This window comes from Kitasatospora sp. NPDC008050 (assembly GCF_042957465.1).
GTDB lineage: Bacteria > Actinomycetota > Actinomycetes > Streptomycetales > Streptomycetaceae > Kitasatospora.
The window spans coordinates 57,672-149,037 of record NZ_JBIBIJ010000007.1 but is presented as its reverse complement, the minus strand read 5'-3'; the positions used below and the strand labels follow the sequence as shown (position 1 = coordinate 149,037).

The 91,366-nt window shown below is 72.9% G+C and carries 55 protein-coding genes, 2 pseudogenes and 1 riboswitch (1 of these 58 running past the window's edge); of the genes and pseudogenes, 24 read left to right on the top strand and 33 right to left on the bottom strand.

Annotation, left to right across the window (positions count from 1 at the left end; translation table 11 throughout):
* The first annotated feature begins 263 nt into the window (after window positions 1–263).
* A complete protein-coding gene (locus tag ACFZB9_RS16270) occupies window positions 264–13,937 on the top strand; it encodes an SDR family NAD(P)-dependent oxidoreductase (protein ID WP_391447586.1) in 13,674 nt (4,557 codons plus the stop codon).
* Window positions 13,930–29,847 (top strand): type I polyketide synthase, encoded by a 15,918-nt coding sequence (locus tag ACFZB9_RS16265; RefSeq protein WP_391447584.1) that lies wholly within the window; start codon window positions 13,930–13,932, stop codon window positions 29,845–29,847. Before ACFZB9_RS16270 ends, ACFZB9_RS16265 begins: the two co-directional genes overlap by 8 nt.
* A gap of 78 nt (window positions 29,848–29,925) precedes the next feature.
* Here ACFZB9_RS16265 and ACFZB9_RS16260 read toward each other — a convergent pair whose 3' ends face one another.
* Window positions 29,926–30,876, bottom strand: coding sequence for a LysR family transcriptional regulator (locus ACFZB9_RS16260; RefSeq protein WP_391447582.1), 951 nt, complete (start codon window positions 30,874–30,876; stop codon window positions 29,926–29,928).
* Window positions 30,877–31,005: 129 nt separating this feature from the next.
* Between ACFZB9_RS16260 and ACFZB9_RS16255 the strand changes: the two genes are divergently transcribed.
* The 6 genes from ACFZB9_RS16255 to ACFZB9_RS16230 all read left to right on the top strand — a co-directional run bounded on the left by ACFZB9_RS16255 (window position 31,006) and on the right by ACFZB9_RS16230 (window position 36,061).
* Window positions 31,006–31,791 (top strand): amino acid ABC transporter ATP-binding protein, encoded by a 786-nt coding sequence (locus ACFZB9_RS16255; protein ID WP_391447580.1) that lies wholly within the window; start codon window positions 31,006–31,008, stop codon window positions 31,789–31,791.
* 97 nt (window positions 31,792–31,888) lie between these two features.
* A complete protein-coding gene (locus ACFZB9_RS16250) occupies window positions 31,889–32,845 on the top strand; it encodes a glutamate ABC transporter substrate-binding protein (protein WP_391447578.1) in 957 nt (318 codons plus the stop codon).
* A complete protein-coding gene (locus tag ACFZB9_RS16245; RefSeq protein WP_391447576.1) occupies window positions 32,842–33,498 on the top strand; it encodes an amino acid ABC transporter permease in 657 nt (218 codons plus the stop codon). The genes ACFZB9_RS16250 and ACFZB9_RS16245 overlap by 4 nt, the downstream gene beginning before the upstream one ends.
* A complete protein-coding gene (locus tag ACFZB9_RS16240) occupies window positions 33,495–34,295 on the top strand; it encodes an amino acid ABC transporter permease (RefSeq protein ID WP_391447574.1) in 801 nt (266 codons plus the stop codon). The genes ACFZB9_RS16245 and ACFZB9_RS16240 overlap by 4 nt, the downstream gene beginning before the upstream one ends.
* A 40-nt stretch (window positions 34,296–34,335) precedes the next feature.
* Window positions 34,336–35,109: a class II glutamine amidotransferase gene (locus ACFZB9_RS16235; protein ID WP_391447572.1), complete on the top strand. Its 774-nt coding sequence runs from the start codon at window positions 34,336–34,338 to the stop codon at window positions 35,107–35,109.
* 310 nt (window positions 35,110–35,419) lie between these two features.
* Window positions 35,420–36,061: a hypothetical protein gene (locus tag ACFZB9_RS16230; protein ID WP_391447570.1), complete on the top strand. Its 642-nt coding sequence runs from the start codon at window positions 35,420–35,422 to the stop codon at window positions 36,059–36,061.
* A gap of 58 nt (window positions 36,062–36,119) precedes the next feature.
* Here the strand turns inward: ACFZB9_RS16230 and efeB are convergent, their stop codons facing one another.
* From efeB to ACFZB9_RS16215, 3 genes are all read right to left on the bottom strand, one after another.
* Window positions 36,120–37,361, bottom strand: a complete 1,242-nt coding sequence (efeB, locus tag ACFZB9_RS16225; RefSeq protein ID WP_391448058.1) for an iron uptake transporter deferrochelatase/peroxidase subunit — start codon at window positions 37,359–37,361, stop codon at window positions 36,120–36,122.
* Window positions 37,362–37,444: 83 nt separating this feature from the next.
* Window positions 37,445–38,665: an EfeM/EfeO family lipoprotein gene (locus ACFZB9_RS16220; RefSeq protein WP_391447569.1), complete on the bottom strand. Its 1,221-nt coding sequence runs from the start codon at window positions 38,663–38,665 to the stop codon at window positions 37,445–37,447.
* A gap of 111 nt (window positions 38,666–38,776) precedes the next feature.
* On the bottom strand, window positions 38,777–39,610 hold the full coding sequence (locus ACFZB9_RS16215; RefSeq protein WP_391447567.1) for an alkaline phosphatase family protein: 834 nt from the start codon (window positions 39,608–39,610) through the stop codon (window positions 38,777–38,779).
* A gap of 323 nt (window positions 39,611–39,933) precedes the next feature.
* Here ACFZB9_RS16215 and ACFZB9_RS16210 point away from each other — a divergent pair, with 323 nt between their 5' ends.
* From ACFZB9_RS16210 to ACFZB9_RS16195, 4 genes are all read left to right on the top strand, one after another.
* Window positions 39,934–40,917, top strand: coding sequence for a LysR family transcriptional regulator (locus ACFZB9_RS16210; RefSeq protein WP_391447566.1), 984 nt, complete (start codon window positions 39,934–39,936; stop codon window positions 40,915–40,917).
* Between the two features lie 100 nt (window positions 40,918–41,017).
* Window positions 41,018–41,800, top strand: coding sequence for a YoaK family protein (locus tag ACFZB9_RS16205; protein WP_391447564.1), 783 nt, complete (start codon window positions 41,018–41,020; stop codon window positions 41,798–41,800).
* A gap of 134 nt (window positions 41,801–41,934) precedes the next feature.
* Window positions 41,935–42,534 carry a TetR/AcrR family transcriptional regulator gene (locus tag ACFZB9_RS16200; protein WP_391447562.1) on the top strand — a complete coding sequence of 200 codons (600 nt, stop codon included), beginning with the start codon at window positions 41,935–41,937 and terminating at the stop codon, window positions 42,532–42,534.
* 45 nt (window positions 42,535–42,579) lie between these two features.
* Window positions 42,580–43,326, top strand: a complete 747-nt coding sequence (locus ACFZB9_RS16195) for a VC0807 family protein (RefSeq protein WP_391447560.1) — start codon at window positions 42,580–42,582, stop codon at window positions 43,324–43,326.
* 214 nt (window positions 43,327–43,540) lie between these two features.
* Here ACFZB9_RS16195 and ACFZB9_RS16190 read toward each other — a convergent pair whose 3' ends face one another.
* The 4 genes from ACFZB9_RS16190 to ACFZB9_RS16175 form a co-directional block, all read right to left on the bottom strand.
* Window positions 43,541–44,281, bottom strand: a complete 741-nt coding sequence (locus ACFZB9_RS16190) for a LuxR C-terminal-related transcriptional regulator (RefSeq protein ID WP_391447558.1) — start codon at window positions 44,279–44,281, stop codon at window positions 43,541–43,543.
* Window positions 44,282–44,586: 305 nt separating this feature from the next.
* A complete protein-coding gene (locus ACFZB9_RS16185; RefSeq protein WP_391447556.1) occupies window positions 44,587–46,884 on the bottom strand; it encodes an FtsX-like permease family protein in 2,298 nt (765 codons plus the stop codon).
* Window positions 46,881–47,600 carry an ABC transporter ATP-binding protein gene (locus tag ACFZB9_RS16180; protein ID WP_391447554.1) on the bottom strand — a complete coding sequence of 240 codons (720 nt, stop codon included), beginning with the start codon at window positions 47,598–47,600 and terminating at the stop codon, window positions 46,881–46,883. Before ACFZB9_RS16180 ends, ACFZB9_RS16185 begins: the two co-directional genes overlap by 4 nt.
* A complete protein-coding gene (locus ACFZB9_RS16175) occupies window positions 47,597–48,121 on the bottom strand; it encodes a PadR family transcriptional regulator (RefSeq protein ID WP_391447552.1) in 525 nt (174 codons plus the stop codon). The genes ACFZB9_RS16180 and ACFZB9_RS16175 overlap by 4 nt, the downstream gene beginning before the upstream one ends.
* Window positions 48,122–48,320: 199 nt before the next feature.
* Between ACFZB9_RS16175 and ACFZB9_RS16170 the strand changes: the two genes are divergently transcribed.
* Complete coding sequence (locus ACFZB9_RS16170) at window positions 48,321–49,463, top strand: serine hydrolase domain-containing protein (RefSeq protein WP_391447550.1); 1,143 nt, start codon at window positions 48,321–48,323, stop codon at window positions 49,461–49,463.
* Between the two features lie 13 nt (window positions 49,464–49,476).
* Here the strand turns inward: ACFZB9_RS16170 and ACFZB9_RS16165 are convergent, their stop codons facing one another.
* The 3 genes from ACFZB9_RS16165 to ACFZB9_RS16155 all read right to left on the bottom strand — a co-directional run bounded on the left by ACFZB9_RS16165 (window position 49,477) and on the right by ACFZB9_RS16155 (window position 52,534).
* On the bottom strand, window positions 49,477–50,700 hold the full coding sequence (locus tag ACFZB9_RS16165; RefSeq protein ID WP_391447548.1) for a hypothetical protein: 1,224 nt from the start codon (window positions 50,698–50,700) through the stop codon (window positions 49,477–49,479).
* A 63-nt stretch (window positions 50,701–50,763) separates the two neighbouring features.
* Window positions 50,764–51,291 (bottom strand): SigE family RNA polymerase sigma factor, encoded by a 528-nt coding sequence (locus ACFZB9_RS16160; RefSeq protein ID WP_391447546.1) that lies wholly within the window; start codon window positions 51,289–51,291, stop codon window positions 50,764–50,766.
* Window positions 51,292–51,379: 88 nt separating this feature from the next.
* On the bottom strand, window positions 51,380–52,534 hold the full coding sequence (locus tag ACFZB9_RS16155; protein WP_391447544.1) for a tetratricopeptide repeat protein: 1,155 nt from the start codon (window positions 52,532–52,534) through the stop codon (window positions 51,380–51,382).
* A gap of 204 nt (window positions 52,535–52,738) precedes the next feature.
* On the opposite strand from ACFZB9_RS16155, the gene ACFZB9_RS16150 reads away from it, so the two are divergent.
* Window positions 52,739–53,263 (top strand): ATP-binding protein, encoded by a 525-nt coding sequence (locus ACFZB9_RS16150; protein WP_391447542.1) that lies wholly within the window; start codon window positions 52,739–52,741, stop codon window positions 53,261–53,263.
* Between the two features lie 370 nt (window positions 53,264–53,633).
* Here ACFZB9_RS16150 and ACFZB9_RS16145 read toward each other — a convergent pair whose 3' ends face one another.
* The gene (locus ACFZB9_RS16145) at window positions 53,634–54,680 is read right to left on the bottom strand and encodes an IPT/TIG domain-containing protein (protein WP_391447541.1); all 1,047 of its coding nucleotides are present in this window, start codon (window positions 54,678–54,680) and stop codon (window positions 53,634–53,636) included.
* Window positions 54,681–55,374: 694 nt separating this feature from the next.
* Between ACFZB9_RS16145 and ACFZB9_RS16140 the strand changes: the two genes are divergently transcribed.
* Window positions 55,375–55,527: a hypothetical protein gene (locus ACFZB9_RS16140; protein ID WP_391447539.1), complete on the top strand. Its 153-nt coding sequence runs from the start codon at window positions 55,375–55,377 to the stop codon at window positions 55,525–55,527.
* A 57-nt stretch (window positions 55,528–55,584) separates the two neighbouring features.
* Here the strand turns inward: ACFZB9_RS16140 and ACFZB9_RS16135 are convergent, their stop codons facing one another.
* The gene (locus tag ACFZB9_RS16135; RefSeq protein ID WP_391447538.1) at window positions 55,585–56,187 is read right to left on the bottom strand and encodes a superoxide dismutase; all 603 of its coding nucleotides are present in this window, start codon (window positions 56,185–56,187) and stop codon (window positions 55,585–55,587) included.
* 357 nt (window positions 56,188–56,544) lie between these two features.
* Between ACFZB9_RS16135 and ACFZB9_RS16130 the strand changes: the two genes are divergently transcribed.
* The 4 genes and pseudogenes from ACFZB9_RS16130 to ACFZB9_RS16115 all read left to right on the top strand — a co-directional run.
* The gene (locus ACFZB9_RS16130; RefSeq protein ID WP_391447536.1) at window positions 56,545–57,702 is read left to right on the top strand and encodes a HoxN/HupN/NixA family nickel/cobalt transporter; all 1,158 of its coding nucleotides are present in this window, start codon (window positions 56,545–56,547) and stop codon (window positions 57,700–57,702) included.
* On the top strand, window positions 57,702–58,820 hold the full coding sequence (tsaD, locus tag ACFZB9_RS16125) for a tRNA (adenosine(37)-N6)-threonylcarbamoyltransferase complex transferase subunit TsaD (RefSeq protein WP_391447535.1): 1,119 nt from the start codon (window positions 57,702–57,704) through the stop codon (window positions 58,818–58,820). Before ACFZB9_RS16130 ends, tsaD begins: the two co-directional genes overlap by 1 nt.
* Window positions 58,821–58,866: 46 nt before the next feature.
* A riboswitch (cobalamin riboswitch) is annotated at window positions 58,867–59,082 on the top strand.
* A gap of 57 nt (window positions 59,083–59,139) precedes the next feature.
* Window positions 59,140–60,288, top strand: a complete 1,149-nt coding sequence (locus ACFZB9_RS16120) for a HoxN/HupN/NixA family nickel/cobalt transporter (RefSeq protein WP_391448056.1) — start codon at window positions 59,140–59,142, stop codon at window positions 60,286–60,288.
* Between the two features lie 89 nt (window positions 60,289–60,377).
* Window positions 60,378–61,259: pseudogene (locus tag ACFZB9_RS16115) on the top strand (cellulase family glycosylhydrolase); the annotation flags it as partial.
* 385 nt (window positions 61,260–61,644) lie between these two features.
* Here the strand turns inward: ACFZB9_RS16115 and ACFZB9_RS16110 are convergent.
* The 9 genes from ACFZB9_RS16110 to ACFZB9_RS16070 are packed head-to-tail and all read right to left on the bottom strand — an operon-like array spanning window position 61,645 to window position 73,941.
* The gene (locus ACFZB9_RS16110) at window positions 61,645–63,924 is read right to left on the bottom strand and encodes a glycosyltransferase family 4 protein (RefSeq protein ID WP_391447534.1); all 2,280 of its coding nucleotides are present in this window, start codon (window positions 63,922–63,924) and stop codon (window positions 61,645–61,647) included.
* On the bottom strand, window positions 63,921–66,542 hold the full coding sequence (locus tag ACFZB9_RS16105) for a polysaccharide pyruvyl transferase family protein (RefSeq protein ID WP_391447532.1): 2,622 nt from the start codon (window positions 66,540–66,542) through the stop codon (window positions 63,921–63,923). The genes ACFZB9_RS16110 and ACFZB9_RS16105 overlap by 4 nt, the downstream gene beginning before the upstream one ends.
* Window positions 66,526–67,131 carry a hypothetical protein gene (locus ACFZB9_RS16100; protein ID WP_391447531.1) on the bottom strand — a complete coding sequence of 202 codons (606 nt, stop codon included), beginning with the start codon at window positions 67,129–67,131 and terminating at the stop codon, window positions 66,526–66,528. Before ACFZB9_RS16100 ends, ACFZB9_RS16105 begins: the two co-directional genes overlap by 17 nt.
* The gene (locus ACFZB9_RS16095; RefSeq protein ID WP_391447530.1) at window positions 67,128–68,348 is read right to left on the bottom strand and encodes a glycosyltransferase family 4 protein; all 1,221 of its coding nucleotides are present in this window, start codon (window positions 68,346–68,348) and stop codon (window positions 67,128–67,130) included. Before ACFZB9_RS16095 ends, ACFZB9_RS16100 begins: the two co-directional genes overlap by 4 nt.
* Window positions 68,345–70,762, bottom strand: coding sequence for a hypothetical protein (locus ACFZB9_RS16090; RefSeq protein ID WP_391447528.1), 2,418 nt, complete (start codon window positions 70,760–70,762; stop codon window positions 68,345–68,347). Before ACFZB9_RS16090 ends, ACFZB9_RS16095 begins: the two co-directional genes overlap by 4 nt.
* Window positions 70,759–71,904, bottom strand: a complete 1,146-nt coding sequence (locus ACFZB9_RS16085) for a glycosyltransferase family 4 protein (protein ID WP_391447527.1) — start codon at window positions 71,902–71,904, stop codon at window positions 70,759–70,761. Before ACFZB9_RS16085 ends, ACFZB9_RS16090 begins: the two co-directional genes overlap by 4 nt.
* Entirely contained in the window at window positions 71,904–72,653 is a 750-nt protein-coding gene (locus tag ACFZB9_RS16080; RefSeq protein ID WP_391447525.1) for a polysaccharide deacetylase family protein, read from the bottom strand. The genes ACFZB9_RS16085 and ACFZB9_RS16080 overlap by 1 nt, the downstream gene beginning before the upstream one ends.
* Window positions 72,650–73,174, bottom strand: coding sequence for a hypothetical protein (locus ACFZB9_RS16075; protein ID WP_391447523.1), 525 nt, complete (start codon window positions 73,172–73,174; stop codon window positions 72,650–72,652). Before ACFZB9_RS16075 ends, ACFZB9_RS16080 begins: the two co-directional genes overlap by 4 nt.
* Window positions 73,171–73,941 carry a glycosyltransferase family 2 protein gene (locus ACFZB9_RS16070; protein ID WP_391447522.1) on the bottom strand — a complete coding sequence of 257 codons (771 nt, stop codon included), beginning with the start codon at window positions 73,939–73,941 and terminating at the stop codon, window positions 73,171–73,173. Before ACFZB9_RS16070 ends, ACFZB9_RS16075 begins: the two co-directional genes overlap by 4 nt.
* Before the next feature lie 1,406 nt (window positions 73,942–75,347).
* Here ACFZB9_RS16070 and ACFZB9_RS16065 point away from each other — a divergent pair.
* Window positions 75,348–76,151 (top strand): MgtC/SapB family protein, encoded by an 804-nt coding sequence (locus ACFZB9_RS16065; RefSeq protein WP_391447520.1) that lies wholly within the window; start codon window positions 75,348–75,350, stop codon window positions 76,149–76,151.
* Between the two features lie 19 nt (window positions 76,152–76,170).
* Here the strand turns inward: ACFZB9_RS16065 and ACFZB9_RS16060 are convergent, their stop codons facing one another.
* The gene (locus ACFZB9_RS16060; protein WP_391447518.1) at window positions 76,171–77,589 is read right to left on the bottom strand and encodes an amino acid permease; all 1,419 of its coding nucleotides are present in this window, start codon (window positions 77,587–77,589) and stop codon (window positions 76,171–76,173) included.
* A 450-nt stretch (window positions 77,590–78,039) separates the two neighbouring features.
* Between ACFZB9_RS16060 and ACFZB9_RS16055 the strand changes: the two genes are divergently transcribed.
* Window positions 78,040–78,681, top strand: a complete 642-nt coding sequence (locus tag ACFZB9_RS16055) for a hypothetical protein (protein ID WP_391447516.1) — start codon at window positions 78,040–78,042, stop codon at window positions 78,679–78,681.
* Window positions 78,682–78,712: 31 nt separating this feature from the next.
* Here ACFZB9_RS16055 and ACFZB9_RS16050 read toward each other — a convergent pair whose 3' ends face one another.
* Entirely contained in the window at window positions 78,713–79,591 is an 879-nt protein-coding gene (locus ACFZB9_RS16050; RefSeq protein ID WP_391447514.1) for a LysR substrate-binding domain-containing protein, read from the bottom strand.
* 126 nt (window positions 79,592–79,717) lie between these two features.
* Between ACFZB9_RS16050 and ACFZB9_RS16045 the strand changes: the two genes are divergently transcribed.
* A complete protein-coding gene (locus ACFZB9_RS16045) occupies window positions 79,718–80,797 on the top strand; it encodes a bile acid:sodium symporter family protein (RefSeq protein ID WP_391447512.1) in 1,080 nt (359 codons plus the stop codon).
* On the opposite strand, the pseudogene ACFZB9_RS16040 reads toward ACFZB9_RS16045, so the two are convergent.
* The 3 genes and pseudogenes from ACFZB9_RS16040 to ACFZB9_RS16030 all read right to left on the bottom strand — a co-directional run.
* Window positions 80,729–80,893 (bottom strand): annotated as a pseudogene (locus ACFZB9_RS16040) (hypothetical protein); the annotation flags it as partial. The gene ACFZB9_RS16045 and the pseudogene ACFZB9_RS16040 overlap by 69 nt on opposite strands.
* A 15-nt stretch (window positions 80,894–80,908) precedes the next feature.
* Window positions 80,909–81,103, bottom strand: coding sequence for a hypothetical protein (locus tag ACFZB9_RS16035; protein ID WP_391447510.1), 195 nt, complete (start codon window positions 81,101–81,103; stop codon window positions 80,909–80,911).
* Between the two features lie 83 nt (window positions 81,104–81,186).
* On the bottom strand, window positions 81,187–81,744 hold the full coding sequence (locus ACFZB9_RS16030; protein ID WP_391447508.1) for a GNAT family N-acetyltransferase: 558 nt from the start codon (window positions 81,742–81,744) through the stop codon (window positions 81,187–81,189).
* Between the two features lie 139 nt (window positions 81,745–81,883).
* Here ACFZB9_RS16030 and ACFZB9_RS16025 point away from each other — a divergent pair, with 139 nt between their 5' ends.
* Complete coding sequence (locus ACFZB9_RS16025; RefSeq protein WP_391447506.1) at window positions 81,884–83,158, top strand: phenylacetate--CoA ligase family protein; 1,275 nt, start codon at window positions 81,884–81,886, stop codon at window positions 83,156–83,158.
* Between the two features lie 59 nt (window positions 83,159–83,217).
* Here ACFZB9_RS16025 and ACFZB9_RS16020 read toward each other — a convergent pair whose 3' ends face one another.
* From ACFZB9_RS16020 to ACFZB9_RS16005, 4 genes are all read right to left on the bottom strand, one after another.
* The gene (locus ACFZB9_RS16020) at window positions 83,218–85,764 is read right to left on the bottom strand and encodes an acyl-CoA reductase (protein ID WP_391447505.1); all 2,547 of its coding nucleotides are present in this window, start codon (window positions 85,762–85,764) and stop codon (window positions 83,218–83,220) included.
* A complete protein-coding gene (locus tag ACFZB9_RS16015) occupies window positions 85,761–86,960 on the bottom strand; it encodes an acyl-protein synthase (RefSeq protein ID WP_391447502.1) in 1,200 nt (399 codons plus the stop codon). Before ACFZB9_RS16015 ends, ACFZB9_RS16020 begins: the two co-directional genes overlap by 4 nt.
* A complete protein-coding gene (locus ACFZB9_RS16010; RefSeq protein WP_391447499.1) occupies window positions 86,957–88,117 on the bottom strand; it encodes a GNAT family N-acetyltransferase in 1,161 nt (386 codons plus the stop codon). The genes ACFZB9_RS16015 and ACFZB9_RS16010 overlap by 4 nt, the downstream gene beginning before the upstream one ends.
* A gap of 608 nt (window positions 88,118–88,725) precedes the next feature.
* On the bottom strand, window positions 88,726–89,667 hold the full coding sequence (locus ACFZB9_RS16005) for a class I SAM-dependent methyltransferase (protein WP_391447498.1): 942 nt from the start codon (window positions 89,665–89,667) through the stop codon (window positions 88,726–88,728).
* A 103-nt stretch (window positions 89,668–89,770) separates the two neighbouring features.
* On the opposite strand from ACFZB9_RS16005, the gene ACFZB9_RS16000 reads away from it, so the two are divergent.
* Window positions 89,771–90,337, top strand: a complete 567-nt coding sequence (locus ACFZB9_RS16000; RefSeq protein WP_391447496.1) for a helix-turn-helix domain-containing protein — start codon at window positions 89,771–89,773, stop codon at window positions 90,335–90,337.
* Window positions 90,338–90,346: 9 nt separating this feature from the next.
* On the opposite strand, the gene ACFZB9_RS15995 is transcribed toward ACFZB9_RS16000, so the two are convergent.
* Window positions 90,347–90,700 carry an oxygenase MpaB family protein gene (locus ACFZB9_RS15995; RefSeq protein ID WP_391447495.1) on the bottom strand — a complete coding sequence of 118 codons (354 nt, stop codon included), beginning with the start codon at window positions 90,698–90,700 and terminating at the stop codon, window positions 90,347–90,349.
* A 78-nt stretch (window positions 90,701–90,778) separates the two neighbouring features.
* A protein-coding gene (gene tuf, locus ACFZB9_RS15990) for an elongation factor Tu (protein ID WP_391447493.1) crosses the window boundary here: on the bottom strand, window positions 90,779–91,366 show its 3' end. Its footprint extends 594 nt past the window's final position; the window shows 588 of its 1,182 coding nt (coding positions 595–1,182); its start codon lies beyond the right edge, outside the window; the stop codon is at window positions 90,779–90,781.

The following is a 91,366-nucleotide window of genomic DNA, read 5'->3' as shown; positions in this document are numbered from 1 at the left end:
CTGGGCGCGGGGGCGGGCGGCGGGGGGGGGGGGGCGGGGGGGCGCGGGGGGGCGGGGGGGGGGGGGGGGGGGGGGGGGGGGCGCCCCCCCCCCCCCGGGCGCCCCGCCCCCCCCCCCCGGCTCGCCGTCGTGCTCTCCCGGCCCCGGAAGAACGGGGTTAGCGGCCGCCAAGGCTGCGCTTAGCCCCCGCGCCGACGGTGGTCACGACGAGCGTCCTGATCCTGGTACGCGGCCGGCCACACTCCTAGGAGGCAGCGAAAGCGATGACTGGTGCCAACGGTCCCCAGATTGATCTGCCCCTGGCAGCCGAGGACGCGATCGCGATCACCGGCCTGTCCTGCCGCCTGCCGCAGGCGCCGTCCCCGGCGGCCTTCTGGCAGTTGCTCCACTCGGGCGTCGACGCCATCACCGAGGCCCCGACGGACCGGTTCGGCGACACGCTGGCCGGCCGCCCCGGCGGCCGCGGCGGCTTCCTCGACCGGATCGACCACTTCGACGCGGGCTTCTTCGGCATCTCACCGCGCGAGGCGGTGACGATGGACCCCCAGCAGCGGCTGATGCTCGAACTCGGCTGGGAGGCGCTGGAGGACGCCGGGGCCGTGCCCGGCGAGCTGGCCGGCAGCCGCACCGGCGTCTTCGTCGGCGCGATCTGGGACGACTACGCGACGCTGCTCCAGCGCAGCGGCTCCCAGGCGCTCACCCGGCACACCTTCACCGGCGTGCAGCGCGGCCTGATCGCCAACCGGCTCTCCTACACGCTGGGCCTGCGCGGCCCGAGCCTGACCGTGGACGCCGCGCAGTCCTCCTCGCTGCTCGCGGTGCACCTGGCCGTGGAGAGCCTGCTGCGCGGCGAGTCCGCCCTCGCGCTGGCCGGCGGGGTGAACCTGAGCATCATCGCGGACAGCACCGCGCGCTCGGCGAGCTTCGGCGGCCTGTCCCCCGACGCCCGCTGCTACACCTTCGACGCCCGCGCCAACGGCTACGTCCGGGGCGAGGGCGGCGGCGTGGTGGTGCTCAAGCCGCTCAGCCGGGCACTGGCCGACGGCGACCGCGTCTACTGCGTGATCCGCGGCAGCGCGGCCAACAACGACGGCGCCACCCCCGGGCTGACCGTGCCCAGCGCGCAGGCCCAGGCCGAGGTGATCACGCTGGCCTGCGCGAAGGCCGGGGTGGACCCGACCGCCGTCCAGTACGTCGAACTGCACGGCACCGGCACCCCGGTGGGCGACCCGATCGAGGCGGCCGCGCTGGGCCAGGCGCTCGGCGCCGGCCGCTCCCCCGAACTGCCCCTGCACGTCGGCTCGGTGAAGACCAACATCGGCCACCTGGAGGGCGCGGCCGGCATCGTCGGGCTGCTGAAGACCGCGCTGAGCATCCGGCACCGCGAGCTGCCCGCCAGCCTCAACTACCAGAGCCCCAACCCCGCCATCGACCTGGCCGCGCTGCGCCTGCGGGTGCAGCAGCAGGCCGGCCCGTGGCCCGCGCCGACGAAGCCGTTGGTGGCCGGGGTGAGTTCGTTCGGCGTGGGCGGCACCAACTGCCATCTGGTGCTCACCGAGGCTCCCGCCGAACAGCCCTATGCGGACCGGCCGTTGACGTCCACCTTGCTGCCCTGGACGCTCTCCGCACGCACCGAGCAGGCGCTGGCCGCCCAGGCGGCCGAGCTCGCCGCGGCCCTGGCTGCCGGGCCCGAGCAGGAGGCGGTGGACCTCGCCTTCTCGCTCGCCACCACCCGCACCGCCTTCGAGCACCGCGCCGTCCTGCTCGGCGCCGAGGCGGCCGAACTGCGCCCGCTGCTCGACCTGCTGGCGCAGGGCGCAGCGGCGCCCGGCCTGGTCCGCGGCACCGCCGACGACCGCGGCCGCACCGTCTTCGTCTTCCCCGGACAGGGCTCCCAGTGGGCCGGGATGGCCCTCGAACTGCTCGACACCGCACCGGTGTTCCGCGCGTCGATGAACCGGTGCGCCGAGGCGCTGGCCGAGTTCACCGACTGGGACCTGCTGGCGGTGCTGCGCGGCGAACCCGCCGCGCCGGGCCTGGACGCGGTCGACGTGGTGCAGCCCGTGCTCTTCGCGGTGATGGTCTCGCTGGCCCGGCTCTGGGAGTCCGTCGGAGTGCGCCCGGACGCGGTCGTCGGCCACTCGCAGGGCGAGATCGCCGCCGCGCACATCGCCGGCGCGCTCAGCCTGACCGACGCCGCCCGGGTGGTGGCGCTGCGCAGCAAGGCGCTGACCGTCCTCGCCGGGCAGGGCGGCATGGCCTCGGTGGCACTGCCGCTCGACCGGGCCGAGACGCTGATCGAGCCCTGGGGCGAGCGGCTGGCCCTGGCCGCCGTCAACGGCTCGGCGGCCGTGGTGGTCTCCGGGGCGGCCGAGGCCGTCGAGGAGCTGCTGGCCGCCGCCGAGCAGGCCGGGGTGCGCGCCCGCCGGATCCAGGTGGACTACGCCTCGCACTCCCCGCAGGTCAGCGCGATCCGCGAGCGGCTGCTGGCGGAGCTGGCCCCGATCACCCCGCGCAGCGGCGACGTCCCGTTCTACTCCTCCGTCACCGGCGAGCTGCTGGACACCGTCGGGCTGGACGCCGGGTACTGGTACACCAACCTGCGCCGGCCGGTCCGCTTCGACCTCGCGGTGCAAGCGCTGCGCGAGGCCGGCCACCGGACCTTCGTGGAGAGCAGCCCGCACGGCGTCCTCACCTTCGCGATCAACGAGACCCTGGAGGAGGCCGACGGCGAACCGGCGCTGGTGCTCGGCACGCTGCGGCGCGGCGAGGACTCCTGGCGCTCGTTCCTCGGCTCGCTGGCCGAACTGCACGTGGCCGGCGCGCCCGTCGACTTCGCCGCGCTGTTCGCCGCCCACGCCCCGCACCGCGTCGCCCTGCCGGGCTACGCCTTCCAGCGCGAGCGCTACTGGCCCGCGGCACCGGACGGCGAGCAGGCCGCGGAGACCACCGTCTGGGCCACGGAGACGGCGGAGCCGGAACCCGAGGAAGCGTCGCAGCCCGGGCGCGGCGCGACGAGCGGCTGGGCGCAGCGCCTGGCGGGGCTGACCCCGACCGAGCAGTACGAGGTGCTGCTCGACCTGGTGCGCTCCAGCGCCGCGATCGTGCTCGGCCACCTCAGTGCCGAGGCCGTGGACTCCGGGCGCACCTTCAAGGAGCTGGGTTTCGACTCCCCGCTCGCCGTGGAGCTGCGCAACCGGCTGGCGGGCGCGGTCGGACTCCGCCTGCCGGCCGCCCTGGTCTACAACCGGCCCACCCCCGTCGCGCTGGCCCGCCACCTGCTCGCCGAGGTGCTCGGCACCACCGAGCAGACGGCGGTGCAGGCCGTGGCGGCCGGCGCGGAGCCGATCGCCATCGTCGGGATGGCCTGCCGCTACCCCGGCGGCGTCCACAGCCCCGACGGGCTGTGGCAGCTGGTGGCCGACGGGGTGGACGCGATCGGCGAGTTCCCCGACAACCGCGGCTGGAACCTGGCCGAGCTCTACGACCCCGAGCCCGGCACCCCCGGCCGGACCTACGCCCGTCACGGCGGCTTCCTCTACGACGCCGGGCGCTTCGACGCCGGCTTCTTCGGCATCACCCCGCGCGAGGCCACCGCGATGGACCCGCAGCAGCGCCTGCTGCTGGAGACCGGCTGGGAGGCGTTCGAGCGGGCCGGGATCGATCCGGAGCAGCTCGGCGGCCGGACAACCGGGGTGTTCGTCGGCGCCATGTCCCAGGAGTACGGCCCGCGCCTGCACGAGGGCACCGACGGCTACGGCGGCTTCCTGCTCACCGGCACCACCGCGAGCGTGGCCTCGGGCCGGCTCTCCTACGTCTTCGGCCTCGAAGGCCCCGCCGTCACGGTCGACACCGCTTGCTCCTCCTCGCTCGTCGCCCTGCACCTCGCGGCGCAGGCGCTGCGGCAGGGCGAGTGCGGGCTGGCACTGGCCGGTGGTGTGGCGGTGATGGCCACCCCCGGCATGTTCGTCGAGTTCGGCCACCAGCGCGGGCTCGCCCAGGACGGCCGCTGCAAGGCGTTCGCGGCGGCCTCGGACGGCACCAGCTGGGCCGAGGGCGCGGGCATGCTGCTGCTGGAGCGGCTCTCCGACGCGCAGGCGGCCGGACACCCCGTGCTGGCGGTGATCCGCGGCTCGGCGGTCAACCAGGACGGCGCCAGCAACGGCCTCACCGCGCCGAACGGCCCCTCCCAGGAGCGGGTGATCCGCGCGGCACTGGCCGGCGCCCGGCTGACGGCCGACCAGGTCGACGCGGTGGAGGCGCACGGCACCGGCACCACGCTCGGCGACCCGATCGAGGCCGAGGCCCTGCTGGCCACCTACGGACAGCGCGCCGGCGATGCGCAGCCGCTGCTGCTGGGCTCGCTGAAGTCCAATATCGGGCACGCGCAGGCCGCCGCCGGGGTGGGTGGCGTGATCAAGATGGTGCAGGCGATGCGGCACGGCGTACTGCCGAAGACGCTGCACGTGGACGAGCCGACTCCGCACGTCGACTGGTCGGCGGGCGCGGTCGAGCTGCTCACCGAAGCCCGGCCGTGGCCCGAGACCGGGCGGCCGCGCCGGGCAGCCGTCTCCTCCTTCGGCATCAGCGGCACCAACGCGCACGTGATCCTCGAAGCCGCGCCCGCCGCCGAGGCGGCACCTGGTGACGACACCGTCGCGCCGCTGCTGCTCTCCGCCAAGACCGAGCCCGCGCTGCGCGAGCAGGCGGCGCGGCTGCGCGAGCTGATCGCGGACGACCAGGAAGTCGGCCTGGCCGACGTTGCGGTCACCCTCGCCACCGGGCGGGCACGGTTCCAGCACCGGGCCGTGGTGCTGGGCGACACCCGCGAGGAGTTGCTGGCCGGTCTGGCCGCCGTGGCCGCCGGGACGCCCAGCAAGCACACCGTCCACGGGGCGGTGCGCGGCGGCAAACTCGCCTTCCTCTTCACCGGACAAGGCGCCCAGCGGCTCGGCATGGGACGCGAACTCCACCACACCGAACCGGTCTTCGCCGCCGCCTTCGACGAAGCCTGCGCCGCACTCGACCCCCACCTGGAACAGCCCCTGCGCGAGATCGCCTTCGGCAACGAGGAACTGCTGCACCAGACCCAGTACACCCAGCCCGCCCTCTTCGCCCTCGAAACCGCGTTGTACCGGCTCCTGGAGAGCCGCGGCGTCACACCCGACTACCTCGCCGGGCATTCGATCGGCGAACTCACCGCCGCCCACGTCGCCGGCATCCTCTCCCTACCGGACGCCGCACGCCTGGTCGCCGCACGCGCCCGCCTCATGCAATCCGCCCCCACCGGCGGCGCCATGATCGCCGTCCAGGCCACCGAAGACGAACTGCGCGAACACCTCACCCCACAGGTCTCCATCGCCGCCCTCAACTCCCCCGACTCCACCGTCATCTCCGGCGACCCTGCCGAAGCAGGGCACATCGCCGACCACTTCAAGGCACTCGGCCGCAAGACCAAGCACCTCCACGTCAGCCACGCCTTCCACTCCCCCCACATGGACCCCATCCTCGACGAGTTCCACACCGAGGCCGCCCAACTCACCTACCACGAACCGAAGATCCCCATCGTCTCCCACCTCGGCACAGCTGAACCGCTGACCTCCCCCGGCTACTGGACCGACCACATCCGCCAAACCGTCCGCTTCACCGACACCATCACCACCCTCCACCAGCACGGCGTCACCACCACCCTCGAACTCGGCCCCGACCCCGTCCTCACCACCCTCACCGACACCCCACTCGCCATCCCCACCCTGCGCGCCGACCGCCCCGAAGCAGACACGTTCAACGCAGCCCTCGCCCACCTCCACACCCACGGCCACCCCGTCACCTGGCCCACCACCGGCCGGACCGTCGACCTCCCCACCTACCCCTTCCAGCAGGAGAGTTACTGGCTCACCGCGCCCCCTTCCGGTTCCGGCGCAGCCACCCTGGGTCTGACCGCCATCGAGCACCCGCTGCTCACCAGCCAGACCGAACTCCCGGACGGCAAGGGCTATCTGTTCACCGGCCGGCTCTCCGCCGAGAACCCGGAGTGGGCACCGGAGCACGAGATCTACGGGGCGTACATCCTGCCGGGTGTCTCCTTCGTGGACCTGCTGCTGCACGTGGCCCGGATCGTGGGCTGCGACCAGATCGAGGAGCTGACCCACCGCACCTTCCTGGCCATCCCCGAACAGGGCGCGCTCCAGGTGCGGCTGGCCGTGGAGGCCCAGGACAGCGCCGGGAGCAGGACCTTCGCGCTCTACTCCCGCGCGGAGCAGGCGCCCGCGGGCACCGACTGGACGCTGCACGCCACCGGCTCCCTCGCTGTCGGCGAACCGGCCGGTGCCCACGAGCCCTTCGAGGAGGGCGACTGGCCGCCCGCCGGGGCGACCGCGCTGGACATGACCGAGTTCTACCGGCGGATCATCGACGCCGGCTTCGGCTACGGCCCGCTCTTCCGTTCGCTGCGGGCCGCCTGGCAGGACGGCGACACCACGTACGGCGAGGTGGCGTTCCCCGCCGACGCGGACCCCGGTGCCTACGGCATCCACCCCGGCCTGCTGGACTCCGCCCTGCAGCCGGCCGCCCTGGTGCTCGGCGCCACCGCGGCCGAGGACAGCATCCGGGTGCCGTTCTCCTGGAGCGGTGTGGCCATTCACTCGGTGGGCGCCACCCGGCTGCGGGTGCGGCTCTCCCGGCCCACCCCCGACACCGTGTCGCTGGCGATCGTGGACCACACCGGCGCACCCGCCATCACGATCAGCTCGCTGGCCATGCGGGCGGTGGCCACCGACCAGCTGACGAGCGGCCGGAGCGCCGCCGCCCAGGAGCTCTACCAGATCGACTGGACCGCGCTGCCCGTCCCCGCCGGTGCCGCCCAGGTCGCCCAGGCCGCGCCGGTGTGGGCGGTGCTCGGCGACGCCGAGCTGACCGCCGCGCTGCGCCGGGCCGGCGTGACCGCCACGGACTACCCGGATGTGGCCGCGTTGCGCACCGCACTGGCGGCCGGCGAACCCGCCCCGGAGCTGGCCGTCCTGCCGGCCCTGGGCACCCCGGCGGCCGCCCCCGAGCGGGCCCACCAGCTGACCGCCCAGGTGCTGGAGACTCTCCAACAGCTGCTCGTAGCCGAGGAGTTCACTGCCCGGGTAGCGGTGCTGACCCGCGCGGCGCAGGCCGTCGCGGACGACGAGGAGGTGCGCGACCCCGGCGCCGCCGCCGTCTGGGGCCTGGTCCGCTCCGCGCAGTCCGAGCAGCCCGACCGGTTCGTCCTGGTCGACCTGGACGAGGCCGGCGCCTCACTGGCCGCCCTGCCCGTCGCCGTTGCCCTCGGCGAGCCGCAACTCGCCCTGCGCAACGGCAAGGTGACGGCACCCCGGCTCGCCCGGGCCGCCGCCGCGGCAGACCGTGCACCGCTGGACACCGAAGGCACCGTGCTGATCACCGGCGGCACCGGCGCGCTGGGCGCGATGCTCGCCCGCCACCTGGTGACCGACCACGGCATCCGCCACCTGCTGCTCACCAGCCGGCGCGGCCCGGCCGCCCCGGGAGCCGCCGAACTGGTCACCGCACTGGCCGAGTTGGGAGCCGAGGCAGTGATCGCCGGCTGCGACGCCACCGACCGACCGGCGCTGGCCGAGCTGCTCGCCGCCATCCCGGCCACCCGCCCGCTGACCGCCGTGGTGCACTGCGCCGGGGTGCTCGACGACGGCACGATCTCCTCCCTCACGACCGAGCGGCTCGACGCCGTCCTCACCCCCAAGGCCGACGCCGCCTGGAACCTGCACACGCTCACCGAGGGCCAGGAGCTGGCGGCCTTCGTCCTCTACTCCTCGATCGTCGGCACCCTCGGCGCGCCGGGGCAGGCCAACTACGCGGCCGCCAACGGCTATCTGGACGCCCTTGCCGCCCACCGCCGGGCCCACGGCCTGCCCGCGACCTCGCTGGCCTGGGGCCTGTGGGCGGACGCGGCGAGCATGAGCGGCACGCTCAGCGAGCAGGACCAGGTCCGGATGGCCCGCACCGGCGTCACCCCGATGCCGGACGCCCAGGGCCTGGCCCTGTTCGACGCCGCCCTCGGGCACCAGCGCCCCGTCCTGGTGCCGGCCCAGCTCAACGCGGCCGGTCTGCGCGCCCAGGCGGACGCGGGCACCATCGCACCGATCTTCGCCGGGCTCCACCGACCGCGCCCGCGCCGCGCCGCCGAGGCCGGCCCGGCTGTCGGCGAGCACGGGCCGGCCCAGGAGCTGGCCGCCCGCGGCGAGGCCGAGCAGGTCCCGTTCCTGCTGGACTTCCTGCACGGCCACATCGCCACCGTGCTCGGCCACGACCCGTCCTCGGCGCTCGACCCGGAGAGCTCGTTCAAGGAGCTGGGCTTCAACTCGCTGACCGCGGTGGAGCTGCGCAACACCCTCAGCAAGGCGGTGGGGATGCGCCTGCCCGCCACCCTCACCTTCGACTACCCGACTCCCGCCGCGATCGCCCGCTACCTGCACGGCGAGCTGCTCAGCTCGGCGCCGCAGCGCGGACCGGTCAGGCCGGTGGCCCGCAAGGCCGGGAACGACGACCCCATCGCGATCGTCGGGATGGGCTGCCGGTTCCCCGGCGGCGCCGACAACCCCGAGGGCCTGTGGCAGCTGGTGGCCACCGGCACCGACGCGATCGGCGAGTTCCCGCAGAACCGCGGCTGGGACGTCGAGGGCCTCTACGACCCGGACCCGGCGGCGCTCGGCAAGAGCTACACCCGCCACGGCGGCTTCCTCTACGACGCGGACCGGTTCGACGCCGACTTCTTCGGCATCACCCCGCGCGAGGCCCTCGCACTCGACCCGCAGCAGCGGCTGCTGCTGGAGACCAGCTGGGAGGCGATCGAGCGGGCCGGGATCGTGCCGGCCACGCTGCGCGGCAACCAGATCGGCGTCTTCGCGGGCGTCGTCACCCAGGAGTACGCGCCGCTGGTGCGCCAGGGCACCGAGGGCGTCGAGGGCTACCTGCTCACCGGCACCACCGCCAGCGTGGCCTCGGGCCGGGTCTCCTACGCCTTCGGCTTCGAGGGCCCGGCGATCACCGTGGACACCGCCTGCTCCTCCTCGCTCGTCGCCCTGCACCTGGCCGCCCAGGCGCTGCGCAACGGCGAGTGCACGATGGCGCTGGCCGGCGGCGCGACCGTGATGGCCAACGCGGGCATGTTCCTGGAGTTCAGCCGCCAGCGGGGCCTCGCCCCCGACGGCCGGGCCAAGTCCTTCGCCAACGCCGCCGACGGCACGATCTGGGCCGAGGGCGCGGGCATGCTGCTACTGGAGCGGCTCTCCGACGCCAAGGCCAACGGGCACCCGGTGGTGGCCGTGATCCGCGGCTCGGCGGTCAACCAGGACGGCGCCAGCAACGGCCTCACCGCCCCCAACGGGCCCTCCCAGCAGCGGGTGATCCGCACCGCCCTGGCCAACGCCCGGCTGACGCCCGACCAGGTCGACGCCGTGGAGGCACACGGCACCGGCACCACGCTCGGCGACCCGATCGAGGCACAGGCCCTGATCGCCACCTACGGACAGGACCGCCCGGCCGAACTGCCACTGCTGCTCGGCTCGTTCAAGTCGAACATCGGGCATGCCCAGGCCGCCGCCGGGATCGGCGGCGTGATCAAGATGGTGCAGGCGATCCGGCACGGTGTGCTGCCGAAGACGCTGCACGTGGACGAGCCGACCCCGCACGTCGACTGGACGAGTGGTGCCGTCGAGCTGCTCACCGAGTCCCGGCCCTGGCCGGAAACCGGGCACCCACGCCGGGCCGCGGTCTCCTCCTTCGGCATCAGCGGCACCAACGCCCACCTGATCCTCGAAGCCGCACCCGCCGCCGAGGCGGCACCTGGTGACGACACCGTCGCGCCGCTGCTGCTCTCCGCCAAGACCGAGCCCGCGCTGCGCGACCAGGCCGCCCGGCTGCGCGAGCTGATCGCGGACGACCAGGAAGTCGGCCTGGCCGACGTTGCGGTCACTCTCGCCACCGGGCGGGCACGGTTCCAGCACCGGGCTGTGGTGCTGGGCGACACCCGCGAGGAGTTGCTGGCCGGTCTGGCCGCCGTGGCCGCCGGGACGCCCAGCAAGCACACCGTCCACGGGGCGGTGCGCGGCGGCAAACTCGCCTTCCTCTTCACCGGACAAGGCGCCCAACGCCTCGGCATGGGACGCGAACTCCACCACACCGAACCGGTCTTCGCCGCCGCCTTCGACGAAGCCTGCGCCGCACTCGACCCCCACCTGGAACAGCCACTACGCGAGATCGTCTTCGGCAACGAGGAACTGCTGCACCAGACCCGCTACACCCAGCCCGCCCTCTTCGCCCTCGAAACCGCGTTGTGCCGGCTGCTGGAGAGCCGCGGCGTCACACCCGACTACCTCGCCGGGCATTCGATCGGCGAACTCACCGCCGCCCACGTCGCCGGCATCCTCTCCCTACCGGACGCCGCACGCCTGGTCGCCGCACGCGCCCGCCTCATGCAATCCGCCCCCACCGGCGGCGCCATGATCGCCATCCAAGCCACCGAAGACGAACTGCGCGAACACCTCACCTCACAGGTCTCCATCGCCGCCCTCAACTCCCCCGACTCCACCGTCATCTCCGGCGACCCTGCCGAAGCAGGGCACATCGCCGACCACTTCAAGACCCTCGGCCGCAAGACCAAGCACCTCCACGTCAGCCACGCCTTCCACTCCCCCCACATGGACCCCATCCTCGACGAATTCCACACCGAGGCCGCCCAACTCACCTACCACGAACCGAAGATCCCCATCGTCTCCGAGCTCGCCACCACCCACCCCCTCACCACCCCCGGCTACTGGACCGACCACATCCGCCAAGCCGTCCGCTTCACCGATGCCGTCCGCACCCTCCACGAGCACGGCGTCACCACCACCCTCGAACTCGGCCCCGACCCCGTCCTCACCACCCTCACCGACACCCCCCTCGCCATCCCCACCCTGCGCGCCGACCGCCCCGAAGCAGACACGTTCAACGCAGCCCTCGCCCACCTCCACACCCACGGCCACCCCGTCACCTGGCCCACCACCGGCCACCAGATCGACCTCCCCACCTATCCCTTCCAACGCGAGCGCTACTGGCTGAGCCCGGCCAAGCCGGGGGCGAGTGCCGCCACGCTCGGCCTGGGCAGCGCCGACCACCCGCTGCTCGGCGCCAGCGTGGTGCTGCCCGACGGCACCCGGCTCTTCACCGGGCGGGTCGCACTCAACACCCACCCCTGGCTCCACGACCACGTGGTCTTCGGCACCGTGGTGCTGCCGGGTGTGGCCTTCCTGGACCTCCTGCTCTACGCGGGCGCGCAGGCCGGGTGCGGCCGGATCGACGAGCTGGTCCACCACGCCTTCCTCGCCGTGCCCCCGCAGGGCGGGCGGGACCTGCAGATCACCATCGGCACCGCCGACGAGACCGACCGCCGTCCGTTCACCATGTACTCGCGGCCCGCCGACGGCGCGCCCGAGGAGGAGTGGACCCGGCACGCCAGCGGCTTCCTGGCCGCCGAAGAGGGTTCGCCCGCCTTCGAGTTGGCCGCCTGGCCACCGGCCGGCGCCACCCCGGTGGACATCGACGCGTTCTACCGGACCTTCATCAACCGCGGCTACGAGTACGGCCCGATGTTCCAGGGCTTCAAGGCGGGTTGGCGCCTCGGCCCGGACGTATACGCCGAGATCGAGCTGCCCGAGGACGGCGACGCCGAGACCTACGGCCTGCACCCGGCGCTGCTGGACTCGGCGCTGCACCCGCTGATGCTCTGGTACAACGCGGCGGACGGGGTGCGCCTGCCGTTCTCCTGGAGCGGGGTGACCCTGCACGCGACCGGCGCCCGCCACGTGCGGGTACGGCTCTCCCGGCCCGAACCGGACATCGTCTCGCTGGCCATCGCCGACCGCTCGGGCGCGCCGGTGATGTCGATCGAGGCGCTGGCGATGCGCCCGGTCGGCGCCGAGCAGCTGGCGGCGGCGCGCAGCAAGCAGCCGGACTCGCTCTACCGGGTGCGGTGGGACAAGATCTCCGCCGGGTCGAGCCGGTCGGCGGGCCTGTCCTTCGCCGTCCTCGGCGACAAGGCGCTGGCCGGCACGCTGGGCCGGCTCGGCATCGCCGCCGAGTGCCACGACGGCCTGTCCGCCCTCCCGCAGCCGCTGCCCGCGGGTCTGGCCGGCCTGCTGCTGCCGATCGCGGCCGAGCCGGCCGGCGCTCCCGGCGCCCACGCCACGGCCACCGCTCTGCTGACGGACATTCAGGAGTTCCTCGCCGATGAGCGGTTCGCCGCCACCGCGCTGACCGTGCTGACCCGTGGGGCGATCGCCGTCCGGGACGGGGAGGACGTGCCGGATCTGGCGGCCGCCGCCGTCTGGGGCCTGGTGCGCACCGCGCAGTCGGAGAACCCGGGCCGGATCGTCCTGCTCGACCACGACGAGAGCGACCTGTCCTGGCGCGCGCTGCCCGCCGCCCTGGCCGCGGAGGCACCGCAGTTCGCGCTCCGGGCAGGCGAGTTGCTGGTCCCCCGGCTGGCCCGGGCGACCGTGGCCGGCGAGTCGGCAAGGCCGCTGGACCCGGCGGGGACGGTGCTGCTCACCGGCGGCACCGGCTCCCTCGGCACCCTGCTCGCCCGCCACCTGGTGACCGAGCACGGCGTGCGCCACCTGCACCTGGTCAGCCGACGCGGCCCAGCTGCCCCCGGCGCGGCCGAACTCGCCGACGAGCTGGCCGGATTGGGCGCCCAGGTGGTGCTCAGCGCCTGCGACACGGCCGACAGCACGGCAGTGGCCGCACTGCTCGCCGGCATCCCGGCCACCCGCCCACTGACCGCGGTGGTGCACGCCGCGGGCGTGCTGGACGACTCCACCATCCCCTCGCTGACCGCGCAGCGGCTCGGCGCGGTGCTGCGGCCCAAGGTGGACGCCGCCTGGCAGCTGCACGAGGCGACCAAGCACCTGGATCTCGCCGCCTTCGTGCTCTTCTCCTCGGTCGCGGGCCTGATCGGCAACGCGGGCCAGGCCAACTACGCCGCCGCCAACACCTTCCTGGACGCCCTCGCCGCTCACCGCCGGGCCCACGGCCTGGCCGGTCTCTCGCTGGCCTGGGGCCTGTGGGAGCAGGACAGCGGGATGGCGGGCGCGCTCGACGAGGCGGGCCGAGCACGGCTCGGCCGCGGTGGCATCGTGCCGGTGCCGACCGCGCAGGCGCTGGAGCTGTTCGACCTCGCGCTGACCCAGGACCGCGCGCTGCTGGTGCCCGCCAGGCTCGACGTCGGTGGCCTCGGCCAGGACGGCGAGCCGGTGCCGCCGATGCTCCGCGGCCTGGTCCCCACCACCGGGCGCCGCAAGGCCCGTGACGTGGTGGACGCCTCGGCCTTCCAGCAGCGACTGGCCGGTCGCGGCGAGGCGGAGCAGGTCAAGGTGCTCCAGGAGCACATCCTGAACCAGCTGGCCGCCGTGCTCGGCCACAGCTCGGCGGCGGCCCTCGACGGCCGGAGCGGGTTCCTGGAGATCGGGCTCGACTCGCTGACCGCGGTGGAGTTCCGCAACACGCTGAACCGGGACACCGGGCTGCGGCTGCCGGCCACCACGCTCTTCGACTACCCGACCCCGGCCGAACTCGCCGCCTTCCTGCGCACCGAGTTCGCCCCGGCGGCGGAAGCCGGGGCCGCCGGGCAGAACGCCGCCGGGTACTCCACCGCCGACCCGGCGACGTTCACGGCGGAGCTGGACCGGCTGGAGGCCGGTCTCGCCGGCCTCGGCTCCGACACCCGGGACGGCCTGGCGCTGCGGCTGCAGAGCGTGCTGAACCACCTGACCGAGCTGCAGCTGGCCGCGGACTCCGCGGCGGCAGCGGCCACCGTGCGGATCGACGCCGCCACGGACGACGAGATCTTCGACTTCATCGACAACGAGCTTGGACTGGGGGCAGACGGTGAGTGAGGACAAGCTCCGCGACTATCTGAAGCGGGTCACCACCGAGCTTCAGCAAACCCGCGCACGGCTGCGGCAGGCCGAGTCGGCGGCCCATGAGCCGATCGCCATCATCGGCATGGGCTGCCGGTTCCCCGGCGGCGTGACCAGCCCCGAGCAGCTCTGGCAGCTGGTCGCCGAAGGCACCGACGCGATCGGCGAGTTCCCGCAGAACCGCGGCTGGGAGCTGGCGGACCTCTTCGACCCGGACCCGGCCGCCGCCGGCCGCACCTACGCCCGCCAGGGCGGGTTCCTCTACGACGCCGACCGGTTCGACGCCGAGTTCTTCGGCATCAGCCCCCGCGAGGCCCTCGCGCTGGACCCCCAGCAGCGGCTGCTGCTGGAGACCAGCTGGGAGGCGCTGGAGCGGGCCGGGATCGACCCGGCCTCGCTGCGGGGCGCGGCAGCGGGCGTCTTCACCGGCGTCTCCAACCACGAGTACGCCTCGCTCAACCACCAGGGGCCCGAGGAGATCGAGGGCTACCTGCTGACCGGCAACACGCTCAGCGTGGCGTCCGGGCGGATCTCCTACACCCTCGGCTTCGAGGGTCCGGCCGTCACGGTCGACACCGCCTGCTCCTCCTCACTGGTCGCCCTGCACCTGGCCGCCCAGGCGCTGCGCGGCGGCGAGTGCTCGATGGCGCTGGCGGGCGGCGCGGCGCTGATGGCCACACCCGGCATGTTCCTGGAGTTCAGCCGCCAGCGCGGGCTGTCGCCCGACAGCCGGTGCAAGTCCTTCGCCGCCGCGGCCGACGGCGTCATCTGGGGCGAGGGCGCCGGGATGGTGCTGCTGGAGCGCCTGGCCGACGCGCAGGCCAACGGTCACCCGGTGGTGGCCGTGATCCGCGGCTCGGCGATCAACCAGGACGGCAAGAGCAGCCAGCTGACCGCACCCAACGGCCCGGCCCAGCAGCGGGTGATCCGCGCCGCGCTGGCCAACGCCCGGCTGTCGGCCGATCAGGTCGACGCGGTGGAGGCGCACGGCACCGGCACCCGGCTCGGCGACCCGATCGAGGCGCAGGCCCTGCTGGCCACCTACGGTCGGTCCCACACGAGCGAACTCCCCCTGCTGCTCGGCTCGTTGAAGTCCAACATCGGCCACACCCAGGCCGCCGCCGGGATCGGCGGCGTGATCAAGATGGTGCAGGCGATGCGCCACGGCCTGCTGCCCAGGACGCTGCACGTGGACGAGCCGACTCCGCACGTCGACTGGTCGGCGGGCGCGGTGGAGCTGCTCACCGAGGCCCGCCCCTGGCCCGAGACCGACCACCCCCGCCGGTCGGCCGTCTCCTCCTTCGGCATCAGCGGCACCAACGCCCACCTGATCCTGGAAGCCGCACCCGCCACCGAAGCCGCGCCCTGTGACGACACCGTCGCGCCGCTGCTGCTCTCCGCGAAGACCGAGCCCGCGCTGCGTGAGCAGGCAGCGCGGCTGCGCTCGCTGATCGCGGACGACCAGGAAGTCGGCCTGGCCGACGTTGCGGTCACCCTCGCCACCGGGCGGGCTCAGTTCCAGCGCCGCGCGGTCGTCCTGGGTGACACCCGCGAGGAGCTGCTCGCCGGACTCGACGCCCTGGCCAAGGGGACAGCGAGCAGGAACGCCGTCCAAGGCACCGCACGCAACGGCAAACTCGCCTTCCTCTTCACCGGACAGGGTGCCCAGCGGCTCGGCATGGGGCGCGAACTCCACGACACCGAACCGGTCTTCGCCGCCGCCTTCGACGAAGCCTGCGCCGCACTCGACCCGCACCTGGAACAGCCACTACGCGAGATCGTCTTCGACAACGAGAAGCTGCTGCACCAGACCCAGTACACCCAGCCCGCCCTCTTCGCCCTGGAGACCGCGTTGTACCGGCTGCTGGAGAGCCGCGGCGTCACACCCGACTACCTCGCCGGGCATTCGATCGGCGAACTCACCGCCGCCCACGTCGCCGGCGTCCTCTCCCTGACCGACGCCGCACGCCTGGTCGCCGCACGCGCCCGCCTCATGCAATCCGCCCCCACCGGCGGCGCCATGATCGCCATCCAAGCCACCGAAGACGAACTGCGCGAACACCTCACCTCACAGGTCTCCATCGCCGCCCTCAACTCCCCCGACTCCACCGTCATCTCCGGCGACCCTGCCGAAGCAGGGCACATCGCCGACCACTTCAAGACCCTCGGCCGCAAGACCAAATACCTCCAGGTCAGCCACGCCTTCCACTCCCCCCACATGGACCCCATCCTCGACGAATTCCACGCCGAGGCCGCCCAACTCACCTACCACGAGCCGAAGATCCCCATCATCACCCACCTCACCACCACCCACCCCCTCACCACCCCCGGCTACTGGACCGACCACATCCGCCAAGCCGTCCGCTTCACCGATGCCGTCCGCACCCTCCACCAGCACGGCGTCACCACCACCCTCGAACTCGGCCCCGACCCCGTCCTCACCGCCCTCACCGACACCCCCCTCGCCATCCCCACCCTGCGCAACGGCCGCCCGGAAGCAGACACGTTCAACGCAGCCCTCGCCCACCTCCACACCCACGGCCACCCCGTCACCTGGCCCACCACCGGCCGGACCGTCGACCTCCCCACCTACCCCTTCCAACGCGAGCGCTACTGGCTCGCCCCCTCCAGCGCGGGGGCCGACCTCAGCGCCGCCGGGCTCACCGCGAGCGAGCACCCGCTGCTCGCCACCGTGACCGAACTGCCCGACGGCAGGGGGCATCTGTTCACCGGCCGGATCTCGGCGGAGCACCCGGCCTGGACCGCCGAGCACGAGATCTACGGCGCCCCCGTGCTGCCCGGCACCGCCTTCATCGACCTGCTGCTGCACGCCGCCGACCAGATCGGCTGCGACCGGATCGACGAGCTGACCCACCACACCTTCCTCGCCATCCCCGAACACGGCGCTCTCCAGCTGCGGTTGATCGTCGAGCCGGCCGACGACGGCGGACGCGCGGCCTTCGCCGTCTACACCCGGTCCGAGACCGCCGGCACCGAGACCGCCTGGACCTGCCACGCCACCGGTGTGCTCGGTAACCGGACGGCGGGCGAGGGCAGCGCGCTGACCGCCTGGCCGCCCGCCGACACCAGCCCGGTCGAACTCGGGGACTTCTACGAGCACTTCATCGAGCGTGGCTATCACTACGGTCCGCTCTTCCAGGGCCTGCGCGCGGCCTGGCGCGGCACCGACGCGGTCTATGCCGAGATCGCCCTGCCGGAGGGCACCGACCCCGGCGGCTACGGCATCCACCCGGCGTTGCTCGACGCCGCGCTGCACCCCGGCGCGCTGGTGCCCCGGCTCGGCCCGGACGGTACCCCGGTCGTCGAGCAGACCGGGCACGTCCGGCTGCCGTTCTCGTGGAGCGGGGTCACCCTGCACGCGACCGGCGCGACCCGGCTGCGGATCCGGGTCAGCGAGCCGACGCCCGGCACCGTGACCATGGCGGTGGCCGACCCGACCGGCGCGCCGGTGATGACCATCGGCGCCCTGACCATGCGTGAGGTCGACCCGTCCAAGCTGGAGGAGGCCCGCGCCACCGGGCCGGACGCCGGGCTGCACCGGATCGACTGGCTTGAGCAGCAGGTGCCGGAGGGTGCGCCGGTCGGCGGCTCCTGGGTGGTGCTCGGTGACGCCCAGGTCGCCGAGGCCCTGCGCAGCGCCGGACTCGACGTGCGCCACCACGCCGACCTGACCGTCCCCACCACCGACGACGAGATGACCCACGCCCATGCCCTCGCCGCCCACACCCTCACCACCCTCCAACACACCCTCGCCAGCGAAGAGTTCGCCGACGCTCGGATCCTCGTCGCCGGCCGCACCGACGACGGCCTCGCCACCGCCACCCTCCACGGCCTCACCCGCTCCGCCCAAGCCGAGAACCCCGACCGCATCACCCTGATCACCACCGACGGCACCGACGCCTCCTCCACCGCCCTCCCCCACGCCCTCACCCTCGCCCTCGCCACCGACGAACCCGAACTCGCCCTCACCGATGGCCGCTTGACCGCTCCGAGGCTGGTCACAACCGACCCGGCCGAGCCCGCACGACTCGACCCCAACGGCACCGTCCTGATCACCGGCGGCACCGGCACCCTCGGCACCCTCCTCGCCCGCCACCTGATCACCGAGCACGGCATCCGCCACCTCCACCTGGTCAGCCGACGCGGCCCGAACACCCCAGGAGCCACCCAACTCACCGACGAGCTGGCCGGACTGGGCGCCCAGGTGGTACTCACCGCCTGCGACACCGCCGACGCCGCAGCAGTCAACACCCTGATCGCCGACATCCCCACCGAACACCCCCTCACCGCCGTCATCCACACCGCCGGCGTCCTCGACGACGCCACGATCGCCTCGCTCACCTCCGACCAACTCCACACCGTCCTACGCCCCAAGATCGACGCCGCCTGGCACCTCCACCAAGCCACCCACCACCTCGACCTCCAAGCCTTCGTCCTCTACTCCTCCATCGCCGGCCTCATCGGCAGCCCCGGACAGGCCAACTACGCCGCCGCCAACACCTACCTCGACGCCCTCGCCACCCACCGCCACACCCAAGGCCTGCCCGCCCACTCCCTCGCCTGGGGCCCCTGGCAGCAGGAGGCGGGCGGCATGACCGCGACGCTGACCGACCAGGACCACGCGCGGTTGCGCCGCTCGGGCCTGCTGCCGGTTCCGGTCGAGCGCGCGCTGGCGATGTTCGACGCGGCCCTGGGCACGGACCACCCGGTCACCGTGGCCGCGCTCTTCGACAGCGCCCGGCTGCGGGCGGCCGGCCCCGTCCCGGCGCTCTACCGGGGCATCGTCCGCGGCGGGGCGCGCCGCGTCGCCAGCGGTGGCGCGGCGGACGGCTCGCCCGTCCTGGAGCAGTTGCGGGGGCGTACCCGGGCCGAGCAGGAGCAGCTGGTCCTCGAACTGGTGCGCGGCCTCGTCGCCACCGCACTCGGCCACAGCTCTCCGGCCGCCATCGACCCGGTCAGCCCGTTCAAGGAGCTGGGCTTCGACTCGCTGACCGCCGTCGAGCTGCGCAACACCCTGGCCAACAGCACCGGCCGCCGGCTGCCCGCCACGCTGGTCTTCGACTACCCGACGCCTGCCGCCGTCGCCCGCTTCCTGCTGGACGAACTGCTCGACACAGCTGAAGAGTTCGCCGCGCCCACCGCAGTGGCGACGAGCGCCGCAGCCACCGACCAGGACGACCTGATCGCCATCGTCGGGATGGGCTGCCGGTTCCCCGGCGGCGTGACCACCCCCGACGGCCTGTGGCAGCTGGTCGCCGACGGCGTGGACGCGATCGGCGAGTTCCCGGCGGGCCGCGGCTGGCACACCGAGGAGTTGTACGACCCGGATCCGGAGGCGATCGGCAAGACCTACGCCCGCCAGGGCGGATTCCTCTACGACGCCGACCGGTTCGACGCCGAGTTCTTCGGCATCAGCCCGCGCGAGGCGCTCGCCCTGGACCCCCAGCAGCGCCTGCTGCTGGAGACCAGCTGGGAGGCGATCGAGCGGGCCGGCATCGACCCGAAGGCGATGCACGGCAGCAGGACCGGCGTCTTCACCGGCGCGATCGCGCAGGAGTACGCCTCGCTGACCTACCTGGGCACCGAGGGCGCCGAGGGCTACCTCGTCACCGGCCTGGCGGCCAGCGTGGCCTCGGGCCGGATCTCCTACACCTTCGGCCTGGAGGGCCCCGCCCTCACCGTCGACACCGCCTGCTCCTCCTCGCTGGTGGCCATGCACCTGGCCGTTCAGGCGCTGCGCACCGGCGAATGCACGATGGCGCTGGCCGGCGGCGTCACGGTGATGGCCACGCCGGGCATGTACCAGGAGTTCAGCCGCCAGCGGGGCCTCGCCCCCGACAGCCGGTGCAAGCCCTTCGCCGGCGCGGCCGACGGCGTCGCCTGGGGCGAGGGCGCCGGGATGGTGCTGCTGGAGCGTCTGGCCGACGCCCGGGCCAACGGTCACCAGGTGCTGGCCGTGATCCGCGGCTCGGCGGTGAACCAGGACGGCGCCAGCAACGGCCTGACCGCACCCAACGGCCCCTCGCAGCAGCGGGTGATCCGCGCCGCCCTGGCCGACGCCCGGCTGGCGCCGGACCAGGTCGACGCCGTGGAGGCGCACGGCACCGGCACCACGCTCGGCGACCCGATCGAGGCCCAGGCCCTGCTGGCCACCTACGGACAGCAGCGAAGCGTCGAACAGCCGCTGCTGCTCGGGTCGTTGAAGTCCAACATCGGCCACGCCCAGGCCGCCGCCGGGATCGGCGGCGTGATCAAGATGGTGCAGGCGATGCGCCACGGCCTGCTGCCCAGGACGCTGCACGTGGACGAGCCGACCCCGCACGTCGACTGGACCAGCGGCGCCGTCGAACTGCTCACCGAGGCCCGCCCCTGGCCCGAGACCGACCACCCCCGCCGGTCGGCCGTCTCTTCCTTCGGCATCAGCGGGACGAACGCCCACATCATCCTGGAGGCCGCGCCCGAACCCGAGGCCACGGCGGACGAGCCGGCCCCGGCCGCCGTGCCGCTGCTGCTCTCGGCGAAGACCGAGCCCGCGCTGCGCGAGCAGGCCGCCCGGCTGCACGAGCTGATCGCCCAGGATCAGGAAGTCGGACCGGCCGACGTTGCGGTCGCACTGGCCACCACGCGAGGGCAGTTCGAACACCGGGCGGTCGTCGTGGGGCAGGACCGCGCGGAACTGCTCGCCGGGCTGACCGCGCTGGCCCAGGACGAGGCGGCGGCCAACGTCGTCACCGGCAGCGCCGAGCCGGGTGGGCGCACGGTCTTCGTCTTCCCCGGCCAGGGGTCGCAGTGGGACGGCATGGCCCGCCAACTCCTCGACGAATCACCGGTCTTCCGCCAGCACATCGACGCCTGCGCCGAGGCCCTGGCCCACCACACCGACTGGTCACTGCTCGACCTGCTCCACCAGAAACCGGACGCCCCCTCGCTGGAACGCGTCGACGTCGTGCAACCCGCCCTCTTCGCGATCATGGTCTCACTGGCCCGCACCTGGCAATCCCTCGGCATCCACCCCGACGCCGTCATCGGCCACTCCCAAGGCGAAATCGCCGCCGCCCACATCGCCGGAGCCCTCACCCTCGACGACGCCGCCCGCATCGTCACCCTACGCAGCAAAGCCATCGCCACCGACCTCGCCGGCACCGGCACCATGGCCAGCATCCCGCTCCCCGCCACCCAGGTCGAACCCCTCCTCACCGAACACGACGGCAACGTCAGCATCGCCGCCATCAACGGCCCCACCAGCACCGTCATCGCCGGCACCGTCACCGCCGTGCACGCCGTGGTCGACCACTGCAAGAAGCAAGGCATCCGCGCCCGCACCATCCCCGTCGACTACGCCTCCCACTCCGCCCAGGTCGAACCCATCCGCGCACAACTCCTCGCCGACCTCGCCGACATCCAACCCCAACCGTCGACCATCCCCTTCGCCTCCACCGTCACCACCGAGACCATCGACACCACCACCCTCACCGCCGACTACTGGTACACCAACCTGCGCACCACCGTCCGCTTCGAAGAAACCATCCGCACCCTCGCCACCACCGGCCACACCACCTTCATCGAAACCAGCCCCCACCCCGTCCTCACCACCCCCATCGAAGACACCCTCGACGGCACCGGCCACGCCATCGGCACCCTGCGCCGCGACCACGGCAACCTCACCCGCCTCCTCACCTCCGCCGCCCAAGCCCACACCACCGGCACCCCCATCACCTGGACCACCCTCCTCCCCGCCACCACCAAGCCCGTCGAACTCCCCACCTACGCCTTCCAACACCGGTCCTTCTGGCTGAAGCCGACCACCGCCACCGACCTCACCAGCACCGGCCTGCACCCCCTCGACCACCCCATCCTCACCGCCACCACCACCCTCCCCGACGGCACCCACCTCCTCACCGGACGCGTCTCGCTCCAGCAGCAGCCGTGGCTGACCGACCACGCCATCCTGGACACCGTCCTGCTGCCCGGCGCCGCGTTCGTGGAGCTCGCCCTGCACGCCGCGCACCACACCGGCCACCCGCAACTCGCCGAACTCACCCTCCAGCACCCGCTGGTGGTGCCCGAGGAGACGGCGATCGAGCTCCAGCTGGCCGTCGGTCCGCAGGACGAGAGCGGCGCCGCGCCGCTCACCATCCACTCCCGCCCGGCCGACACCGCCGACCAGCAGCCCTGGACCCTGCACGCCACCGGCACCCTCGCCGACAGCGACCAGCAGCCCGCCGCGCTCGACGGCACCTGGCCGCCCACCGGCGCAACCGCGCTGCCAGTTGACGCCTTCTACCACCAACTCACCACCCAGGGATACGCCTACGGTCCGGCCTTCCAGGGCCTGCATGCCGCCTGGCGCACCAGCGAGGCCCTCTACGCCGAGATCCTGCTGCCCGACGAGACCCCCACCGACGGCTACGGCCTCCACCCCGCCCTGCTCGACGCCGCCCTGCACCCCTCGCTGCTCGACCTCGCCGAGGGCATCCGGCTGCCGTTCTCCTGGAGCGGCGTCACCCTGCACGCCGTCGGCGCCCGGGCGTTGCGGGTGCGGCTGGCGCCGACCAGCCCCGACGGCGCTACCGCGACGCTGACCCTCACCGACTTCGAAGGCCTGCCGGTGGCCACCGTGGAGTCGCTGGCCGGCCGGCCGATCACCCCCGAGCAGCTCGCTTCCGTGCGAACCGCCCCGAAGCCGCCGCTCTACCAGATCACCATGGCTGCGCAGCAGTTGCCGGACCGTGCGGTCACCAGCGGCTCCTGGGTGGTGCTCGGTGATGCCCAGGTCGCCGAGGCCCTGCGCAGCGCCGGACTCGACGTGCGCCACCACGCCGACCTGACCGTCCCCACCGACGACGACGAGATCACCCACGCCCACGCCCTCGCCGCCCACACCCTCATCACCCTCCAACACGCCCTCGCCAGCCAAGAGTTCGCCGACGCTCGGATCCTCGTCGCCGGCCGCAGCGACGACGGCCTCGCCACCGCCACCCTCCACGGCCTCACCCGCTCCGCCCAAGCCGAGAACCCCGACCGCATCACCCTGATCACCACCGACGGCACCGACGCCTCCTCCACCGCCCTCCCCCACGCCCTCGCCATCGCCCTCGATGAACCCGAACTCGCCCTCACCGATGGCCGCTTGACCACTCCGAGGCTGGTCACAACCGAACCGGCCGCGCCCGCACGGCTCGACCCCAACGGCACCGTCCTGATCACCGGCGGCACCGGCACCCTCGGCACCCTCCTCGCCCGCCACCTGATCACCGAGCACGGCATCCGCCACCTCCACCTGGTCAGCCGACGCGGCCCGAACACCCCAGGAGCCACCCAACTCACCGACGAGCTGGCCGGACTGGGCGCCCAGGTGGTACTCACCGCCTGCGACACCGCCGACGCCGCAGCAGTCAACACCCTGATCGCCGACATCCCCACCGAACACCCCCTCACCGCCGTCATCCACACCGCCGGCGTCCTCGACGACGCCACGATCGCCTCGCTCACCCCCGAACAACTCCACACCGTCCTACGCCCCAAAATCGACGCCGCCTGGCACCTCCACCAAGCCACCCACCACCTCAACCTCCAAGCCTTCGTCCTCTACTCCTCCATCGCCGGCCTCATCGGCAGCCCCGGACAGGCCAACTACGCCGCCGCCAACACCTACCTCGACGCCCTCGCCACCCACCGCCACACCCAAGGCCTGCCCGCCCACTCCCTCGCCTGGGGCCTGTGGGCCGAGAGCAGCGCGCTGACCAGCACCGTCGACCACGCGTCCCGGACCCGGATGGCGCAGCGTGGCCTGCTGCCGCTGGCCACCGGCGAGGCGCTGGAGCTCTTCGACGCCGCGCTCGCCTCGGAGCCGGCCGTCGTGGTGCCGACCAGGTTCGACCTCGCCAGGCTGCGCGAACGGGCCGCCGCCGGCAACCTCCCGCCGCTGCTGCGCGGGCTGGTCGGCACCGTGCTGCGCCGCAGCTCGCAGGCCGGACCGGCGGACCAGCAGGGGCTGCGCACCCGACTGGCCGGGCTGGCCGGGGAGGAGCAGGCGCGGCTGCTGCTCGACCTGGTCCGCGGTCAGCTCGGCGCCGTCCTGCGCCTCTCCTCGCCCGACACGATCCCGCCGCAGCGCGGCTTCCTGGAGCTCGGGCTGGACTCGCTGACCGCCGTCGAGCTGCGCAACTCCCTCGCCAAGGCGACCGGCCTGCGGCTGCCCGCCACGCTGATCTTCAACCACCCCACGCCCGCCGCCCTGGCCGCGCACCTGCGCACCGAACTGCTGGGCGCGGACCTCGCACCCCTCGCAGCATCCGTGCCGCCCAGGCCGTCCACGTCGACCGGCACCGAGGACGACGACCTGATCGCCATCGTCGGCATGGGCTGCCGGTACCCCGGCGGCGTGACCACCCCCGAGCAGCTCTGGCGACTGGTCGCCGACGGCGTCGACGCGATCAGCGAGTTCCCGGACGGACGCGGTTGGGACATCGGGGAGTTGTACGACCCGAACCCCGACGCGACGGGCCGCACCTATACCCGGCACGGCGGATTCCTGCACGACGCCGACTGGTTCGACGCCGAGTTCTTCGGCATCAGCCCCCGCGAGGCCCTCGCCGTCGACCCGCAGCAGCGACTGCTGCTGGAGACCAGCTGGGAGGCGATCGAGCGGGCCGGCCTCAACCCCGAGGCCCTGCGCGGCAGTCGGACCGGCGTCTTCACCGGCGTCATGTACTACGACTACGGCACCCGCCTGGCCAACCAGACCCCCGACGGCTTCGAGGGCTACCTCAGCACCGGCAGCGCGGGCAGCGTGGCCTCGGGCCGGATCTCCTACACCTTCGGGCTCGAAGGCCCCGCGGTCTCGGTCGACACCGCCTGCTCCTCCTCGCTCGTCGCCCTGCACCTGGCCGCCCAGGCACTGCGCAACGGCGAGTGCGGGCTGGCGCTGGCCGGTGGCGTCACGGTGATGGCCACCCCCACCACCTTCCTGGAGTTCAGCCGCCAGCGCGGACTGTCACCCGACGGCCGCTGCAAATCCTTCGCCGGTGCGGCCGACGGGGTCGCCTGGGCGGAGGGCGCGGGCATGCTCCTGCTGGAGCGGCTGGCCGACGCCCGGGCCAACGGTCACCCGGTGGTGGCCGTGATCCGCGGCTCGGCGGTCAACCAGGACGGCAAGAGCAGCCAGTTGACGGCGCCCAACGGCCCCTCACAGGAACGGGTGATCCGCGCAGCACTGGCCGGCGCCCGGCTGACGGCCGACCAGGTCGACGCGGTGGAGGCGCACGGCACCGGCACCACGCTCGGCGACCCGATCGAGGCCGAGGCCCTGATCGCCACCTACGGACAGCGCGCCGGCGATGCGCACCCGCTGCTGCTCGGCTCGCTGAAGTCCAACATCGGGCACGCGCAGGCCGCCGCCGGGGTGGGTGGCGTGATCAAGATGGTCCAGGCGATGCGGCACGGCCTGCTGCCGAAGACGCTGCACGTGGACGAGCCGACCCCGCACGTCGACTGGACCAGCGGCGCCGTCGAACTGCTCACCGAGGCCCGTCCCTGGCCGGAAACCGATCATCCCCGCCGGGCAGCCGTCTCCTCCTTCGGCATCAGCGGCACCAACGCGCACGTGATCCTCGAAGCCGCGCCCACCACCGAGGCGACACCTGGTGACGACACCGTCGCGCCGCTGCTGCTCTCCGCCAAGACCGAGCCCGCGCTGCGCGAGCAGGCGGCGCGGCTGCGCTCGCTGATCGCGGACGACCAGGAAGTCGGCCTGGCCGACGTTGCGCTCACCCTCGCTACCGGGCGGGCCCAGTTCCAGCACCGCGCGGTCGTCCTGGGTGACACCCGCGAAGACCTGCTCACCGGACTCGACGCCCTGACCGAACAGCGGACCTCCCGAAACCTTGTCCAAGGCACCGCACGCAACGGCAAACTCGCCTTCCTCTTCACCGGACAAGGCGCCCAACGCCTCGGCATGGGACGCGAACTCCACCACACCGAACCGGTCTTCACCGCCGCCTTCGACGAAGCCTGCGCCGCACTCGACCCCCACCTGGAACAGCCACTACGCGAGATCGCCTTCGGCAACGAGGAACTGCTGCACCAGACCCAGTACACCCAGCCCGCGCTCTTCGCCCTCGAAACCGCGTTGTACCGGCTGCTGGAGAGCCGCGGCGTCACACCCGACTACCTCGCCGGCCACTCCATCGGCGAACTCACCGCCGCCCACGTCGCCGGCATCCTCTCACTGACCGACGCCGCCCGCCTGGTCGCCGCACGCGCCCGCCTCATGCAATCCGCCCCCGCCGGCGGCGCCATGATCGCCATCCAAGCCACCGAAGACGAACTACGCGAACACCTCACCCCACAGGTCTCCATCGCCGCCCTCAACTCCCCCGACTCCACCGTCATCTCCGGCGACCCCACCCAAGCCCAGCAGATCGCCGACCACTTCAAGACCCTCGGCCGCAAAACCAAGCACCTCCACGTCAGCCACGCCTTCCACTCCCCCCACATGGACCCCATCCTCGACGAGTTCCACACCGAGGCCGCCCAACTCACCTACCACGAACCGAAGATCCCCATCATCACCCACCTCAGCACAGCTGAACCGCTCACCACCCCCGGCTACTGGACCGACCACATCCGCCAAACCGTCCGCTTCACCGACACCATCACCACCCTCCACCAGCACGGCGTCACCACCACCCTCGAACTCGGCCCCGACCCCGTCCTCACCACCCTCACCGACACCCCACTCGCCATCCCCACCCTCCGCAACAACCACCCCGAACCCCACACCCTCACCACCGCCCTCGCCCACCTCCACACCCACGGCCACCCCGTCACCTGGCCCACCACCGGCCACCAAATCGACCTCCCCACCTACCCCTTCCAGCACGAGAGTTACTGGCTCCACCCGACCCGCACCGCCGACCTCGGCGCCGCCGGACTCGCCACCGGCGATCACCCGCTGCTCGACATGGCGGTCGAGCTCCCGGACGGGGGCCAGCTCTTCACTGGCCTGCTCTCGCTCCAGCGCCACCCGTGGCTCGCCGAGCACACCGTGCTGGGCACCCCGGTCCTGCCGGGTGCGGCCTTCGCGGAGCTGGCGCTCCAGCTGGCCGACCGGTTCGGCTGCGACGAGGTCGACGACCTCGTGCTGGAGCATCCGCTGGCCCTGCCGGACCACGGCAACATCGAGCTGCGGATCCTCGTCGGTGCGGCCGAGGAGTCCGGCGGGCGCTCGTTCCGCATCCACTCCCGGCCGCAGTCGCCCGGACAATCGACCGGACAATCGACCGGGCAGTCGGCGCAGCACGACTGGGTGGGCAACGCCACCGGGCGGCTGGACAGCGCGGGCTCGGTCACCGATCCCACGCAGCCGGCCAGTTGGCCCCCGGCGGGCGCCGTTCCGGTGGCGATCGACACCCTGTACGCCCGGGTGGCGGACGCCGGGATCGCCTACGGCCCGGTCTTCCAGGGTCTGCGAGCGGCCTGGCGCCACGGTGACGATCTCTACGCCGAGATCGGGCTGCCCGAGGAGCACGACACCGCGTCCTTCGGCCTGCATCCCGCACTGCTCGACGCCGCGCTGCACCCGATCGCCCTCCTGAACGGCTCGGCCACCGAAGCGGCGGAGCCGGCCGCCCCCACCCTGCGCCTGCCGTTCGCCTGGAACGGCATCCGGTTGCGTCGCAGCGGAGCCACCGCACTGCGGGTTCGGATGGCGCCGATCGGCCCGGACACGGTCGCGCTCACCCTCAGCGACCCGGTGACCGGCGCCCTGGTGGCCGACGTCGAGTCGCTGACGGTACGCCCCGTCGATCCGGCGGCCTTCCGCCGGGCCGGGCTCGCCGACCCGCTCTACCGGCTCAGCTGGCTGCCGCTGCCCGAGGCCACCACCGCCACCCGCCGCACCGCTCGCCGTCTCGTGGCCCTGGGCACCGCACCTGACGCGCTGTCGGCCCTCGCAGTCACCGTCCACCCGGACCTGGCGGTGTTCGCCAAGGAGGACGCCGCCACCGACAGCGACACTCCAGCAGACCTCCTCGTCGCGCTCCCCGCCCGCGCCACCGCCGCCGATCAGCCGACCGCCGCCCACCAGGCGACCGGCCGCCTCCTCGCCCTGGTGCAGGACTTCCTCGCCGAGGAGCGGTTCGCCGGCCACCGGCTGGTGGTCCTGACCCAGGGAGCGCTCGCGGCTCACGAGGGCGACCAGGTACCGGAGTTGGCGAGTGCCCCGGTCTGGGGCCTGCTCCGGTCCGCCCAGTCGGAGCAGCCGGACCGGTTCGTGCTGGTCGACCATGACGGCACCGCCGCCTCCTGGCAGGCGCTGCCCGCCGCGCTGGCCGGGCCCGAGGCCCAGTTCGCGCTCCGCGAGGGCCGGCTGCTCGTCCCGCGCCTGACCAAGACACAGACCACGACCACGCCCATGGCCACGACCACGACCACGACCGAGCCCACCCGGCTCGACCCCGAGGGCACCGTCCTGATCACCGGCGGCACCGGCACCCTCGGCACCCTCCTCGCCCGCCACCTCGCCACCACCCACCACATCCGCCACCTCCTGCTCACCAGCCGACGCGGACCCGATGCGCCCGGCGCCGCCGAACTCCGCACCGAACTCGCCGCCCTGGGTGCCGAGGCCACCATCACCGCCTGCGACACCGCCGACCCCGAGGCCCTGCTCGCCCTCCTCGCCACCGTCCCCGCCCAGCACCCCCTCACCGCCGTCATCCACACCGCCGGCGTCCTCGACGACGCCACCCTCCCCGCCCTCACCCCCGACCAACTCCACACCGTCCTACGCCCCAAGATCGACGCCGCCTGGCACCTCCACCAGGCCACCCACCACCTCGACCTGCAAGCCTTCGTCCTCTACTCCTCGATCGCCGGCCTGACCGGCAGCCCCGGACAGGCCAACTACGCCGCCGCCAACAGCTACCTCGACGCCCTCGCCGCCCACCGCCGCGCCCAGGGGCTGCCCGCCCACTCCCTCGCCTGGGGCCTGTGGGGGCAGGAGAGCATGGCAGCGGGCATGGCGGCGGGCATGGCGGGGAGCCTGGACGCCCAGGACCGGGCCCGGCTGCGCCGCTCGGGCATCGCTCCGCTGGCCCCCGAGAGCGCGCTCGCCCTCTTCGACGCTGCGCTCTTCGACAGCGCCCTCTTCGACACCGCGCTCGCCACCGACCGCGCGGTGCTGGCGCCGATCAGGCTCGACACCGCGGCGCTCCGCTCCGCCGGCTCCGCCGCTGCCGTGCCGCCGCTGTTCCGTGCCCTGGTCCGGGCCACCCCGTCCCGGACCGGCGGCGGGGACCGGAGCGGGCAGCCCGCCCTGCGGGAGCAGTTGGCGCGGCTGGCCTCGGGCGAGCAGCTCGATCTCCTGCTGAGCACGGTCCGGACCCGGATCGCCGGGATCCTGGGCCATGACACCCCGCGCGCGGTCGGCCCGGACCGGGGTCTGATGGAGCTGGGCTTCGACTCGTTGACGGCGGTGGAGCTGCGCAACACCCTCGGCACCCTCACCGGCCTGCGCCTGCCGACCACCTTCGTCTTCGACTACCCGACCCCGAGCGCGATGGCCCGCCAACTGCACGCCCAGCTGGGCCTGGCCGACGCCGCGAGCGGATCACCGGGCCACGGCGAGGACCCGACCGACGAGGCCGCGCTCCGGCGCACGCTGGCCGCCGTCCCGCTGGCCGCCCTGCGCGAGGCCGGCCTGCTCGACACCCTGCTGCGCCTGGGGCAGGCACCCGACCTGCGCCGCCCCGGGCAGGCCCCGGCAGCCGACCAGTCCGACTCGATCAAGGAAGCCGACACCGACGAACTGATCCGGATGGCGCTCGCCCAGAGCGGCGGCAGGACCGACACCGCCAGCTGACCCACACAGCGCGAAAGGACGCGGACGCCCCAGGCGCCCGCGTCCTTTCGCGCTCCCCCGCCCCGCTCCCTCCCGCCGCTACCGAGCCCCCACCCGTCCGACCGAGCGGCGGGTGTACTCGTCGGCCGTCGCACGCAGCGACTGGAGCAGTGCGGCCACCGGCGCGACCTTGGCCATGTCCGGCCAGAGCAGCGCGAAGATCCGCCGGTCCGGCCAGTTGCGCAGCGGGCGGGCGACCACCCTGGGGTCGATGTGCGCGCCGACGCCCAGCTCGTTCATGATCGCCACCCCGATCCGGTTGGCCACCAGGCAGTGGATGGTCAGCTGGTCGTCGGAGGTGGCGGCCACCCGGGGTGTGAAGCCGGCCTGCTGGCAGGCGGCCAGGAACCGGGCGCGCCCGCTCTCCAGCACCCAGCGCTCGCCGGCCAGGTCGGCCAGCTCGACGGTGGGCGCGGCGGCCAGCGGGTGGTCGGCGGGCAGCAGCACGCAGCGGCGGTCGCTGAGCAGCGGCAGGCGCAGCAGCCGCGGATCGGGCAGCACGCTCCGGCCGTCGCGCTGCCCTTCGCGCTGGCCGATCTCCAGGTCGCACATCATCGCCAGGTCGACCTCGCCGGCCAGCACCAGCTGGTGCGAGACGGGGCACTCCGTCTGGGTGACGACCGCCTCCAGCTCGGGGTGGGTGCGCCGCAGGCTGCCCAGCGCGGCGGGGACCAGCGCCACGCAGCCGCTCTGCATCGCGGCCAGCCGCACCTGGCCGCCGCCGGTGGAGGTGAGCGTGGAGACCTCGTCGGCGGCGGTGCGCAGCGCGGCGAGCACCGTCTCGGCGTGCCGGGCCAGGGTCTGCCCGACCTCGGTGAGCCGCACGCCGCGGCCGCTGCGGGTGACCAGCGCCGCGCCGACCGTCCGTTCCAGGGTCCGCATCTGGTAGCTGATGGCGGGCTGGCTGTAGCCGAGGGCCTCGGCGGCGGCGGTGTAGGTGCCGGTGCGGGCCACCTCGGAGAGGACCTGGAGTTGGCGGAGATCAAACACCAGGAAAGAATAAATGATGTTTATCAATCTGCATGAAAAGCCCTACTGGACATATGAGTTTCCCGCCCGCCATGCTGTGCGGACGCGATTCGAAGAAGCGAAGAGGAAGCGAAAGGGTAGGTATCCGAGATGCGTCCCGACCATCCCACCCGGACCCCCGCCGACTCGACCGCCGACCCGGACGTCCTGGTGCGCCTGACGAAGGTCAACAAGTCCTTCGGCGAGCACCAGGTGCTCTTCGACATCGATCTCGACGTGCACGCCGGCGAGGTCGTGGTCCTGCTCGGCGCCTCCGGCTCGGGCAAGTCCACGCTCTGTCGTTGCGTCAACCGGCTGGAGACGATCGACTCCGGCAGCATCACGCTGGACGGCGTGCCGCTGCCGGCCGAGGGGCGCGAGCTGGCCCGGCTGCGGGCGCAGGTCGGCATGGTCTTCCAGTCGTTCAACCTGTTCGGCCACAAGAGCGTGCTGGACAACATCACGCTGGCCCCCGTCCGGGTCAACGGCGTCCCGCGCGAGCAGGCCGTCGACCGGGCGCGCGAGCTGCTCGCCCGGGTCGGGCTCGCCGAGAAGGCGGACGCCTACCCGGCCGAGCTGTCCGGCGGCCAGCAGCAGCGGGTGGCGATCGCCCGCGCGCTGGCCATGGGCCCGCGGCTGCTGCTCTTCGACGAGCCGACCTCGGCGCTCGACCCGGAGATGATCAAAGAGGTGCTCGACGTCATGGTCGAGCTGGCCGCCGAGGGCATGACCATGCTCGTGGTCACCCACGAGATGGGCTTCGCCCGCCGCGCCGCCGACCGGATCGTCTTCCTGGACCAGGGCCGGATCCTGGAGACCGGCACGCCGCAGGAGTTCTTCAGCGCCCCGCAGACCGAGCGGGCCAGGGACTTCCTCTCCAAGATCCTCAGTCACTGAAGTCACCGAAGTCACTGAAGTCACCGAAGCCACTGAAGTCACCGAAGCCACTGACATACCGTCACCATCCCGCAGAGCGACGGAGGACACCACGCCCATGAAGGCGAGAATACGTACGTCGGTGCGCGCCCTGGCCACCACCGCGCTGACCGCCACCCTGGCCACCGCCCTGGCCGCGTGCGGATCGTCCGGCAGCCTGCCCGCGCCGAGCGCCTCCGGCTCGCGCACGGCCGGCGCGCCGACCTTCCAGCAGGTCCTCGACGGCGCCCCGGTGGCGCCCGACTCGGCCATCCCGGCCGGCAGCCTGATGGCGAAGATCAAGGCACGCGGCACGCTGAACGTCGGCGGGACCGACTCCTCGGCGCTCTTCTCGCTCAAGGACCCGGTCAGCGGCAAGCTCACCGGCTTCGACGCCGGGCTCGCCCAGCTGCTCGCCAAGTACATCACCGGCAAGCCCAGTGTGAACCTGGTGCTGGTCACCGCGGACACCCGCGAGACGCTGCTGCAGAACGGCACCGTCGACAGCGTCCTCGCCACCTACACGATCACCCCCGCCCGGGCCCAGAAGGTCGCCTTCGCCGGTCCGTACTACTCCTCGGGTGACGCGATCCTGGTGGCCAAGGGGAACAGCTCCATCACCAAGGTGGCCGACCTGGCCGGCAAGACGGTCTGCACGGAGTCGAGTTCGACCGCCGCCAACGACCTCAAGCAGTACGCGCCCAGCGCCCACGTGATCCTGTTCCAGACCAACGCCGAGTGCGAGCAGGCCGTCGAGCAGGGCCGCGCCGACGCCTACGTGCTGGACCAGGCGCTGCTCCTCGGCGACCAGGTCCGCGACCCGAAGGTCAAGGTGGTCGGGCAGCCGTTCACCACCGAGCCCTACGGGATCGGCCTGCCGCTGAGCTCGCCCGAGATGAAGACCTTCGTGAACGACTGGCTGAAGACCCTCCAGGCCGACGGCGAATGGACCAAGCTCTGGCAGTCCACCATCGGCACCGTGCTCAGCGGTGACGCGCCGACGCCGCCGGCGATCGGCTCCGCACAGGGCAGTTGACGGCCTTGCCCGCCGCACTGCACGAGACGCTCGGGCCGCTCGGCCACGGCCTGCAGCTCACCCTCGCGATGACCGCGATCGCCTTCGGCGGCGCGCTGGCGCTGGGCGTGCTGCTGGCCGTGTGCCGGATCAGCCCCGTGCCGCCGCTGCGCGCGCTGGGCACCGCGTACGTCACGGTCTTCCGCAACGTGCCGCTGCTGGTGCTGCTGGTGCTCTTCGTCTTCGGCCTGCCGGACGTCGGCCTGCTCTTCTCGCTCTTCGCCACCGTGACGCTGACCATGGCGCTCTACTGGGCGGCGTTCGTCTGCGAGGTGCTGCGGGCCGGCATCCGGACCGTCCCGCTCGGTCAGGCCGAGGCCGCCCGCGCCCTCGGCCTGACCGCCACGCAGAGCATCCGGCACATCATCCTGCCGCAGGCGCTGCGCTCGATGGTGCAGCCGCTGGCCAACGTCTTCATCGCGGTCGCGCTGAGCACCTCGCTGGCCGCGGCCGTCGGAGTCGCCGAGATGACCGGCCAGGCACAGTTCGTGACCCTCAAGTACGACCAGCCGCTGACCAGTTTCGCCGCGACCACCGTGGTGTACGTGCTGATCACGCTGACCTCCGGCCTGATCGCCGGACGGATCGAACGAAAGGTGGCGATCCGGCGATGAGCGACGAGAGCCGCCTGCTCTTCGACGCGCCGGGGCCCCGGGCGCGGCGCCGGGTCAGGATCGCCACCGGCCTCTCGCTGGTCGCGATGGCCGGCCTGCTCGCCCTGGTGCTGCGCCAGTTCGCCGACCACGGGCAACTGGCCGCCGACCAGTGGTCGATGTACGGCAAGTGGCCGATCATCCGCTTCCTGCTCGACGGCATCGGAAAGACCCTGCTGGTCACGGCGGTCGGCGCGGCCATCGCCTTCCCGCTGGGCGCGCTGCTCGCGCTGGTGCGCCTCAGCCGCAGCCGGGTGGCCCGCGCTCTGGCCCGCGGCTACGTGGAACTGTTCCGCGCCGTCCCGCTGCTACTGCTCCTCTACGTCTTCCTGTTCGCGCTGCCGCGGGCCGGACTGACCTTCCCGATCTTCTGGCAGCTGCTGATCCCGATTGCGCTGAGCAACGTGCCGGTGGTGGCGGAGGTCTTCCGGGCCGGCGTGCTCGCCCAGCCGCGCGGCCAGGCGGAGGCGGCCCAGAGCCTGGGGATGACCTACTGGCAGGCGATGCGCTGGGTGGTGCTGCCGCAGGCCGTCCGCAAGCTACTGCCCGCGCTGGTCAGCCAGTTGGTGCGGCTGCTCAAGGACTCCTCGCTGGGCTATGTGGTCAGCTATCTGGAACTGCTGCACCAGACCCAGGTGTTGGGCGAGTACTACCACACCGTGCTGTCCAGCTACCTGGTCGGCGCCGCCTGCTACGTGCTGATCAACGCGATCCTGTCCTGGCTCGCCGGGCGCCTGGAGCGCCGCCAGCGCGGCTGACCCATCGTCACCTCCCCTCTGCAAGCTGAAAGGACTCGGCATGTGCCGCCTGCTCGGCGTGGTCACGCACGTCCCCACGCGGTTGACCGACGCGCTGACCGACCTGATCGAGCCGTTCGCCGGGCTGTCCCACGAGCACCGTGACGGCTGGGGTGTCGCGGCCTGGCAGGCCGACGGCGAACTCGCGGTCCACCGGGACGTGCTGCCCGCCCACGCGAGCCCCGCCTTCGCCCGGACGCTGGCCGACTCGGTCACCGACGCCGCCCTGCTGCACATCCGGATGGCCAGCCCCGGCCTGCCGATCGAGCCGGGCAACACCCACCCGTTCACCGCCGGCGCGCTCGCCTTCGCCCACAACGGGTACTTCGCCCCCCGCGACGCGGTCGACGAGCTGATCGACCCCGGTCTGCTGGCCGGCGCCGGCGGGGACACCGACTCGGAGCGGTACTTCCTGCGGGTGCTCACCCGGCTGCACGACGAGGACCCGGTCGACGCGCTCGCGCTGGCCGCCGCCGACATCCGCGCCCGCGCCGACTTCGCCAGCCTCAACTGCCTGCTGCTCACCCCCGACGCGCTCTACGCCTACGCCGAGGAGAACCCGGACTCGGAGGTCAGCCGGCGCCGCGGCCCGGACTTCTTCCGGCTGCGCTACCAGGCCCGGGCCGACCGTGTGGTGGTCGCCTCCAGCGGGATCGGGGCGCAGGACGACGGCAGTTGGTCGCTGCTGCCCTACCGGCAGGTGCTGGAGATCCGCCGCGGCGACCTGCGCACCTCCACCCACCTGGTGCGGGCGGACCTGGCCGGCGCCGTGTGAGACCGACCGGTCCCAGCCAAATCCCTTCGTCCGGCGGATTCTTCGGCGCCCGCCCGGCAGGATGACACCCGGCCCGGGCCACCAGCCTGCCGGGCCGTCACCCGAACGGAAGGGACCAGCTATGCGTGGGAAGGGCTCACGACGGGCTCTGGCGGTGGCGGCCGCCTGCGCCGCCGCCATCGTCCTCGCACCGGCCGCACAAGCGCACACGCACGCGCACGCAGACGCACAGGAACAGACACACGCACAGGCACAGGCAAGGGCACGGACATCCGCGGCCGACCCCGGCACCCTGGACGAGTCCACCTCCGTGACCCGGCCGGACGGCCGGGTGGCCCAGTTCGCGGTCTTCTCGCTGCCCGGGAACACCCCGAACGAGCAGCTCTACTACCGCACCCAGGCCACCCCGGGCGGCTCCTACGGCAGTTGGAGCCAGGTCCTGGCCTCCCCGGTAAACTTCCAGAACCCGGTGCTGTCGGCCGGGGTCGACGCGGACGGGCGCCTGGAGGTGTTCACGGTCGAGTACGGGACCTCCACCGTGGTGCGGATCGCGCAACTCACCCCGGACGGTGCGTGGTCGGCCCCGACGGCCTTCGGCCCGGGCGCCGCGGGCATCCCGAGGTTCTTCGGCTACCCGACGGTGTTCGAGCGCGCCGACGGCTCGCTCGCCTTCTTCGAGGTCTACGACATCGGCAGCGTCCCCGAGCTCTACGTCGACGAGCAGGACGCCACCGGCAGTTGGGGCAGCTGGACCGATCTGGGCGCCGGCCCCGAGCCCGAGTCGGTCGGCACCCCGACCGAGGTCACCCAGGCCCCCGACGGCACCCTCACCGCCGTCGCCCACCTGTGGGACGCCTCTTCGGGCTACTACGCCGAGATCTCCGAGCTCTCCCCGGACGGCCCCTGGGGCGCCTGGCACAGCTGCGCGACGGACGGCTGCACCAACGGCTGACCGCCCTGCGCCGGTGCGGGCGGCACCAGCCGCCCGCACGCGCAGGACTGACGATCCGTCAGGCGAAGAGCCCCGCGGCCAGCGTGTCCGCCGGCCCGGGCACCCCCGGCAGCGCGAAGAAGTAGCCGCCGCCGGTGGGCGAGATGTAGTCGACCAGCGGCTCCCCGGCCAGCCGCTGCTGCACGGTCTGGAACTGCCGGGCCACGTCCTGCTGGTAGCAGCAGAAGACCAGCCCCACGTCCAGGTTGCCGTTCAGGTCGATCCCCCGCTCGTAGTTGTAGCCCCGGCGCAGGATCTGCTGGTCGGCGGTGTCGGGCGTGCGCGGGTTGGCCAGCCGGATGTGCGCGTTCATCGGGATCAGCAGATTCTGCGGGTCGGCCGGGTAGTTGGGGATGTCGCTCTCCTTGGTACCGTCCAGCGGCGCACCGGAGTCGCGGCGGCGGCCGATCATCCGCTCCTGCTCGTTCAGCGAGACCCGGTCCCAGAACTCGACGAGCATCCGGATGATCCGCACCACCTGGTACGAACCGCCCTCCACCCAGGCCGGTTCGCCGTTCGCGCCGCCGTGCGTCCACAGCACCGCGTCGGCCAGCTTGCGGTCGCCCGGGTCGGGGTTGGCGATGCCGTCCTTGAAGCCCAGCTGGTTGCGCGGGGTGCCGCTGGGGCGCGGCGCGGCGTGGAACCCGTCGACCTTCCAACCCGCCTGCATGGCACCGCGGGTGTGCTTGGTGATGTCGCGCAGCGCATGCATCACGGTGTCGCGCGAGTCGGCGCAGATCTGCAGCAGCAGGTCGCCGTGCAGCTCCTTGGAGCCGGCCAGGTCGTCGTCCGGGAAGGCGGGCATCGGCACCAGCCGGGCGGGCTTGCGCGCGCCGAGCCCGTAGCGGTCGTCGAAGAGCGAGGCGCCGACGCTCACCGTGACGGTCAGGCCGTCGCCGGGCAGCACCGGGCCCAGGGTGGCGCTGTCGGTGGGCGGCGAGGCGAGGTCGGTGGCCGGCACCGGGCCGCCCGCGGTCAGCGCCCGGATCCGCTCGGTCAGCGTCCGGAACAGCTGCTGCAGGCCCGGCCGGTCGGTGGCCAGCACGGTGAACGAGACGAACGAGGCGGCCGCCTGCTGCGGGGTGCTGATGCCCGCCTGGTGCTGACCGTGGAACGGGATGCCGCGCCCGGAGGGGCCGGGCGCCGGGTCGGCGGCGGCGCTGGTGGCGAACGCGCCCGCCAGCGCGCCCGCGCCGACCGCGGTGCCGAGGGTGGCCCCGCGCAGGAAGGCGCGGCGGCGCAGCGAGGGACCCGCCGACATCGGGCACGCGGCCGGCAGCGCCGCACCGCCGGCCGGGCCGGGACCGGAGGAATCGAGCGGCGCATCGGGCGAGTTGGGCGCGGTCATGCGTGGTTCCTCGGGGTGAGCAGGTTGGGCAGGACGGCGAGTTGCTCCAGGAGCTGACCGAGATCCGCGTCCAGCCGCTGCCGCTGGACGGTGCTCAGCTCGGCCAGGGCGGTCCAGGAGCCGTCGGCGGCGCGGTAGTTGGCCACCTCGCCCTGGTAGGCGGACAGTTGGCGGTTCAGCTGGTCGAGCAGGCTGCCGTCCAGCTCCTGGACGACCGGTGCGATGGTGCCGAGCACCTCCTGGGTGCCCTGGATGTTGGCGTCCAGGGTGGCCAGGGTGCTGCCGCTGCCGTAGTCGGCGATGCCGTCCAGCTGGAACTGCAGCGCGTTCTCCAGGATCTCGTGGGCGCGTAGCGGCAGGTTGCCCGGATCGGTGTCCTCGCTGGGGAAGTCGTCGATCAGGCCCCCGGCGTCGGTCACCAGTTGCTGGCTGAGCGGGCGCACCTGGTCGGCGGTCCGGCCGTGCCACAGGGCGTACTCCAGCGCGAAGAAGCCGGTCCAGCCCGGGCTGTCGACGCCCTGCGGCAGGCCGTTCGCCATGCCGTTCAGCGCGTCGTCGTAGTCGCCGAAGGAGTTGTAGGCGGCGCCCAGGCGCTCGTAGTCCAGGTGGGCGGGCAGCCAGTCGGCGCGGGCCGCGTTCAGGTCGCCGCGGGCCACGTCGGCGTCCAGCGTCTGGGCGGCGGCCAGCAGCTTCGGCAGCGCCGCGGTGACGTAGGCGCGGTAGGCGTTGACCGGTCCGGTCAACTCCTTGTCCGACATCGGGCGGTAGCCGGCCACGGCGTCCGCGGCGGTGCCGTCGAGGTGGATCGGGCTGCTGGTGGCCACCGGGCCGCTGGAGAAGACGCAGCGCACGGCGTACTGGCCGCCGCTCAGGGTGGTGTCCAGCGGCAGCGTCTTGCCCGGGCCGAGCCAGGGGATCTCCGCGTAGGCGAGGCTGCCGTCCGGGGAGATGACGTAGACCGTGACGAAGACCTTGGAGTTGTTGGTGACGTCGAAGGAGACCCGCCCCGCGGGCAGCGTGGCGGGCGGGGCGCCGCAGCCGGTGGTGTCCACGGCGAGCTTCCCGCCCGGCGGGTGCGTCCGGCCGTCGGCGGGTGCGGAGCCCAGCAGTGCGGCGGTGCCCAGCACGAGTCCGCCGAGCAGCGCGGCACGCAGGCGCCGCCGTCCGGTTCGGGCTCCGGGGCGGCCGGCGGGCAGGGGAGGCGTGTGCTCCGGCATGGCTGGCAGAGGTCCTTCGGTCGGGCGAGTGGACCGGGCCCCGCGCGCGGGGCCCGGTACCGGACGGATGACCTGGTGGTCGCTGTGCTCAGGGGCGCTGCAGGGCCGGTGTCAGTTCCAGATGTCGGTGATCGGCGCGGCGCTGCTGCTCTGGCCCGCCAGCGGCAGCCCGTACGCCTGCTCCAGGGTGGCGAGCAGGTTGTAGTGGTTGATCTGCTCGCTGTACTGGCCCTGCTGGACGTGGGCGCCGACGAAGATGGTGGGGATCTGGTTGCTCTCGGTGTAGTCGTCCTCGTCCCAGGTGACCACCAGCAGGCTGTTGTTCTGCTGGGCCCAGGTGGCGTAGTTCGAGAGGTTGTTCTGCAGCCAGGAGTCGCCGTCGGCGATGGTGCCGTCGTGCATGTCGTCGTCCAGGTTCGGGATCACGAACGACACGGTGGGCAGCGTGCTGTAGTCCGTGGGGAACGCGGTGTACGGCTGCTGGTCGGCGGTGGGGATGTTGCTGAAGTTGGCCCACGGCGAGTGCTTGCGGGCGTAGGCACCCGAGGTGCACTTGGTGGAGCCGACCGAGGGCAGGCCCTCCGAGTAGCCCTTGAAGGTCTGGCCGGCGGCCAGCAGCTCGGAGCCGAGGTTGGCCGTCTTGCCCTCGCTGACGGGGCAGGAGTCGCCGGTCAGACCGAAGGTGCTGCCGCCGAAGAGGGCCATGTAGTTGGGCTCGCTGGGGTGCGAGACGCCGAACGAGGAGGTCATCAGCGCGCCCTGGCCGGCCAGCGAGTTGATGTAGGGGGCGTCGTTGGTGTCGCCGATGATGTCGTCGTAGGAGTGGTTCTCCTCCATCACGACCACGATGTGCGAGAACGCCGGGACGGCACTGGCGCTCGCGCCGGCGGCGGCAGCGGAGCCACTGGTGGACAGGGCGGCACTGAGCGCCACGACACTCGTCATGGCGACGGCGCACAGCCCGGCAAGACGCGACCTCGAACGCATGAAGACTCCAGGGAGAGACGAGCGGGCCCGGTGGCCGGCTCACGGTGAGGGTGCGGGAGCCCGCCGCACCGCTGGGGCGGCTGCGCATGCGACGGCGGTACGGGGGCGTTGGCCGGGCGGCGCGATCCGCCCGGCTGCGGTGCGGATAAAGCGTAGAGGCGGGCGGCGGCGCCGTAGTTGTCGGTGGACTGGCGAAATAGTGAACTTCATGGGGCGGTGTGGCGGCGGCGAACTTCTCCTTCTTTAAGGTTTACCCAAGGGTTCGAGGCGTACCGGGAGGCATGGTGGAGCTGCGACATCTGAAGTACTTCCTGGCCGTTGCCGAGACCGGCAGCTTCACCCGGGCGGCCACCGACTGCTTCGTCGCCCAGTCCGCGCTGAGCCAGCAGATCGCCCGCCTGGAGAGCGAGGTCGGCGCGCGGCTCTTCGACCGCACCAGCCGCTCGGTGCGGCTGACGGCCGCGGGCCGGCTGCTGGTCCCGTCGGCCCGCCGGATCCTGGCGGAGGTCGACAACGCCCGGGCCGAACTGGACGCGCTCACCGGGCTGCGCCGCGGGCGGCTGCGCCTGGGGCTGATCCAGACCGCCGGCGGCGCCGCGGACGTGGCCGCGGTGCTGGGCGAGTACCGCCGCCGCCATCCGGGGATCGAGCTGCACGTGCGCAGCGCGCCCAGCGCCGAGATGGTCGCCGCGGTGGCGGAGGGCACCCTGGACCTCGCGGTGGTCGGCCTGATCGCGGACCGGGCGGCGCCGGCCGGCCTGGTGCGGCAGGTGCTGGCCCGCGACCCCCTGGTGGCGGTCGTCCCCGGCACTCACCCGCTGGCCGGGCGCGGGCCGGTCGCGCTGACCGAGCTGGCCGGGGCCGCCGGGCCTGCCGGGGCTGCCGGGGAGTACCCGACGCTGATCCAGGGCGCCCGGGGCACCGGCTTGCGGCACCAGGTGGAGGCGGCATTCGCCCGGGCCGGGCTGGTGGCGGACCAGTCCTTCGAGATCGGCCAGATCCACGACATGGTCCGCCTGGCCGCCGCCGGGGTCGGCATCACGGTGGTGCCGCGCTCGGCGGTCCGCGGCCCGGGGTCGTGCGAGTCCCTGACCACGGGCGCGGCCGTCCTGGAGCTGACCGATGCGGCCGCGGTGAACGAGGTCTCGGTGGTCTACGAGGCCGAGCGGCTGGCCCCGGCGGCGGCGGCCTTCCTGGCGGTACTGGGAGTGGGCGGCCCGGGCGACGCGGACGGAGCGGACGAGGCGGACGATCGATCGGTTTGACCGATCGCTGGGCACGGTTTCATCTGTTGGACGGATGGCCGGCTCCGGCGGCAGGCTGGATCCGCCCGCCAAATCCACCGCCGGATCCCGGAGTTCCGCCATGCCCGCCGCCGCACCCACCTCCTCCCCCACCGTGCTGCACGAGGCGTACCGCACCCTGCGCCCCGGACCCAACGGGCCGCACGGGCCGCTGCCGCCGCTGCTGCTGGCGCTGACCGTGGTCACCGGGCTCGTCGACGCGTTCAGCTATCTGGCGCTCGGCCACGTCTTCGTGGCCAACATGACCGGGAACGTCGTCTTCCTCGCCCTCGCCCTCGGCGGCGCCCCCGGGTTCTCGCTGAGCGCCTCGCTGCTCGCGCTGGCCGCCTTCGCCGCCGGGGCCTTCGCCGGCGGCCTGCTGGTGCACCGGCTGCGGCGCCGGCAAGGTCCCGCCCTGGGCCGGGTGCTGCTGGTGGCGGTGCTGGTGCAGGCCGGGCTGGTGCTCGGCGCGCTGGTCACCGCCTGGCTGTCCGCCGCGCCCTTCCCGTCCCCCGCGCGCCAGGTGCTGATCATCCTGCTCGGCCTGGCCATGGGCCTGCAGAACGCCGCCGCCCGCGCGCTGGCGGTGCCCGACCTGACCACCACGGTGCTGACCCTGACCATCACCGGCATCGCGGCCGACAGCCGGGCCGCGGGCGGGGCGGGCAGCCGGGCCGGGCGCCGACTGCTGTCCGCCGCCGCGATGTTCCTCGGGGTGCTGGCCGGTGCCCTCGCGCTGCGACATGGCGCAACCGCGCTCCCCCTGCTGTCGGCCGCCCTGCTGCTGCTCGCCACCGGCGCCGCCACGGCGGCGGCGGTGCGGCGGGCCGACCGCACCGGTGCCGCCTGGGCGCAGCGCCGCTGACCCGGCGGTAGCCCCGTCTTCCCACCCTTTGCTCACCCAAGCAGGCTCTTGCTCAGGCGAGCAAACTGCTCTACCGTCTTGCTCAGGCGAGCAAGAAGTTGCTCGGGTGAGCAAAGAGCAGGGAGGCGCGGGACATGAGCCGGACGTTCACCGAGTCGGGGCGCCGGGCGCAGATCGTGCAGGCCGCGATCGAGGTGGCCGCCGAACTCGGCTACGCGAAGGCCTCGTTCAGCCGGATCGCCAAGCAGGCCGGACTGAGCAGCACCGGAATGATCTCGTATCACTTCGCCGGCAAGGACGACCTGATGCACGAGGTCGTCGCCGAGGTGACCCGGGTGACCACCGAGTACATGCTGCCCAGGGTCAGCGTGGCCGTGGGCGCGCGCGACCGGCTGCGGACCTTCATCGAGTCCAACATCGAGCTGCTCTCGGTCTGTCCCCAGCACCTGAAGGCACTGATCGAGGTCCTGCCCAACCTCGGCGGGGACGACCCGACCCGGGCGGGCTACAACGCCTCCGTCCAGCTGGTGATCGACAGCCAGGAGCAGGCGGTCCACGCGGCACAGCAGTCCGGTGAGTTCCGGGAGTTCGACGCCCGGGTGATGCTCACCGCCCTGCGCGGGGCCATCGACGCCGTGGTGCTGCGCTGGGTGGGGGATCCGGACTTCGACGTGGCCAGGGCCGGCCGGGAGCTGGCCGACCTCTTCGACCGGGCCACCCGCGCCGAACCGTAGCGGGACAGCTCACGCAGGCACGCAGGACAGGGGAGGAAACACGTCATGGGAGGGACGAGCGTGATGGGGGAGAACGTGAACACGTCGACCGAGCAGGAGAGCGGTCCGCAGGCCACCGCAGCCGAGGCCGCGCCGGACGCCGGGCCGAGCGCCGCGCCGGACGCCGCGCAGAAGGCCCGCGCCGCCAAGCGGCAGCTGACCAAGTCGCTGGTCTTCGAGCTGGCCCTGCCGCTCGGCGGCTACTACGTGCTGCACGGGGTGGGGCTCGGCCAGTGGGCCTCGCTGCTTATCAGCAGCCTGCTGCTGGTGCCGTGGCTGGTGCTCGGGATGGTCCGCAGCCGCCGGGTCGAGGTGATGCCGGTCTTCACGCTGCTGCTGATCGTGCTCGGCGCGCTGATGTCGATGGTCAGCGGCAGCCCCCGGGTACTGCTGGTGCGCGACAGCTGGGTGTTCGGCGTGCTCGGGCTCTGGATCCTGGGCACCCTGGCGACGCAGCGCCCGTTCATGCTGACCGCCTCGCGGTCGATCGTCGCCACCAAGATCGGTGAGGCGGGTGCCGAGGAGTGGACGGGCCGCTGGGCCTACGACGCGACCTTCCGCCACCACCTGCGGACGCTCACCACCGTCTGGGGCCTGGGGTTCACCGTGGACGCCGGCATCCGGGTGGCGCTGGCCTACACCCTGCCGGTCGACCTCGTGCCGCTGGTGAGCACGCTGCAGTGGCTGGTGGTGCTGGGCGGGCTGTTCGGCTTCCACATCTTCTACGTGAACCGCAACGGCCTGAAGGTCTGATCCGCGATGACCGACACCACCGTGGCCGACACCACCGTGACCGACGTCCTGATCGCCGGCGCCGGGCACAGCAGCTGACCCGGGGCGACCGTCCGGACCAGGCGGTCGCCCCGGCGCCCTGGCCCGAGGACCGGACCGGTGCCCAACCCGCTGCACACCTGGTTCGGTGCCCCCTCGGGGCGCCCGGCTCCGGTGGCGTAGCCGCGGAGCGGGGTCAGATCAGGCCCCGGCGCAGTGCGTAGGCGACGGCGTGCGAGCGGTTGCGCAGGCTCAGCCGGGTGGTCAGACCGTGCAGGACGTTCTTCACCCAGCGCTCGGAGTAGCCGAGCGTGTCCGCGATCTCCGCGGTGTCCAGGCCGTCGGCGACCAGCCGCAGGATCCCGGTCTCCCGCTCGCTCAGCGCGTCCTCGGCCCCACCCGCCGCCGGTGCCGTCGCCCGCGCCGCACCGGCTCCGGCCGCCCCCGCGCCCGCCGCTCCCGCTGCGCCCGCCGTCGCCGCACCCGCCGCACCCACCGCTGCCGCCGACGCGCGCCCGGTGCGGCCGGCCTGCTCCAGCAGCCGGGACAGCAGGTCGGTCGGCAGCGAGCTGCGGCCGGTCTGCACGTTGTGGAGCGCCTTCAGCAGGCGGGCCTGGGTCACCTCGTGCCGCCACAGGATGGAGGTCACCCCGCAGCCCACCACCTCGATCAGCTCGGCCTCCTGGAGCCGGCCGACGATCAGCACCAGGCGCAGCCGGGGATCGGCGGCCAGCGACCGCGCCTCGCGCAGGAGTTCGCTGTTGACCGAGTCGGCGACCAGGACCACCGTGCAGCGCAGGCCCGGCGGCCGGTCCTCGACCAGGGTCACTCCCGGGACGGCACGCAGGTAGCTCTGCAGACCGGCTCTGGCGATCGGATCCGCCGCTCTGGTCAGCACCATGACGTCCTGCACCGGCGCCCCGCCGTTCTTGACCATGCGGCCCGGGGTCACCGTCCGGACATCGGAACACACCTGACGCTGACCGCGTCGCAGCTGTCCGGCTGTCACCTGACCAGTCATCTCACGCCCCCCAAGGTTTCCTCCCCCGCCACATGGCGGCCGGGCGGCCGCACTATCAGTCGTAACGGATGGCGGTGGGGGAAACGCTCAGTACATATTCGAGTCCGGGGTCGTTATACGGCCGAAATATGACGCACCGACGTCCGGCCCAGGAGCTCTCCCCAGGACCGGACGCCGTCGACGCACCCGTGCGCGGTGCGGAATTTACGGGATTTATTGGCTCAATCGTTGCGGGCCACCTCCGGCCCGGTGATCCGCCGCAGCACCGGCAGGGTGGCGGTGATGACCGCCAGGGCGGCGGCCAGCCCCCCGGCCACGATCAGGTAGTACTCGGCGCCCGGCGCCCGGAGCGAGTAGTCGAGCTGCGCCTTCAGGAAGAGCGCCGCCGCCAGGAACCCGGTCCCGATCGCCACCGCGGCGACCACGAAGAGCGGCACCGCGCTCTCCAGCAGGACGACCCGGCGCAGCACCCCGAGCTGCGCACCGGTCAGCCGCAGCAGACTGAACGGGCGCTTGCGATCGCTCAGGCCCCCGGCCACGCTCACCGCCAGGCTGCAGCCGGCGATCGGGAAGCTGATCCCGATCACCACGTCGGACAGCTGCTTGTAGCTGTCGAGCTGATCGGACATCCGGGCGCGGCTCTCGCCGATGGTGTAGGGCGGCTGCTCGCCGGGGTAGGCGTTCGACAGGACGGTGCGCGCCCGCTCGACGGCCGCCGACGAGCCGTCGGTGGCCACGTCGATCTCCTCGACCGGCTGGTTCCGCAGTTGCTCGGCCGACTGCGCCGCGGCGGACCAGACCGTGGGCCAGGCGGGGCCCTGGTGGCCGTCCAGGCCGATGACGGCGAAGGACGCGTTGACCACCGCCGTCCGGGCCCCGGCCGGGCAGGTACCGAAGGCCGGCATCGCCGCGAGCTCCGCGCAGCTCGCCAGGCCGCCGCCCAAGCCCGCGTTCGTGTTCCAGGCATAGCTCGGGTCCAGGTGGATCGCCGTCACGCCCTGGACGCCCGGTATCGCGTGCAGCTCGGCCAGCACGGAGTCCGAGGGCGCCGCCACGAGGTTGACCGGCTGACCGTGGTCGTCGAAGTCGTGGTAGTTGCCGATCAGGGTGTTGCGGATCGCCGTGCTCCCGCTCGGCACACCACGCTCGGCGATCTCCGCGGTGATCACCCCGACGGCGCAGCTGGTGATGCACAGGGCCAGCACCAGCCCGCTGACCGCACGGAACCCGCCCTTCGGGTCGTCCGACAGGCGACGCCCGGCCACCAGGGGGGCCGGCCGGTTGGTGCGACGCGCCATCAGCCGGCCGCCGATCATGGTCAGCCACGGTCCGGCGAGGACGATGCCGCCCAGCACCAGCAGGATGCCCGGCAGGAACGCCATGGTCTGGCCGTCGCTGGTGGCGGGGCGCCGCCCGATGAAGTAGCCGAGCTCCAGCAGGCCGCCGACCAGCGGGATCACCCGGTAGACCCGCGGCGGGCGCGGCGTGACCCGCCGGGTGACGCCGAGCGGGGAGATCTGCACCCGCCGCAGCGCGATCCGGGCCGAGACCGCCGAGGCGACCGGGACGCCGAGGGCGACCGCCAGCACGTTCGCCGGGCTGAGCGACAGGTCGCTGCGGAAGAACAGCGTGCGGGTGAAGTCGATGGTCGCCAGCTCCGGGCGGAGCAGGAAGAACAGTGCGAAGCCGACCACCACACCGATCGCGGCGGCGACCGTCGACTCGACGGCCGAGATCACCGAGACCTGCCGGGGTGTCGCCCCCACCAGGCGCATCGCGGCGAACCGCTGCTCGCGCCGGGTGGCCGCGAGCCGGGTGGCGGTTGCGATCAGGATCAGCACCGGGAAGATCAGCGCGGCCGCCACCACGGAGAGGACCAGGTCCATCCCGCTGCCGTCGGTCCCCACCACGCACTTGCTGCTGCAGTCGGCGGGCGAGAGGCCCATGATCGAGGTCACCTTGCGGGCCTCGGGCCGGCTCGCGAGCTCGTCGGGCCGGTGGCCGATCACGATGATCAGCGAGTCCGGGCCCGGGAGCGCGGCCTTGCCGATGGTCCCGACCAGGTGGCCCGGGTAGCGGTCGGCGAGCTGGGCGGCCGGGACGGTGCCCAGCAGCGCACCGAGCGCCGGGGAGGCGTCGTACTCGCCGGGCCCGGGCAGGCGCGGAATGCCCGGCGGGACGGGCGAGTTCGGCCCGGTGCCGGCCACGTCGACCCGGCCCAGGACCTTGCCGTCGAAGCTGTCGGCCCCGATCTGCCACCACAGCGGGTCGGCCGCCGGGCCGGCCGCGGCCTGCGGGGACGCCGTCGCGCCGACCGACCCCTGCATGTTCGCCCCGGTGTTGAGCCAGGCGTTGCGGTCGTTCTGCGTGCCGATGCCGTTGATCGCCGCCAGCGTGCTCAGCAGCAGCCCCACCCCCAGGGCCACGGCGGCCGCGATGATGGCCAGCCGGGCAGCCGCCTCCCGGCCGCCGCCCACCGTCAGCCGCAGACCGAGCCGGACCATCCCCAGGTCGATCACGAGGCCACCCGCCCCAGCGAGAGCCCCGACACCTTGCCGTCGCGGACCACGACCTCTCGGTCCGCGCAGGCCGCCACCCGGGGCTCGTGGGTCACGATGACCACGGTGGTGCCCTGCTCCCGGGCGGAGCTGACCAGCAGCTCCATCACCTGCTCGCCGGTGAGCGAGTCCAGCGACCCGGTCGGCTCGTCGGCGAAGAGCACGTCCGGCTCGGCCACCAGGCCCCGGGCCAGCGCGACACGCTGTGCCTGACCACCCGACAGCTCCCCCGACCTGCGCCCCTGAAGACCGTCCAGCCCGAGCCGCTCGAACCAGCCGCGCGCCTCGGCCAGCGCCGTCGCCCGACGGCGGCCACTGAGCAGCAGCGGCAGCGCCACGTTCTCCTCGGCGGTCAACTCCGGTACCAGCTGGCCGAACTGGAAGACGAACCCGAACCTGTCGCGGCGCAGCTCACTGCGCTCGGTCTCGCGCATCCGGTCCACCCGCCGGCCGTCGAAGACGATCTCCCCGCTGTCGGGGGTCAGGATGCCGGCCAGGCAGTGCAGCAGGGTCGACTTGCCCGACCCGCTCGGACCCATGATGGCGAGGATCTCCCCGCGCGCCACCGCCAGGTTCGCCCCGCGCAGCGCGGGTGTCTGTCCGAAGGAGAGCACGGCATCGCGCGCCTCGATCATGAACTCGCCGGGCAGGGCCGGGCTGTTGTCGGCAACGCTCATCCCAGCACCTCCGCCTTGAGCGCGCCGAGCCGGGCCGAGGTGATCTCGATCCAGCGCAGGTCGGCCTCCAGATGGAACATCCCGTGGTCGGCGAGGAGCTTGTCGACCAGCGGGCCGGTGCGCTTGATCTCCATCAGCTCCCGCATCCGCTGCACATGCGCCGCCCGCTGCACGTCGAGGTACGCCTCCGCGTCGCGCCCCAGCATCAGCGCCAGCACCACCTTGGTGAACAGCACCGTCTGCAGGTGCGGTTCGGCCTCGATCGGCTCGGCGAGCCAGGACTGCAGCTCGGTGGCCCCCTTCTCGGTGATCACATACCGCTTGCGGTCCGGCCCCGCTCCCGGCTCCGCCGGCCCCACCACCACCTTCCCGTCCCGGGCCAGCCGCCCGAGCGTCGAGTACACCTGTCCGATCAGCAGCGGCTTGCCCCGCCCGAAGTAGGCGTCATAGTCGCGCTTCAGGTCATAGCCATGGCTCGGCTCCCGTTCCAGCAGGCCGAGCAGTGCGAGAGGAACTGTCATAACCGAGTGTCTACACTGAGTGTGTACACCGCGTCAATCGCCTTCGCCGGTGCCCGCTCCCACTCTTGACTGCACGTCACCCCACCGCCGCCCGCCGAAAATCCACTCCGGCTCCCCGGAATGCCTCGGCGCCGGCCGTGGTTCTCCTGGCGCGCCGGTGATCACGACCGGCGGAAACGACCGAGTGATGGGGGAAACCATGTCGAAGGTGCACGGGACGGTGGCCGAGGGGTTCGAGGCGGTCCGGGCGGAGTTCGAGGCGTTCGTGGCCGCCGAGCCCGTCGATCCGGCGGCGCAGCTGGCCGCCTATCAGCACGGGCGGCTGGTGGTGGACTTGTGGGCGGGCGACGTCACCGGTGATTCGCTGAGCGGCGTCTTCTCGGTCACCAAGGGCGCCGCCTACCTGGTGGTGGCCCTGCTGGTGGAGGAGGGCGTGCTCGACCTCGACCACAGGGTCGCGGACCACTGGCCGGAGTTCGCCGCCCATGGCAAGGGCGCGGTGACGCTGCGCGAGCTGATCACGCACCGGGCCGGGGTGATCGGCGCGGACGGCGGGTTCGACTACGAGGAGCTGGCCGACGACCGCGTCATCGCCGAACGGCTGGCCGGGCAGCGACCGTTCTGGCGGCCCGGGGCGGGCCACGGCTACCACGCGCTCGCGATCGGCGCCCTGGTCGGCGAGGTGGTGCGGCGGGTGACCGGCAGCAGCGTCCAGGAGATCTACGAGGAGCGGGTCCGGGCCCCGTACGGTCTCGACCTCTACCTCGGGCTGCCCGAGTCGCAGCAGCACCGCTACCGCGACGTGCTGCCCATGCTGCCGACCGCCGAGCAGCAGGCCGTCCTGGCCGGCCAACCGCGCCCCGGGCGCTACAACCGGCTCGCGATCGCCTTCAACACCAGCGCCGACGCCTCCTTCGACCTGGTCCGTTTCGTCAACTCGCCCGCCTCGCTGGCCAAGAGCCCGACCTCGGTCGGCGGCGCCGGCAACGCGCGCGGCATCGCCGGTATGTACGCGACGATGCTGGGCGGCTTCAACGGCCGCGGCCCGCTGCTCAAGGCGGACACGGTGCGCGACTTCGCCACGGCCCACTCGCTCGGCCAGGACCTGGTGGTGGGCGGTGCGAACGGCTTCGCCCTCGGGTTCCAGGCGCTCGGGGTGACGTACCCCGCCCTGAGCGCGGACACCTTCGGCCACGAAGGCGCAGCCGGCGCCCTCGCCTTCGGCGACCAGCGCTCCGGCCTCGCCTACGGTTACACCCGCCGCCGCTTCGCCTTCCCCGGCGGCGCCGCCCCGGAGAACGAGCGCCTCTCCCGGGCCGTCTACGAGGCGGCGATCGCCTGAGCCGGCGTGGCGCTCAGTGCTGCTGCCAGCTCGGGTCCGTGGCGAGGGCCGTGAGCTGGTCGACGGTCAGCGCGGGCGGGCCCCCCTGGATGTCGTAGCCGTTGCTGCCGTTGGTCTCGTCGATGGTGACCCCGGTGCCGTCCGGCAGCATGACTTCGACCATCCACAGGCTGGCGGGGCCGCCGCTGCTCGTGGTGACGGGGGTCGTCGAGGTGATCACGCTGCTGCCGCCGTTCACCGCGGGGGTCAGCTGCTGGCCCGGCTGGACGCCGCCCTCGAAGGCCCGCCGGGGATCACCGGCGCCCTGGTCCAGTCGGGGATCGACCGTGACCATCAGCACGCTGGTGCGCCCGGCGGCGGTGACCGTCAGATGCGCCGTGCCGGGCCTGGTCTGCGGCGTGGTGCCGTTGTCGTGCTGCACACCGGCGGGCAGCAGCCGGTCGACGCCCGCCAGGATGTCGGCCGGCTGCGGCGGCCTCGGTGAGGCCTGCCCGGCGGCCGGGGCGGAGACCGGACGGCCCGCGTCGATCAGCCGGGCCCAGGAGCTGCTGGCCACCACGGCGGTCAACTGCTCGGCGGAGAGCGCGGGGTCGGCCCGGGTCACCGGAGCGGCCACCGTACGGGAGTTGTACTCGTCGAGCCGCACCTGCCGCCCGTCGATGCCGGTGTACACCGCGCTCCAGTGCTCGACCGGGTCGGTGGACGTCGGGGCCGACTTGTCGATGACCAGGATCGCGCCGTCCGGCCGGACGCTGCGGGTGCAGTCCGCGGTGGACACCATGAACGGGTCCGGGCACTGGGTGCCCTCGGTGTCGTCGCCGAGCGGCAGGCCGACCGTGGCGGTGGACAGCTGCAGCAGCGTGGCGCCGTGGCCGTCGTCGAAGACGAGCTTCGCCGCCGGCCCCTGGCCGGTCACCTGGTCCTGGCCGCTCCGCTCGCTGGTCCGGCCCGGCGGGAGCAACGGCACGAGGGTGGCGAGCGCCGACTGCGGCCCTGGAGTGGCGATGGTCTGCCGACTCGCCGGCGCCACCGGGTCGCCACCGGGGCGCAGTTGGACGGCGACCAGGCCCGCTACGGCCAGCACGGCCGCGCCGCCGGCCACGGTCGCGGCCCGGCGGCGGGCGACCCGGCGCCGACCGCGCCGCTCGCCGCCGTCGGCCAGCAGCTCGCCGGGGGTGTCGGGGGCGAGGTCGGCGGCCTCGCGCAGGAGTTCGGTGATGGAGTCCTCAATGGGCATGGCGGAGAAGGCCTTTCTCAGTGGTGTGATGGTTCGCGGGACGGGCGGCTGCGTACGGCCGCATCAGGGGCGCGGCAGCTCGTCCAACTGGTCGCCGAGCACGGCACGCAGCCGCTCCAGCGCCCGGCTGCTGCGCGAGCGCACCCCGCTGGCGCTGAGCCGCAGGACCGCGGCGGTCTCCTCGACGCTGCGGTCCTCCCAGAACCGCAGCACCAGCACCGCCCGGTCCTGAACGGGCAACTGACCGAGCGCACGGAGCAGCGTGATCCGCAGCGCCGGGTCCGGGTCGTTGACCGCCGTCTCCGCGAACCGGTCGGTGACCTGCTCGGTGCTCGCCCGGCGCCGGCGGTGCGAGAGGAAGGTGTGGAACAGGATCGTCTGGGCGTAGCCCGCCGGGTTCTCCAGCCGGGATATCCTGCGCCACTTGCCGTAGATGCGCCCCAGCGTCTCCTGAGCGAGGTCCTCGGCGAGATGCGCGTCACCGCCGGTCAGCAGATACGCCGTGCGCACCAGCCGACGCCCCATCGCGGCGGCGAACGCCCGGAAATCCAGCGGCTCCGGCGATCCGGAACTCGTCGTTGTGCGGTCCATACCCGGTTAACGCGGTGACCCGGCCCGCGCGTCCCAGCCCGCGCACAGCGCGGGCGGGACAGGGAACGCGCAGCGGGCGCGACTGGCCTCAGCCGAGCTGTGCAGCAGCCATCGGCTGGGCACGTTCGAAGAGGTCCCGGGCGCGTGAGTTCCGGGCGTGCGGTCTGATGGCGGCCAGCATCGCTCGGAAGCGGTCGTCAGCCCGGCCCGACTGGACGTGCGGGTAGTCATCGAGTGCGAGGTGCCAGGTCTGGACGGCCTCCTCCAGCAGTCCGGCCTCCAGCTTCCATTCGGCGAGCATGGAGCGGTGCCGGACCCGGGCTCGGCGGTAGATGTGCGGCCTGACCTTCTCGGACTGCTCCAGCGCGCGGATCGCGCCCTCGCGGTCGCCGAGTTCGTAGTTCACCTGAGCAACGTGGTACGCGAGCGAAGCGGGGTCGTAGGAGCCGTGGGCCTTCGCCTTGGACTCGGCCTTTTCCATCGCGGCCTCCGCCGCGTGGAGCATCGTCAGCGCTCCTCGGCGGTCGCCGGTCCGGGCGAGCGCATGTGCCTGTTGTCCGGCGAGGAACGCCCGCATCCTCGGGCCCGCTTCTGGCGAAGCGACGGACGCGGCGTCCGCGTACCGAAGGGCGGGCTGGCCATGGCCGAGCTCGACGGCCTGCACGCTCATCCCCCGCAGGGTGGTGCAGTAGGTCAGGTAGTCGCCGGCGGCGCCGGCCAGTTCCAGCGCCTTCGTGTAGTAGTTCTGGCCGAGCATGTCCAGGCGCTCGTCGACGGCCATGTAGCCGGTCAGGTACAGGTGGTCTGCGGCGGCGGACAGCATGGCCCGACGAACGCCCTCCGAGGCGGTGGCCTGCACGTACGGGGCAATGTTGTTGACCATGAACGCGGCGGCCATCGGGCGGGCGGTTCGGCCACCGAACTGGTCGTCCATCTCGCTGATGCGCTCGGTCATGGCCATCACCGCCTCGACCTCGGCCATACCGATGCGGGTATGCGGGTTGGTCCTGAGCTTGCCGAACCGTCCGACGACGTCCGGCCAGCCGGGGATGGTCAGGGCGACCGAGTACAGGCCCGCCCCGAGCACGCCCCTTCGCGATGGGTCCATGTCCATGTACTTCAACTTGAACCCGACCTCGGTGCCGGCCCGGTTGACCGCGCGGGCGAACTCGCCGCTGTTCCAGCGAGCCTCGGCGATCAGCGGGCCGAGCTTGCGGTTCGGTGTCCGTTCGCGTCTCGCCATTGCCGCCCCCAGGACCGGGTTTCAAGGGTTTCAGACTTCTTCGGTGTCTCTACCGTGTTCACACCCAGTGCACACCTGTTGACTGGGTGTCAGGTCGATCAGGGGCCCCGCTGCCCGCGAGATCGGCTTTCCGGACCGCCGACATCCTCTTGTCCACTCTGGCGGTCGCCGCTGCCCCAGTCCAGCGCCGAAGGGTTCCTCGCCATGGTCGTCCACAGCTCCGCGTTCCTCGTGCTCCGAGATCCCGCCTCAGTCCCGCGTGCCCGCAGTCAGGTCCGCACCCAGGTGGCCGGTTGGGGTGTCCGCTTGGACGACGAGGCCCAGTTCGCCCTCGACACGGTCACCTCCGAGCTGGTGACCAACGCGGTGCGGCACACCGCCGAGGCGATGCTCACCATCGGCGTCCACGCCGACCCTGACCTGCGGCGGGTCCTGATCGAGGTCTACGACGGCTCGACGGACCTTCCGCGCCCGCGCTCTGCCGGGCCGGACGACGCGACCGGCCGCGGCGTGTTCCTGGTCGAGCGCCTGTCCCTCTCCCATGGTGCCGAGAGGACCGAGCGGGGCAAGCGCGTCTGGGCCGAGCTGGCCCTGCCCGAGCAGCCACTGACCCGCCACCAGCTCTTCGCCCAGCCACGCCGGGCGGCGAGGTCCGTCGCCCGGCGGCTCGGTGTCACCCGAAAGCCGCCGATACACCCGCCCACCCTGGTCAGCGCCCGCGCGCACTGACCAGGGCCCTGGATCTCCTCACGCCGAGAGGACGACATGACCACCATCCAGCACCACACCGCGACCCCGGACCGGCTCCACGGCCGGCCCGTCGTCCGCAGCTTCCTCCAAGGCCCCGCGCTGACCGTCGCCGACCTGTCGATGGTTCTCCTGGTCCGCGACGACACGGACCAGGCCGAGCGGCCCATGCCGACCGTCACCGTCGCCCAGATCCCGCAAGGATCACCTGGTGGCGGAACTCGACGTCGGGGAAGCGCTCTCGCAGCGGCGCCAGGAGTGTCATCGCCGGTTGGGCCGGTTGGGCCGGTTGGGATCGACCCGCCTCCCGGACGGTTGTGAGCACACCGGATCCGAGCGGGATCCGGGTCCGTCAGCCGGTGTAGGTGTACCGGTCCCCGCTGACCACGCTGGTGACCCCGCCCGGGGTGAGCACCCGGACGTCGACCGTGCCCGTGCCGGCCGGTGCGGTGGCGGTGCAGAAGGCGGGTCCGCAGGAGACGTCCTCGGCCGGCCGCTGACCGAAGAACACCTGGCCACCGGTCAGGTTGGTGCCACCGAGGACCACCGAGTTGCCGCCGGCCGAGGGCCCGCTGTTCGTGTACACCTGGGCCATCACGGGCGCCGGGGGAGCGGGCGGCGGCGGGCCGGTGTAGAGGAACGCGCCCGGAGCGTAGGCGGTGCCGCCGGGCGTGACCACGGTGACCGGGACGCCGCCCCAGCCGCCGGGGGCCGTCGCGGTGCAGCTGGTGTCGGTGCAGGAGACTCCGGTGGCCGGGGTGTCGCCGAAGAGCACCATGCTGTTGGCCAGCGAGGTGCCGCTGACGGTCACCGCGGTCCCGCCGGTGCCGGCGCCGAGGTAGGTGTCCAGGCCGCTGACCCGCGGTGCGGCGGGGATCACCGGCGGCGGCGGGGTCTGGCCGCCGATGCCCACGGTGGCCACGTTGTCGGCCGGGTTCCGGTCGTCCCGGTTGCTGACGGTCGCGGTGATCACGCTGGGGGGAACGGGGTTGGCCGAGGTGACGTGCACCTCCATGAATTCGGTCCGACCCGGCTTGCGGGTGCCGGTGAAGACGGCGGTGAGGTGGTGGCCGTCGGGCGAGATGGCGGTGGTGAAGGTGTAGTCCTGCGGGTCGTCGAACTCCATGACGTCCTCGGCACTCATCCAGGACGGCAGGTCCAGGGTGATCTGGGTGGGTCCGGTGGTGTCGGCGGTGCCCGCCGCCGTCCAGGAGACGTCCAGATCGCCGTAGCCCGGCACCACTTCGGCGGAGATCCCGACGGACTCGTCCGGGCCGGTGACCGGGGCGCCGGACGGCGCGCCGGCCACCGCGGGTGTGCCGGCCACCGCGGGTGTGCCGGCGGCCACGGCACCGGCCAAGGCCAGTGCCGAACAGAGCACGGCAAGCTTGCTCCTCATGGGTCCCCCCTCGGGATTCGCTGAGAGCACGGTTATATCCCGACAGGTCGTCAGTTCGAGTAGTTTCAAAGGAAGTTGTGATCCCGTCATGATGAACGCCCGGATGATTCCGGCGAGGGGGCATCCCGCCGACCGCACGAACACCCCATGTCCGAGGAAGCGTTCGCACACCCCGCCACCCGGACCGCCCACAGGAGCGGTTTCCATGCGAACTTGCTCACCAGTGGTCTCCGGATCGCTGCATTCGGTAACCGTGCCGGCGAGCCGTTCCCCGGTACGTACCCGAAGGGGCGATCGCATGTCCGGATCCCGTATGCCCGCCGCCGTCCGCGCCTCCCTCGCCACCGCCACCGCACTCACCGCCGTTGTGGAATCCCGGGGACGGGTGCGGCCGCTCCTACCGGAACTATCCGCACCAGGTCGCCGAGGAGTTGGGGCTGGAGCTGGACGACGTCACCTGCGGTGCCGCCGAGGTGCAGGACGGCATCCTGGGCCCGCAGCCGCCGTCGAAGCTCTACGGCCCGCCCTCGGTGCCGCCCCCCGGCGGCTGGAAGGAGCGGCCCGCGCAGATCGAGCGCCTCCACACGGACGCCGACTACGTGAGCGTCGGCATCGGCGGGAACACCCTCGGCTTCGGGGACATCGTGACCCAGTGCCTGGAGCGCGGTCTGAACACGCTCGGCTTCGGCACCCCTTGCACGAAACCGGCCAGGGCGACCAGACGGATCCCCCGGCCGGCCTCTGTACCGAGATCCCCGGCACCGGCGAGGCGTGCACCTTCGTGCACCCCAACGCCTCCGGGGCGGACAACCAGGCCCGCCAGGTCCAGGCCGCCTTCGAGGAGTAGGACGGCAGCGGAACGACGGCCCCGGCCCCCGCTCAGGGGCCGGGGCCGTGTGGTGCGTCAGGCGCTGGTGGCCGCCGTGAAGCGGGCGGCGACGTCCTGCCAGTTGACGACGTCCCACAGGCGGGTCACGTAGTCGGGGCGGACGTTCTTGTACTGCAGGTAGTAGGCGTGCTCCCAGGCGTCGAAGGCGAGCAGCGGGGTGGTGCCCTGGCCGACGTTGCCGTGGTGGTCGTAGACCTGCTCGACGATCAGGCGCTTGCCGAGCGGCTCCCAGGAGAGGATGCCCCAGCCGCTGCCCTGGACGCCGACGGTGGCGGCGGTGAGCTGCTTCCTGAAGGCCTCGAAGCTGCCGAAGTGCTCGGTGATGCCGTCGGCGAGGGCGCCGTCGGGGCGGTCGCCGCCCTCCGGGGAGAGGTTCTGCCAGAAGAGGGAGTGCAGGACGTGGCCGGAGAGGTGGAAGGCCAGCGTCTTCTGCAGGCCGACCAGGCCGCCGAGCTGGTCCTTGTCACGGGCCTCGGCCAGCTGCTCGATGGTGTCGTTGGCGCCCTTGACGTAAGCGGCGTGGTGCTTGGAGTGGTGCAGCTCCAGGATCTCGGCGGACATCGCCCGCTCCAGGGCGGAGTAGTCGTACGGCAGGTCGGGAAGCGAGTAGGTGCCCATCAGGACACGGCCCCTTTCATACGTGGATCACGTGGATGATCGTGCCGGCGAACACACTATTGCGCATCACTTGCAATAGCCACCGCAGTGCATCAGCATGTCAGCTGTGGGGTCGGCCTGTCAGCCGACCTGGACGCACTCCCCCGCGGGCGTGTCCTTCCGACCGACGATCGTCTTCCCAACCGGCGCCCGCCGGGACGTCCCGGCCGACCCCACGCCAACCACGAGCCCCTCCACGAGCCCCCGTGCGCCCCCGGGTGCCCTCCACACCCCCGTTCCAATTGCCACTGTCTTGCAACTAGGATCTGGGTGCATCTAGGTTGTGCCGCTGTCACCACGAGCAGCAGGAGCACACCCATGACCACAGCCTCCAGTCCCGCCAAGACCGGCCCCGACCGAACCAGCAGCGGCGGCTGGCGGCAGGCCACCGCCTCGATAACCCGCCAGGAGTGGACCCGCCTGGCGGGCATGGCCGGTTTCATCGTGGCCCTGCACGTCGTCGGCTGGTTCACCCTGGTGGCGATCGTCGCGCCGCAGCACCTGAGCCTGGGCAGCAAGGGCTTCGGCATCGGCATCGGCGTCACCGCCTACACCCTCGGCATGCGGCACGCCTTCGACGCCGACCACATCGCCGCGATCGACAACACCACCCGCAAGCTGATGCACGAGGGCAAGCGGCCGCTCTCGGTGGGCTTCTGGTTCTCGCTCGGCCACTCCTCGGTCGTCTTCGGCCTGGCCTTCCTGCTCTCACTCGGCGTCAAGGCGCTGGCCGGGCCGGTGGAGGACGACAACTCCAAGCTGCACCACGTCACCAGCCTGATCGGCACCACCGTCTCCGGGACGTTCCTCTACGTCATCGCGGCGATCAACATCGTCATCCTGGTCGGCATCTGGAAGGTGTTCCGACAGATGCGCTCGGGCCACTTCGACGAGGCGGCGCTGGAGGAGCAGCTGAACAACCGCGGCTTCATGAACCGGCTGCTCGGCCGGGTGATGAAGTCGATCACCAAGCCGTGGCAGATGTACCCGCTCGGCCTGCTCTTCGGGCTCGGCTTCGACACCGCCACCGAGGTGGCGCTGCTGGTGCTGGCCGGCTCCGGCGCCGCCTCCGGCCTGCCCTGGTACGCGATCCTGTGCCTGCCCGTGCTGTTCGCGGCCGGCATGTCGCTGCTGGACACCATCGACGGCTCGTTCATGAACTTCGCCTACGGCTGGGCGTTCTCCAAGCCGGTGCGCAAGGTCTACTACAACCTGACCATCACCGGTCTGTCGGTGGCCGTCGCGCTGATCATCGGCACCGTGGAGCTGCTCGGCCTGCTCGCCGACCAGCTCGACCTGCACGGCGCGTTCTGGGACTGGGTCAGCGGGATCGACATCAACCTGCTCGGCTTCCTGATCGTCGGGCTCTTCTTCGTCGTCTGGATCGGCGCGATGGTGGTCTGGAAGGTGGGGCGGATCGAGCAGAAGTGGTCGGCCAACGTGCCCGCCACCGCGCCGGCGGCGGAGGAAGCCTGATGCCCGCCTCGCCGATGCCCGTCTCGCCGATGCCCGTCTCGCCGATGCCCGCCTCGCCCGTGGTGCTGGGGATCGAGTCCTCCTGCGACGAGACCGGCGCCGGCCTGGTGCGCGACGGCGTGCTGCTCGGACAGGCGGTGGCCTCCAGCATGGACGAGCACGCCCGGTTCGGCGGCGTGGTGCCGGAGATCGCCGCCCGGGCCCACGTCCAGGCGATCGCCCCGGTGGTGCGCGAGGCGCTGGGCCGGGCGGGGCTGGGCCTGGGTGACATCGGCGCGGTCGCCGTCACCACCGGGCCCGGGCTGGCCGGGGCGCTGCAGGTCGGCGTGGCGGCGGCCAAGGGGTACGCCTTCTCGCTGGGCGTGCCGCTGTACGGGGTGCACCACCTGGCCGGGCACGTGGCCGCCGCGACGCTGGACGGCGGGCCGCTGCCCGACCCCTGCGTGGTGCTGATCGTCTCCGGCGGCCACACCTCGCTGCTGCTGGTGCGCGACCTGGCCAGGGACCCGATCGTGCACCTCGGCGACACCCTGGACGACGCGGCCGGCGAGTGCTTCGACAAGGTGGCCCGGATCCTGGGCCTGCCCTACCCGGGCGGCCCGGCCATCGACCGCGCGGCCGAGGCGGGCGACCGGTCCGCCGTCCGGTTCCCGCGCCCGCTCAGCGGCCGGGCGGACCCGCCCTACGCCTTCTCCTTCTCCGGTCTCAAGACCGCCGCCGCCCGCTGGGTGGAGGCGCAGCGGGCGGGCCGGACCGAGCCGCGGGTCGCCGACGCCGCCGCCGCGCTGCAGGAGGCGATCGCCGACACGCTGACCCGCAAGGCGGTGCGCGCCTGCCGCGACCACGGGATCGACACCCTGGTGCTGGTCGGCGGAGTGGCCGCCAACTCGCGGGTCCGCGCGCTGGCCGAGCGGCGCTGCGCGGCGGCGGGCATCACCCTGCGGGTGCCGCCGGTGGGCCTGTGCACGGACAACGGCGCGATGGTCGCGGCCGTCGGTGACCTGCTGGTCCGCGCCGGGGCCGCACCCGCCCCCGCGGACCTCTCCATCGACCCGTCGGCCCCGCTGGAGTTCGCGCGGCTGACCCCGGTGCTCGGGCAGCCGCAGCCCGTGGGGTGAGTTCCGTCGCAGCCGGATGGGCTTGTCGACATGGCGACCGAGCCCCTACGGTGTTGACCGCCGTGGTGTTCGGGAAGACCGGTGACGGACCCTCAACAGGGGTCCCAGACCGGAGCGGCCCTCGCCACTGTGATCGGGAAGTGTCCGCGTCGCGCCCGTCTGTGACGGGCCGCCACCGGATGCCGAAAGGCGTCCGGGAAGGCGAGCCGCGGACACGTTCGACCCGTCAGCCAGGAGACCGGCCACGGCACCTTACGAGAACTGTCCACGAGGTGCTGGAGAGGCGTTCCTTGCTATGAGCCTGCCCGAAAACTCCGCCATGCCGGCGACTCCCGTCATACCCGCGCCGGCCGGCGCGCCGACCGGCGCACCAAGCGCCGCGACGGCCCCGGCGGGCACCACTCCCCCGCGCTGGCAGCGCGCCGACACGATCCGCACCGCCGGGCTGCTGGCGGTCATCGTGGCCATGCACGTGGTGGGCTTCACGGTCCTGCTGGGCATGGTCGCCCCGCACCACTACCGGATCGGCGACCAGGTCTTCGGCCTGGGCCTGGGCATCACCGCCTACACCCTCGGCATGCGGCACGCCTTCGACGCCGACCACATCGCCGCCATCGACAACACCACCCGCAAGCTGATGGCCGACGGCCAGCGCCCGGTCTCGGTCGGCTTCTGGTTCGCCATCGGCCACTCCAGCATCGTGATGGGGCTGGCCGCGCTGATCGCGACGGGTGCCAAGATCGCGGGCACCCTGGTGGACGACAAGTCCAACACCCGGATGACGCTGGGCGTCATCGGCACCAGCGTCTCCGGCGGCTTCCTCTACCTGATCGCCGCCCTCAACCTGGTCGCGCTCTTCGGCATCTACCGGGTCTTCAAGGCGATGCGGGCGGGCCAGTTCGACGAGCACGAGCTGGAGAAGCACCTGGCCAACCGCGGTTTCATGAACCGGATCCTGGGCCGGCTGACCAACTCCATCACCCGCCCCTGGCAGATGTACCCGATCGGGGTCCTGTTCGGCCTCGGCTTCGACACCGCCACCGAGGTGACGCTGATGGTGATGGCCGGCTCCGGCGCCGCCGCGGGGCTGCCCTGGTACGCGATCCTGCTGCTGCCGCTGCTCTTCGCCGCCGGCATGAGCCTGTTCGACACGCTCGACGGCACGTTCATGAACTTCGCCTACCACTGGGCGTTCTCCAACCCGGTCCGCAAGGTGTACTACAACCTCACCATCACCGGACTGTCCATCGCGGTGGCCTTCTTCATCGGCACCATCGAGCTGGTCGGCGTGCTGCACGACAAGCTGGACCTGACCGACCCGGTCAGCAACTGGATCTCCGGCATCGACCTCAACAACGTCGGCTACGTGATCGTCGGCCTCTTCGTGGTGGTCTGGGCCTGCGCGCTGGGGTACTGGAGGTTCGCCGGGGTGGAGAAGCGCTGGGGCGCGGCCCCGGCCGCTGACTGAGCCTCAGGGCCTGGGTGTACGGTCGACCGGACGGCCCCGGGTGACCTCGGGTGACCGAGGAGCCAGGCGGGGGCCGGGCGGGAGGAACGATGCGGCAGCCGGGATTTCGACGGCCGGGTCCGCGGTGGACGGTGGCGGCCGTCCTGCTGTTGGCGCTGCTGCTGGCCGGCTGCGGCGGCGCCTCCCGCCCCCGGCCGACGCCGCCCACCCCGCCCGCGCCTCCCGCACCGAGCCGCCCGGTCACCGGGATCGCCTACGGTGACCGGCTGGTCTGGATGTCGGACGCCAACCTGACCGCCTCGCTCGACACCGCCGTCCAGACCGGCGCCACCCTGGTGCGCGCCGACCTGTCCTGGGACGACATCCAGCACGACGGCCCCGGCGACTACGCCTGGCACCTGTTCGACCGGGTGGTCACGGCGGCCACCGCGCACGGCCTGAGCGTGCTGCCGGTGCTCACCGCCACCCCGCCCTGGGCCCGGTCGCCGGGCTGCACCGACCCGGCCTGCGGGCCACACGACGCCGCCCAGTACGCCGCCTTCGCCGCGGCCGCCGCCAAGCGCTACGCGCCGCGCGGGGTGCACGACTGGGAGCTGTGGAACGAACCCAACCTGACCACCTTCTGGGCGCCGGCGGCCGACCCGGCCGGCTACGCCGCCACCGTGAAGGCGGGTGCCGCCGCGCTGCACCACGCCGACCCGCACGCCTTCGTGGTGCTCGGCGGCCTGTCCCCGACCGGCAGCGGGCACGGCGATCTGGCGCCGACGGTCTTCCTGGCCAGGGTGGCCCAGCAGGGCGGCACCCGGGTGGTCGACGCGATCGGCTACCACCCGTACTGCTATCCCTACCTGCCCAGCGCGACCACCTCGTTCGGCACCGCCTGGGAGCAGATCGACCGGACCAAGGAGAGCCTGCGCAGCGTGCTCACCCAGGCCGGCACCCCCGGTCTGCCGATCTGGCTCACCGAGTTCGGCGCGCCCACCGGCGGGCCGGGCGCCGCCTCGGACGGCTCGCCGGGCGACATCGGGCCCGGCACCACCCATGTCACCGAGGCCCGGCAGGCCCAGATCGCCACCGACGCCGTGCAGACCGCGGCCGCCGACCCTGGCATCGGCGCGCTGATCTGGTACACCGACCGGGACAACCCCGCGGCGACCGGCACCGGGGCCGGCGGCAGCACCGAGGACTGGTACGGCCTGCGCCGGGCCGACGGCAGCGCCAAGCCCGCGCTCGCCGCGCTGCGCTCGGCCATCAGCCGGCTGCGCGCCTCTCCCGGAGCCTCTCCCCGTGCCACGTCCAGCGCGACGTCCGGCGCCACGTCCACGAGCGGACCCGGCGCCGCGCCGCCGCCCTCGCTCAGGCCGGCGACAGCGCTCGGAACAGCGCCAGGTAGCGCCGCGTCAGCCCGGGCCACGCGTAGTGCTCGACGACATGCCGACGGCCCGCGCTGCCGAGACGATCGGCGGTGCCGGCGTCCGTGAGCAGGCGCCGGCAGGCGGCGGCCAGCGCCTGCGGGTCGCCGGGCGGCACCAGCAGGCCGGTCACCTCGTCATCCACCACGTGCGGGATGCCGCCGACCCGGGAGCCCACCACCGGGGTGGCGCAGGCCATCGCCTCGATCAGGGTCATCCCGAAGGACTCCGCCGAGCTCAGCGAGGGCAGCACCAGCAGCGCGGCGCGCTGGAGTTCGGCGACCAGCGGCGGGCCGGTGAGCGCCCCGGTGAACTGCACCCGCTCGGCCACCCCCAGCCGGGCGGCCTCCGCGCGCAGGTCGGGCACCGCGTCGCCGTCGCCGACCAGGCGCAGCCGGGCCCGTGGCTGATCGGCCAGTTGCGCGAAGGCGCCGAGCAGCACCGGCACGCCCTTCCAGGCCGAGGTGCGGTCCATCCGTCCGACGTAGAGCACGGTGGGCGTGCGCTCGGCGGCCGGCGGGCCCGGGGTGAAGCGCTCGGTGTCCACCCCCGGCGGGATCCGCACCGCGCCCCGCCGGCCGGCCGCCAGCGAGACCGGGGAGACCGCGACCAGCGCGCCGGCCCGGGCGAACAGCCTGGGCAGCACGAGGCGTTCGTAGCCGCCGATCAGCTGGTCCACCCCGCGCTGCCCCTTGGCCATCGAGCCGGCGTGGTAGGTCAGCACGGCGGGCCGGGCGCCGCTGAGCGCCACCGCCAGGTCGCCCAGGCCCGGCACCGGGGCGTGCGCGCTGACCACGTCCACCCCCAGCCGGCGCAGCCAGTAGGGCAGTTGGAGCAGCCAGAACGGGCTGAGCGGGGTGTTGGAGAGCCGGGCCCAGGTGCCGAGCCGGACCACCGGCAGGCCGTCCTCCATCGTGACGGTGGTGCGCCGGCCCGCGGTGTTGGTGGTGATCACGGCGGCCCGCAGCCCGGGGTCGGCGGCCACCGCCCCGGCGAGCCTGGCCGCGTAGCCCTCCACCCCGCCGATCTTCGGCGGGTAGTACGGCGCCACCACCGCCACCCCGCGCCGGCGCCGCCGGCTCAGCGCCCGGGCGAAGACCTCGGCCGTCCGGTCGGCCTGCCGCTCCCAGGACAGCTCGGCCGCCGCCCGCCGGTGGCCCGCCGCGCCGAGCCGCTCGGCGAGCGCGTCGTCGGTCAGCACGCAGGTCAGCGCCGTGGTCAGGGCGGGCAGGTCGCCGGGGTCGGTGAGCAGGCCAGACTCACCCTCGGCCACCAGGGTGGGGATGCCGCCGACCCGGGTGCTGACCACCGGGCGCCCGCTCGCCATCGCCTCCACCAGCACGCTGGGGAAGCTGTCGTAGTGGGTGGGCAGCGCCAGCACCCGGGACCGGCGGAACGCCGCGACCAGCTCGTCCCCGCTCAACCGGCCGCTGAACCGCACCAGATGGGCGATGCCCAGCCGGTAGGCCAGGCGCCGGTGCGCGGCGGCGGCCGAGCCGTCCCCGACCACCTCCAGCCGCACCCCGGGCACCCGGCACGCCAACTCGGCCAGTACGCGCAGCAGATCGGGCAGGCCCTTGTAGGCCGTGGCGCGCTCCAGCGAGCCGACGAACAGGATCCGCCGCTCGCTCGGCAGCGGGCTCGGGGCGAACCGCGCCAGGTCCACGCCGGGCGAGATGGTGACGGCCCGGCCGGCGAAGAGCCGGGCCAGGTCGGCCCGGACGTAGTCGGAGGAGCAGATCAGCTCGCCGGACCGGCGCACGGTGCCGGCCAGCAGGGTGCGCTCGTAGAGCGAGCAGACGGCGGTGCCCAGCGGATCGCCCTTGCGCATCCGCCCGGTGTGGTAGGTCAGCACGAACGGCAGCGGGCCGCAGGCCCGGGCGGCGGCGTCGGCGAAGAGCGGCACGGGGGCGTGCGCGTTCACCAGGTCCACCCCCTCGTCCCGGATCAGCGCGCCCAGCGCGGCGCGCCAGCCGGGGCCGATCCGGGTGCGGGAGATCCGCAGCGGGGCGGGCAGCCGGTGCACCACCAGGCCGTCCTCCTCCTGGCGCCCGGCGGTGCCGCCGTCCCCCACGGTCGCGGCCACCACCACCCGGTAGCCGTGCCGGGCCCGCAACTGCCGGGCCAGCTGCCAGGTGTACTGCTCCACCCCGCCGGTGTCGGGCGGGAAGTAGGGGGTGGCCAGCAGCACAGTGCGTTCGGTGCCCGCGGGACGGCCGGTCATGCGCTCGCCCCCACCGGCCGGCGGGCGGTGGCCGCGCGCAGCAGCTCGGGCAGTTCCTCGGCCCGGGCGACGTAGCCGGGCAGCCGTTCGGCCAGGGTCCGCAGATACTCCTCCCGCCCGGTCCGCAGCCGCTCCACCAGCGTGCCGAGACTGGCCGCGGACACCTCGGCGATCGGCAGCACCCAGGACTCCAGGCCCAGGTCCCGCATGATGCCGCGGGTCTTGTGCTCGTACTCGATCGCGATGCACGGCACGCCGCTGGTCAGCGCGAAGATCACCGAGTGGAACCGGGTGCCCAGCACATAGGCGCACTCGGCGTACAGGCCCTTGAGCTCGCGGTAGTCGACCCGCTCGTCCACCCGCAGCGGCGGGGTGGCGCAGTAGCCGGCGATCCGGCGTTCCACGATCCGGTCGTCGTCGCCCAGGTAGTCGGTGGTCACCTGGGGGATCAGCACCACCTGGGCCCCGGTCGCCCGCACCGCGTCGATGGTGGTCGCCAACGCCCGCTCGTAGTCCTCCTGTTGGTCCGCTGCCAGCCACTGCCGGGCGGTCACCCCGACCAGCGGGACGTCCGGGCCGACCCCGAGCCTGGCCCGCCAGTCGCCCTGCGGCGGCGGCGCGAAGGCGAAGCCGGAGTCCACCGCGCGGCGCACCGGGGTGCCGCGCACCCCGCACTCGGCCAGGATGTCCACGCTGACGTCCTCCCTGGCCAGCGCGAGCGCGGCCCGGCGCACCACATAGGCGGCCAGCCGGCGCTGGGCGGGCGCCGGGAACGGGCCGAAGGACTGCGGGGCCAGCACCACCGGCACACCCTGGCGCAGTGCCAGCAGCAGCGGCAGTACCACGTAGAAGACGTTCTGGTAACCGTCGAGGCCGGGACGGGCGTTGAAGTAGCCGCCGCCCATCGAGACCACCAGGTCGGCGGCGGCCACCGCGTCCACCTCGCGGCGCACCTCGGCCGGCAGCAGCGGGCGCAGCAGCCGCGCCAGCGGCCTGGCCAGCGCCCGGGGCGGCAGCAGCAGGCCGAGCGACACGGCCAGGAACCCGACCGCCTTGCGCAGGATCCGGCGCGGGGTGCCGATCGCGGCGTCCGCCACATAGCGGCGGATCGAGCCGATGTTGGCGGCGCCGTCGAAGGCCGGGTGGACCGCTCGGTCCTCCATCCCGGCGACGCTGATGCGGGCCTGCGGGAAGGCGGCGCGCACCTGGCGCAGACAGACCGCCAGCAGGGCGGCGTCGCCCGCGTTCTCCCGGACGTAGGCGTTGACGACGAGAACCTTCATGGGGGTGGCTTCCGTTCGCGAGGTCGGTGGGGCGAAAGGAGGGGCGGTCGGCCCGGGGGCGGCATGGCGAGGGGCGGCATGGCGAGGGGCGGCGTCCGGTGACCGGCCCGGCAGGCGGGTGCCGCACAGCGCCAGGACGGCGAACAGACCGGAGGCGAGGTTGCCCAGGCCCCAGGCGTAGCCGAACCAGACCAGGCCGTGCCCGGCCCACAGGGCGGCCAGGCCGATGGTCACCACGGCGTAGACGACGTTGCTCCAGACCAGCGGCGCCATCCGGCGCACCAGCTTGAGCGCGAAGCTGCCCACGGTGTTCAGCGCCACCGCGGCGGTGCCCGCCGCCAGCACCACCAGCAGACCCTGCGCCCGCGCCGGGTAGGCGCCGCCGAACAGCCGCAGCAACAGCCCGCTGCCGACGGCCAGCAGCACCGCGCCCGGCAGCTGGATCAGCGCGATCAGCCGGGCCGAGCGGCGCAGCACCGGCACGAAGCGCGACTCGTCGGCGGAGACCTCGGCGAACATCGACTCGCTGACCGCGAACGAGACGGCGTTGCCGAGGTTGGCGACCTGGAAGGCGACGAAGTAGTACGCGGCCGCCGCCGTGCCCAGCCGCTGGAGCACCAGCAGCGGCAGCACCAGCAGCGGCAGCAGGTTCAGCAGGCTGGACAGATAGCTGCCCACCGAGAAGCCCAGTTGCTCGCGCAGCCGGGTGCCGCCGCCGCGCAGGGTGAAGCGCAGGCCGATCCGGCGGCGCAGGAACCAGAGCGAGGCCAGCACCGCCACCGCGTAGCCGCCGCCGACCGATGCGACCAGGCCGAACGCGCCCAGGCCGGTCAGCAGGAACGGCAGTCCCACTTTGCCCAGGCCCTGCAGCACGCCGTCGACCAGGGTGTTGTACTGCGGGATCCGCTCGCTGATGAAGACCGCGTCGGTGAGCAGGTTGACCGCCGACAGGGCGCAGAACAGCACCACCAGCACCGCCTGCACCGGGTCGGCCCGCACCGCCAGCAGCCGGGCGCCGTACAGCGGCAGCCCGAGCAGGTAGGCGGTGCCGAGCAGGCAGCCGGCCGCGAAGACCAGCAGCAGCGCCTGGCTGATCTGCGCGTGCCGCCGCTCGGGCGGGGCGGGGAACCGCACCAGGGTGCTGTTCAGGCCGCAGAGGCTGAAGTAGGCGATCAGCGAGATCGCGTTGGTGAGCGAGGTGGCGGTGCCGACCTGGGCCGGGGAGAACAGGCGGGCGGCGGCCACCCAGAAGAGGAAGCCCAGGCCGGCGGTGCCGACGGTGGCGGCCAGCAGATAGGCGGAGCCGTGGGCCAGTTGGTCACGCTCGGTCCTCATGGTCCGCCTCCCCGCTCGGGCCGGTCCGCGGGTCGCTCGCGTGCAGGCGCAGGGCCAGCAGGGCGACGGCGGAGAGCGCGAAGCAGCCGACGGCGGCGGTGCCCTCGGTGGGGACGGCGGCGAAGTGGGTCAGCTGCCGGTCGATGGTCTGCGGGTGGGTGAGCGAGTTGACGCAGAGGTAGGCCCAGAGCAGCAGCGGATAGCCCACCAGGGTGCGCAGCACGGCGGTGAGCCGGTCCCGTGGCTGCCCGTCCTGCCTGTCCTGCCCGTTCTGCCCCTTCCGCGCGGCCTGCCCCTTGTACGTGGCCTGCCCCTTCCGCGCGGCCTGCCCGTCGCGACCGCGCCAGGGCGGGCCCGGCGGGCACAGGCCGCGGGTCAGGTGCGCGAGCACGGAGAGCGCGAAGCACACGGCGCCGAAAGTGTCGCGGCGCAGCGGCAGCCAGGAGGTGAGCGGGCCGGACAGGGTGTCGGGGCGGGTGGCGGCCCAGACGGCCACGTAGAGCCAGCCGAGCAGGCCGTGCACCAGCGCGACGTCCAGCAGCGGGCCGGACAGCCGGCGCGCCCGGCCGCGCAGGGCGACGGGCTTCATCCGGTCCCCGCCGCCGCACCCGCTCCGGCCTGCCCCGAGCCCCTCGCGCCGTCCGGGTGCCCGGCCCCGGCCACCGCGTAGTGGCCCAGCAGGGCCCGCACGTGCTCGGCCCAGCCGAAGCTGCGCTCCGCGTACGCCCGCGCGTAGCGCCCCATCCGCTCGCGCCGGGGTGCGTCGGCGGCCAGCGCCACCAGCTCGTCCCGCAGCCGGGCCGCGTCGCGCGGCAGCAGGCTGACCCCGGCCCGGTCCAGCGCGTAGGGCGCGTAGCCCGGGTCGTCGGTGGTGACCACCGGCAGCCCGGCGGCCATCGCCTCCTGCACGGTGAGCGGGAAGCCCTCGGCGGTGGAGGGCAGCGCGAACACGTCGCAGGCCCGGTAGACCTCGGCGACCTGCTCAGGCGCCAGCGCCCCGAGATGGTGCACCCCGGCGGCCCCGGCCGTCCGCTCCCCCGCGCCGGTGCCGACGAAGACCAGCTCGTACGCCGGGTCGGCGGCCGCCCGCAGCAGGTCGTACCCCTTCTTCGGGACCAGCCGCCCGACGAAGAGCACCAGCACCCGGTCCACCGGCAGCCCGTACCGCTCGCGCACCTGCCGGACCTCCGCCGCCGAGGCCGGCGGGTGGAACAGCACGGTGTCCACACCGTTGGCCAACTGCCGTACCGCGTGGGGACGGGCGCCATGGTCGCGGGTGAAGGCACGGACCGTGTCGTTGAGCACCAGCACCCGTCGCGCCCGCCGCAACAGCAGCCGCCCGAACACCCCGTACACCGCCCGCTGCACCCCGCGCACCACCGCCGAGGGGTGCGCCACCAGGCCGACGTGCTGGGTCAGCACCAACGGGGTGCGGGTGAGCACGCAGGCGGCCCAGGCGGCCCAGGAGGTCGGGTAGAGGCAGTCGTGCAGATGGATCACCTCGGCCCGGCGGGCCTCGCGCACCGCCTCGCGCAACAGCCCGGGCGAGGGCACCGGGAACGGCACCCCGGTGCGCCGCTCGATCCCGTTCCAGGCGGCCCGGCGCAGCACCCGCACCCCCGCCTCCAGCTCCGCCGTGCTGCGCCGGCCACCCGTGGTCAGCACCGTCACCACCGAGCCACGGCAGGCCAGTTGCTCGGCCTCCTGGCGCACCACGTTCTCGATGCCGCCGACGTGCGGCGGGTAGTAGTGGCTGACCAGCAGGATCCGGCCGTCCCTGGCGCCCTTCGTCCTCCGCTCGGTCACCGGTAGATCTCCGCTCCGTCGCTGCTGTAGATCTCGTTCTTCGTCGTGTCGAGCAGGGCCGTCGGGTAGCGGTAGGTCACCAGATCGCCCCGGTAGAAGGTGGTCGCCTCGTCCTTGGACACCGTGGTGGAGCCGAGGAAGACATAAGAGTTGCTGCCGATCAGGGTCGGGTAGATGTCGTCCAGCGCCCGGCCGCGGATCAGCGTCTGGAGCCGGCTGAAGGTGTAGCGGTCGGTCTGCACCTCGGACTGCACGTTCTGCTTCTGGTCGTCCGTGGTGACCTGCTCCAGCCAGCCGATCGCGGTGCGTTCCTGCGGCTGCACGTAGTAGATGTCGTAGTACTGGCCCGCGTTGTTGAGGTTGAGCTGCGGCGGGTAGCCGCCGATCACCTGGGGGACCGCCCCGGTCAGGTCGAGGAAGAAGGCCACCGCGAGGGTGCCCGCCAGTGGCAGCGCCCAGCGCCCGGCCCAGCGGAAGACCCAGAGCGAGCCGGCCGCGATGAACGGGGCGAAGAAGAACAGCCCCTGCTGGAAGGCGCGCAGCACTCCGTAGTCCACCGACAGCTGCGGCAGCACGGTGAGCAGGCCGATCACCGCCACCATCGCGATGCTCAGGGTGACCTGGTCGCGGGCCGGGCGGAACGCCGGGCGCCCACGGCCGATCCGAGCCCACAGGCAGACCGCGAGCCCGACCAGCAGCAGGAGTTGCAGCAGGTCGGCGGCCCACTGGCGGACCAGCTTGTTGGCCCCCGAAACGTCCAGGCCGGTGCGGCTCAGGGCGCGGCCCAGCGCGGTGAGCGGCAGGTCGGGCTCGGCCACCGCCTGCACCTGGTACCGCGCGACCTGCTGGGCCGGCAGGTAGTCGCCGTTCGCCCGGCTCCGGGCGGTCAGTTGCAGCGTGTCCGCCTGGTACTGGGCCAGGCGCTGCTGCGGGGTGACCGCCTGGCCACCGAGCAGGCTGTAGGAGGTGTCGGAGGAGCCGGACTGGGCCTGCGCCGGGTCGACCGCCTCCTGCACGGTCGCGCTGACCGTGCTGCGCAGCTGGCCGCCGGTGCCGGTCAGCGGACCGGTCCAGAGCACCGCGGCCACCGCGGTCGCCACCACGATCCACCAGGTCACGAAGGCGGTGACCGGCACCCGCGGCCGGCCCCGGCGGCGGTCCCGCAACCGGGTCAGCAGGCGCCAGGCATGGTCGGTGAGCAGCGCGATGGCCAGCACCATGACGACCACGAAGGTGGTCGAGTAGTGCGACAGCACCACCCCGCCCATCAGCCCGGTGAAGGCGACCCGGCGTACCCGGACCGGCCGGCCGCGGTCGGTGAGCACCACCAGGGCGGCGCCCAGCAGCAGGAAGGCGATCTCCTGGCGGGCCAGGAAGGTCATGTCGGTGAAGAAGGTGGGGAAGGCCACGAAGTACAGCGCGGAGAGCAGCGCCACCGTGCGCTGCGCCACGTTGCGCACCGAGCGGTACACCAGCGGCGCGCTGAGCGCGAAGAGCAGCGGGAAGACGGCCTTGAACACGTACAGGCCGCCGATCCCGGTCAGCCGGGTGAACGCGGTGGGCAGCAGCGTGATGCTCAGGCAGGCGTTGTACGGGTCGCGGAACGCGGCGATCTGCCACCGGTCGGCGCCCAGCGCCAACTCGAAGACCTCGTACTCGCGTTGGATGTCATGGCCGGTGATGAACCAGCCGCGCAGCGAGGTGAGCAGCAGCAGGGCCGCGGTCAGCAGGAACAGGCCCAGGCCGAGCACCGCCTCGGGGTAGCGGCGGCGCCCGCGCAGCAGTTGGACGAAGAACCCGGCCATCGCCACCAGGGCGAGCACGGCCATGGTCGAGCCCAGACCGTTGTTCAGCCGGATCGCCCCGCCGACGCTGAGCAGCAGGCAGCCGGCGCCGAGCAGCAGGACCGGGCGCAGGCCCGGTGTGCGGCGCGGGTGTTGGCGCGCCGCCCGGGCTGCGGCCCTGCTGCGGGGCCGCGTGGATCCGGGCCGCGTGGATCCGGGCCGACCGGGGTCCGCCGGCCCGGTCGGCAGGGCCCAGCTGAGCAGCAGCACGGCCAGGGCCGCGGCGAGTGCCAGCGGGGCCTGGCGCAGCGGCCGGTCGTCGCCGAGCAGTGGCAGCACGGTGTTCAGCAGCAGTTCGGTGACCAGGTCGCTGCCGATCGCCAGCGCGACGGCCACCAGCGCCCGTCCGTCCCTGGTCGACACGAAGCCGTCCGCGCACTCGTACCAGAGCCGCCAGGGTGCGCCGAGCAGCAGCCAGAGGCCGGCCAGCGCCAGCAGCGGGACCGGCACCCCGGGCAGCAGCTCCACTCCGGCGGCCGGCGCGGTGCCGGCCAGCAGCGTCCAACGGGCGCCGCTGCGGCGGGCGATGGCCGCGCCGGTGCGCCGCAGCGGCGCCACCGGGCGCCTCACCGGGGTATCCCTGTCAGCACCTGCGCGTACACCCGCTCCACCCGACGCACCACCGCGTCCCAGGCGAAGGCGGGCGCGGTCTCGGCGCTGCGTTCGGCGAGCCGGCGGCGCAGCCGCGCGTCGCCCGCCACCTCGTCGATGGCGGCGGCCAGCGCGGCCGGCTCGGGTGCGGCCAGCAGGCCGACCCCGCCGATGAGTTCGGCGTTGCCGGGGACGTCGGTGGCGATCACCGGGAGCCCGGCGGCCATCGCCTCCAGGACCACCAGCGGCATCCCCTCCTTGTCGGAGGGCAGCACGAAGGCGTCCGCCTCGGCGTAGGCACTCAGCAGCTCGTCGCCCAGCCGGGGTCCGGCGAACTCGACCTGGTCCAGGCCAAGTTCGCGAGCCTGCGCCTCCAGCTGTCCGCGCAGCTCGCCGTCACCGACGATCCGCAGCCGGACCGGCCGGCGCACCAGGCTCATCGCCTCCAGCAGCCGGGCGACGTTCTTCTGCGGGCTCAGCCGGCCCACGTAGAGCAGCTCCAGCGGCCGTTCGTCCGTGCTGCCCGGCTCGGGCATCTCGCGCACCGGCATGAAGTAGCCGCCGTCCACCCCGTTGGGCACCACGTGGATCCGCTCACCGGGCACCCGGTAGGTCGTCCCGACGAACTCGGCCTGGCCGGCGGTCAGGACGATGACGGCCGCCGCCGCGCGCAGCACCGGGCCGAAGACGTACTTCTTGTAGGCGGGCAGCAGCCGGCCGAACCGGCCCGAGGCGTCCACGTCCAGGTGGAAGTGGAGCACGAACGGCTGACGGCGCAACCAGGCGGTGAGCGCGACCAGTTCGGGCAGCAGTGCGTGCGCGGAGTGCAGGTGCAGCACGGTGTCACCCGGGTGGATTCGCGGCCGGCCGAGCCGGCGGCGCAGCAGCGCCAGCGGCAGGCCCGGGACCAGCGGGGTGTGCGCGAACTCGACCGAGCGGTGCCGGCGCACCGTCACCGCGCCCTGGCGGCTGTGGCGCGGCGCGCCGTCGGCGCCGATCGTGGTGGTCAGCACCTCGACCTCGTGGCGGTCGCCGAGGCCGGCCGCCAGATTCTCCACCACCCGTTCCAGGCCGCCCAGATGGGGCGGGTAGTAGGGGGTGATCTGCACGATGGTGCTCATCAGGCCGCCAGCCGGAGCAGTTCGCGGTTGGTGCGGTAGGCCACCCGCGGGTGGCCCGCGATATGCGCCAGTACCCGTTCCAGGCGCGCCCAGTCGCCCCGGGCGTCCACCTCCCAGCTGTGTCCCCACAGGTGGAAGACGCCGCCCTCGCGCAGGCACCGGTCGAACCAGTGGATGGCCAGTTCGTCCCAGGCCAGGAAGAGCCGGGCCGCCCGCCATGGGCGTCCCGCGGCCAGCCGCAGTGCCAGCGGTCCGTCCACCCGGTGCGCGTAGGCGTTCACCGTGGTGTCCAGCTCCAGGGCCGTGCCGGGCCGCAGGCTGCTGCGCCGCACCGTGCGGGCCAGCGTGAAGCCGGCCTGCTCGACCAGCCGGACCTGGCCCGGGGTGTACTCGCCACGCGGGTAGCAGAAGCTGGTCACCGGCTCGCCGATGATGTCCTCCAACTCGGCCCGCCCGCCGCGGATCTCGTCGGCCGCGGCGGCGTCCGTCAGCTGCGGCAGCCGCTGGTGGGTCAGCGTGTGGCCGCCGATCTCGAAGCGTTCGGCCAACTCCCTGATGCCGTCGGCGGAGAGCCGCTGGGCCGGGGTGAACTCCAGGTTGCGCGGGGCGATGTAGAACGTGCCGGGCAGCCGGTAGCGCTCCAGCAGGGCCGCCAGCCGGGGGTCGAGGATGTGCCCGTCGTCCCAGCTGGTGGTGACGGTGACGTGCGGTGGATCGGCTGGACTCGCCGTACCGGAAAGGGCGTTCATGGTGTCGATGCCTTGGGGTCGGGGGAGGCGGTGGCCTGGAAGCGGTAGTGCAGGGCCTGGTCATGGCCCAGCAGTGCGACCTGGACCTGCGCATCCGGCTCGGTCAGCGGCAGGCGGACGGTGGTGCCGACCGCCGTGTCCGGCTTCGGAACGAGGGTGACGGTGCTGCTCCCGGTGACCGCGCCGCCGGGGGTGGTGAGCGAGACCCGCAGCTGCAGGGTGGCGGTGGGCGTGCCGTGCTGCACCACCGAGAGCGGGATCACCGCCTGGCCGCCGGCCGTGGTCGGCGACTGGGTGAAGTACAACTCGTCGTAGTCGGCGGGGATCCGGGTGAAGGTCTGGCGCAGCGCGAGGCGGACCGCGGGCTGCGTCCACACCAGCAGCCCGGCCACCAGCACCGCCAGCACGGCGGCCGCCGCCACGGTGGTCCGCCGCCGGCCCGGACCCCGTCGCCGGCCCGCCCGACGGGGCGAGCGGGGCGGCGGGGAGTGGACCGGGAGCTTCCCGAGGAGCGCGGTCATACGCCCTCATACCCCTGGACGGCAACCCCCCGGTCGGTGTATTCCCGCCCGGCCGTGGCCACCGCCGGGCGCAGCACCGGGCGGGTGCGGCGCAAGTGGTGCTCGAAGAGCTGGCGCAGGTTCTCGGTGCCGTCCCGGAAGGCGTTCAGCTTCACCTGGCCGCCGCGCTTGCGGTACTCGATCGGGATCTCCACGTAGCGGTAACCGGCCCTGGTGGCCGCGTTCTTGATCTCCTGCGAGAAGGACATGCCGGTGGAGCGGACGTCCAGCCGCTGCCACACGTAGCGGCGGAAGACCCACATGCCGGACTGCGAGTCGCGCAGGTCGTTGCGGAACAGGGTCCGGCTGATCGCGCTGAGCACGTGGTTGCCCAGCGAGTGCGAGGGCTTCATCGCCTCACTGTTGCCGCCGACCAGCCGATTGGTCGTCATGAACTCGACGTCGTGGGCGACCAGGGTCCGCAGCAGGCGGGGCAGTGCGTCGAAGGGGTAGGTGCGGTCGGCGTCGCCGGTGGCGATGATGTCGCCGGTGGCGGCGCCGAACCCGGCCCGGTAGGCGTTGCCGTAGCCGCGTGCGGGCTGGCTGACCACCCGGGCGCCGAGCGTGCGGGCGACATCGCCGGTGCCGTCGGTGGAGCCGTTGTCCACGACTAACACCTCGGTGTCCCAGCCCTCGTCCTTCAGCTCGGCGAACGGGATCGAGGCCATCACGGCGGGCAGGTTTTCGGCCTCGTTGAGGGCGGGTATGACGATGGACAGAGTGTTCATGTGAGCTCCCTCTGGCAGGCGGAGATCAGCGCTGGATGGTCCGTACTCCACGAGAGCACGTGGAGTCGGCTGAGACCGCGCCTGGCAGCGCGGTTGACATAACCCAGCGGCACCGTCGGGCAGTTGTGCCGCGACGGTCGGAATCCGTATGGGCGGTGCGTGAACACCGGATCGGCGGCCGGGCTTGCCGTCGGGCCCCTGGCCCGTCGGAGCGTGCGGGGTCGGCAGACCCCGGTGCGGGGTGGGCTCGGCTGCCCCCCGGTGCAGGAAGTCGTCTTGAGATGAGTCGGCTTGGTCAAAGTCGGCTTGCCGGCGGTCAGCATGATGTCCGACCACGGACCACCACCGCACCCGTCGGCGGCGCCGAAGCGCCGTACCGGCTCCCCCGAACTGGCCGGGCGCGGCTGGTTTCTCGATCCGTGGCAGCGACACCAGTGAACGCCGTGATCCCCCTCGGCATGGATGGCTGTACCTAGCGCGTCGCTGTACGTGACGACCACCCTAGCCAGAGGCGAGACGAGTTGTGAAGCATCTTCTGGTTTTCGCGTCCGATTTTAAGCGTTACAACGCTCGGACTTGGGGTTTTTTGCGAAACTGACGAAACGGATGAGAAGCCTTAAAGCCACCTGACAGCCGAGCCGGAACGATCTTGGCGAGAGGCCAATCAAGCTGCTCAGAAAGCTCCCTGATGCCGCGCCAGCAGGAGGTTCGACTTCCCACGACTTCGTCGCGCGCGGCCGCGCGGGCCACAGATCGAGGGGGCGCAGAGCGCCACAGTCGCGCGCCCTATCCGGTCACAGCCGCGCCCACGGCTGTGAAGAGCATCACAGGACTGACGCCAGGTCAGAACGCTTGTGTCGCTTACGCTGCGCACTCGCCAGGTACCGGCCAACTCCGGCCATGGCCACCGGAGTCGGCGCTGCCACACCGGTTCTTCCCGCTGCTCAGCGGCCTTCCTGGCCACTGGCAGTCGCCACCGGCACATGCCGGCCGCCGATCCCCGGAGCCGCCCGGCCACCTGCCGTTCACCAGCCGACGGAGGAAAGGCTGAACGTTTCTCCGGCAATGCTTTGGCCAACGGGCCGAACCCGGGGGCTTTATCCGCTTTCACCCGCGAAACAGTCCGGCCGGGCTCAGTGAACTCTCAGTATTCACACAGTCCCTGACGGAGCGGTCGGAGAAATCCCCTCGCGCACCGCCCTGGTGCGAAGACGCACCATTTCCGCGGCGACCGGCCATTCGGATCGACCGTTCGTTCTCCCTCGGGGCACGGTCACCCGGTGGCCGGCTCCTCGACCGACCCCCGAAAGTGCCGCCCATTGGCGGTACCGGGCGCGACGCGCGGGCGCGGCACTGGTGGCGGAACCCGCCGAGGAGTATGACGGAGGCATGCGGAGTACGACGCGATGACAGCGATGACAGCTGGTGCGAGCGCCCTGCTCGGCGCCGGGGTGAGCGAGCCGTTCGGGCAGGGCTGGAGCCAGTTCGCCGAGCTCGGCATCGCCCTGCTGCTCTCCTGTGCGATCGGCCTGGAACGGGAGATCCGGCAGAAGGCGGCGGGCCTGCGCACCTACACGGTGGTGGGCCTGGGCGCCGCGCTCTTCACCCTGATCAGCAAGTACGGGTTCACCGACGTGCTGCACGTCGGCGAGGTCGCGCTCGACCCCTCCCGGATGGCCGCGCAGATCGTCTCCGGCCTCGGCTTCATCGGGGCCGGAGTGATCTTCGTACAGCGCGGCTCGGTGCGCGGGCTGACCACCGCGGCCACCATCTGGCTCACGGCGGCGGTGGGCAGCGCCGCGGCGGCCGGGCTGCCGGTGCTGGCGGTCTCCACCACCGCCGCCTACTTCGTGGTCTGCTACGGGCTGCGCCCGCTGACCCACCGGCTGGCGCGGCTGCGCACCCTGCCGACCGTCTTCCGGATCACCTACACCGGCGGCCACGGCCTGCTGCGCTCGGTGCTCGACGAGTTCACCGGCGCGGGCTTCGCGGTCCTGGAGTTCGCCACGCTCGCCGCGGGCAGCGGGGACACCTCGTCCGCCGGACTGCCCGGCAGCGAACGCGCGGAGGACGAGGGCCCGGCCATCGGCCCGATCGTGGAGGTCTCGGTGGCCGTCCAGGGGCGCGGCGACCTGGACGAGTTGACGGCGAACCTGGCGCGGATCCCGGGGGTGCTGTCCTGCAACCGCAGCAGCCCGGGGGACGAGTAGTCAGCTGTCCGACGGTGCGTCAGGCGGGCTGCTGGTCGCGCCGGCCGGCCATCCAGACGTAGATCAGGATCCCGGCGAACAGGAAGAGCACGCCCTGGTAGACCGCCGCGTACCCGGCGCCGGCCAGCAGCCAGAGCGAGAAGGCGAACGCGCCCAGGCCCAGCGCCGCGTCCCGCAGCAGCCGGCCCGGCGCCACCTTGCCCTGCTCGCCGCGCACCAGCCAGTACAACTGCGCGGCGGTGGAGAGCAGATAGGGGACGGTGGCGGTGAAGGAGGTCACCAGGACCAGGATCTCGAAGGCGCCCTTGGCCCCCGAGGCGAAGTTGAGGATGGTCAGCAGCGAGGCCAGCCCGACGCTGATCAGCACTCCGAAGACCGGCACCCCGCGCCGCTCGACGGCGAAGACAGCGGGGAAGAGCCCGTCCCGCGCGGCGGCGTACGGCGCCTGGGCGGCCAGCAGGGTCCAGCCGTTGAGCGCGCCGGTCATCGACACCAGCGCGGCCACCGCGATCGCGACGCCGCCCCAGGAGCCGCCGAACATCGCATTGACGGCGTCCGAGAAGGGCGCGGTGGAGTGCACCAACTGGCTGTGCGCGACGGTGCCGAAGACCGCGAGCGTACCGAGCAGATAGACCACTGCCGCCCCGGCGGTGCCGAGCACGCTGGCCCGCCCGACGTTGCGCTCCGGGTCGCGGACCTGGCCCGCGCTCATCGCGGCCGACTCCACGCCCAGGTAGCTGAAGAGCAGGATCGCGGCGGCCGCCGTCATGCCGCCCAGCCAGCCGCTGCCCGAGGCGTCGAACGGCCCCATCTTGGCCGGGTCGAAGAAGCCCATACCGCCGACCGCGACCAGCAGCAGCGGGATGAACTTCAGGACGGTGGAGACGACCTGGACCACGCCGACGTAGCGGGTACCGGCCAGGTTGGCCAGCGCGGGCAGCCACTGCAGGACGAGTGCGGCGCCGATGGTGAGCAGGGTGGAGTGCTGGATCGGCAGCAGCACGTCGAGATAGCCGACGGCGGCCACCGCGAGCGCGGCGTTACTCACCCAGGTGGTGATCCAGTACGACCAGGCGGACAGGAAGCCGGCGAAGTCGCCGAAGGCCTCGCGCGCGTAGACGTAGGGCCCGCCGGTGCGCGGGTTGCGCCGGGCCAGCTTGCCGAAGACCAGCGCGAGCGCGATGGCGCCCACGGTCAGCACGGCGAACGAGAGCAGACTCACCGTCCCGTACGGCGCGACCGCGGCCGGCAGCATGAAGATGCCGCCGCCGATGATGTTGCCCATCACCAGCGCGGTGGCGGTCGGCAGGCCGAACCGGCCGCCCTTCGCCTTCTTCGGCCCCGGTTCGGGCCGCTGCCCTGGTCCAAGGGCGTCGGGCCGGTCGTCGGGCGGGCCGGTGAGCGTTGCCTGGCGAGGGATGGCCGGGCTGGTCTGCATGAGGGTGGTGCGCCTTTCCTGGTCCTGCTCGCGCTCGGTGGAGCGAACGCCAATCGTCGCTTAGCGGACACCTGCCATCAAATCACCAGCTTTTGTTCTCCACCCCTGGTCAGCGGCCGTAAGACTTGCGGCGAGACGGGCCGCGGACCGGCACTCGTCCGGCACTCGTCCGGCGGTGATCCGTCGTCATCCGGTGGGCCGGCGCGACTGCCCTGGCACAACGACGCGTGAACGGCAGGCCAATGGCGAGAAATGGCCGAAACTTGTTCAACCATTGTGGCCGCCGGCCTTGTTACCGCCGAGTTCGGCGCCCATCCTGAAACCCGCTTGGCATGGCCCGCGAAACCCCCACGGACCGGGCCGGCCAAGCCCTTTCACTCCCCCACCCTCCTCACCCTCACCGCCCTCCCCACCGCCCCCATCGTCCCCACCGGGCAGGAGACCCCCCACATGAGAATGCCGTCCCGCCTCTCGCGCGCCTCGATCGTGCTCGCCGGCTCGCTGGCCGCCTTCGGGCTGTTCGCCCCCATCGCCTCGGCCGCCGACACCCCGGTGAGCTTCGCCTGCCAGGCGACGCCCCCGATCGGCTCCGCACAGACCTTCAACCTCGCCGCCGGCGTCAACGCCACCGCGCCCGCCTCGGTGGCCGCGGGCAGCCAGTTCACCGTCACGCTGGCCCCCGACGCGCTGACCGTCCCCACCACGGTCAGCGGCTACAGCATCCAGTCCATCAGCGACATCCAGCTCACCATCCCGATCCCCGCCGGTGCCACGCTGGACGGCGAGTCGCTCGCGGGCGGTGCCGGGATCGACCCGAGCACCGCGAGCGTGGCCATCAACGGGAACAACCTGGTGGTGACGGTCACCGACTCGGTCGCCGGCGGCAACACCTTCACGCTGCCCGCGCTGACCCTGACCCTGACGGCCGGCGCCTCCGGCAGCACCGTCCAGACCACCCTCGGCGGCACCAGCTACTCCGACGCCGGGCTGAGCTTCTCGGCGACCGTGCCCGTCGCGTTCTTCACGGTCAACGTGCCGACCGCCTGCTACCCCGCGACGGCCTCGGTGCTCAGCTCGACCACCGTGAGCTGACGCACTGCTCGGCAGCACCGTCCGCTCGGCCTCACGGCGCCGTCCGCTCCGGTGCGCGCTGCAGGCGGAACGCGTCCGCGAGGACGGCCTGGGCCAGCACCCGGGCGGGTCCGCGCGCCGTGGTGCGTCCCGTGGTGAGGGCGAACTCGGTGCTGCCGAGGTCCGGCAGGCCCACCTGGTCGGACAGCACCCGCAGGCCCGGCGGGACCAGGCTCCGGGCGTGCGGCACCACCCCGAGCCCCGCCAGCGCGGCGGCCCGCACTCCGGAGAGGCTGGTGCTGGTGCAGGCGATCCGCCAGGGCCGCCCGTCGCGTTCGCAGACCTCCAGCGCGCGGGCCCGGGTGAAGCTGGGCGGCGGGTAGACGATCAGCGGCAGCGGCTCGGCCGGATCCGTCCGGAGGTCCTCGGCCCCGATCCACACCAGCCTGTCCTGCCAGACCAGCTGCCCCTGCGAGTCGCCACCCGGTGGGCGCTTGCCGAGCACCAAATCCAGCCGTCCATCGGCCAGTTGCTCGTAGAGCACGGCGCTGAGACCGACGGTGAGCTCAAGATCGACCTGGGGGTTGCTCCGCCGGAAGCTCCGCAGGATCTGCGGCAGCTCGGTGTAGACGAAGTCCTCCGAGGCCCCGAACCGCACCCGCCCGCGCACCTGTGTCCGGGTGAAGTAGCCGAGCGCCTGCTCGTGCGCCTCCAGGATCGTGCGGGCGAAGCCGAGCATGGCCTCGCCCTCGCTGGTGAGCTGCACGGAGTGGGTGTCGCGCAGGAAGAGCCGGCGGCCGGCGGCCTCTTCCAGCCGCCGCACGTGCTGGCTGACCGTCGACTGCCGCAGCCCCAGCCGCTGGGCGGCCCGGGTGAAGCCGCCGGTCTGGGCCACGGCGAGAAAGGACCTCAGCTGGACGGGATCGAACACACAACCCATCCTATCTGCTGATATCACGATTCATGATGGCAGTGAGAGCGGCCAGCGGGATTCACAATCACCCGGGCGGACGGCAGGCTGAGATCATCCCTGCCCGAACCGTTACCGCGGAGAACCATGCCTCGCCCGAACCGTTCACTCCGCTCCCGAATACCCGGGCGCCTGCCGCGGGTCGACCCCTTCATCGCCTCCCTGCTGGGCACCGTGGCACTGGCCGCCGTGCTCCCCGCCCGCGGCCCCGCCGCACCGGCCTTCTCCGACGCCGCCACCGGCGCGGTCGCCGTCCTCTTCTTCCTCTACGGCGCCCGGCTCTCCGCCCGGGAGGCCTGGGAGGGGCTCAAGCAGTGGCGGCTGCACGGCACCGTGCTCGCGGTGACCTTCGGCCTCTTCCCCCTGCTCGGGGTGGCCGCCCGCCTGCTGGTACCGGACGTGCTGTCACCCCAGCTCTACCAGGGCCTGCTCTTCCTGACCCTGCTGCCCTCCACCGTGCAGTCCTCGATCGCCTTCACCTCCATCGCCCGGGGCAACACGGCCGCGGCGGTCTGCAGCGCGACCTTCTCCAGCCTCTTCGGCATCATCCTGACCCCGCTGCTCGCCGCCTTCCTGCTGCACACCAAGGGCGGCATCTCACCGGGCACCGTCCTGGAGATCGCCGAACAGCTCCTGCTCCCCTTCGCCGCCGGCCAGTTGCTGCGCCGCTGGATCGCCGCCCGGATGGCCCGCCACCGCGCCGTCCTCGGCCTGGTCGACCGCGGCTCGATCCTGCTCGTCGTCTACAGCGCCTTCAGCGCCGCCGTCGTGGGCGGCGTCTGGGGCGCCCTCTCGCTGCCCCGACTGGCAGCCCTGCTCGTGGTCGAGGCCGCACTGCTGGCACTCGTCCTCACCACCACCCTGCTGACCGGCCGCCGCCTCGGCTTCGACCGGGGCGACCTGATCACGATCGTCTTCTGCGGCTCGAAGAAGAGCCTGGCCAGCGGCGTCCCGATGGCCACCGTCCTCTTCCCGGGCCCAGCCGCCGGGCTGATGGTGCTGCCGCTGATGCTCTTCCACCAACTCCAGCTGATGGTCTGCGCCGTCCTCGCCCGCCGCTGGGGCGCCGAGCCGCCGGCCGGTGCGGCGAAGGAGCCTTCACTCGGGGTCCCTTTCGCCGGCCATGCCGGCGGTCAGGGTGCTGCCGTCGGCCGGGTCGATCAGTAGGAACGAGCCGGTCAGCCGGCTGTCGGCGTAGCGGTCCAGGGCCGGCGGCTCGGCGGTGCGCAGGAGCACGTGGCCGATGTCGTTGACGTTCAACTCCTGGCCGTCACGTGTTCAGTCGGTTGACGCCGCGTCAAGCACGGTGTCGGCGAAGAACTCGTCCGCGATGGCGCGGGTCCGCGGCAGCTCGCCCAGAGGCTCGCCGACGACACGGCTCGCCAACTCCGTGGCGAGAGCGATGACGTCCTCGCGCAACTCGGCCTCGGCGATGACCCGGTCGGCCTCCAACTGCACCTTCGCGGCTGCCATGCGGCGACGGTCACAGGAGCTTGACGATCCATCACTCAGGCCGCGCGGACCTGCGGGGATGATGGAATGAGCCTGCCTGGCCGCTAACTCCACTGCCCGCTGATCGGCGCCCACTCCTGCTCCAGGATCGAGTACGTGATCGAGTCCCGCCAGACACCGTCGACCAGGAAGTGGTCGCGGATCCGGCCCTCCTGCGTCATCCCGGCCCGGAGCAGCGTGCGCGCCGACGCCTCGTTGAGCGGCGACCGCGCCGCCCAGAGGCGGTGCAGGCCGAGGTGGTCGAAGCCCAGCGCACAGAGCAGCGCGACCGCCTCCGGGCCGAACCCCTGTCCCCACACCGCCGGGTGCAGGGCGAATCCGATGCTGGCCGCCCGCTGCCGCTCGGTCGCCAGGCGGACGGAGCCGATCAGTTCATGCCGGTCGACCCGGGCGACGGCGAGGCTGTACTCCGTCCGCGGCTCCTCCGCCGCCCCCGCGATCGAGCGCTCGACGATCAGGTCGACCTGCTCGGGCGTGCACGGCCCGAAGCTGAGGTGCCGGGTGACCGCGGGGTCGCCGTAGATGTCCAGGAGCGCGTCGGCGTCCCCGGGTTCGATCTCGCGCAGCACCAGTCGGGGGCCTGTCAGGTGGACTGCTGTCATGAGATCACCGTACAGCGGATCGGGGGCGGACAGAGTCAACAGACGGGGCGTCAGACCCGGGTGACCGTAACGGGATCGGCCCTCCTAGAGTGGATCACCGGAGGACCACCGTCCTCATCCACTCGGCGGAAGTGACACCATGACTGACGCTCACCTCGGCGGCCTCGCGGACCTCATATCCTTCGCCCGCGCGCACTCGCCCTTCTACCGTGACCTCTACGCACATCTACCCGCGGACGTCGCCGGCCTGCCCTCGCTCCCGCTCATCGACCACACCGCGTTCTGGGACGCCCATACGGTCGTGGACAGCAAGCTGCTGACCGGGCCGCACACCGACGGGATCGTGTTCAAGACCGGTGGGACCACCGGGATGCCGCGGATCTCGTTCTACACCCGCCCCGAGTGGCGGGCGATGGCACGCCGCTTCAGTGCCGGGCTGACGGCCGCCGGGGTGGAGCCCGGGGATCGGGTGGCGAATCTGTTCTACGCCGGGGAGTTGTACTCCAGCTTCGTCTTCACGCTCAACCTGTTCCAGGAGGCGCCGGTTGCCACCGTGCAGTTGCCGATCGGCGGGGCGGCCACGCCGGAGCAGGTGGTGGCGACGATGCGGGACTTCTCCGCCACCGTGATCGCCGTGCTGCCGACCTCGCTCTCCCGGCTGGCGCGCGAGGTGGTGGACACGGTGGGCAGCATGCCGCTGATCCGGCTCGCGCTGTTCAGTGGCGAGGCGTTCCATGACGACCAACTGCCGCTGATCAGGCAGGCGTTCCCCAATATCACGGTCCGCTCGATCGGCTATGCGAGCGTGGACGCCGGGGTGCTGGCGGCCCCTGTGGCCGGGGAGTTCGACAACCGGGTGCACCAAGTCCTCACCCCCGAGAAGGTGGTGGAGCTGCTGGATCCGGTGACCGGTGAGCCGATCGAGGAGCCGGGGCGGCCGGGGCGGGTGGTGGCCACCGACCTGGTGCGGCGGCTGACGCCGATGATCCGCTACCCGGTGGGCGACCTGGCCGAGTGGGTGGACTTCCCCAGCCGCACCTTCCGGCTGCTGGGCCGGGCCGAGGAGGGGGCCCGGGTCGGGCCGGTGAGCATCTTCCTGGAGGACCTGCGGGCGCTGGTGACCGACACCGACACCGAGGGCCGGATCGGCGGCCTCCAGGTGGTGGTGCGCCACTTCGAGGGACGTGACCAGATGACCCTGCGGCTGGCCGACAGCACCCCGCAGGCCGCCGGGCGGGACGCGCTGGAGGCCGCCGTCATCGAGCAACTGGACGTGCGCCGACCGCTCTTCACCGACCAGGTGGCGCGCGGGGCGATCCACCCGGTGGCCGTGGAGTGGGTCGGCCCGACCGGCCTGACCGTCAACCCGCGCAGCGGCAAGGCGGTCCGGCTGCTGGACGAGCGGCTGGGCTGAGAGCGGACGGAGACGGCGGGGGTGACGGCGGTTGCCGTCACCCCCGCCGCACGAGGAGGTCAGCCGACCCGCAGGTCGACCACCTCACGGAGCTTGCCACTGGCCTCGGTACGGGCCAAGGCGTCCGCCGGCGCCGCCTTGACGTGCAGCTCGACCACGCGGTCGTGCAGGACGTCGACCGCGAGTTGCGGGTACTCCGCCAGGAAGGCCTCGGCCGGCCGCTCGGCGCTGCGGTCGCCGGCGTCGAAGTCGCCCAGCAGGACGGTCAGCCTCGTCCCCGAGGCACCGGCGTCCTCGACCACCACCTGGACCGCGCCCACGTGGTCCAGTGCCTCCTGTGCGATCGTCACGAAGCGGCGGTAGTTGAGGAAGTGCCCGCCGGCCCGGAAGATGTCGCCGAAGCGGCCGAGCAGTTCGAAGCGCGGGGTGCGCCGGCCGCACGGGCAGTGGCCCTCGATCCAGCGGCCGAGGTCGCCGACCTCGTAGCGGTCCAGCCGCTGGCCGCGCCGGGTGTGCGCGGTGAAGACCAGCCGCCCGGCCTCGCCCGGGGCCGCCGGGCGGTCCTCGGTGCGGTCCAGGATCTCCAGCGTCTGCACCCCGCTGAACAGGTGGTGCACCCGGTCCCCGGCATCCGCGCACTGGTAGCCGAGCGGTCCGGCGTCCACGCTGCCATAGGCCGCCGAGCGGATCAGCTCGACGCCGAACTCCTCGCGCAACCATTGCTGTTGGCGCTGCGGGAAGTGCTCGCCGCCGAAGAAGATCTTCCGCACGCCCCGATAGGCGCGCAGGGAATCCGCCCCCTCGGTGAAGACCCGCAGCAGATAGTTCGGCATGCCGAACAGGGTGTCCACCCGGTGCTCGACGATCGCACGGGCGACCATCGCGTGGTCCGGCTGGGCGACCATCGGGAACTGCACGGCCTGCAGGGTCTCCAGCACCGAGTAGAAGCTGAGGAACCCGCCGGCCAGCTGCCCGCTGAAGAAGAGGTTCATCGACCGGTCGGTGCGCGGGTCGAAGCCCGCCGCCAGCAGGCCCTCGGCGCCCGAACGCATGTGCTCGTGGTAGTCGTCCCAGGCGAAGGCGGAGAGCTTGGGGGCGCCCGAGCTGCCGCCGCTGCGGAAGAAGACCTCGGCCCGGCTGACGTCGCCCTGCAGCCGCTCGAACTCGCTCTTCCCGGTCACCGGCACCTGGGGCACGGTCAACTCGCGCACGCCCACCAGGTCGTCGAGGCAGGCGTCGGAGCCGAAGCGCGCGTCCAGCTGGACGTCCACCCGGCGGCTGTAGCGCTGCAGCGCGTAGACGCCGTCGTGCGGCTCGCCGTTGTAGCTGTCGAGCATCTTGCCGGGGACGGTGACGCGCTGGGCGCCGGCGGTCAGCACCAGTCCGGCCAGCACGGCGGTGTCGGCCCGGTCGGCGCCGAGTCCCACGGTCTGCAGGTAGCGGCGCATCGGGCGCAGCACCTCCATGATCCTGGTGCGCGGCAGCGGCTTGACCCAGACGGTGCGGTGCAGCGGGGAGGCGCGCAGCGCGCTGCGCAGGTCGGCCAGCACGTGCCAGTCGCCGTCGGGGTCGGCGTGCACCCGGGTCAGGCCCAGGTGCTCCTCCAGGCCGGTCACCAGCACGGTGTTGCTGATCTCGGCGCTCTCCAGCACATCGCGCTCGCGCACCGTGGTCTCGTCCACCGCCTGGGCCAGTACGGCGGCGAAGCGCTCGGCGAAGGCGAAGACCTGCGCCTGGTCCTCGGTGTCCAGGTAGACCAACTGCGGGCTGGAGCAGGCCTGCTGGTCGAGCCGGCAGATGTCGGCGGCGATCCCGCGCAACGTCCCCGGCTCCGCCCAGCGCTCCTCGGTGAGGTAGGCGAAGGAGAGCTTCGGGCCCCAGTCGACCAGCCGGCAGCCGGCCGGCACCAGCTCGGCCACCCCGGCCAGCGCCTCCTCGCCGCCCCAGGCGGCCACCGCGTCGGCGGGTGCGCACAGCCGGGTCAGCCAGTCGGTGCGGCTGGAGGGGAAGGCCAGCACGATCACCCGGCGGGCGATCGCGCCGCTCGGGTCGAGCGCCGCGAGCTGGGCCAGCAGCAGCTGGGTGAAGCGTGAATCGCCGCTGGTCTTGGCCGCGTTGATGTTTCCGGCGAGCAGCCCTTCGATCACGCTGAGCGCACCGGCGGCGGGCGCATTGCCCGGCGTGACGTGCACCAGCAGGCCGACCGGCAGCCAGCCCTCGAAGATTTCCCGGCGGAAGTCGAAGCGGGCCAGCCGGCCCGGGTCGGTGCCGCCGAGCTCGCGCATCAGCTTGGTCTCCAGCGCCTCCCGGTCCAGTGCCCCGGCGACATCGCGCAGGGTGCGGACCGCCTCGGCCTCGTCGACCCGGGCAGCGGCCAACTCCTCGGCCAGCAGCTTGGTCTGCGCGCTCGCGGGGTCGCGCAGCGCGGCGGACAGCAGGTCGCAGGCGGCGAGCACGGTCAGCGGGCTGAGCCGGGGCTCGGCGAGCACCGAGCGGACGTGGGCCTCCAGCTCGTCCAGGCGGCGCCCGGCCTCGGCCTCGTCGACGAACTCGCCCTGCCAGTAGTGCGGTTGGTCTTCGCGGATGGCGTGCGCTGCGGTGGTCACGAGTTCCCCTTGAGCAGTTCGGCGGCGGCGATGGCGCAGCTGCGGTTCCGGCTGAGCGCGGCCCGCCCGTGCACGGTGAACCAGGGCGTGGCCAGGCCGCAGCCGCACTCCTCGGGGGCGTGCTGCGAGACCAGGTCGGCCATCAGTACCGACTGCGCGGGCACCGAGGTGATGTAGGGCGAGATGAACTGGGCGTAGCCGCGCTCGCCGTGGCCCAGCGGCCGCAGGGTGCGCACGTCGCGCACCAGCATCCGCGACCAGGTGGGCACATGCAGGCGGTGGTTGGCGCACTCCATGTAGAGCACCGAGTGCTCGACCGCGCCGAAGCCGTCCCTGATCCGCTCGTCCGGGATGCCCAACTGCTCGTGGATGCGCCGGTACAACTCCGGCTTGGTGACCTGCTTGTCGGCGTTGCCCTTCCAGCCGCCGCCGTAGACCACCAGCGAGCGCGGGTCCAAGGTGATGGGCGGCAGGCCGAGTTCACGCATCCGGTCGAGGGTGAAGGAGAGGAAGGCGGGGAACCCGAGGATGCGCACCGGGGCGCCTTCCTCGGCGAACCGCAGCAGCGCCCGCACACAGCCGAACGGGTCGAACTCGTGGCCGCTGCCGGTGTGCTTGAGCGCGTACTCGGCCGAGCGGACCGGCGCGAAGTGGGCCAGGTACTCGTCGGTGAACGAGGTGCCCAGGTTCAGCCCGGGGCGCGGCTGGTAGTTGGAGAGCAGGTAGTTGACCGGCTCGTCCTCGCCCAGCCAGCCGTAGGAGTCGAAGATCCGGGCGACGATCCGCTGCCCGTTGCGCAGCGTCCAGTCGTCGAAGAACATCTGCGACTTCTGCCCGGTGGTGCCCGAGGAGGTCAGGTGGATCGCGACGTCCTGCTCGGGTATCGACACCACCTCGTGCGCCTTGAAGAAGTTGGCGTGCACGAAGGGCAGTCGGGCCAGGTCTGCGGCCGACTCCAGCGGCCGCCCGGCGGCCGCGCCGGCTGCCCAGAGTCTGCCGAAGAACGGCGAGCGGGCGGCGTGCCAGGCGTTGGACTCGTTCATCGCCTGGGCAAAGAGCTCGTCGAGCTCGGGGCCGGCCAGGTAGGGCTCGGCGATGTCGAAGAGCTGCTGGACGTGCCCGAGTGCGGCCGGATCGGGGACCTGGACCGGTTCGAGGTAGCGGCTCGCCAGGTCCACCGGGGTGGTTGTGCTCACTGGTACACCTCGTGCGTGTTGAGGTACTGCTGCTTCCACAGCTCGATGTACTGCTCGGTGAACGGCTGGAAGGCCGCGTCGATGGACAGGCCGCGGAAGTCGAGCGGCTGCAGGCTGCGGGTCATCACCACGTAGTCGCGGAACCCCTCGCCCTGGCGGCGCATCGCCGGATAGGCGGCGGCGGGCAGGAACCCGTGCGCGAGCAGCAGCCGCAGGTCCTCGTAGCGGTCCAGCGGCAGCAGCGCCTCGATGTGCGAGGCGCCGCCCTCGGCCAGCCGGACGATCAGCGTCTCGAAGACCGGGGCGAGCGTCGCGAAGTCGCCGCCGGCGGTGCCGATCAGCGCGCAGTAGCCGTCCGAGGGGTTCAGCTGGGCGTAGACCTCGTGGGCGCCGTCCGCCGAGGAGAGCATCACGTTCGGGGTGTGGAACGGGTAGAAGCGCTGGTCCGGATCGGGCAGCACCTCGGCGGTGCGCCGGGCCACGAACTGCGGCGCGTCGACGAACTCCATCTCGACGCCGCCGGACCGCCGTTGGCGCTGCGGAAGCGGCTCGGGGTCGATCGCGGGCAGCGGCTGCTCGGCCAGGCCGACCGCCTGGTGCAGCGCGCGGACCAGGTCGGCCAGCCCCGCCGGCACCCGCTCCACCGGCAGCCGCCGCTCCAGCACGCCCGGGCGGTGCTTGGCGAGCAGCACCATGGTCTCGTGCTCGTCGGCCTTGCGCAGGTTGGGGAAGATGCCCAGCGCGCGGAACCCGGCGCTCAGGCAGACGCGTTGCGGCGCGGTCGAGTTGGTGCGCGCGGTGGCGTAGACGGAGTCGGCGGGCTGTCGGACGCCGTCGCCGGTCAGCAGCGACTCGGCGAGCCGGCGCACCGCCTGGTGCGCGAGTCCGGTGCCGCGGGCATCGGGGTGGATCACCAGCCCCTGGAGCTTGCCGAGCCGCTCGCGGGGATCGAGGGTGCCGATGATGGTCCCGATGATCCGGCCGCTGTCCGGCTCCCGGGCGGCGAGCCAGGTGGTGTTCGGGGCCGCGATCTCCCGTGCCATCACGGCGGGATCGGTGCCGATCGGCAGCGCGTAGCCGCTGCCGTAGACGTGTCGATAGAGTGCTAACAGTCCGTTGATATCACTCTGCTGAACAGCAGAGAACTGCTGCGTCAAAATACATCCCCAGTCTTGCCGGCGCACCGACGGATCACGCCGGCACGTCAGGGTGGGCAGTCCTCTCGATCGAATGCGCAGCCCTGGTGGGGTGGGTCGCATGCGGAAGTCCGCGTAGGGCGGCTTACCGTGCCGCATTTCCGCCGGAGTGGGGTGCCCGGCGGCCTGCCGGCCGAAAGGAGGAGACGGCCACGGGATCGCGTGGCCGACCTCCTCACTCTAGCTGGCAGCAAACGAAGTTGACCATGCGTCACTTCGCTGACCTGCCGAGATGGATATCGAGTGCGACTGAGATCACAGGATGTCCACCGCCTGCCGGTCCAATCGGTGGCATTCCGGCCGGGGTTGCATCAGTTTTCGGACAAGGAACCGGTGATTCCGCGCAGTTGAGCGGTGGGCGCACTTTTTGCCACTGGGGCAAGGGACGGCGCACGACGTTCCGGTGAACTCCCCGGAAAAGCCACCCGGCGGCCTGCCGGAAAATACGTGTCCCGACGGTCCGGCTGCGGATCGGCCACGGATCGGCCACGGATCGACCACGGATCGACCACGGATCGGCCGCCCATTGGCATGCCCAGGGAATGCGAACGCGTGCCGGACCTCCCGTCTCAGGGGCGGCGGCCGAAGTGGACGGTCTTCGCGAGCAGCAGGTACGCGTCCGCCCGCCGGTCGATGCAGGCCGGGTCGGCGGGGTCGAGCAGGCGGTCCAGGGTCGCCAGGTCCTCGGCGTCCAGGAAGTCGCCGAGGCTCTGCCGGCTGCGCTCCAGGGTGCCCCGCACCAACTGGCGCGGCCCGTCGGCGAGCGGGGCGGGGTGCTCCACCAGGAAGGTGCGGCTGTGCACCTCGGTGAGCCCTGCGGTGCGCAGCAGCCCGGGCCAGTCCTCGACCACCGCGACCGAACCCGGCAGCTCGGCGCGCATCCGGGCGAACCGGTGCGTCATCGCCACGTCCAGCCGGGCGAACAGGTCGGGGCGTCCGAAGCCCAGGTCACGGGGCAGGCTGCGGGCCGGCAGGCCGCCCTCGACAATGGCCAGCACGCCGCCGGGCGCCAGCAGGTCGGCGAGCGCGTGCAACGCGCCCTGCTGGTCGCCGACATGGTGCACCACCTGGCCGGACCAGATGATGTCGGCCGCGCCCAGCTCGGCGAGCTCGGCCAGGCCGGACGGGAACTCGGCCTGCCGGGTCCGCAGCCCCACCCCGAGTCGCGCGGCCCGCTGCCCGGCTCGGGCCAGCAGCTGCCCGCTGCCGTCCACGGCGGTGACCTCGGCCACCGGGAAGGCCGCCGCCAGCCGGCAGGCCGCGACGCCGGGGCCGCTGCCGATGTCCAGGATCCGGCGCGGCGTCCGCTCGCCGTGCGCCGTCAGCCGCTGGAGTTCGGCGATGGCCTGCTGGACGTACGGGCCGTGCGCCTCCCCTTCGAGCACCAGCAGGTCGGCCATCGCGTCCCAGTCGAAGTCGTCGTCGTGGGTGTGCGTGTGGCTGTGGCTGTGGCCCTGGCCCTGGCCCTGGTTGTGGCCGTGCTTGTGGCCGTGCTTGTGGTCGCGGTTCATCGTGCTACCTCCGTCGGCGTGCGGATCTGCCTCGACAGTGCACCCGGCAGACAGGAGGTGGCAAACCTTGTTGCCAGTTCAGCAATCGTGTCCAATGGAGGGCATGGAAGACGTCCTCGCCGCCGTCGGACCGCGGCTCAAGAGCATCCGCCTCGAACGGGACTGCACCCTGGCCGCGCTCTCGCAGACCACCGGGATCTCGGTCAGCACCCTGTCCCGGCTGGAGACCGGGCAGCGCAAGCCCACCCTGGAGCTGCTGCTGCCGATCGCCCAGGCCCACCAGGTCCCGCTGGACGAGCTGGTCGGCGCCCCACCGGTGGGCGACCCCCGGGTGCGGCTCAAGCCGGTCAAGCACGGGGACTCCACGGTGCTGCCGCTGAGCCAGCACCCGGGCGGGCTGCAGGCCTTCAAGATGATCATCAACGCCACCCGCACCACCCCCGACCTGCGGACCCACGAGGGCTACGAGTGGCTCTACGTGCTCGGCGGCACGCTGCGCCTGGTACTGGCCGAGCACGATCTGCTGCTGCGGACCGGCGAGGCGGCCGAGTTCGACACCCGGGTCCCGCACTGGTTCGGCAGCACCGGGGACGCGCCGGTGGAGGTGCTCAGCCTGTTCGGCCCGCAGGGCGAGCGCATGCACGTGCGCGCCCGCCCGCGCGGCAACTGAGAGCCCGCGCTACGCGGCCGCCACCCGCCGCCGCACCGCGCGCTGGATCTCGGACGGCCCGCAGACCCACACCAGGGTCCGGCTGATCCCCCGCGCTATCGGCCGGTCCACCCCCAGCCGGATCACCGCCGGCCGGCGCACCCCGAGCTCCGCCCGCGCCCACCCGGGCAGCAGGCCGATCGCCCCGTTCATCACCAGCCTGGTGGTGGCCCGTTCGCGCGGGCTGCGCCCGAAGCCGCGCAGGAACCGCAGACATTCCAGCGCGGCGGGCGTGGCACGCAGGTGCGGACGGACGGCGGCGAAGTACCGCGCCACCTCGGCCCGCGAGCCCGGCACCCCGACCGCGCCCAGCCGCTCGGCCACCAGCGCGGCGCCCGTCCGGACGGCTGCCCGGACGGACGCCTGCCCGGACGGGCTGCTACTCGAGCACGGTGAGCACCGCTACTCGAGCACGGTGAGCACCGCGCCCGCGGCCACCGTGCGGCCGCCCTCGCGGACCGCGAAGCCGAGGCCGGGCTCGACCGGGACCGGCTGGCCGAGGGTCACCGTCATCTCGACGGTCTCCCCCGGCTGCACCGGGCCGTGGCCCTCGGCCGGCTCGACGTCGCCGACCACATCGCCCGTGCGCAGGTAGAACTGCGGCCGGTAGCCGCTGCTGATCGGCGTGCGGCGGCCGCCCTCGGCCGTCGAGAGCAGGTGCACGCGCGCGGTGAACCGGGTGTGCACCGAGGCACTGCCCACCGCCACCACCACCTGACCGCGCCGGACCTCCCCGCGCTGCACCCCGCGCAGCAGCAGCGCGACGTTGTCGCCCGCCTCGGCGGACTCCATGGTGCGCCCGAAAGTCTCGACGCCGGTGACCGTGGAGACCACCTCCGAGCCGTAGCCGAGCACCTCCACCCGGTCGCCCAGGCGCACCCGGCCGCGCTCGACGGCGCCGGTGACCACCGTGCCGCGCCCGGTGATGGTGAGCACGTTCTCCACCGGGAGCAGGAACGGCGCCTCGGTGTAGCGCACCGGCGTGGGGAC

Excerpts from the sequence above, each read along its gene's own strand:
- ACFZB9_RS16270 (WP_391447586.1), top strand. The coding sequence starts at position 264 with ATGACTGGTGCCAACGGTCCCCAGATTGATCTGCCCCTGGCAGCCGAG.
- ACFZB9_RS16255 (WP_391447580.1), top strand. The coding sequence starts at position 31,006 with ATGCGTCCCGACCATCCCACCCGGACCCCCGCCGACTCGACCGCCGAC.
- ACFZB9_RS16250 (WP_391447578.1), top strand. The coding sequence starts at position 31,889 with ATGAAGGCGAGAATACGTACGTCGGTGCGCGCCCTGGCCACCACCGCG.
- ACFZB9_RS16240 (WP_391447574.1), top strand. The coding sequence starts at position 33,495 with ATGAGCGACGAGAGCCGCCTGCTCTTCGACGCGCCGGGGCCCCGGGCG.
- ACFZB9_RS16235 (WP_391447572.1), top strand. The coding sequence starts at position 34,336 with ATGTGCCGCCTGCTCGGCGTGGTCACGCACGTCCCCACGCGGTTGACC.
- efeB (WP_391448058.1), bottom strand. The coding sequence starts at position 37,361 with ATGTCGGCGGGTCCCTCGCTGCGCCGCCGCGCCTTCCTGCGCGGGGCC.
- ACFZB9_RS16220 (WP_391447569.1), bottom strand. The coding sequence starts at position 38,665 with ATGCCGGAGCACACGCCTCCCCTGCCCGCCGGCCGCCCCGGAGCCCGA.
- ACFZB9_RS16215 (WP_391447567.1), bottom strand. The coding sequence starts at position 39,610 with ATGACGAGTGTCGTGGCGCTCAGTGCCGCCCTGTCCACCAGTGGCTCC.
- ACFZB9_RS16210 (WP_391447566.1), top strand. The coding sequence starts at position 39,934 with ATGGTGGAGCTGCGACATCTGAAGTACTTCCTGGCCGTTGCCGAGACC.
- ACFZB9_RS16205 (WP_391447564.1), top strand. The coding sequence starts at position 41,018 with ATGCCCGCCGCCGCACCCACCTCCTCCCCCACCGTGCTGCACGAGGCG.
- ACFZB9_RS16200 (WP_391447562.1), top strand. The coding sequence starts at position 41,935 with ATGAGCCGGACGTTCACCGAGTCGGGGCGCCGGGCGCAGATCGTGCAG.
- ACFZB9_RS16195 (WP_391447560.1), top strand. The coding sequence starts at position 42,580 with ATGGGAGGGACGAGCGTGATGGGGGAGAACGTGAACACGTCGACCGAG.
- ACFZB9_RS16190 (WP_391447558.1), bottom strand. The coding sequence starts at position 44,281 with ATGGTCAAGAACGGCGGGGCGCCGGTGCAGGACGTCATGGTGCTGACC.
- ACFZB9_RS16180 (WP_391447554.1), bottom strand. The coding sequence starts at position 47,600 with ATGAGCGTTGCCGACAACAGCCCGGCCCTGCCCGGCGAGTTCATGATC.
- ACFZB9_RS16175 (WP_391447552.1), bottom strand. The coding sequence starts at position 48,121 with ATGACAGTTCCTCTCGCACTGCTCGGCCTGCTGGAACGGGAGCCGAGC.
- ACFZB9_RS16170 (WP_391447550.1), top strand. The coding sequence starts at position 48,321 with ATGTCGAAGGTGCACGGGACGGTGGCCGAGGGGTTCGAGGCGGTCCGG.
- ACFZB9_RS16165 (WP_391447548.1), bottom strand. The coding sequence starts at position 50,700 with ATGCCCATTGAGGACTCCATCACCGAACTCCTGCGCGAGGCCGCCGAC.
- ACFZB9_RS16160 (WP_391447546.1), bottom strand. The coding sequence starts at position 51,291 with ATGGACCGCACAACGACGAGTTCCGGATCGCCGGAGCCGCTGGATTTC.
- ACFZB9_RS16155 (WP_391447544.1), bottom strand. The coding sequence starts at position 52,534 with ATGGCGAGACGCGAACGGACACCGAACCGCAAGCTCGGCCCGCTGATC.
- ACFZB9_RS16150 (WP_391447542.1), top strand. The coding sequence starts at position 52,739 with ATGGTCGTCCACAGCTCCGCGTTCCTCGTGCTCCGAGATCCCGCCTCA.
- ACFZB9_RS16145 (WP_391447541.1), bottom strand. The coding sequence starts at position 54,680 with ATGAGGAGCAAGCTTGCCGTGCTCTGTTCGGCACTGGCCTTGGCCGGT.
- ACFZB9_RS16135 (WP_391447538.1), bottom strand. The coding sequence starts at position 56,187 with ATGGGCACCTACTCGCTTCCCGACCTGCCGTACGACTACTCCGCCCTG.
- ACFZB9_RS16130 (WP_391447536.1), top strand. The coding sequence starts at position 56,545 with ATGACCACAGCCTCCAGTCCCGCCAAGACCGGCCCCGACCGAACCAGC.
- tsaD (WP_391447535.1), top strand. The coding sequence starts at position 57,702 with ATGCCCGCCTCGCCGATGCCCGTCTCGCCGATGCCCGTCTCGCCGATG.
- ACFZB9_RS16120 (WP_391448056.1), top strand. The coding sequence starts at position 59,140 with ATGCCGGCGACTCCCGTCATACCCGCGCCGGCCGGCGCGCCGACCGGC.
- ACFZB9_RS16110 (WP_391447534.1), bottom strand. The coding sequence starts at position 63,924 with ATGACCGGCCGTCCCGCGGGCACCGAACGCACTGTGCTGCTGGCCACC.
- ACFZB9_RS16105 (WP_391447532.1), bottom strand. The coding sequence starts at position 66,542 with ATGAGGACCGAGCGTGACCAACTGGCCCACGGCTCCGCCTATCTGCTG.
- ACFZB9_RS16100 (WP_391447531.1), bottom strand. The coding sequence starts at position 67,131 with ATGAAGCCCGTCGCCCTGCGCGGCCGGGCGCGCCGGCTGTCCGGCCCG.
- ACFZB9_RS16085 (WP_391447527.1), bottom strand. The coding sequence starts at position 71,904 with ATGAGCACCATCGTGCAGATCACCCCCTACTACCCGCCCCATCTGGGC.
- ACFZB9_RS16080 (WP_391447525.1), bottom strand. The coding sequence starts at position 72,653 with ATGAACGCCCTTTCCGGTACGGCGAGTCCAGCCGATCCACCGCACGTC.
- ACFZB9_RS16075 (WP_391447523.1), bottom strand. The coding sequence starts at position 73,174 with ATGACCGCGCTCCTCGGGAAGCTCCCGGTCCACTCCCCGCCGCCCCGC.
- ACFZB9_RS16070 (WP_391447522.1), bottom strand. The coding sequence starts at position 73,941 with ATGAACACTCTGTCCATCGTCATACCCGCCCTCAACGAGGCCGAAAAC.
- ACFZB9_RS16065 (WP_391447520.1), top strand. The coding sequence starts at position 75,348 with ATGACAGCGATGACAGCTGGTGCGAGCGCCCTGCTCGGCGCCGGGGTG.
- ACFZB9_RS16060 (WP_391447518.1), bottom strand. The coding sequence starts at position 77,589 with ATGCAGACCAGCCCGGCCATCCCTCGCCAGGCAACGCTCACCGGCCCG.
- ACFZB9_RS16055 (WP_391447516.1), top strand. The coding sequence starts at position 78,040 with ATGAGAATGCCGTCCCGCCTCTCGCGCGCCTCGATCGTGCTCGCCGGC.
- ACFZB9_RS16045 (WP_391447512.1), top strand. The coding sequence starts at position 79,718 with ATGCCTCGCCCGAACCGTTCACTCCGCTCCCGAATACCCGGGCGCCTG.
- ACFZB9_RS16035 (WP_391447510.1), bottom strand. The coding sequence starts at position 81,103 with ATGGCAGCCGCGAAGGTGCAGTTGGAGGCCGACCGGGTCATCGCCGAG.
- ACFZB9_RS16030 (WP_391447508.1), bottom strand. The coding sequence starts at position 81,744 with ATGACAGCAGTCCACCTGACAGGCCCCCGACTGGTGCTGCGCGAGATC.
- ACFZB9_RS16025 (WP_391447506.1), top strand. The coding sequence starts at position 81,884 with ATGACTGACGCTCACCTCGGCGGCCTCGCGGACCTCATATCCTTCGCC.
- ACFZB9_RS16005 (WP_391447498.1), bottom strand. The coding sequence starts at position 89,667 with ATGAACCGCGACCACAAGCACGGCCACAAGCACGGCCACAACCAGGGC.
- ACFZB9_RS16000 (WP_391447496.1), top strand. The coding sequence starts at position 89,771 with ATGGAAGACGTCCTCGCCGCCGTCGGACCGCGGCTCAAGAGCATCCGC.